This window comes from Sphaerothrix gracilis Ecp01, assembly GCF_030405905.1.
GTDB lineage: Bacteria > Cyanobacteriota > Cyanobacteriia > Phormidesmidales > Phormidesmidaceae > Sphaerothrix > Sphaerothrix gracilis.
The window spans coordinates 1-115343 of the sequence record NZ_JASATW010000013.1 but is presented as its reverse complement, the minus strand read 5'-3'; the positions used below and the strand labels follow the sequence as shown (position 1 = coordinate 115343).

General features: G+C 52.2%; 93 protein-coding genes, 1 tRNA gene and 5 pseudogenes (1 of these 99 running past the window's edge). 50 read left to right on the top strand and 49 right to left on the bottom strand.

Going from position 1 to position 115343, the window contains the following annotated elements:
• From bicA to QJQ48_RS16020, 3 genes are all read left to right on the top strand, one after another.
• Positions 1-471: the 3' end of a bicarbonate transporter BicA gene (bicA, locus tag QJQ48_RS16030; protein WP_346292247.1), read on the top strand. Its footprint begins 1212 nt before the window's first position; the window shows 471 of its 1683 coding nt (coding positions 1213-1683); its start codon lies off the left edge, out of view; it ends in the stop codon at positions 469-471.
• Between the two features lie 64 nt (positions 472-535).
• Positions 536-727, top strand: a complete 192-nt coding sequence (locus tag QJQ48_RS16025; RefSeq protein WP_346292246.1) for a DUF4089 domain-containing protein — start codon at positions 536-538, stop codon at positions 725-727.
• Positions 724-2115 carry an AtzE family amidohydrolase gene (locus tag QJQ48_RS16020; protein ID WP_428843056.1) on the top strand — a complete coding sequence of 464 codons (1392 nt, stop codon included), beginning with the start codon at positions 724-726 and terminating at the stop codon, positions 2113-2115. The genes QJQ48_RS16025 and QJQ48_RS16020 overlap by 4 nt, the downstream gene beginning before the upstream one ends.
• Before the next feature lie 33 nt (positions 2116-2148).
• Here the strand turns inward: QJQ48_RS16020 and QJQ48_RS16015 are convergent, their stop codons facing one another.
• A complete protein-coding gene (locus QJQ48_RS16015; protein ID WP_346292245.1) occupies positions 2149-2463 on the bottom strand; it encodes a ssl2009 family thylakoid membrane protein in 315 nt (104 codons plus the stop codon).
• 66 nt (positions 2464-2529) lie between these two features.
• Positions 2530-3180: a uracil phosphoribosyltransferase gene (upp, locus tag QJQ48_RS16010; protein ID WP_346292244.1), complete on the bottom strand. Its 651-nt coding sequence runs from the start codon at positions 3178-3180 to the stop codon at positions 2530-2532.
• Positions 3181-3270: 90 nt separating this feature from the next.
• Between upp and crtH the strand changes: the two genes are divergently transcribed.
• Entirely contained in the window at positions 3271-4773 is a 1503-nt protein-coding gene (gene crtH, locus QJQ48_RS16005) for a carotenoid isomerase (RefSeq protein ID WP_346292243.1), read from the top strand.
• Positions 4774-4807: 34 nt separating this feature from the next.
• Here the strand turns inward: crtH and QJQ48_RS16000 are convergent, their stop codons facing one another.
• From QJQ48_RS16000 to QJQ48_RS15975, 6 genes are all read right to left on the bottom strand, one after another.
• A complete protein-coding gene (locus QJQ48_RS16000; protein WP_346292242.1) occupies positions 4808-5152 on the bottom strand; it encodes a hypothetical protein in 345 nt (114 codons plus the stop codon).
• 256 nt (positions 5153-5408) lie between these two features.
• Entirely contained in the window at positions 5409-6200 is a 792-nt protein-coding gene (locus QJQ48_RS15995) for a prolipoprotein diacylglyceryl transferase (RefSeq protein WP_346292241.1), read from the bottom strand.
• A gap of 154 nt (positions 6201-6354) precedes the next feature.
• A complete protein-coding gene (locus QJQ48_RS15990; protein WP_346292240.1) occupies positions 6355-7560 on the bottom strand; it encodes a sensor histidine kinase in 1206 nt (401 codons plus the stop codon).
• Between the two features lie 306 nt (positions 7561-7866).
• Positions 7867-8751, bottom strand: a complete 885-nt coding sequence (locus tag QJQ48_RS15985; protein WP_346292239.1) for a 4-hydroxybenzoate solanesyltransferase — start codon at positions 8749-8751, stop codon at positions 7867-7869.
• Between the two features lie 89 nt (positions 8752-8840).
• Positions 8841-9803, bottom strand: a complete 963-nt coding sequence (locus tag QJQ48_RS15980) for a PrsW family intramembrane metalloprotease (RefSeq protein WP_346292238.1) — start codon at positions 9801-9803, stop codon at positions 8841-8843.
• 207 nt (positions 9804-10010) lie between these two features.
• Positions 10011-10448 (bottom strand): secondary thiamine-phosphate synthase enzyme YjbQ, encoded by a 438-nt coding sequence (locus QJQ48_RS15975; protein ID WP_346292237.1) that lies wholly within the window; start codon positions 10446-10448, stop codon positions 10011-10013.
• A gap of 110 nt (positions 10449-10558) precedes the next feature.
• On the opposite strand from QJQ48_RS15975, the gene QJQ48_RS15970 reads away from it, so the two are divergent.
• Both QJQ48_RS15970 and QJQ48_RS15965 read left to right on the top strand, forming a co-directional pair.
• Positions 10559-10999 (top strand): CoA-binding protein, encoded by a 441-nt coding sequence (locus QJQ48_RS15970; RefSeq protein ID WP_346292236.1) that lies wholly within the window; start codon positions 10559-10561, stop codon positions 10997-10999.
• A 27-nt stretch (positions 11000-11026) separates the two neighbouring features.
• Positions 11027-12292, top strand: coding sequence for a hypothetical protein (locus tag QJQ48_RS15965; protein WP_346292235.1), 1266 nt, complete (start codon positions 11027-11029; stop codon positions 12290-12292).
• Between the two features lie 66 nt (positions 12293-12358).
• Here the strand turns inward: QJQ48_RS15965 and QJQ48_RS15960 are convergent, their stop codons facing one another.
• A complete protein-coding gene (locus tag QJQ48_RS15960; RefSeq protein ID WP_346292234.1) occupies positions 12359-13837 on the bottom strand; it encodes a catalase in 1479 nt (492 codons plus the stop codon).
• Positions 13838-14127: 290 nt separating this feature from the next.
• On the opposite strand from QJQ48_RS15960, the gene QJQ48_RS15955 reads away from it, so the two are divergent.
• Both QJQ48_RS15955 and cobA read left to right on the top strand, forming a co-directional pair.
• Positions 14128-14259, top strand: coding sequence for a hypothetical protein (locus QJQ48_RS15955; protein ID WP_346292233.1), 132 nt, complete (start codon positions 14128-14130; stop codon positions 14257-14259).
• Positions 14260-14364: 105 nt separating this feature from the next.
• Entirely contained in the window at positions 14365-15888 is a 1524-nt protein-coding gene (gene cobA / locus QJQ48_RS15950) for a uroporphyrinogen-III C-methyltransferase (RefSeq protein ID WP_346292232.1), read from the top strand.
• 70 nt (positions 15889-15958) lie between these two features.
• On the opposite strand, the gene trxA is transcribed toward cobA, so the two are convergent.
• The 3 genes from trxA to QJQ48_RS15935 form a co-directional block, all read right to left on the bottom strand.
• Positions 15959-16306: a thioredoxin gene (trxA, locus tag QJQ48_RS15945; RefSeq protein ID WP_346292231.1), complete on the bottom strand. Its 348-nt coding sequence runs from the start codon at positions 16304-16306 to the stop codon at positions 15959-15961.
• Between the two features lie 68 nt (positions 16307-16374).
• On the bottom strand, positions 16375-17031 hold the full coding sequence (locus tag QJQ48_RS15940) for a peroxiredoxin-like family protein (protein ID WP_346292230.1): 657 nt from the start codon (positions 17029-17031) through the stop codon (positions 16375-16377).
• A gap of 178 nt (positions 17032-17209) precedes the next feature.
• Positions 17210-17815, bottom strand: coding sequence for a TetR/AcrR family transcriptional regulator (locus QJQ48_RS15935; RefSeq protein WP_346292229.1), 606 nt, complete (start codon positions 17813-17815; stop codon positions 17210-17212).
• A 298-nt stretch (positions 17816-18113) separates the two neighbouring features.
• Here QJQ48_RS15935 and QJQ48_RS15930 point away from each other — a divergent pair, with 298 nt between their 5' ends.
• Positions 18114-19226 (top strand): hypothetical protein, encoded by a 1113-nt coding sequence (locus tag QJQ48_RS15930; RefSeq protein ID WP_346292228.1) that lies wholly within the window; start codon positions 18114-18116, stop codon positions 19224-19226.
• 61 nt (positions 19227-19287) lie between these two features.
• Here the strand turns inward: QJQ48_RS15930 and QJQ48_RS15925 are convergent, their stop codons facing one another.
• Positions 19288-21960, bottom strand: a complete 2673-nt coding sequence (locus QJQ48_RS15925; protein WP_346292227.1) for a DUF3536 domain-containing protein — start codon at positions 21958-21960, stop codon at positions 19288-19290.
• 776 nt (positions 21961-22736) lie between these two features.
• Here QJQ48_RS15925 and QJQ48_RS15920 point away from each other — a divergent pair.
• Complete coding sequence (locus QJQ48_RS15920; RefSeq protein ID WP_346292226.1) at positions 22737-25889, top strand: endonuclease/exonuclease/phosphatase family protein; 3153 nt, start codon at positions 22737-22739, stop codon at positions 25887-25889.
• Positions 25890-25967: 78 nt separating this feature from the next.
• Here QJQ48_RS15920 and QJQ48_RS15915 read toward each other — a convergent pair whose 3' ends face one another.
• A complete protein-coding gene (locus QJQ48_RS15915) occupies positions 25968-26267 on the bottom strand; it encodes a hypothetical protein (protein WP_346292225.1) in 300 nt (99 codons plus the stop codon).
• Positions 26268-26387: 120 nt separating this feature from the next.
• On the opposite strand from QJQ48_RS15915, the gene QJQ48_RS15910 reads away from it, so the two are divergent.
• Positions 26388-26678 (top strand): hypothetical protein, encoded by a 291-nt coding sequence (locus QJQ48_RS15910; protein ID WP_346292224.1) that lies wholly within the window; start codon positions 26388-26390, stop codon positions 26676-26678.
• Positions 26679-26821: 143 nt separating this feature from the next.
• On the opposite strand, the gene QJQ48_RS15905 is transcribed toward QJQ48_RS15910, so the two are convergent.
• The 4 genes and pseudogenes from QJQ48_RS15905 to QJQ48_RS15890 all read right to left on the bottom strand — a co-directional run bounded on the left by QJQ48_RS15905 (position 26822) and on the right by QJQ48_RS15890 (position 28363).
• Positions 26822-27211: a type II toxin-antitoxin system VapC family toxin gene (locus tag QJQ48_RS15905; protein ID WP_346292223.1), complete on the bottom strand. Its 390-nt coding sequence runs from the start codon at positions 27209-27211 to the stop codon at positions 26822-26824.
• A 1-nt stretch (position 27212) separates the two neighbouring features.
• The gene (locus tag QJQ48_RS15900; RefSeq protein ID WP_346292222.1) at positions 27213-27542 is read right to left on the bottom strand and encodes a DUF2281 domain-containing protein; all 330 of its coding nucleotides are present in this window, start codon (positions 27540-27542) and stop codon (positions 27213-27215) included.
• A gap of 329 nt (positions 27543-27871) precedes the next feature.
• A pseudogene (locus QJQ48_RS15895) lies at positions 27872-28119 on the bottom strand (HNH endonuclease).
• Position 28120: 1 nt separating this feature from the next.
• On the bottom strand, positions 28121-28363 hold the full coding sequence (locus QJQ48_RS15890; RefSeq protein WP_346292221.1) for a hypothetical protein: 243 nt from the start codon (positions 28361-28363) through the stop codon (positions 28121-28123).
• Positions 28364-28681: 318 nt separating this feature from the next.
• Between QJQ48_RS15890 and QJQ48_RS15885 the strand changes: the two genes are divergently transcribed.
• Positions 28682-29863: a bifunctional sterol desaturase/short chain dehydrogenase gene (locus QJQ48_RS15885; RefSeq protein WP_346292220.1), complete on the top strand. Its 1182-nt coding sequence runs from the start codon at positions 28682-28684 to the stop codon at positions 29861-29863.
• A gap of 119 nt (positions 29864-29982) precedes the next feature.
• Here QJQ48_RS15885 and QJQ48_RS15880 read toward each other — a convergent pair whose 3' ends face one another.
• The 3 genes from QJQ48_RS15880 to QJQ48_RS15870 form a co-directional block, all read right to left on the bottom strand.
• Positions 29983-30660, bottom strand: a complete 678-nt coding sequence (locus tag QJQ48_RS15880) for a pentapeptide repeat-containing protein (protein ID WP_346292219.1) — start codon at positions 30658-30660, stop codon at positions 29983-29985.
• 26 nt (positions 30661-30686) lie between these two features.
• A complete protein-coding gene (locus QJQ48_RS15875; protein ID WP_346292218.1) occupies positions 30687-32078 on the bottom strand; it encodes a DICT sensory domain-containing protein in 1392 nt (463 codons plus the stop codon).
• A gap of 123 nt (positions 32079-32201) precedes the next feature.
• Positions 32202-33776: a photosystem II high light acclimation radical SAM protein gene (locus QJQ48_RS15870; protein WP_346292217.1), complete on the bottom strand. Its 1575-nt coding sequence runs from the start codon at positions 33774-33776 to the stop codon at positions 32202-32204.
• Positions 33777-34414: 638 nt separating this feature from the next.
• Between QJQ48_RS15870 and QJQ48_RS15865 the strand changes: the two genes are divergently transcribed.
• The 4 genes from QJQ48_RS15865 to QJQ48_RS15850 all read left to right on the top strand — a co-directional run bounded on the left by QJQ48_RS15865 (position 34415) and on the right by QJQ48_RS15850 (position 36647).
• On the top strand, positions 34415-34753 hold the full coding sequence (locus QJQ48_RS15865; protein WP_346292216.1) for a DUF1830 domain-containing protein: 339 nt from the start codon (positions 34415-34417) through the stop codon (positions 34751-34753).
• 77 nt (positions 34754-34830) lie between these two features.
• Positions 34831-35268: a DUF4079 domain-containing protein gene (locus QJQ48_RS15860; RefSeq protein ID WP_346292215.1), complete on the top strand. Its 438-nt coding sequence runs from the start codon at positions 34831-34833 to the stop codon at positions 35266-35268.
• A gap of 86 nt (positions 35269-35354) precedes the next feature.
• Entirely contained in the window at positions 35355-35897 is a 543-nt protein-coding gene (locus QJQ48_RS15855) for a hypothetical protein (protein ID WP_346292287.1), read from the top strand.
• Positions 35898-35909: 12 nt separating this feature from the next.
• Complete coding sequence (locus QJQ48_RS15850; RefSeq protein WP_346292214.1) at positions 35910-36647, top strand: cell division ATP-binding protein FtsE; 738 nt, start codon at positions 35910-35912, stop codon at positions 36645-36647.
• A 2-nt stretch (positions 36648-36649) separates the two neighbouring features.
• Here QJQ48_RS15850 and QJQ48_RS15845 read toward each other — a convergent pair whose 3' ends face one another.
• Positions 36650-37414, bottom strand: a complete 765-nt coding sequence (locus QJQ48_RS15845; RefSeq protein WP_346292286.1) for a response regulator transcription factor — start codon at positions 37412-37414, stop codon at positions 36650-36652.
• Between the two features lie 309 nt (positions 37415-37723).
• On the opposite strand from QJQ48_RS15845, the gene QJQ48_RS15840 reads away from it, so the two are divergent.
• Positions 37724-37969: a DUF6761 family protein gene (locus QJQ48_RS15840; protein ID WP_346292213.1), complete on the top strand. Its 246-nt coding sequence runs from the start codon at positions 37724-37726 to the stop codon at positions 37967-37969.
• Between the two features lie 137 nt (positions 37970-38106).
• Here QJQ48_RS15840 and grxD read toward each other — a convergent pair whose 3' ends face one another.
• From grxD to QJQ48_RS15825, 3 genes are all read right to left on the bottom strand, one after another.
• A complete protein-coding gene (gene grxD, locus QJQ48_RS15835) occupies positions 38107-38430 on the bottom strand; it encodes a Grx4 family monothiol glutaredoxin (RefSeq protein WP_346292212.1) in 324 nt (107 codons plus the stop codon).
• 37 nt (positions 38431-38467) lie between these two features.
• Positions 38468-38719, bottom strand: a complete 252-nt coding sequence (locus QJQ48_RS15830) for a BolA family protein (protein ID WP_346292211.1) — start codon at positions 38717-38719, stop codon at positions 38468-38470.
• A gap of 103 nt (positions 38720-38822) precedes the next feature.
• Positions 38823-39365 carry a hypothetical protein gene (locus QJQ48_RS15825; RefSeq protein WP_346292210.1) on the bottom strand — a complete coding sequence of 181 codons (543 nt, stop codon included), beginning with the start codon at positions 39363-39365 and terminating at the stop codon, positions 38823-38825.
• A gap of 300 nt (positions 39366-39665) precedes the next feature.
• Here QJQ48_RS15825 and QJQ48_RS15820 point away from each other — a divergent pair, with 300 nt between their 5' ends.
• Positions 39666-41735, top strand: a complete 2070-nt coding sequence (locus QJQ48_RS15820; RefSeq protein WP_346292209.1) for a S8 family serine peptidase — start codon at positions 39666-39668, stop codon at positions 41733-41735.
• Between the two features lie 63 nt (positions 41736-41798).
• Here the strand turns inward: QJQ48_RS15820 and QJQ48_RS15815 are convergent, their stop codons facing one another.
• On the bottom strand, positions 41799-43133 hold the full coding sequence (locus tag QJQ48_RS15815; protein WP_346292208.1) for a TrkH family potassium uptake protein: 1335 nt from the start codon (positions 43131-43133) through the stop codon (positions 41799-41801).
• A 132-nt stretch (positions 43134-43265) separates the two neighbouring features.
• On the opposite strand from QJQ48_RS15815, the gene QJQ48_RS15810 reads away from it, so the two are divergent.
• Complete coding sequence (locus QJQ48_RS15810) at positions 43266-44129, top strand: methyltransferase domain-containing protein (RefSeq protein ID WP_346292207.1); 864 nt, start codon at positions 43266-43268, stop codon at positions 44127-44129.
• A 150-nt stretch (positions 44130-44279) separates the two neighbouring features.
• Here QJQ48_RS15810 and ilvN read toward each other — a convergent pair whose 3' ends face one another.
• Positions 44280-44807 carry an acetolactate synthase small subunit gene (ilvN, locus tag QJQ48_RS15805; RefSeq protein WP_346292206.1) on the bottom strand — a complete coding sequence of 176 codons (528 nt, stop codon included), beginning with the start codon at positions 44805-44807 and terminating at the stop codon, positions 44280-44282.
• Positions 44808-45021: 214 nt separating this feature from the next.
• Between ilvN and QJQ48_RS15800 the strand changes: the two genes are divergently transcribed.
• Entirely contained in the window at positions 45022-48009 is a 2988-nt protein-coding gene (locus QJQ48_RS15800) for a HEAT repeat domain-containing protein (RefSeq protein ID WP_346292205.1), read from the top strand.
• 143 nt (positions 48010-48152) lie between these two features.
• Positions 48153-48749 carry a Crp/Fnr family transcriptional regulator gene (locus QJQ48_RS15795; protein WP_346292204.1) on the top strand — a complete coding sequence of 199 codons (597 nt, stop codon included), beginning with the start codon at positions 48153-48155 and terminating at the stop codon, positions 48747-48749.
• Between the two features lie 4 nt (positions 48750-48753).
• Here the strand turns inward: QJQ48_RS15795 and QJQ48_RS15790 are convergent, their stop codons facing one another.
• Together QJQ48_RS15790 and QJQ48_RS15785 are read right to left on the bottom strand one after the other, a co-directional pair.
• A complete protein-coding gene (locus QJQ48_RS15790; RefSeq protein ID WP_346292203.1) occupies positions 48754-50106 on the bottom strand; it encodes a cobyrinic acid a,c-diamide synthase CobB in 1353 nt (450 codons plus the stop codon).
• Positions 50107-50157: 51 nt separating this feature from the next.
• A complete protein-coding gene (locus QJQ48_RS15785; RefSeq protein ID WP_428843055.1) occupies positions 50158-51732 on the bottom strand; it encodes an NAD(P)H-quinone oxidoreductase subunit N in 1575 nt (524 codons plus the stop codon).
• Positions 51733-52366: 634 nt separating this feature from the next.
• Between QJQ48_RS15785 and topA the strand changes: the two genes are divergently transcribed.
• Together topA and QJQ48_RS15775 are read left to right on the top strand one after the other, a co-directional pair.
• Positions 52367-55105 (top strand): type I DNA topoisomerase, encoded by a 2739-nt coding sequence (topA, locus tag QJQ48_RS15780; protein ID WP_346292202.1) that lies wholly within the window; start codon positions 52367-52369, stop codon positions 55103-55105.
• Between the two features lie 11 nt (positions 55106-55116).
• Positions 55117-55782, top strand: a complete 666-nt coding sequence (locus tag QJQ48_RS15775; RefSeq protein WP_346292201.1) for a glutathione S-transferase family protein — start codon at positions 55117-55119, stop codon at positions 55780-55782.
• A gap of 43 nt (positions 55783-55825) precedes the next feature.
• Here the strand turns inward: QJQ48_RS15775 and sir are convergent, their stop codons facing one another.
• The gene (gene sir / locus QJQ48_RS15770) at positions 55826-57769 is read right to left on the bottom strand and encodes a sulfite reductase, ferredoxin dependent (RefSeq protein WP_346292200.1); all 1944 of its coding nucleotides are present in this window, start codon (positions 57767-57769) and stop codon (positions 55826-55828) included.
• Between the two features lie 311 nt (positions 57770-58080).
• Between sir and QJQ48_RS15765 the strand changes: the two genes are divergently transcribed.
• Positions 58081-58335, top strand: coding sequence for a CRR7 family NDH-1 assembly protein (locus QJQ48_RS15765; protein ID WP_346292199.1), 255 nt, complete (start codon positions 58081-58083; stop codon positions 58333-58335).
• A gap of 70 nt (positions 58336-58405) precedes the next feature.
• Here QJQ48_RS15765 and QJQ48_RS15760 read toward each other — a convergent pair whose 3' ends face one another.
• Positions 58406-59098, bottom strand: a complete 693-nt coding sequence (locus QJQ48_RS15760; RefSeq protein ID WP_346292198.1) for a helix-turn-helix transcriptional regulator — start codon at positions 59096-59098, stop codon at positions 58406-58408.
• 789 nt (positions 59099-59887) lie between these two features.
• Between QJQ48_RS15760 and QJQ48_RS15755 the strand changes: the two genes are divergently transcribed.
• The 4 genes and pseudogenes from QJQ48_RS15755 (at position 59888) to QJQ48_RS15740 (ending at position 63075) form a co-directional block, all read left to right on the top strand.
• Positions 59888-60397, top strand: a complete 510-nt coding sequence (locus QJQ48_RS15755; RefSeq protein WP_346292197.1) for a hypothetical protein — start codon at positions 59888-59890, stop codon at positions 60395-60397.
• A gap of 185 nt (positions 60398-60582) precedes the next feature.
• A pseudogene (locus QJQ48_RS15750) lies at positions 60583-61674 on the top strand (helix-hairpin-helix domain-containing protein); the annotation flags it as partial.
• A 101-nt stretch (positions 61675-61775) separates the two neighbouring features.
• Positions 61776-62411, top strand: a complete 636-nt coding sequence (locus QJQ48_RS15745) for an SMI1/KNR4 family protein (protein WP_346292196.1) — start codon at positions 61776-61778, stop codon at positions 62409-62411.
• Between the two features lie 40 nt (positions 62412-62451).
• Positions 62452-63075: a helix-turn-helix transcriptional regulator gene (locus QJQ48_RS15740; protein WP_346292195.1), complete on the top strand. Its 624-nt coding sequence runs from the start codon at positions 62452-62454 to the stop codon at positions 63073-63075.
• A 6-nt stretch (positions 63076-63081) separates the two neighbouring features.
• On the opposite strand, the gene QJQ48_RS15735 is transcribed toward QJQ48_RS15740, so the two are convergent.
• Together QJQ48_RS15735 and QJQ48_RS15730 are read right to left on the bottom strand one after the other, a co-directional pair.
• On the bottom strand, positions 63082-63639 hold the full coding sequence (locus QJQ48_RS15735) for a DUF2854 domain-containing protein (protein WP_346292194.1): 558 nt from the start codon (positions 63637-63639) through the stop codon (positions 63082-63084).
• A 157-nt stretch (positions 63640-63796) separates the two neighbouring features.
• Positions 63797-64258: an orange carotenoid protein N-terminal domain-containing protein gene (locus tag QJQ48_RS15730; RefSeq protein ID WP_346292193.1), complete on the bottom strand. Its 462-nt coding sequence runs from the start codon at positions 64256-64258 to the stop codon at positions 63797-63799.
• A 373-nt stretch (positions 64259-64631) separates the two neighbouring features.
• Here QJQ48_RS15730 and QJQ48_RS15725 point away from each other — a divergent pair, with 373 nt between their 5' ends.
• Both QJQ48_RS15725 and QJQ48_RS15720 read left to right on the top strand, forming a co-directional pair.
• On the top strand, positions 64632-65117 hold the full coding sequence (locus tag QJQ48_RS15725; RefSeq protein WP_346292192.1) for a molybdenum cofactor biosynthesis protein MoaE: 486 nt from the start codon (positions 64632-64634) through the stop codon (positions 65115-65117).
• Between the two features lie 141 nt (positions 65118-65258).
• Positions 65259-68513, top strand: a complete 3255-nt coding sequence (locus QJQ48_RS15720) for a leucine-rich repeat domain-containing protein (RefSeq protein WP_346292191.1) — start codon at positions 65259-65261, stop codon at positions 68511-68513.
• A 26-nt stretch (positions 68514-68539) separates the two neighbouring features.
• Here the strand turns inward: QJQ48_RS15720 and QJQ48_RS15715 are convergent, their stop codons facing one another.
• Positions 68540-68788 carry a hypothetical protein gene (locus tag QJQ48_RS15715; protein WP_346292190.1) on the bottom strand — a complete coding sequence of 83 codons (249 nt, stop codon included), beginning with the start codon at positions 68786-68788 and terminating at the stop codon, positions 68540-68542.
• Positions 68789-68904: 116 nt separating this feature from the next.
• On the opposite strand from QJQ48_RS15715, the gene QJQ48_RS15710 reads away from it, so the two are divergent.
• Positions 68905-69147: a helix-turn-helix domain-containing protein gene (locus QJQ48_RS15710; RefSeq protein ID WP_346292189.1), complete on the top strand. Its 243-nt coding sequence runs from the start codon at positions 68905-68907 to the stop codon at positions 69145-69147.
• A 208-nt stretch (positions 69148-69355) separates the two neighbouring features.
• Here QJQ48_RS15710 and QJQ48_RS15705 read toward each other — a convergent pair whose 3' ends face one another.
• Positions 69356-70225 (bottom strand): hypothetical protein, encoded by an 870-nt coding sequence (locus QJQ48_RS15705; RefSeq protein WP_346292188.1) that lies wholly within the window; start codon positions 70223-70225, stop codon positions 69356-69358.
• 183 nt (positions 70226-70408) lie between these two features.
• Here QJQ48_RS15705 and QJQ48_RS15700 point away from each other — a divergent pair, with 183 nt between their 5' ends.
• On the top strand, positions 70409-72658 hold the full coding sequence (locus QJQ48_RS15700; RefSeq protein ID WP_346292187.1) for a hypothetical protein: 2250 nt from the start codon (positions 70409-70411) through the stop codon (positions 72656-72658).
• Between the two features lie 142 nt (positions 72659-72800).
• On the opposite strand, the gene radC is transcribed toward QJQ48_RS15700, so the two are convergent.
• Positions 72801-73538, bottom strand: a complete 738-nt coding sequence (gene radC, locus QJQ48_RS15695) for a RadC family protein (RefSeq protein WP_346292186.1) — start codon at positions 73536-73538, stop codon at positions 72801-72803.
• 82 nt (positions 73539-73620) lie between these two features.
• Between radC and QJQ48_RS15690 the strand changes: the two genes are divergently transcribed.
• Complete coding sequence (locus QJQ48_RS15690; protein ID WP_346292185.1) at positions 73621-74043, top strand: DUF1824 family protein; 423 nt, start codon at positions 73621-73623, stop codon at positions 74041-74043.
• A 66-nt stretch (positions 74044-74109) separates the two neighbouring features.
• On the opposite strand, the gene QJQ48_RS15685 is transcribed toward QJQ48_RS15690, so the two are convergent.
• Entirely contained in the window at positions 74110-74547 is a 438-nt protein-coding gene (locus tag QJQ48_RS15685; RefSeq protein WP_346292184.1) for a peroxiredoxin, read from the bottom strand.
• A 653-nt stretch (positions 74548-75200) separates the two neighbouring features.
• Between QJQ48_RS15685 and QJQ48_RS15680 the strand changes: the two genes are divergently transcribed.
• Positions 75201-75458 (top strand): hypothetical protein, encoded by a 258-nt coding sequence (locus tag QJQ48_RS15680; protein WP_346292183.1) that lies wholly within the window; start codon positions 75201-75203, stop codon positions 75456-75458.
• A 10-nt stretch (positions 75459-75468) separates the two neighbouring features.
• On the opposite strand, the gene QJQ48_RS15675 is transcribed toward QJQ48_RS15680, so the two are convergent.
• Both QJQ48_RS15675 and QJQ48_RS15670 read right to left on the bottom strand, forming a co-directional pair.
• Complete coding sequence (locus QJQ48_RS15675; RefSeq protein WP_346292182.1) at positions 75469-76005, bottom strand: CBS domain-containing protein; 537 nt, start codon at positions 76003-76005, stop codon at positions 75469-75471.
• Between the two features lie 654 nt (positions 76006-76659).
• A complete protein-coding gene (locus QJQ48_RS15670) occupies positions 76660-77451 on the bottom strand; it encodes an IS5 family transposase (protein WP_346292181.1) in 792 nt (263 codons plus the stop codon).
• A 146-nt stretch (positions 77452-77597) separates the two neighbouring features.
• Between QJQ48_RS15670 and pglW the strand changes: the two genes are divergently transcribed.
• The 10 genes and pseudogenes from pglW to QJQ48_RS15620 form a co-directional block, all read left to right on the top strand.
• Positions 77598-81830 carry a BREX system serine/threonine kinase PglW gene (pglW, locus tag QJQ48_RS15665; protein WP_346292180.1) on the top strand — a complete coding sequence of 1411 codons (4233 nt, stop codon included), beginning with the start codon at positions 77598-77600 and terminating at the stop codon, positions 81828-81830.
• 77 nt (positions 81831-81907) lie between these two features.
• Positions 81908-85558 carry a BREX-2 system adenine-specific DNA-methyltransferase PglX gene (gene pglX, locus QJQ48_RS15660; protein WP_346292179.1) on the top strand — a complete coding sequence of 1217 codons (3651 nt, stop codon included), beginning with the start codon at positions 81908-81910 and terminating at the stop codon, positions 85556-85558.
• Between the two features lie 41 nt (positions 85559-85599).
• Positions 85600-85899, top strand: a complete 300-nt coding sequence (locus tag QJQ48_RS15655; protein WP_428843058.1) for a nucleotidyltransferase family protein — start codon at positions 85600-85602, stop codon at positions 85897-85899.
• The gene (locus QJQ48_RS15650; protein ID WP_346292177.1) at positions 85896-86258 is read left to right on the top strand and encodes a HepT-like ribonuclease domain-containing protein; all 363 of its coding nucleotides are present in this window, start codon (positions 85896-85898) and stop codon (positions 86256-86258) included. Before QJQ48_RS15655 ends, QJQ48_RS15650 begins: the two co-directional genes overlap by 4 nt.
• Complete coding sequence (locus QJQ48_RS15645; protein ID WP_346292176.1) at positions 86255-89983, top strand: DUF6079 family protein; 3729 nt, start codon at positions 86255-86257, stop codon at positions 89981-89983. Before QJQ48_RS15650 ends, QJQ48_RS15645 begins: the two co-directional genes overlap by 4 nt.
• A complete protein-coding gene (gene pglZ / locus QJQ48_RS15640; RefSeq protein ID WP_346292175.1) occupies positions 89980-92352 on the top strand; it encodes a BREX-2 system phosphatase PglZ in 2373 nt (790 codons plus the stop codon). The genes QJQ48_RS15645 and pglZ overlap by 4 nt, the downstream gene beginning before the upstream one ends.
• A gap of 418 nt (positions 92353-92770) precedes the next feature.
• The gene (locus QJQ48_RS15635; protein ID WP_346292174.1) at positions 92771-94240 is read left to right on the top strand and encodes a hypothetical protein; all 1470 of its coding nucleotides are present in this window, start codon (positions 92771-92773) and stop codon (positions 94238-94240) included.
• 126 nt (positions 94241-94366) lie between these two features.
• Positions 94367-96025, top strand: coding sequence for a caspase family protein (locus QJQ48_RS15630; protein ID WP_346292173.1), 1659 nt, complete (start codon positions 94367-94369; stop codon positions 96023-96025).
• Complete coding sequence (locus QJQ48_RS15625) at positions 96022-97050, top strand: AAA family ATPase (RefSeq protein ID WP_346292172.1); 1029 nt, start codon at positions 96022-96024, stop codon at positions 97048-97050. Before QJQ48_RS15630 ends, QJQ48_RS15625 begins: the two co-directional genes overlap by 4 nt.
• Positions 96983-97564: pseudogene (locus QJQ48_RS15620) on the top strand (IS5 family transposase); the annotation flags it as partial. The gene QJQ48_RS15625 and the pseudogene QJQ48_RS15620, both read left to right, overlap by 68 nt.
• A 108-nt stretch (positions 97565-97672) precedes the next feature.
• Here the strand turns inward: QJQ48_RS15620 and QJQ48_RS15615 are convergent.
• Positions 97673-97744 (bottom strand) — tRNA-Thr (locus tag QJQ48_RS15615).
• A 65-nt stretch (positions 97745-97809) separates the two neighbouring features.
• Complete coding sequence (locus tag QJQ48_RS15610; RefSeq protein WP_346292171.1) at positions 97810-98520, bottom strand: response regulator; 711 nt, start codon at positions 98518-98520, stop codon at positions 97810-97812.
• Positions 98521-98914: 394 nt separating this feature from the next.
• Between QJQ48_RS15610 and QJQ48_RS15605 the strand changes: the two genes are divergently transcribed.
• Complete coding sequence (locus QJQ48_RS15605; protein WP_346292170.1) at positions 98915-100042, top strand: hybrid sensor histidine kinase/response regulator; 1128 nt, start codon at positions 98915-98917, stop codon at positions 100040-100042.
• 1 nt (position 100043) lies between these two features.
• On the opposite strand, the gene ggt is transcribed toward QJQ48_RS15605, so the two are convergent.
• From ggt to leuS, 3 genes are all read right to left on the bottom strand, one after another.
• Positions 100044-101663, bottom strand: a complete 1620-nt coding sequence (gene ggt, locus QJQ48_RS15600) for a gamma-glutamyltransferase (protein ID WP_346292169.1) — start codon at positions 101661-101663, stop codon at positions 100044-100046.
• 2 nt (positions 101664-101665) lie between these two features.
• Positions 101666-102424 carry a response regulator transcription factor gene (locus QJQ48_RS15595; protein ID WP_346292168.1) on the bottom strand — a complete coding sequence of 253 codons (759 nt, stop codon included), beginning with the start codon at positions 102422-102424 and terminating at the stop codon, positions 101666-101668.
• Between the two features lie 137 nt (positions 102425-102561).
• The gene (leuS, locus tag QJQ48_RS15590) at positions 102562-105153 is read right to left on the bottom strand and encodes a leucine--tRNA ligase (RefSeq protein WP_346292167.1); all 2592 of its coding nucleotides are present in this window, start codon (positions 105151-105153) and stop codon (positions 102562-102564) included.
• A 78-nt stretch (positions 105154-105231) separates the two neighbouring features.
• Here leuS and QJQ48_RS15585 point away from each other — a divergent pair, with 78 nt between their 5' ends.
• Positions 105232-105648, top strand: a complete 417-nt coding sequence (locus QJQ48_RS15585; protein ID WP_346292166.1) for a gamma-glutamylcyclotransferase family protein — start codon at positions 105232-105234, stop codon at positions 105646-105648.
• A 112-nt stretch (positions 105649-105760) separates the two neighbouring features.
• On the opposite strand, the gene treS is transcribed toward QJQ48_RS15585, so the two are convergent.
• On the bottom strand, positions 105761-109168 hold the full coding sequence (gene treS, locus QJQ48_RS15580; protein WP_346292165.1) for a maltose alpha-D-glucosyltransferase: 3408 nt from the start codon (positions 109166-109168) through the stop codon (positions 105761-105763).
• Between the two features lie 275 nt (positions 109169-109443).
• Here treS and malQ point away from each other — a divergent pair, with 275 nt between their 5' ends.
• The gene (gene malQ / locus QJQ48_RS15575; protein ID WP_346292164.1) at positions 109444-110940 is read left to right on the top strand and encodes a 4-alpha-glucanotransferase; all 1497 of its coding nucleotides are present in this window, start codon (positions 109444-109446) and stop codon (positions 110938-110940) included.
• A gap of 339 nt (positions 110941-111279) precedes the next feature.
• Here the strand turns inward: malQ and QJQ48_RS15570 are convergent, their stop codons facing one another.
• Positions 111280-111525 carry a hypothetical protein gene (locus tag QJQ48_RS15570; RefSeq protein WP_346292163.1) on the bottom strand — a complete coding sequence of 82 codons (246 nt, stop codon included), beginning with the start codon at positions 111523-111525 and terminating at the stop codon, positions 111280-111282.
• 674 nt (positions 111526-112199) lie between these two features.
• On the opposite strand from QJQ48_RS15570, the gene ribA reads away from it, so the two are divergent.
• The 3 genes from ribA to QJQ48_RS15555 are packed head-to-tail and all read left to right on the top strand — an operon-like array spanning position 112200 to position 114244.
• A complete protein-coding gene (ribA, locus tag QJQ48_RS15565; RefSeq protein ID WP_346292162.1) occupies positions 112200-112784 on the top strand; it encodes a GTP cyclohydrolase II RibA in 585 nt (194 codons plus the stop codon).
• Positions 112785-112832: 48 nt separating this feature from the next.
• Entirely contained in the window at positions 112833-113384 is a 552-nt protein-coding gene (locus QJQ48_RS15560) for a hypothetical protein (protein WP_346292161.1), read from the top strand.
• Complete coding sequence (locus QJQ48_RS15555; protein ID WP_346292160.1) at positions 113381-114244, top strand: dCTP deaminase; 864 nt, start codon at positions 113381-113383, stop codon at positions 114242-114244. The genes QJQ48_RS15560 and QJQ48_RS15555 overlap by 4 nt, the downstream gene beginning before the upstream one ends.
• A gap of 487 nt (positions 114245-114731) precedes the next feature.
• Here the strand turns inward: QJQ48_RS15555 and QJQ48_RS15550 are convergent, their stop codons facing one another.
• From QJQ48_RS15550 to QJQ48_RS15540, 3 genes and pseudogenes are all read right to left on the bottom strand, one after another.
• Entirely contained in the window at positions 114732-115049 is a 318-nt protein-coding gene (locus QJQ48_RS15550; RefSeq protein WP_346292159.1) for a DUF5615 family PIN-like protein, read from the bottom strand.
• A pseudogene (locus QJQ48_RS15545) lies at positions 115046-115162 on the bottom strand (DUF433 domain-containing protein); the annotation flags it as partial. The pseudogene QJQ48_RS15545 and the gene QJQ48_RS15550, both read right to left, overlap by 4 nt.
• A gap of 9 nt (positions 115163-115171) precedes the next feature.
• Positions 115172-115343, bottom strand: a pseudogene (locus QJQ48_RS15540) (ISKra4 family transposase); the annotation flags it as partial.

Sequence of the window (115343 nt, the reverse complement as noted above, 5' to 3'; positions counted from 1 at the left end):
GATCGGCTCAGCAAGCTGCGAGCCGAAGAAGTGAAAGCTGTCACCGATGCTGACGACATGATTACGCTCAACGATGAGGAAAAAGCGCTGTTGGATCAGGCCGATGGTCGGGTTCTCCTCTTTCACCTCAGCGGCCCCATGATCTTTGGCGTAGCTAAGGCGATCGCTCGGGAACATAACGCGGTTAGCCACTGCGAGGCGCTCATCCTCGATCTCAGCGACGTGCCTCATGTGGGGGTCACTTCTTCCCTGGCGATTGAAAACGCTATTCAGGAAGCTTTGGATGAAAAGCGGCATGTTTTCATTGTGGGCGCAGCCGGACAAATCAAGCGGCGTTTAGAGAAGATGGGCGTATTTGATGATATTCCAGCTCAGCGACTGCTGATGGATCGCACTGAAGCGCTTAGACGAGCGGTTGCAGCTGTTCAGGAGTTGAGTCCGGCAGAAGTGGCTAAATCTGTGAGCCGGTAAACAGTAGCGCTGCCATGCCCTGAGGCTGTATACAAGTACCTACAGCTTCTAATTTTTATCTGCAATGTCCAACGATTCCAGTTTCGATGCGGCGGCCTATGTGACGCTGATGGCCCAGGTCTTGAACCTGCCGATTCCAGAGGATATCAAAGCCAGCGTCACTGAAAATTTTCAGCAAATTCAGGCGATCGCTCAGCCTGTGATTCAGTTTCCGCTGCCGGACGATCTCGAAGCCGCTCCCATTTTTAAACCATGATGTCTGCCGATGCGACCGCGATCGCCCAGGCCGTCCAAGCCCAGTCAACTACGGCTGAGACGCTGATTACCCGTGTTCTGACTCAAATTGAGCGTTATGACTCGCGGCTGAACTGCTTTACGGCTGTGCTGGCCGAAACGGCTTTGGCCGCTGCTCGGCAGGTCGATCAGGCGATCGCGATGGGGCAGTCGCCGGGGCCGCTGGCGGGGGTTCCTTTTGCGGTTAAGAATCTGTTTGATATCGAGGGCAAGGTGACGCTGGCCGGTTCCAAAATCAACCAAGTGAATCTGCCTGCGAGTCAGGATGCCACCGCGATCGCCCGGTTGAAGCAGGCCGGGGCGATCCTGGTAGGGGCGCTGAATATGGACGAGTACGCCTATGGCTTTGTCACCCTCAATAGCCACTACGGCGCTACGCCCAATCCCCACGACCTCAGCCGCATGTCGGGCGGATCTTCGGGCGGATCAGCCGCTGCTGTAGCTGCTGGCCTTGTGCCTTTGACCCTGGGTTCTGATACCAACGGCTCAATTCGGGTGCCAGCCTCTTTTTGTGGTATCTATGGCCTGAAGCCAACCTATGGTCGCCTGTCGCGGGCCGGAGCGTACTTGTTCTCGGCCAGCCTCGATCATATCGGGCCGTTTGGCCGCTCGGTGCGGGATGTCGCGACTGCCTACGACGTGCTGCAGGGGCCGGATGAGAGCGATCCGGTTTGCAGTGGGCGATCGCCTGAGCTGACAGTTCCCCAGCTCGATCGCGGTATAGGCTCACTCCGCATAGCCATTGCTGACGATCACTTTGCCCAGGGAATGCAGGCCGAAGCGGCAGCGGCTGTAGACCGAGTCGCGGCGGCGCTCAATGTGCGACAGCGGATTACCCTGCCAGAAGCAGCCAGGGCCAGGGCCGCTGCCTATCTAATCACCGCCAGCGAAGGCAGTAATTTGCACCTGCCGCGTTTACGCGATCGCCTGATGGACTTTGACCCTGCTACCCGCGATCGCTTCGTCGCTGGGGCGATGATTCCGGCTAGCTGGTATTTACAGGCCCAGCGGTTTCGGCGCTGGTACCGCGACCGGGTACAGGCGCTGTTTCAAACCGTAGACGTAATCTTAGCTCCCACTACGCCCTGCATCGCCCCGCCCTTAGAACAAAAAAAATTGATGATTGAGGGGCAGGAATTCCCCCTTAGACCCCATCTGGGACTGTACACTCAGCCCCTTTCCTTTATCGGCTTGCCCATCATCTCAGTGCCCGTAGCGCTGCCAAACTCGTTGCCCATTGGCGTGCAAATTATCGCTGCTCCCTACCAAGAGGCCGCAGTGCTCAGGGTTGCCGCCTACCTAGAGCAGCAGGGCATCACCGCAGCGCCAATCGCCAATCTAGCTGCCTAATTTTAGGAGCGAGCAGAGTGCGGCTGTCCCAATTTAATCAACCCTAGAGATATCTTCGGGCTGGGCATGACCGTTGACTTTACCCAACTGCTGGCGCACGTCGTCGATGGCCTCATTGAGCTGAGCAATTTTGTCTTCTAGACCCCGACGGGCCATTTCTATGCGAGCTTCGGTGAGCGGGGTAGCCTGATGCCCAGCCTTATCGCCACTGTTGGACAAAAGCAGTTCGTCCGTATCGGCCTGCTGTCTGCGGGAAGCGACCACCACCCCTAAAACGCCGCCCACAAGACTGCCCAAAAAGGCCCCTGTAATAAATCCGGCTGTAAAGTAGTTGTCCTGCTGGCTCATGACAGAGATACAAAAATCGAGTGTTTTCTAGACTAAAATCCCGGCGCTAAAAGCGGGACTAACAGGCTAAGTGCCAAAGGTGCGATCGCCTGCATCGCCTAAACCTGGCACAATAAATCCTTTTTCATTCAGTCCTTCATCTATAGTGGCAGTATAGAGGGTTAACGCCGGATAGGCTTCTGCTAATTTTTGCAAAGCCTGGGGTGCCGCCACCACAGAGATGATGCGTACCAGGGCTGGATCAACGCCGCGCTGAGTTAGCTCAGCCATCGCCGCTAACATAGTACCGCCGGTAGCAAGCATCGGTTCGCTAATCAAAATCCGGGCTTGGGGGTCAAACTGGGCAGGAAATTTGTTTAAGTAGCAGGATGGTTCTAGAGTTTCTTCATTGCGAACGAAACCAATATGATAAACCGAGGCTAATGGCAGTAAGGCTTGAGCGCCTTCCAGCAAAGCCAGCCCCGCCCTCAGAATTGGAACAATGGCAACGGGTACTTCCGGATTGATGAAAGTGGCTGGACTTGAACCCAACGGCGTTTCAACCGCGCTGTCTACCACGGGCAGCCATTCTCGAATAGCCTCGTAGGTGAGCCAGCGACCTAGCTCAGTCATGGCGCTGCGAAACAGCACTGAGGGCGTGGCGGCATCCCTAGAGACCCCCAGCCAATGCTTGATTAAAGGGTGCGGCGGCACATAAACCCGAAGTTGGAGAGCCATAAGTCAGATCGCGAAAATCTGAACCATCATACTGCGATCGCTGGTCTTATATCGTATTTTCGGGAGAGAAGTTTTTGCGAGCCATGTGTCTTGAGCGATGATTTTGATGTGATTGTGGTTGGGGCGGGCCTGGGTGGACTGGTTACGGCCACGCAGCTTGCGGCCAAGGGCGCCAAGGTGTTAGTGCTAGAGCGCTACCTGATTCCCGGCGGCAGTGCCGGATATTTTGAGCGGGAAGGCTATCGCTTTGATGTGGGCGCGTCGATGATTTTCGGCTTCGGGCAGCAGGGGACGACGAATCTGCTAACGCGGGCGCTCAAAACTGTCGGCATGAGCCTAGAAACTATCGCTGACCCGGTACAGATTCACTACCATTTGCCCCAGAACCTCAGTCTCAAAGTTCACCGCGACTACGAACAGTTTTTAGCCGAACTGGGCGATCGCTTTCCGGCTGAGCGTTCCGGTATTCGCCAGTTTTATGATGAGTGCTGGCGCGTATTCCACTGTCTCAACACCATTGAGCTGCTGTCTTTGGAAGAACCCCGCTATGTAGCCCGCGTGTTTCTGCAAAATCCGCTGGCCTGTCTAGGGTTGGCTAGGCGGCTGCCGGTCAATGTCGGCAGCGTGGCGCGGCGCTATCTACGAGATCCAGAATTGCTGAAATTTATTGATATGGAGTGCTACTGCTGGTCAGTGGTGCCTGCCGATCGCACGCCGTTGATTAATGCCGGTATGGTATTTAGCGATCGCCACTATGGCGGCGTCAACTATCCTAAAGGCGGCGTGGGACAGATTGCGCAAAAGCTAGCGCAAGGACTGCAAGCTGTTGGGGGCCAGATTCACTATCGCGCCAGAGTGACCCAAATCATCACTGAGCAAGGGCAGGCTGTGGGCGTCAAGCTAGCTTCTGGCAAAATTTACCGGGCGCAGCGGATTGTCTCCAACGCTACCCGCTGGGACACATTTGAAAAACTGCTGTCCGACTGGCCCCTCCCTGCGGCAGAGCAGACCTGGCAGCAGCGCTATCAGCAATCTCCTAGCTTCGTTAGCCTGCATCTGGGCGTCAAGGCTGAGATCCTGCCCGCCGATACCGAATGTCACCATATCCTGCTGGACGACTGGCAAAAGATGGAAGCGGCAGCGGGAACGGTGTTTGTCTCCATCCCGACGCTGCTAGATCCTGATCTAGCGCCTGCGGGGCGGCAGATTATCCATGTCTTTACGCCCAGCTGGATCAAGTCTTGGCAGGGCTTGGCTCCCCACCAGTACCAGGCTAAGAAGGCGGCGATCGCTGCCCGACTGATTCAGCGGCTAGAGCGCATTCTGCCGGGAGTGACGACGGCGATCGCCTACCAGGAAGTCGGGACTCCCCGCACCCACCGCCGCTTTTTGGGGCGCGCGAATGGTACCTATGGCCCCATCCCCGCCAAGCGATTGCCGGGACTCTTGGCTATGCCATTTAACCGCACGGCTGTTCCAGGACTCTACTGCGTAGGCGACAGTACCTTTCCCGGTCAGGGACTCAATGCGGTCGCGTTTTCAGGCTTTGCTTGCGCTCACCGGATTGCTGTCGATCTGGGCCTAAAAGCTTGAAACCCAGCTCAATCCAGCAACCCTCAAAACTCTATCAAAGCTCTGTGCCAAAACCGATGGAGGGCGTGCCCATTGAGTCGTAAACAGCTAGATCATCGGGGACGTTGGCATCTTCATCAACAATGCCGCCCAGGGCCGGAGAAGAAAGAATTTCTGAAACCGGAATAAAGTTTCTGCCTCGGCTTGGCTCCCCGGCGGCCTGATTAATCTGATCGGCTACTGCTTCTAAAGACTGCCCGCCCGAACCCAGTTCCCCGGTTCTGGACTCCAGAGGCCCTAGATCGGTGGCAGATCCCTGTAGTTCATCCGCCCCGGATGGAACCGCGATTAGGCCGATTAGGCCCAGTGTGAGCCAGGTAAAAGAGATAAACCGCATCATAGCTTTCTCCTATATAAAGTGCTGAACAAACAGGGATGGCTGAAGTGATGGCCGATAGCACTCTAAGTTCTTACTGTTAGTAAATTCTGAAAAAATGGCTGCTACGCTCTGTCAGATGCTGACAAAGCTAGGCTGATTAGCCAAGCTATTCGGCTTTACCGTAACAGGAAAATCACCAAAATCCTAACGTAGTTTTTCGGATTTTCCTGTTACAGGACTTACCTTTTATTAAAGCCGAAATAAAGGGCGATCGCCTCTATCGAAAGAAGTTTCTCAACTTTTGTAACCAACCTATTTCTGCTGTCGGCGCGGCAGGGGTAGCTGTTGACGGTGCGGGCGAAGTGGCAGGAGACACAGCGGTTTCGGACGGAGCCGCAACAGTTTCTAGCTGCTCAATGGCTTTGTCAGTGGCTGTTTGTACAGCTGTTTTAGTGGATTCAACTGTTTCTGTCACAGACTGGCTGGCCTCGGCGGAGGGGGTAGATAGCTGCTCAGCCGCCTGGTCGAGATCCGCTGAAACCTGACGAGTTGTGGTTTCTAAAGTTTGCTTAGCGGAGTCTACAGCTGTATCAATTGCGTCTGCGGCTAGCTTATCGGCAGAGGCGGCACTGGCTACGGGGGGCTGATTGTCGCGGGCGGCAGCTTTTTCTGCAGCGGTCTGACTGGCGGTTTCTAAGGTTTCAGTCACAGCTTTGGTGGCTGACTCGATAGTAGCTTCAATGTCGTCGGCTGCCGCTTCAATTTCCTGGGTGGTGAGAATCTCGGTTTCGCTTTCAGCCGTTTCGGTGACTTCCTCTAAATTGGCATTGATGGCCTGAACGGCAGACTCTAGCTTTTCTTTGATCGTTGCGTCGGCGTTCTGCAGGCTGTTTTTGAGATCAACGGCAGCAGGAGAGGCTTCGGCGGCAGAGTCAATGACGGGTTCAGCCGCTAGCGCAGCAGGGGTTCCCAGCGCTAAAAGCCACAGCCCAAGACTTAAAACTGCCGCTGTCAGAGCGCGCTGCCTGTTTGAGATTAAAGGTCTGAAGAAATGAGAGGGAAATTGCATAGGGAGAAAAAGTTATCGGCGTCTTTATTCAAGCGGAATTTGGCGATCGCTGCCGTCAGTCAGATCACGACTGGGTGCGATCGCTCTTAATTTTTATTTCAAAGTAGCAAAATCTCGCAAGTTCCCCCCTAGTTGCTTCGCCCTTGGCCTCAAACTAATCAGTCTGAGTCTCGTCTGGCTCAGCCGCAATCGCCGCTGGTAGCCAAACCACAAAGGTAGTGCCTACGCCAACTGCAGAGGTGAAGCTAACTTTGCCCTGCAGCAGCTCTACGATATTGGCCACAATTGTCAGCCCCAAGCCTGTACTGTCGGGCAGGCGGGCGCTGTAGCTAGACTGATAAAAAGGTTCAAAAATACGACTTTGATCTTCTGGGTGAATGCCAATTCCTGTATCGGCGATCGCAATTTCAAATCCGTCGGTCCGCGTGGAGCAAACAATCTCAACTTTACCGACCTCTGTATAGCGAATACCGTTGCTCAGCAAGTTGGTAACGACCTGCTGCAGTCTGAGTGAGTCTGTAACAATTTCTGTCTTGTCTAAGGCGTAGTTTTTGACTAAATCCAGGTTCTTATCATTAGCTAAAGGCTCTAATACATCAATAACGCCATTGATGAGCTGGGGAAGGTTGACAGGCAAAACTTTGAGCTTAATTTTGCCCGCCTTATAGCGAGAAATTTCTAAAGCATCGTTAATAATTCGCAGCAGGTTGCGCGCATTTCTCAAAACCCGCTCAATTTGCTTTAGATCTCGATTGTCATTATCGCTTTGGGGATCAATTTTATTGCGTTTAATAATTAAATCTGAATAGCCAATAATTGAATTTAGAGGATTTTTTAGCTCATGGGCTAGGCGAGAAATATTGTCCTGCTGCGCCGCGACTAGACGGCTTAATTCTTGATTGGTCAGCAGTAGCTGGCTTTTGACTTGTTCTAGATCGTCTAAAACTTCTGAGGTATATTTTTTGAAACAGCGACCTACGACCATATCAATCGCAAGATCAATTAGGCGAAAAATTCTAATAGCCTCAGTTGTGTCGAGCTGATTTAGCTCTGATGCTAAATTGGAAAAAATAATTTGTCGTAAAATGCCGTATTCTCGCATCAGCTCTTCGGCATCGAATCCTTGCTGTGCTCTGAGGATGCCATGCTCGATTGCCTGCTCAATCAGCAGCGAGATTTCGCTTTCTTCAGACTGGGATAGGATACTAGACAGTGCTTCAATCAGTAGAGGAACGCTATTACGGACTGATTGATAGGCTAAGTTTCTAGCGCTGGTGACAATTTTGTCTTTTTGAACATCCTCGACCCATTCTTGAACAATCAGCTCGGACTTATTGGCAAGTACTTTTCCAATGTCCATTCGATTTAAAGACAAACAACTTTCAGCGAAAACTAATTGTGTTTACGACAGAGAGATGAACTAAAAGCAACGAAGCGCGCAGTAGGCATAGCAGGCATCAATGGATTCCTATAGATTATCTCAGGCATTGACGGCGAAGGCCAGCTTAATGATTTTCGAGTTTTTTAAGAAAGTTTGCAATCTGTTTCTAAAAACTTTAGATTTGCGTTGGTAAATCTCAGCATCCTGTTGGATTGTGTCTATCGCTGGCTGAGGGAAATTTAGCTGTAGTTCCGCGAGTCCCGCTATCAAAAAGTGCTCTGCTGATCAGCGCAAACAGCCGATAATCATGCCTGCCAAAAGCACAAAGCCGATGCTGACGTTCTGACGAAAAAGACGGCCATAAAGCTGACCGGGCGGGTTATAGCGGTTGAGCTGAGCATACTGCCAGCCCCAAAGCCCTGCTGCGATCGCCAGCGTTAGCCAAAATGCCAGATTTAGTCCCAAATGCCAGCCCAAAAGCCCTAACATCAGCCCCGTTCCAGCAAAGCATAGACCTACAGCTAAGGGAGCCCGCTGCCCAAAAAACAGAGCGCTAGAACGAACGCCAAGCTGCTGATCGTAGGTGCGATCGGGAATGGCGTAGATGGTGTCAAAGCCCAGCGTCCACAGCACCGTTGCCCCCCACAGCAGCCAGGTTGCCAGCTCCAATCGTGCTGTCACCGCTGTCCAGCTAATCAGTACGGCAAAGCCCCAGGCAACGGATAGAACGAGCTGCGGTACCGGGAAAACTCGCTTAGCCAAGGGATACAGCACAATCACCGGAACGGCGATGACGCAGAGCCAGAAGCTGAGGGGATTCAGGTAGCGGGCTAGAAAAAAGGCGCAGATAAAGGCGACAACAGCAACGACCAGCCCGGTCTTAATGGACAAGGCCCGTGAAGCCAGGGGGCGATTGCGGGTGCGCTGCACCTTGGGGTCAATGTTACGATCCCACAGGTCGTTGATGACGCAGCCAGCGGCGCTAGTTGCCAACGTCCCCAGCACGATGACGCCGACCAGTAAGACCGGCGGTGTCCCAGCGGCGGCTAAAAAAACGGCCCACAGCGCCGGAATCATGAGAATTAGACGGCCTGCAGGTTTATCCCAACGCAGCAGACGCAAAACGGTAATCCAAGTGGCCTCTGTTTTCGGCGAGGGCTGACTAACCATGAGCAGTAGAATAACGGCGATATTTTAAGAATATCGGGTTACTATGCCAATCTGGGCAGCAGAATTCTCCAAGCCCCAGCGATCGCGCGCTAGCGCCAATAGCGCCGCAGCTCTTTTCTCAGCCGCTCAATTTCAGCCCGGTTGCCGTTTTCATCCCCCATTTTTTGATGCTGGAGCTTTTTATGAGCCAGTTCTGCTGCTAGCTGCATCAACTGCCGCTGTTGCTTAGTAGAAAAGCCCATCGCCGCCAGCAGTTTGTACGCCTTGGGGCTGGCGATCGCCCGGTAGCAACTCCGGGACAGTACCCAGGGGACTTCATCCACCAGATGTGTTCGCAGGCGAGCACGATCGCAGCGGGCCGCTAGCCACCACAGCAGCAGCATCGCCAAGCACAGCGCTCCGTAGTTAAATACAGCCACCAAAATGGCAATATCGGAACGCACCTCAATCAGAGCGATCGCGCCGTTATGCACCAGATGCAGCGCCATTGCCGTTAGCAGGCCGGTCGTGACCGTCACCACCCGGCCTAGGGGATTGTGCATATAGCGAGCTAGACCGAAGCCGATGCCAACAATGGCGGTCCAAAAGCCGTGCAGTCCGCCAAAAACAATGGTACGCAACACAAATAGGGAAAGCCACTCCTCCCAGCTACTTGTTCCTGCCAGGTACAAAATGTTCTCCACATAGGCAAAGCCGAAGCCTGCCATTGCCCCATAGACCATACCGTCTACCCAGCCGTCGAACTCATGCCGCCGGGTGTAGTAAAGCACGGCAACGGCGATCGCTTTGGCAAATTCTTCCGTTACAGGAGCGCCAATTGCTGACTGGATCAGCTCTGACTGCAGCGAGTCCTGTCCTAAAATTGTCTCAATCGGCAGAGCTAAGCTAATCTGCAGCCGCAGCGCCAGCACAATTGCCGGCACGGCCCCCCAGCAGAAAGCAGAAATCAGATAGCGGGCAGGCTCTTTCTCAAAGCGATCGATACTCCTGACTAGCCAAGTGTAAAAGTAGGCAGGGATAGCAAGGGCGAGAGCGGTGAGCGGCAGGGACATTGGGTGGGGGAAAGGTGGGGAAGGTAAGGGAGGTGGGGATAGTGGCTGATTGAAAGCGGCGCTAAATGAGCATGGGGAAATCGTGTTCTTTACGTGAACTCATAACGCTTTAGCGTTTCAGTTCGTGACAGCGGATATCTGTAGTGAGCCTGAGATTTTCAGCCTAGGCGAGATGGCGTGCTTTGCTATTTCTACAGGCGAAAAAGATTATTCTCCTGAAACTTGCACAAATACGGTGCGCTGGCGGGGGCCGTCGAGTTCACAGAGGAGGATGGACTGGTAGGTGCCCAGGGCGAGTTGACCGGCGACGATGGGGATAAGTTCGCTGTTGTGCAGGGTAATAGCCATCAGGTGAGAATGGGCATTGATGGGTTCGTCAGGGGGAACATCTCGCAGGTGCAGGTCGTTGTGCAAGTAGCGATCGCCTGGTGGGGCGAGCTTGCGCAGGTAGGTTTTGATGTCGGCCAGCAGCCGTTCTTCATATTCGTTGACGGCTAGAGCGGTGGTGGTGTGGCGTGAAAAGACTAAAACCTGGCCGTTTTGCACACCGCTTGCGGTGACGAAGGCTTGAACTTGGGGGGTGAGATTGTAGAGTCCGATGGCTTCATCCGTAGACAACTCTAGAACCTGGTGCTGAATTGACATGGGCGTTTTCAGTGGTAAGCCTTCCCAGTTTACGGAGGAATTGCTTCTAAAATAGTGAGTATGGCCGTAGATATCGCGGCGAGGTCTAGCTGTTTGAGGGGAGGCTAATGATGCCCCTGCTGCAACCCGCTGATGCCCAAATGCGATCGCTGTTAGAGAGCGTTCAGGCGATCGCAGTGGTGGGTCACTCTCATAAGCCTGAGCGCCCCAGCTATCAGATTGCGCAGTTTCTACGGCAGGTGGGCTACCAGATCTATCCGGTCAATCCAGGCAGGTCGGAAATTGACGGCCTGCCTTGCTATCGCTCTCTGGCCGAAGTACCCGCTGCGGTTGACTTGGTCAATGTTTTTCGTCGCTCAGAGCACCTGCCAGGGATCGTCGAGGATGCGATCGCTGTTGGGGCTAAGGCTCTCTGGGCGCAGCTTGGCATTCACCATGAAGGGGCGGCTCAGCGGGCGGCTGAGGCCGGACTGGTCGTGGTTACAGATGCCTGCATCAAAATTGAGTATTTACGTTTGGGTCTATCTGGGCGATCGCCTTCTACTCGTTAGCCTGTTTGTTTGCTGGCTGGTGTTCCTATGTTTCGTAACTTCTCGCTGCCGCGCTGGTTTTTGATCTTTTTCAGCAGTCTAGGACTGGTCGTAGGTGGCTGGCTGCTTCAGCTTTTGTTAGCTTCAGCCCCGGCGGCAACTTTTCCCAAACTAGAAACCGCGCCAATTCCTGCCGAAATCACGCCCTCAGACAGCGTGCTGCAAGCGGCTCTGAATATGGCAGAGCAGGCTAGCGCTACGACCCAAACGGCCCAGACGCCCCAAGACTGGAGCGTGGCCATGAGCCAGTGGGCTGAGGCGATGACATTAATGCAGTCGGTACCCCGCTCTGACCCACAGCGGCTATTCGCCCAGCGCAAAGCCGATGAATTTTTGCGCCACCTCCAAGCCGCTCAGGCAAAAGCAGCAGGGACAGTTCCCGCCGTTTTTCCTACCCTGGGCAGCGACATTTTAGATGAACAGCTAGCGGGCTATCTCTCCTACATTGCCGCCGTGGGGGTACCGGACGTGCTGATTGTGGGCAGTTCTCGCGCTCTGCAAGGCGTGGATCCGCAGGCGCTACAGCAGGCGCTTGCCCAACAAGGATTCTCGGATCCCAAAGTGTTTAATTTAGGCGTCAACGGGGCAACGGCTCAGGTCGTCAATTTCCTGGTGCAGCGGTTATTAACCCCTGAGCAACTGCCTGAACTCATTCTGTGGGCTGGTGGCTCGCGCTCTTTTAACAGCAGCCGGGTCGATCGCACTTTTGCCGGGGTCTTAGACTCACCGGGCTATCAGGCCTTTTTAGCCGGAGAAAAACCCAGCTTCAAGGACAGCGATCGCCTCCTGACGCCGACCCAGCCTCTTGATGCCTACGGCTTTTTTCCCGTAGAGCAGCGCTTCAATCCCAGCACCTACTATCAGCAGTTTCCCCGCATCGCCGGTCAGTACGATGCGGACTATACCCGCTTTAGCTTAGATGGTCTGCAAACGCGATCGCTGACCTCCTTTGCCAATTTTGCGCGATCGCAGGATATACCGCTGTTCTTCATCAACCTGCCGCTAACTCAGGACTATTTAGACTCGGCTCGCTTACGGCGAGAGCGCCAGTTTCAAACCTATTTGCAGCAGCAAAGCCAGGCCCTAGATTTCGGCCTCATCGACCTCGTACAGCAGTGGCCGACTCAGAATGGCTACTTTGCTGACCCCAGCCACCTCAATCGCTATGGCGCAGCGGCGATCGCCCAGCAGTTGGCCAACCGCCCAGATATTCCCTGGTCGGTGCTGCAAACATCGTCTGACGATAGCGATTGACGCCGCCGATACGTCCTTGTAGGGGTACGGCAGGCCACACCCCCTACACAATTAGGCCGCTTGAAATTAAACGGTGGCGGGTTTGGGTTCGGGCTTAGGCGGTTCGGTATTGGCGATCGCTTCAACCACGCGATCGGCAAAGGCGCCATCTACCTGGCGGAACAGGGCAATCTGTCGCTCCTGAATGGGCTGCATACAGCGACCTAAGCTGCCTGCAATGTTATGAACTAGGCGATCTTTTTCGCCCTGATCCAGCATGTTGTAGAACATTTTGCACTGATCGAAGTAGTCTTCTTCGTCTAGCTCAATGCGATCGGCCAGTCCTTCCACATGGTACGGCGGCGCTTTGGCCCGTTCGTCTGCTTTGGGATACTCGTGATGGGTGGGGTGGTAGTTAGCGCGCCCGCCGTTGTTGCCGTCTACCCGCATAAAGCCATCGCGGTAGGGGGTGTTAGCTTTGGTGGCGTGAGGCTGGTTTACCGGAATGGTGTCGTAGTTGACGCCGAGGCGGTAGCGGTGAGTGTCGGCGTAGGAGATGATCCGAGCCTGCAACATGCGATCGGGCGACCAAGACACACCGGGCACGACGTTACCGGGAGAGAAAGCTGCCTGCTCTACTTCGGCAAAGTAGTTCTCTGGGTTGCGGTTTAGCTCTAGCTTGCCGACCCGCTGGAGCGGAAAATCGTCGTGGGGCCAGATTTTGGTCAGGTCGAACGGATTCCAGGGGAAATTCGCGGCCTGTTCATCCGTCATAGTTTGGATGTGCATTGTCCAGGACGGGTAGTTGCCCTGATCGATGGCGTTGTAGAGATCTTTGGTGGCCCAGCGGGGTTCGATGCCCTGCATGTGCATCCACTCGGCCTCGGTAAAGTTTTTGATGCCCTGATTGGTTTTGAAGTGGAATTTCACCCAGATTCGCTCTTCATTAGCATTGATCAGGCTAAAGGTATGGCTGCCATAGCCGTTCATGTGTCGCCAGCCCATCGGTGCGCCGCGATCGCCCATGAGCCACATGACCTGGTGTAGACTTTCTGGCGAAAGCGACCAAAAATCCCACCACATTTCATGCTGCCGCCAGTGCTGCTGGGGATGTTCCTTCTGCGATCGGATAAAGTCCATAAACTTCATCGGATCGCGCACGAAGAAAATGGGCGTATTGTTACCCACTAGGTCCCAGTTGCCGTCTTCGGTGTACAGCTTGATGGAAAAGCCCCGCAGGTCGCGGTAGATATCCGAGCCGCCCTTAGACTTAGCTACCGTTGAGAAACGGACAAAAACTTCGGTTTCTTTGCCAACTTCTGAAAACAGCTTGGCCTTCGTCAGATGGGTGATGTCATCTGTGACGGTGAAGGTACCATAGGCCCCTGAACCAACGGCGTGAACTACCCGCTCTGGAATCCGCTCACGGTTGAAGTGAGCCATTTTTTCAATCAGCGTATAGTCTTCCAGCAGCAGCGGCCCCCGCCTACCCACTGATTTAGAAACTTCATTGCTGGGCACGGGAATGCCAGCAGCGTTAGTTAAGGTGTTATCTTTTTCGGCCAAAATTATGTCCTCGCTTTGATATATAAGCGCCTATAGAAAGCACTGTAGTGCGGCTATCAAAGTTCAACATCTAACCTTCGAGCAGAGAACAATAGCTCTTGAGATAGACGCGTTTCTGAGCCTTTCAACAAAACAACTTTGAGTAAAAACGAGATATCTCTTAAGGCAGACAAGCGACTTGCGGAAGTCACTCTGCTGAGAGATAAACTTGCCGCAGTAATTAACTACATTAAACAGACAGAAATAAAACGCTGAAAAAATTATTGGTTTCAGCGAGGAGAATAATTACTATGGCTAACGAACAGAAAAAAGAAAAGTCTTTTGCCGAAAAGAACGAAGAAAGAATTGAAAGAGCGGTCGATAAGATCGAAGAAACCGCTGGTAAGGAAGTAGAAAATCAGTCTTCTAAAAAAGAACAGTAGATCTAGCCTCGCTCAAAGATTGGGTTGAAGCGCTTTCTGTGGAAGGCGCTTTTTTCGACTGCTGATCGGCCTTATCATGAATTAAAATCTCGATTAGGCGTTGCAGTGAGCGGTAAAGTTTACCTAGTGGGGGCAGGCCCCGGTTTAGCGGCATATCTCACAGTGCGCGGTCAGCAGCTTTTGCAACAGGCTGAGGTACTGGTGCATGATGCTCTGGTAAGTGCAGAGCTGCGATCGCTAATTCCCTCCACCTGTCAGCAGTTTGATGTTGGCAAGCGCGGCGGTCGCCCCAGTACGCCCCAGGCAGAGATTAATCAGCTTTTAGTCCGGCAGTGCCAGCGGGGCAAGCAGGTTCTGCGGCTCAAAAGCGGCGATCCGTTCATTTTTGGTCGCACCCAGCAGGAAATTCAGGCGCTCCAGGAAGCTGGCTGCGCCTTCGAGTTAGTACCCGGCATTTCCTCGGCGCTAGCGGCTCCCCTGCTAGCCGGTATCCCCCTCACCGATCCGGTCTTAAGCCACAGCTTCGCGGTATTAACCGGGCACGATTTAGACTTGCACAACTGGGAGCTGCTGGCCGGGTTAGAAACCCTGGTGATTTTGATGGGAACGCGATCGCTCGGAGAAATTACCCATCAGCTCATAAGCCACGGCATGCGCCAGGAAACCCCCATTGCCCTAATCCGCTGGGCCAGTCAGCCGCAGCAGCAGATTTGGCAGGGAACGCTGCTCAATATTGCGCAGCTCACTAAGGGGGAAAAGCTGTCTCCCTGCGTTATGGTCATTGGAGAAGTGGTCAGGTTACGGGAGTTTTTGCAGATGAAGGTGTCCCCTGCAGCCGTCTCGCCGCGATCGCTAGCGGGCAAAACCGTGTTAGTCACCCGCTCATCCGGGCAGTCAAGCCAGTTCAGTGACCTGCTGACAGCCGCAGGCGCTAGGGTGCTAGAAATGCCTGCCCTAGAAATTCGGCCTCCCGCTAGCTGGGCTGATTTAGACCGGGCGATCGCCCATCTATCTAGTTTCGATTGGCTTATTCTCACCTCTGCTAATGCGGTCAGCTACTTTTGGCAGCGGCTAAATCACCACGGCAAAGATGCCCGCTCCCTGGCTCACCTCAAAATTGCCGTTGTGGGTAAAAAGACAGCCGCCGTCCTGAAACAGCATGGCCTCCAACCAGACTTCATCCCACCGGACTACGTAGCCGACTCGCTAGTCGCGGCTTTTCCAGAGCCTGTAGCCGGGCTGAAGCTGCTATTCCCCAGAGTGGAGAGCGGCGGGCGTGAGGTATTGGTTAAAGAGCTAACGTCTCAGGGGGCTGAGGTGGTAGAAGTTGCGGCCTACGAAACGGGCTGTCCGGCAGGCGTCGATCCCACCATCGCTGCGGCCCTACAGCAGCAGGAGATTGAGGTGGTTACGTTTGCCAGTTCTAAGACGGTGCGCCATGCCTGCCAGCTTTGGCAGCAGGCCCTGGGCGATCGCTGGCCAGCATTACTCAAAAACGTCTGCATCGCCTCCATTGGCCCCCAAACCTCTAGCGCCTGCCGCGATTTGCTAGGCCGGGTGGATGTGGAAGCTGAAGAATACACCCTGGAGGGCCTAACTCAGGCCATAGAGCGCTGGGCTCAGTCCTAAAAAAATCTAGAGATACGAACGGGCGCATCTCTAGAAAAGTTGAATAATTATCCCAAATTAGGGCAAAAATTTAGCGAATAGCCTGAGGTTGCTCAACCAGTTTATTCAGCTCTGCCGCAATGATTTCCTGGGTGACAACGCCCGCTTGCCGGCCCGCAAGCTGTCCCTGATTGAAAAACAGCAGCGTCGGGATTGCCTCAATCATATAGCGCTGCGCCAGTTCTGGCTGCTCGTCAATGTTGACCTTGCCCACCGTTGCTAGGCCATCAAACTCGGCGGCGATCGCCTCAATCACCGGATTCATAATCCGGCAGGGGCCGCACCAGGGAGCCCAAAAGTCTACAACCACCGGGCGATCGCTGTTAAGCACCGCTGTTTCAAAGTTGTCAGTGGTTAGAGTTAACACTTTGTCCGTCATCCTAATTTCCTCGTGTGGTTAAACGTCTAATTTAGGGAAAACACAATCAGCCAAATCTAAAATTTTCATCAAACTGCTACCGACAGGTCTTTCAGCCCGGCCACAATCTCCGCCGGATCTTGGCGCTGGGTGTAGTCCACGTTGATATAGGCCTGAACGATGGTGCCGTCAGTTCGAACCACATAGGTAGCCGGAACGGGCAGCTCAAAGGTTTCATCACCGTTATGGGCAGGCAGGTCAATGCCAAAGTTTTCGTAAATAGGCCGCAGATAAGCGGGCAGGGCAAAGACCAGGCCAAATTCTCTGGCGACTTGATTGCCCACATCGCTCAGCACCTCAAAGCTGAGGTCGTGCTTTTCGGCAGTAGGCAGGGAGCTGTCAGGGGTTTGAGGTGAAATAGCCACTAGGCTAGCGCCTTGCGCCTCAATTTCGGGGAGAGCCTGCTGCAGCGCCTTCAGCTCTAAATTGCAGTAGGGACACCAGCTACCTCGGTAAAAAGAAATGACTACCGGGCCGGTCTGCAGCAGGTCTTGGATGCTAACGGTCTGGCCGACTGCATTCGGCAGGCTGAAGTTGGGAACGCGATCGCCTGCTTTGAGGCTGTTGTCTGCAATATCGCTGGCTTGCAGCTCAGTCAGCGCCTGGGCCATTTTGCCTTTGACTTCATCGGGCATCTGCGCCTGTATCTGGGCAGCAAAGTTAGCTAAGTCCTGGGTCAAGCTCATATTGAATACCTCACTAGTGTGGAAAAATACTCATTTTAGAACGTTTGTTCCAAAATGGCGAAAAATAAAAGACAGGCTGTGGCTGTACTGATTCTATTTTGAAACGATCATTCCAAAATGAGATTAAAACAAGCTGAGAATTTGGCCAGATTCCGCTGGGTTTAAGCAGTTGGCCTAGCTATTTCTGGGCTGTTTCTGGCTGAGGCTGCAGAACGGCCAAAATCAGCTCGGCAGTCTGACGCAAATACTGGGGATCGGGGTTGATCTTGGCAACGACGCGCAGTCCTTGTAGGGCACAGGCAAAATACTGGGCGATCGCCCGCAGATCCTGATTGGCAGCAATCTCTTCCTTAGCCTTGGCCCGCTGCAGCGCCTGATAGAAAGCGGCCTCAATCTGCTGTAGGGTCGCTTTGGCCTGCTGAGTAACCGCGTCATCGTGGGCACCCCGTTCCACCATTGCGTTGGTCATCAGACAGCCCTGACGGTCTAAGTCAGCCGCCGATCGCTCTGCTAGGCCATAAAAATGATCCACGATCGCCTGCCGAGCGGCATCCGGCGCTAACAGCGGCGCTAGGATAGGCTTGACGACGGTGATCTGGTAGTGGGCGATCGCCGCCAGAAATAGGCTGTGTTTGTCCTGGAAGGTATCGTAGAGACTCCCGCGATTGATCCCCATTGCCTCAACTAAGTCCTGCACGGACGTGGCCTCATAACCCTGCCGCCAGAAAACGGTCATCGCTTTCTCTAGCACTTCATCGCGATCGAACTCCTTTTGGCGAGGCATGGTGTTTAGATTTCCTGTTCTTCCCTTATAGCAATTTTGGAACAGACGTTCAATTTCTTAAAACAGCCCAATACTGCTGAAACTTAAAGTTTTTGGGCGATGAGAGAGTTTTTTTCAGTAAAATTGCCGATATGACTTGAATAAAAAGCGTAATTACTCTTGAGATTTTTATAAATACGTCTTACTGCATTCCGACTGCCCCCTGAGATTTACTTGTTTTACAGCTTTGATATTGACTCTTAGCGGCTCAGTCCTCAGCTATTTGACTAGCGCTTGATCTACTTCTGGAGCGATACCCATGACTTCTGTTCAACTCAGTACGTTAACTCGCCATTCCAAAACAGCGACCCAGTTATGGGGCATCCTCCTAGCCCTAGCTTCCGTAAGCCTCACCCTCCCGGTTGAGGCCAGCAATGCTGACTCTTTCTCCAGCTTGAATCAGTCTGAGCTAGAAGAAGAGACGGCGATCGCGCCAGAAAGTGAGGTTATTCAGCTAGCCCAGCTTGAAGGCAGCACCCTAGTCTTTTTCCAAACGGATGACTATGCTGTGCGCGTTTTAGATCGCGGTGCCGCAGGACTGTTTATGAATGTCTTCAACCAGCGCACAGGCATTCAGGAACAAAACGGCGTCCCGGCAACCGCCCTACCTCGGCGGGAAGGAGAACCTGTTCGCTATCTCAGCAGCAGTTCCCGGGATGGAGGAATTGCTTATATTGCGTCGGTGCTAGGCAGAAATTTAGCAGAGCTGCAGATTATAGATGCCGACGGAGACGTGCGAGAGAGCGAGCGTACTAACCGCGTAACCGCCAATATTCCAGGCATTGATCGGGTAGCTCCCGATGAGCTAGAGACGCTGGCGCTGCATCGCGGCAGCCGTTACACGGCGCGGGTGTTGGAGCGCACAGATGGCGTTTTTATGAATGTCTATGACGGTAGATTTGAAAGACAGATTCTCAATGGTCGTCCTGCGCAGGCTATTCCCACAACGGGAGAATTTCAAGATTGGACAACTTATTTGAGCAACGGTACATTTAACGGCGTTCCAGCCGCTTACTATCTGCGTATTAGTCCGCGAGGGCAAACTCAGTTAGATGTTGTCCGTCAAAGTACAGGTGAACTTCTATCGACTGAAGCTACGGGGCGAACGGTAACTTCTCCGGGGGGATCCATCCCCGATCCGCGAACCACCAGCTTAGTGGATGCTTATGTAGTTGCTGTTCCCGGCAATCAAACAACGCTCAATCGCATCCTGCCAATCTATCCTCAGGCTTACCTCGATCGCTCTCGCCAAGGCAACTTTGTAAATGCGGGTTCTTTTACCAACCGCAACTCAGCCTTTGCCCAAATGTTTGACTTAAGAGGTCGAGGGTTTGATGCTCGGGTAGTTTATCGCAACGTCAGCTATCGATAGCAAAACAGTAGGGGCACAGCATACCGTGTCCCTACTGCTTCTGCCCCCCCTTTACTTAAACCTAGCTAACTTCTAACGGCTGGGTTTGTGATTGGGCAAGTAGCTGAGTCATCGATGTTTCAACATCAACCGCTAACTGTTGTCCCAGAATCAGCAGTTGAGCAACGGTCATTGGCTGTGCTGCCCCAGCATCGCTCTGGCGAGAGGATATCCCTGTTCCACTGGGAGATTCTGGCTGATTAGCCGCGAGCGTCTGCAGGAACTGATAGTACAGCTCTTGCGCCCGATCGAGCGATAGCCCCAGATTGAGCCGCTCACCCAGTTCAACCAGTCGCTTCAGCCAGAGAATATCGTCATCGACTGTATCGGGCTGGCCGTTTTGTAGGAGCTGCCATAGGCCGCTGAGCAGCAGGCGTTCTAGGGTTGCCTTTGCGCCCGACAGGTTGAGCTGACAGCTGAAGTGGCTGGCTTCTGTCGCGATCGCCTCCAATTCAGCTATATGACTCAGCCCCACTTGCAAAGGATGGAGATTGGGATCGCTTGCCTCCTGTTCTAGCCGTCTGAGAGATTTAAGCGCGCGATTGCTCAAGGCAATTTCCGCCGCTACCTGAAGCTCTTGAGGCACAGGCAGGCGATCGCGGTGGAACGCCATCAAAATGCCGTAGTTGTCGCGGTAAACCTGCGTATAAAGCTGGTCTAAGCGTTCTAGATTTTCCTGGCTAAGTAACTGCATGATGCGATGCCGTTCTTCCGCGAACAGATCCTGCAGACTATACGCCTGATCCCCAAACAGCCGATTTAGGGCCAACACGGTCTGGGCAGCGCTGGCCTGACTCAGCACTTCAAACAGCTTGGCTTTGGCATTGCTGTAGTCCAGCCGTCCTCGAAAGCGACGAATACAGCAGTGGAAATCCCATCCGCCAATGTGCAACACCGCGAAGGCGAGGCTAGCTTTTTCACGGGTAATTTCAGAGACAATTTCGAGCTGTCCAATGGCTAGGGTTAACGGCCCCATCCGCTGACGCTGATAGTCAGCTTGGTGAATGCTGTAGCAGTAGATCCGCTGTTCGCGGTGATAGGTGGTAAACAGAGAGCTGATGGCATAGTGAGCCGCTACCTGCTCCAGGGTGACGCGGGAGGGGATCGCCAAATGGCGATAGACGCCAGCACCGTCCTTAAAGTAGCTGACATTACTAGGCGCGTCCGCTAAGCGCTCCATGAACTCAGCTTCTAGCTGCAGGCCGGTGACTTCCCCAGCTAGCTCAATAGCCCTAGCTGCATAGCGTAAAAGCTGAGTGCCTTCAGGCCGGGATAGCTCTTCAAAAAACCAGCCGCAGCTCGTATACATCAGTAGCGCATGGCGCTGCATTTCCAGCAGTCGCAGGGCATCGCAAGCTTCAGTCGTCTTTAGCGATCGCTTTTGATAGGCGCTGATAAAGCGCTCAATATTTTCCGGACTGCGATCGCGAATCACCTGCACATAGGCATCACGAGCCTGCCAGGGATCTTGAAAAAACTTACTGCCCGCCGATTCAAACACCTCAGCTAGCTGATCCCGTAACCAGTTCAAAGCCTGTCTGAGAGGACGCCGCCACTGCTGATGCCATTCGCCGCCGCCGCCACAGCTGCAGTCATCTTGCCAGCGATCAACGCCGTGGGAGCAGCTCCAGGCCGTGACTGGCTTTAGCTCCACCTCCCAGGTGGGCGGATTCAGGGTGAGATAGTAGGCGTAGTTCGTCACCATCCAGCCGTGCTGGGGCAGTTCTGTCGTAACGGCATAGGCCAAGGTTTTCTCAGCGCCGCCGCGATGGTGGCCGAAGGTTTCTCCGTCAGTCGCCACTGAGATTAGCTGGGCCGGACGGTGATCCCCGCGCACCGCTTGTCCTAAACGCCCGACAAAGTGCTGGGCTGTATTGAGTACTTCATTGAAGCCCATATCCCTGGAAATTGGGCCGTCATAGAAAAAGATATCAACGTAATTCCGCTTGCCAGGCTTAGCCGGACGATTGAGGAAACAGCGATAGGGCCGAGTGGGATCAATCTGGCCGCCGCCGACCTCATGCCATTCTTCCGGTGGGCGATCGCCATAGCCCATCACCCGGCAGCGTTGGGCCTGGGAGGGAGCCAGAATGATGAAGCGAATATCCTCGTCCGCAAGGGCCTCTAGGGTTGGATAGTCTACTGCCGTTTCCGCCAGCCACATTCCTTCGGGATCGCGGCCAAAGCGAGAACGAAAGTCAGCCTTGCCCCAGCGAATCTGGGTGTACTTATCCGGTTCGTTGGCTAAGGGCAAAATGATGTGGTTGTAGACCTGGGCGATCGCGTTGCCGTGTCCGTTGAAGCGCAGACAGCTCTTGCGATCGGCTTCCAAGATGCGCTGATAGGTTTCTAGGTCATGGCGCTCCAGCCAGCTCATCAGGGTTGGGCCAATGTTGAAGCTGATGTACTCGTAGTTGTTGACGATGCAGGTGACTTCACCCTGAGCGTTAAGAATGCGGGCAAAAGCATTAGGCCGATAGCACTCATGCAGAATGCGCTCATTCCAGTCGTGAGCCGGAGCCGCGCTGGGCTGACGCTCGATCGCATCTAGATAGGGATTCTCTCGTGGCGGCTGATAGAAATGACCGTGAACACAGATATAAATGCCTGTAGGACTGGTCTGCCAGGTTTCCTCTGAAGGCGTTTGAGTCTGAACAGGAGGAGTGATCGCCGGAGAATTAGGTGTATGAGACATGCAGATTTAATTTTGAAAGAGCAGATTACTTGACGGTCATGACGCTGTGCAAAGAGCGGCTGTAGCGATCGCTCAAGCGTCAAAAATAGCTGTAAAAATTTAGAAAACTTGCTTCAGCAGTATAGCGAGGTTGCTGTTTCTAGAATATCGGGGGGATCAGAGGATATCAAGCAGCGAACGCTCAGTACACAAGACGTAAGCCGATGTCACGCTAATTAACAGTAGCTTTATTTTTATTTAATTTCTCTCTGTCAGTCGATAGAGCGATCGCTGTTTCTGTCAGGGCATGGGCGGATATTGCTCGCCCGCCTGAGACTGAGATCCTGGGCAGACTGGGCGGACGGGCTTAGGAAAGATGAGCATTACCAGCCGCTTCGTCACGCTGAATTTAGAAGATTCAATCAAGCCAATTTCTAAAGGTTAAAGCTGTTGTAAAGGGAAAGCAGTTCTTAAACACCTCTTTACGCCAGCTTTACCTGTGTCTGGGACGGTAATTCGGTGGAAGTACTGGAAATTAGCGTTTTACGAGCAGCGTAAGTCAATGCTTGGCTTATTTCTGTTCAGCTCAATACATCTGGCTGAGGGCAGTCCTTGATAACTGCGCTGGATGTTTAAGCGCGATCGCGGCTTTCAGTACTGGCTTTGTCGCTAACCGAACAACCTGTTTGGCCCCATATCCTTGGTTCTCGGCGGCTGAGCGTTCCCCACGACCTGGCCACTAATTTTGTCAGGGATGACATTCGAGTATTGCTTTCTCACCTATGTTCTGAGGCACAATGGCAACCGTATTTATCAACGAGATTCACTACGATAATTCAGGCACCGATGTCGGTGAATTTATTGAAATTGCTGGGCCTGCTGGCATTGACCTGACGGGCTGGAGCTTAGTCCTCTACAACGGCACCGCCAGCCAGCGCAGTCCCTATAATACCGAGACGCTAAGCGGCATCATTCCCGACCAGGGTGGCGGCTTTGGCACTGTCGTGATTAACTATCCTAGCAATGGCATTCAAAATGGCTCTCCTGACGGTATTGCCCTAATTGATGCTGGCGGCAGCGTCGTCCAGTTTCTCAGCTACGAAGGCAGCTTCACAGCCGCCAGCGGGCCAGCCGCCGGACTTACCAGCACTGACATTGGCGTAAGTGAAGGCTCCTCAACGCCTGTGGGCTTCTCCCTGCAGCTAGCGGGATCAGGGACTCAGGACAGCGACTTTACCTGGAGCGCTCCGGCGGCTGAGACGCCCGGTGCTTTTAACTCAGGCCAAACCTTTGGCGCTGCCAGCGGCCCCGCCGATCCCGTAATCAATGAATTTGTCTTCAATCACACAGGCAGCGACAACCGAGAGTTTGTTGAAGTTTTTGGCGATGCCAACACAGACTATTCCAGCTTTAGCGTTTTGCAGATTGAAGGGGATAGCACAGCGCCTGGCACCATCGACAGCGTGTTCTCAGTCGGCACTACCGACGGCAGCGGCTTCTCAACTACAGGCTTCCAAAGCAACACCTACGAAAACGGCACTGTGACCCTGCTGCTGGTTGAGAACTTTTCAGGCAGCGTGGGTGACGATTTGGATCTAGATGATGACGGTGTCGCCGACATGACGCCTTGGGATCGCGTTGTTGATTCAGTCGCAGTGAGTGACGGAGACGGTGGCGATCGCACTTACGCCGAAACCGTTTTGGCTCAGGGCTTCGACGGCTTGAATAACTTCACGGTCGGGGGCGCGTCTCGCATTCCCAATGGCGTAGACACTGATACGGCTGATGACTGGGTGCGCAACGACTTTGACCTAGCCGGGATCGATGGCAATGCAGGTACGCCAGAACTGGGTGAGGCATTCAACACGCCGGGGGCGGTGAATGCGCAGGTGACCGAGAGCGACCTACCACCTTTAGCGGCTGCTATCTATGAAATTCAGGGGGCTGGGCAGGTTTCTGAGCTGGTAGGGGAGCGGGTGCTGACCAGCGGCATCGTCACGGCGGTAGACTCTAACGGCTTCTACGTACAAGATCCCGCCGGGGACGGCAGCGAGGCCACCTCCGACGCGCTGTTTGTTTTCACGGGCGGACGACCCAGCGTCATGGCTGGTGACGAGGTGCAGATTGAAGGGGCCGTCAGCGAATTTATTCCGGGCGGCGCTGGCACAGGCAATCTGTCAATTACGCAAATTAGCGGCAGCCCAGAGATCACAATCCTCTCTAGCGGCAATGCCCTGCCGGATGCGGTGATTTTAGGTCGCAGCGGCCGGGTTCCTCCCAGTCAAATTATTGATGACGACGGCAGCTTTTATAACGTTTTAGCAGGCGCCGGCGTTTACGAACCGAATACCGACGGCATTGATTTTTACGAAAGCGTTGAAGGGATGCGGGTGACGGTAGAAGATGCCGTGGCCGTCAGCGGCACCAACCGCTTTGGCGAAATCTTCACCGTGGCGAATCAGGGGGCCGATGCCACCGGGATCAGCGATCGCGGCACGCTTAACATTGCGCCAGACGACTACAATCCAGAGCGAATTCAGATTCAGGAAGATTCTGGCATTTTAGATTTAGCCAGTGCTTATGAAACCGTGGATACGGGCGCGGCTTTAGGAGATATCACCGGCGTCGTCAGCTACAGCTTCGGTAATTTTGAAGTGCTGGTGACGGAGGACTTCACTCAAAATATTCAGCCTTCTGGTTTACAGCCTGAAGTCAGCTCGCTCACCCCGGTCGAAGACAGCCTCACAGTGGCTAGCTACAACGTCCTCAACCTAGATCCCAACGATCAAGATGGCGACACCGATGTCGCAGACGGGCGGTTTGAGGCGATCGCCCAGCAGATTGTCAATAATCTCAAGACTCCAGATATTGTTGCCCTGCAGGAAATTCAGGACAACGACGGTTCGGTCAATAGCGATATTGTCTCTGCCGACGAAACGCTGCAGCGCCTGGTAGACGCGATCGCTGCTGCTGGTGGCCCCACCTACGAGTTTGTGGATAATCCCTTCATTGGCGATGACACCAGTGGCGGCCAGCCTGGTGGCAATATTCGCACCGCTTTTCTCTATAATCCCGATCGGGTTGATCTAGCGGGCGATCCCCAGCTTACCGATCCCTTCGCTGGATCAATCCAAACGGTGGTTGATCCCCAAGATCAGCAGACCAATCCAGATAATCCCTTCTTTGATACGCGCCTGCCGCTGGTTGGCTTCTTTGAGTTTCAGGGCGAAACTGTCACAGTGGTAAACAATCACTTCTCCTCCAAGGGCGGCAGCGCTCCCCTATTTGGGCAAATTCAGCCTGCCGCAGACTTGCAGGAAGATCACACCGTCAACGGCAGCCTTGATGAGCGCCAAGCCCAAGCCCAGGCAGTAGTTGACTATCTCAGCCAAAACAACTTGATCAGCAATCCCGATGCTAAGACTATTGTGCTGGGAGATCTCAACGAGTTTGAGTTTATTTCTCCAGTGGAAGACATCTTAGGTGGGCCGCTGACCAACCTCACCGATACCCTACCAGCGGATGAGCGCTATAGCTTCATTTTCCAGGGCAATTCTCAGTCCCTAGATCATATTTTGGTCAGCGATACCCTACTGGGTGGCTCTCAGTTTGACATTGTTCACGTCAATGTCGAGTTTGCGGAAACCCCCGGTCGCGCTAGCGATCACGATCCGCTGTTGGCCCGATTTGATTTCGAGGCCATTACCGATGGACAGGGAGATGAAGATGACGACGCAGAGGATGAGTTACTGCATGGCGGTCGCTGGCAGCACTTAGCTGAGTCCTTTGAGGACAGTTTCCAAGCGTCATTTGCAGCTAAGCAAATGTTCTTAGGCGCGGCTTTTGCTTCAACGCCTATGCTGATGGGTGAAGATCTCCTGGCTGGCTTTAGGAATAATCTTTTTGCTCAGCTAGAAGACGTTTTTATGACTCACCGCTCGGTTGAATAGACGACCTGCAGCAACTTGAGCAATATAAAAATCCCTGATCTCGCTGAGATCAGGGATTTTTCCAAATGGGCGATCGCTCTATTCGTCCTCGCCTTCAACTCGCATCGGCGGCTCGACCGCGTAGTTGTCTAAACGACCAGACTCGTCAATTCTGTAGCCGCCAGTGGTAGACATGCCGGTGCCTTCTTCTTGCTTGTCAACGGCTTTTATATCCTGCACATTCTCAGCCGTGTCCGTATTGGCCGGAATTTCCATATCAGGAGGGTTTACGGCAGTGGTCTGAGCGGTTGAGGCAGCTTGCTGACTGCCAGGTGCGCCTTTACCAAAGCCAGCCGCTTCCGGATCGCCTGGGACGTTGCGATTTTGTTCTTCTGCCATAAAGAGTTCCTCTATTACTATTTATGACTTCAGCGTAACGATTAGGGCTAGCGGGCCGATTCCCTCTGTCGGGATAAAACAGGTATAAGTGTCTCTTGCTTTGGATGGGGATCGTAGCTCTTGGGCGGGTTAACTAGCGCCATCGGCATTACGCTGCCGTTTGCGATCTATATGGGCATGAGTCAGGCGATCGCGCTAGTTTTAGGCCCGGTGGGCTGGACAGTGCTAGCAGGCGGCATTCTCTACACGCTCAATCAGCCCAACTGGAATCGGCTAGCGCTGGCCGTTGTTTACATCTCCGTGATTCGGACCTCACTTGAGCAGAACGAAGCCATTAGACAAGCAGAAATCAAGAAAGCCCAGCAAGAACGGATTGAATTCTGGGCAGCCAGGGGTATTCAAGTCAAGTAGAGCGCACTGACAGTAAGCAGGGTCATTTTCTTCGCGAGCGATGCTCCTCTGGAGCCGTTTCATGAATGTCAAAGCAATCCACTCCAGTTCTTCTTCGTTGGTCTACTCATCTTGCTGCATAGAGTAGTAAATTTTTGTCTTGCTCATGTCCACACCCGCTGAATCGGATACAAATCAAATTTGTCATCACGGCTCACAATATCTAGCGAGTAATCCACTGCTTGGGCAACTAAAATGCGATCAAATGGATCCCGATGATTAGGGTAAAGCGGTAAATTTAGGTAGATTTCTAGACTCTCAATCTCGATGGGGATAATTTCAGCTCTGATAACCGAGATACGATCCAATAAACTCTTCAAAGAGCAATCAAGCTGAAGTCTGCCAATACTTATCTTGATGACTATTTCCCAAAGACTTGCCACGCTGAAAAATAAATCTGACTTGGCATCGACTATCTCTTTGGCTCTTTGACTTAAATTGGGATCCTTTGATGTGTGCCAGAGAACAACATGAGTGTCTAGGAGAAACGCCATGTTACATATAGTCCTTTAAGTCTTCTAAGGGATCATCAAAATCATCGGACATTGTAATTTTTCCAGCTAAGCTGCCGTAGCCATACTTCTTTTCGAGGGCAGCTTTCTGCTCAGCATCAAGTAGTTCCACGGACGTATCAAAGTCTTCCGGCAATGGTAGCCTAAAAGTTCCTTTTATCGAGCCTGCTAATCGTCGTTTCTTCGGCCTCTCTTCTGTCGTATAGGCTTGTAAGTATTTTTCGTTGAGATACCTGGCGTAATGTAGAACCTCTTGCTGAAGAGATTTCGGCATCTGAGTTAGGATTTCTAAAAGTTCTGCGTCAACAGCCATTGACTACGCCTCCTGTACTTTGACTAAAAACATGACAGCGATTCCGATTTGAATGAAGACGTTGTTTTTGTACCGGGAATTTGGGGATTACGGCTCACAGTTACATCATGCCTCGCCTTGAGGCTCTATGGTATTGGGCATTTGCTGGTTGAGCGTTTTCAGGAAAGGGGCGAGCGGTAAGCTTGCTTATGCTACTTGAGCTGATTCGGTGGACTGCTAGTAAGTTTGGCCCTTTTTGAGGCGGGTGATGCTCCTCTGGAACCGTTTCACGACCGCTAAACTAAACCACTTTAAGTGCTCTAGATTAACCGCGATCGCGCCTCTGAATATTACGAATCCACTGGATCTGCTGAAGGTGGATGCCAACCGCCTTGAATCCAAAAACGTCGTGCTCTGACAATAGCCCCGTCATTATGAGCTTGGTCGTTCAGGTCAAGGCGAAGCTACCCAGCGATCGCGGCTGGATATGATCAATCTCAAAGCGGGCCGCACTCGCTTCTTCAGAAGAATGACAGTATTCGCATAGAAACTTAGCTCGTTCCCGAACTTGCTGGCGTAGCTCTCTAGAAATCGCCATCCTAAACAGACTCAGCAATAATTTTTGCGTTTAGCAAGGTGAAAATTCGGTCGAGTTCGAGAATGCCAGTTAGTTCTACCGATTCCTCCGAGGTGAGATTAGCTGCTCTCTGCTTCTTGTTGAGGGTTTCTAACCGTTCTTGCAAGTCATCGCTGAACTTGAACAGATATGCGCCCCGAACCGACTTCACCTGAATGCCCGAATCAATAAAAGTAGAGGGCTGAATCATAAGCTGAGCGTTCATCGTTCACCTACGTAGTGGGCGGGAAGTTTTCTAATGACCTATCTCCATTATCTAGACTCCATAAGATGACTGGGTAGATACAGCTCGCTGCGTTTTTAGCAGCACAGCTAGAGCTAGGTCGCCTGAACTGATTGGGTGGATCGCCAGTTGGGTGAGTCTGTTTTCAGTGCAGACAATTGCTAGGCCAAACTACTCCAAGCGCTTTAGATTAACCGCAATCGCCTTTAAGCTCAGCAGCTTTTCCGCAATAATAATTAACGTCACTTCATAATAGCGATCGCAGTCTGCACACCGTTTTAGTCATAGAGGCCACGCTAGATGGATTTGAGTTCGCTGGTTTTTCAAGGGCTTTGGGGACTTGCCTCAATTGTCATTGCTGAAATGATTCGAGATGTCTATCATTTGGTCAGCCACTATTGGGCACCGCTGCAGCGGCTGCACAACTGGCACCATAAGGCTTACAAGCGCGACTTTACCCCCATCAGCCCGCAACTGTACGCCAAAGCCCAGCTCTACAACGATGTGCCCGAATCGCTGTTCATGATGGCAATGCTGGCAGGACTGGCGATCGCCAGCGGTCAGCCCGGTCTTTGGTTAGGGTTTCTCTATGGGGCTGGCTTCTTGGGCGCGGCGGTGGCGCGATCCCAGGGCTGGTTGCTGCTGAGCGACCTGACCCACGAACCTGGCCCGCTGACGGAAACGCCTAGCAATTGGATAGTGAATCGCACCTATCACTGGCGGCACCATTTTGATGACACTAATGCTTACTATGCGGGATACTTTACTTTGCTAGACAAGCTAGTAGGCTCAGCCGTGTCCCTGAAAGGAAAAGTAATTGCTATTACCGGTGCTTCTGGCACGTTGGGTCAGGCCCTGATTACCGAACTGGCGCGGCAGGGGGCCAAGCCCATTGCCATCACCACATCTCCCAAAGCAAATTGGGATCCAGAACTCAAGGTTTTGTACTGGCAGCCGGGGCAAGAAAGTCAGCTTCAGGCGGCTCTGAGCAAAGTCGATATTTTGGTAATCAATCATGGCTTGAACGTGCATGGCGATCGCTCGGCAGCCGCGATCGAAGCTTCATTACAGGTCAATGCCCTGTCGGCCTGGAAGCTTGCAGAAGTGTTTATGACAACGGTAGAAACCTCAGCTCAGCGGGCCAATAAGGAAATTTGGGTCAATACCTCAGAAGCTGAGGTTAACCCGGCTTTCAGCCCTCTCTACGAAGTTTCTAAGCGACTTTTGGGCGACTTGGTGACGATGCGTCGCCTTGATGCCCCCTGCGTCATTCGCAAAGTGATTTTAGGCCCGTTTAAGAGTAATCTCAATCCTATTGGCGTTATGTCGGCTGCCTGGGTTGCCAAAATGGTAGTGGCGCTGGCTAAGCGCAACGTCCGCAACATGATTGTGACGATTAATCCGCTGACCTATCTGCTTTTTCCGCTGAAGGAAACGAGTCAGTCGCTTTATTTCAGACTATTTTCTAAAAGTCAGCCGTAAAAACTGCATAGGTGCTGACGGTCAGAAATACTTTCTCTTGGCAATCAGCCGTTCAACACACTCCTTGGGGAGCATATACAGACCCTCGTTTTCTGACTGAAGACGAGGGCTTTTTTTGACTATGGGCGAGCAGCTTCATCGGTCTGAAAGGCAAAGTCGCCTCGATTCTGAGGCAGGTTAGCTCCCACCAGGCAGGCTCCGGTTAAGATCACACCTTCTAAAATTGCGCCGCCCAAGTCCGCACACAGCAGGTTAGCACCTGTAAGCGAAGCGCCAGACAGGGTTGCGCCGCGTAGATCAGCTTCTTCTAGGTTGGCATTATTAAACAGAGTCCCCTGCAGCTCGGCCCGACTCAAATCCGCGCCGTAGAGATTGGCGTCGCTCAGGTTGGCTCCCCGCAGGTCGGCTCCGCGCAGGTCAACCCGCTGCAAATCAACTCCCATTAGGTTGACGCCGCTGAGAAAAGCACCGGCCAAGCTAGCCCCGGATAGCCTTGCCCCCATAAGATTGACGCCGCGCAGGTTGGCCCCCCGCAAATCAGCGCCGCTTAAATCGCTCTGCATCAGGTTGGCCCCCCACAGGTTAGCCCGCAGGTCAGCACTCATGAGCTGTGCCCCCATCAGGTTAGCGCCCTCTAAATGAGCCTGGGCCAGAGTCGTGTGGCTAAAATCAACCCCTATCAAGCTCGCGCCCGCTAGGTGAATCCCAGCTAAGTCAAGTCCTGAAAGGTTTTCATCATCTAAGTTAGCGCCCGCCAGCTGAGTTAGTTGGCCGGAACGAATTGAATCGATATCCATAAACAAGGTCACGCGGGTTAAAAAATCTATGATGAGGTTGACTGAGCTAGATCAGAGACAGGATTGGTGTCGGGGTGCAGCAGCCCGGCTCCCATCGTGATTTTGGTAGGAATGCTGGGCAGGCTCAGTCCCTGCTGCAGCCCTCGTACGATTAGCCCCAATATTTCAGTTAGCTTGGGATCCCAGCGAACTCCCTGTTCGGCCTGACAGGTGCGCAGTGCTGCCGAAAATCTTTCGTTTACGTCGGCTTCAGTGTCCGCAGAATGGGTATCTGCCGGATTGGCTACTCGCTCTTGAAAAGCCGCTACCAGCCCCAAAATACGGGACTCTAACGGAATGCGATCGCCGCTGAGATGAGCCGGTGGCCCTGAGCCGTCCCACCACTCGGTCTGGTGAGTGATAATTTCGGCAACGGCTCGTAGACGCGGCATTTTGCGGAGCACCTGAGCGCCGGGTACCAGCGGGCAGCTAGGGGCTGCGGTGCTATCACTGGCTGTTGAGTCCATTGGCAAGGGGGCAATGCGGTGCAGCAGACTGGCCAGTCGTAGCCGCTGTAGCTGCCAAGCCGGTAGATCGATTAGCTGACCTACCATTTCAGCCAGAGAAGCCACCTCTGCTGCCGCATAGGGATTTTTGGGGTCGGCTAAATCCGCGAGCTGGGCCATGCGCAAGAAAGCCTGCACCTCGTTGGAGACGAGGTTAGAGCTGAGGGCTTCGGTAAAGTCAAAGGACTCGGTACCAAAGAGAGAAGCCTGGCTCGACTGTAAATATTCAACGACGCGAGACACGACGCTGCCTAGACCATCGGCGGTAGAAACTTCGCTGACCTGATGCGCTATTTGCTGGTAGTGCTGTTGTAGCTGCGACTGGAGTTCAGGCTGGTACTTGCCAATATGGGCGATCGCCAACTGTACGGTTTCTCGTACTAAATCCGGTTCAAATGTCCAAAAGCCGTAAAATTTGCGTTCTAGATCATGGTCGGGGCGTCCCTGCGGCCCGTAGTCCTCATCCGACAGCTCCTGACAAAGCACCATTGCCGTGTAGTCGGGCGCAAAGATGATCAGGTGCCACTCTTGGGAAACCGGATCGTCGGGATCAAGATCGACAAGAGCTACATTCTCTCGCTGGCTAGTAGGATGACTGTGAAACCCGGTATCGGTACCCGCCATAATCGCAATCTGACTGGCGCGATCGGCAATATCGCCATAGCGATCGGCTTCCTGCAAATACCATTTACCCTGCTGAAAAGCGGCAATTACTAAGGGCTGACTGCCCATTGCCAAAATACAGTCCTCCAGCGCATGACAAAGCGCTACCAGGGTGTTCTTGTAATACACGCCGAAGTTGAGCGGACTTTTCTCCGCCGCATCTGCCTGATGGCTCTGAAATAGCTGTCGTAATATTGATCCCTCTAACATAACCTTGCGCTCTACCTGCTGTGACCCACCGTGAAATCGCCCGTGAAATCGCTTATCCCCATCATCATAAATAGAACAAGTGTAATACCTTACCTCGCCTCCAAGTCTTAAAAATTGCTACAGCTATCTCGAAGCAGCAGTTAGCTGCCGCTGCTTTGCCTCTATTGGAGCCGACAGTGCCTCATCTAGAGACGATTTGCCTAAGCGCTCCTCCAAAATATCCATCACCTCGCGGCCAAAATCATGGGGATTCTGCCGCCAAGCCTGCAAGCACACTTCACCAAAGAAAGATCCCAGCGGCTGCGGATTCCACAGCAGCTTCCGAGCTGTCCAAGGCATGACGCTCATCGGGTTGTAGTCCGGCTGCAGCATATTTTGCTCGAAGGCGTAGTTTTCCAGGTGAGTATGGGGCTGGAGGCCAATGAAGAAAATAGCCGGTTCCACTTTGTCTCGCCCAAAAACGGCTTCTAAAGCGCGGTGATAGGCCACGGTTTGACGGATTGTTTCCGGTCGCTCATCAATGACGTTAAATGAATAGTTGACCGAAACCAGATCGTTAAAGCCAGCATTTTTGAGATCGCGGCAGTTTTCTAGCACCGTCCGCAGGTTGTAGCCCATACGCATTTTCCGCACCAGCTCTTGCGAGCCGCTAGTAATGCCAATCTCGAAATAGTTCATGCCGGTCTTGACCATCAGATCGCACAGCTCTGGCGTCAAGTTGTCAGCTCGAATATAGGCGGCCCAGTGAATGTCCGCCATGCCAGCCGCCAAAATTTTCTCTAATAGCTCAACTGCATCGGAAATAAACCGCCGCGCCGGAATAAACTGGGCGTCAGTAAACCAGAAATTACGAATGCCGCGCTGATAGAGCTGGCGCATTTCAGCTACCACCTCATCGGCTGGATTAATGCGCACCTGCTTGCCTTCAATCACCGTGTAAACGCAGTAGCAGCAGTTGTGAGGGCAGCCTCGCTTAGTCTGCACGCCGATATAAAAGTCTTGTTCCTGCAGGTAGTACTCAAACTCAGGCCAAATCTGCTCGATATATGAATAATTGCAGGCCGTTTTTTCAATCGGAGTCGGCCATTCATGAATTAGGCGATCGCGCGGAGTGGTTTCGCCGACGACATAGCAGCGCTCGTCTTGAAAATCTTGCTGCCGCAGCATTTTTTCCAGCAGCGCCTCTCCTTCTCCCACTGAAACGATGGTGCCTCGTGGCAGCATAGCGCCAAGCTGCTCATAGAAGACGCTGACGGCTCCGCCGCCCACCACGGCTTTGGCTTCAGGGCGATAGCGGCGTGCTCGCTTAGTGCCGCGCTTGATCAGTCCTAAATTTTGCCATAGCTCACTGTAGTAGGCCGTCGTCACCCGCAGCCCCCCTAAAGCGCCTCGCAGCTTCACAAAAGGGTTACGAGCATAAAACACTTCAAAAGCGTGCTGCAGCGGATTGCCGCCCCGACCGCCCACTGGAGCATAAATTTGAATGTCTCGCCAGGAAAAAACCAGTAGCGAAGGCTGAAATTGATCAATGCAGGCATCTAAAGCCCTGCTGTAGTCCAGCGGTGGAATCGTGCCTAAATCAAAGATACGCTGCTCAACGGCGGGAAATAGCTTATGAACATGATCGGCTAAATAGACAACACCAATCGGAAAGATGGGATTGCACGGTAGGCGAACATATAAGATGCGATCGTTCATAGGAAGTTCCTAAGTCCGTTGGAGGCAGCGTCAAATCGAGCACGATTGCTTGCCGACTTGTTCAAGCGCGTTATCAAAAAGCAAGTCAGCTAACATCGCTTAACTTCACCCTCAGGCCGCGATCGCTGCTAAACGCAGCATTTCGACCAAATCTCTCAGATAAAGTTATATATCTTTACGATAACACTCACATCTCAAGTGCAAACCCTACTTTTAGCGACTGACTCAAAAAAAGTTGGAATTAGGCTTTGAGATCGCAGGTGAGTTGCTCTCTTCAAGGTTTCTGAGCTAGCAAAGGCTAGCCAGCCGCCGTAATGGATAAGTTCAGCGGGCTTGAGGCCGATCAGAGCAGATTCAGCCGAAAACTTTTGAAAATGTGGTATAAAAAACTAATATTTAATCTTTTCTTCAACATAGGAGATTTTCGGTCTAGAGACTGAGGGATATTTCACTGCGTCGCGCTACTGCTTGCTGCCTCACTACTTACCTCGCCAAAAGAAATATTAAATAGAGTCAACTCTTTTCTCAAAAAATTAAGCAAAAGGCCGGGTTGGTAGTCGCCTTTACAACCCGCTGGGATCGCTGAGTGTTAACCTAATTGCAGTAGTGATGCGAGCAGCTAAGTCCCAGGTAACTCTATGGCACAAATTCTTGATCCCCTGCCACCCGAAAGCAACGATAAACTTCTGTGTTGTTATGTAAACGCAACGAGCAAGATCCAGATTGCTCGGATTACCAACGTCCCTAACTGGTATTTTGAGCGGGTGGTTTTTCCAGGACAGCGGCTCATTTTTGAAGCCTTTGCCACTGCCCAACTGGAAATTCATACGGGTATGATGGCAAGCGCTATTCTCTCAGATACGATCCCCTGCACCCGTCTGCTGGTTGATGATCCTCAACCTCCGTCGGAACCCGCGCCTCCTGCAGCCGATCGAGAAGCTGTGCCAGCAGGTCTAGCCGCTGTGTCTGCTGAATAGGCTAAATGGAAGCCACTGGGATTGGGTTCGTCGTGTACGCTAGGAAATAGTTTTCCGCACTTAATTCTGCATACACATTGGACTTACCCTCTTTTATCTGGCTTTGGCGTATTGCAGCCTGGTCGATGGGGTTTACTCTGTCGGCCTATTTTATTTTGGCTGTTAGTGGCGGCTGGATCTCGTTAGCGCGTCAGACGCGGCGATCGCGTCCCGGCTGGCTGCGCCCACTCCACTATATTGTCGGCGGCGTTATGGTGGCGCTGGTGCTGCTGCTGTTGGCCATTGGCATTGTAGGCACGCTGGGGGAATACGGCAGCTTAGGCCATTCGGTTCATCTCCCGGCAGGACTGGACGTGGTGGCGCTGGTGCTTATTTCTGCTGGCAGCGCTATTTTCATTAGCCCGCAGCGGCCCTGGGTGCGGTTCTTGCACGTGGGCACCAATATTATGCTGTTCGGAGCACTGGCGCTGGTGACCCTGAGCGGCTGGCAGGTAGTGCAAAAATATTTGCCGTAGAATAAAGGCAATGAGCTATTGATTTCAAAGTAAACGCCGTGCAGCCTTCCACAGAAGTTAATACCCCTACTCCCACCTCAACCGCGATACCGGCAGAGGGAGATATTTTTCATATTTCGCCATTAATTCGGATTACGCTGCTGGCCTTTTATCTGGCGCTAATGATGCCGCTGCCCTTTTTAGCTGAAGCCACAGCGGCTCCGGTGCCAGCCAGCGCTTTAGCCGCTGGTATTGTGCTGGGCGGTGTTGTGCTCTACGGCGTTCTGAGTGAACAGGTGATTACCAGTGAATCCGGGATTCAGGTAACCTATCCTGCCTGGGTAAGATTATTTTGGCGCAAAGGCTGGCAGCTCAACTGGGATCAAATCAGGGCGCTAAAGCCTCGCTCTACCGGGCAGGGGGGTATTGTTTACTACTTTGTCAGCCAGGCGGAAGAAGCTTATTTGTTGCCGATGCGCGTAGCTGGCTTTGGACGACTGGTACGGCAGGTAGCCGCCAAAACCGAGATTGATACCCGCGATGTGCGGCCTCTATCGCAGCCGTGGATGTATTTTATTCTGCTAAGTCTGACAGTTTTGCTGCTGCTGACGGATGCCTGGACCGTTTCAACGGCGATCGCCCTCAGTTAGAGCAACCCGTATATGGCTCAGCTTAGGTTTGAACAGGTTAGTCTGCAGGCCACCGTCGGTCAGGCTGAGATTTTGCAAGATCTCAGCTTCAGCGTCGAAGCGGGGGAGCTAGTGGGCTTAGTTGGGCCTTCTGGGGCAGGTAAAACCTCTCTGCTCCGTCTGATCAATCGCCTTAGCGATCCGAGCCAGGGGCGGATTTTTTGGGAGGGTCAAGACCTGCGACAGCTTCCCGTAATTGCGCTGCGACAGCAGATCATGCTGGTGGCGCAAGAGCCCAAGCTGCTGGATATGACCGTAGAAGAAACCCTGTGGTATCCGCTGCGGCTGCGCCATCTGGCGCGATCGCAGGCCGAAAGCCGTATCCAAACCTGGCTGGAGCGTCTGCAAATCCCGTCAGACTGGCTATCACGCAGCGAGCTAGAGCTATCGGTAGGGCAGCGGCAGCGAGTGGCGATCGCCCGTGCTTTAGTCACAGAGCCGAAAATACTGCTGCTCGATGAACCGACATCGGCCCTAGACGCTGGCAACGGTATGCGGCTGATGAACCTACTCCAGAGACTGGCCCAGCAGCAGACAACCATTTTGATCGCCAATCACCAGCTCGATTTGCTGCAGCCTGTCTGCAGCCGTATTCTGCATCTAGAACAGGGAAAAATTGTGCAAGACCTGCCCCATGCGGCCATAGACTGGCCCCAACTCCGCCAGGCTATTGTGCAGGCTCAGCAGCAGGAAGAAGATGAATGGCAGTGAGCCTAACGCTGATGCGCCACTGACATGACGGGTGGGGGCGAAGGGCTGACTGTTGAACTATTACGGCTAGGCTGCTCCTTGCTAATGCGCTCAACGTTAAAGCGATAGCCCACATTGCGAACGGTTTGAATGATATTGGGCTGACGCGGATCGGCCTCAATTTTTTTACGCAGCGATAGCACGTGGGTATCAACGGTGCGCGGATTATCAATCGCGTCCGGCCAGGCTCGCTTGAGCAAGTCTGAGCGGCTTAGAGGGGAGCCAGCGGCCTGGGTCAGCACGTAGAGCAGGCTAAACTCCTGCGGGGTTAAGTCAATGAACGCTTCCTTGTAGCGCACACGTCGCTGTACCAAGTCAATATGCAGTTCGCCATAGCTGAGAGAGGCCGGGGCGATCGCTTTTTGACTGCGCCGCGTCAGTGCTTCCACACGGGCTAGAAATTCTCGCATCCCAAAGGGCTTAGAGAGATAATCATCGGCTCCGGCTTTGAGTCCTGTAACAATATCGGCCTCTGTTGTTCGAGCCGATAGCATTAAGATTAGAACTTGTCCCTGCTGCTGCATCCAGCGACACAGCTCTATGCCATCGCCATCCGGGAGTTCTGAATCCAAAATCACCAAATCCGGACAGCGGTTCTGAAAAGCATCCCGTCCCCTAGCGATGTCTGCTGACTGCACTACCCAGTAGCCAGCCTGCTGGAGGTGCCAGCCTAGCAGCGATCGCAGATGAGGATTTCCTTCGACAACTTGAATACAAATTGAACCCACCAGTCCTAATTGGTTCCGTAAAACAGCTATCGTATCTGGCACCTAGCCTATCAAAGCGGTTGTCATGATTTTGTAACTGCCGTTACGCCGCACCCAGTCGTTCGGCTCAAGGGAATAAATCCGTCTAGATACGCAGACGGACTTTCTGGCCTAGCTGATAAAATGATAATAATTACACATACAAAGAAATACTCTTAAAGGATCGAACCGCCTTTATTAAGAGGTCTACTTACTTAGTAGCAATTCGTAATCTTTAAGATCCCGGTTTCAATTTTGACCTGCTCCGTTAGAGTCGCCCTCCCGCTCACCATGCTTCAAGACGCCCGCGCAATTCGCTACTATCAACGCATAACCGATGCCCTAGTCGAACAGTGGAATCGAGGCTATCGGAACCGAGACGAGCTGCGTCTGTTTGTGGATGGTTACCTAGCCGCCTTGCGCCACGCCGATGCCCTAGACCCCTACTTAGTGCATCGTTTGGAGGAAGATGTGATCCGCTTCATGAACGACACGTCCAACTTTGCGGTGCCTGAGTCTGAGCCGGACTATTACTAGCGGCGGCCATGAACTTGTAGGTATTTCTTGCTGAACGCGTGAATATAGACAATAGACAAAAACGGGTGGAAGCTATAATCGCGCTTCACCCGTTTTTAATTGGTGTATCTGGTTGCCGGTAGCCAGACAGACAGTGCTTAGGAAGCGATCGCCACTTCAACGACTTCCTGCAGCTTGCCGCTCTGATAAAGCTCAATCATGATGTCAGAGCCGCCTAAAAACTCACCATTGACATAAACCTGAGGAATAGTCGGCCAGTTAGAGTACTCTTTGATGCCCTGGCGAATCTCGTAGTCTTCTAAGACATCAACTGTTTCGTAGGGAGCGCCTAGCATATTGAGAATCTGCACGACGTTGTTAGAAAAACCGCACTGAGGCATCAGCTTGGAGCCTTTCATGAAGACAACGATGGGATGCTGCTGCACGATGTTGTCAATTTTAGTTTTGAGTTCTGGAGTCATGGTATCTATCGGGGTATATCAAAGGCGAAACGGGCTTTTAACTGGCCGCTGTCCAGGCTTCAGGCGTATAGGTTTTCAGGGAAAGAGCATGGATTGCTTCAGAAGACATCGCCTGCTGTAGGGCACCGTAGACTAGCTGATGCTGCTGAATTAGGCTGCGACCCTCAAATGCGGTAGAAACAACGGTGACCTGATAGTGGTCGCCGCCGCCTGTCAGGTCTTGCACCTGTACCTGAGCGTCAGGTAGTCCTGTTTGAATCATTGATTCAACCTGATCGGGGCTGATCATGACTGCTCCTTCTCAACTAAAAAATACGTAAAAGCAAATAGCGTCGGCCTTCACCCGACTAGTTTAGCGAACTTGCTACCCGAATAGAGCATCCCTGACCGGATTACTCGCTGGCCTGATTTCTGGGGTAGGGGGCGTCTACAAAGCCAAGCTCAAAAAGCTGCTGGTAGGCTCGCTGGCCCAAATTACGGGTCGGCTGCTGGCTGCGGACAATCTCAACTAGCAGCGGTACCGCTAGTTCCGGCTGGTTCTGAGCTCTATGAACGAGCGCAAGCTGAAAAGTCGCTTCATCCCGCATTTGAGCAGTGGCCAGCGCCTTTTCCCGGTGACTGTCGCTAATGCGATTGTCAATGCCGGTAAACAGCTCGGACAAATCGCGGTAGAAGCCGGAAAGCTGACCCAGAAGCTGCCGCACTTCCTGCAGCTTAGAAATAGCGGTGCCGTAGTCTTGGACAGCGATCGCCGCTTCTGCTTCCTGCATCAGCCGCTCGCTGGACTCAATGCTGAGCAAAATGCTGGACTGGGGCAGCACTTCAGTCACTTGGGGGTTGCCTTCGGCGGGGTTAGCGGCATTATTTTGGGCTTGGGCCGGTAGCGCGATCGCCAAGGTGAGAACAGCCCAGAAACTCAGTTTATTGATCAACATGCGGGGGTAAAGCCTAATGGGGTTCGTCATTACGTAACCTTATGTTTCAGTGCAGCAAGACAGGTCTGCTCTTTAGATAAGCTGATGGTCAATCATCAGAAAACAGAAAGAGATTCTTGTCAATACCTCGTTGATCCCGGTTTAGTCAGAGGACATTAGTTCATTCAAACATGTTTGCTGAACGAATTGAACTTTATCTCCAATCGGTCGAGTGTAGCAGACCTGATGCAACCGGAGTCCTGCAGATCTCTGTAGACTCACGGATAAACTACTGAGTTCCCTAGAATACTTTGAGCAGACATGTCTAGGCAGGTTGATTTAGTCCTGCAGCGCGGTGGCGAGGAGCTGCTGCTAGTCAAGCTGGAGGATCGCTTCACGACCTCACCCATAGAAGCGGTTGAGCTAACCAGCCTACAGACTCAGCTCCAGCCCCAGTCTCTCCGCCCGGTTGCCTCTGGTCGCCTGCTGGAATGGCAGGTGCCACCGCGCCAGCTAGAGTCAGCCATGACTGCGGTGCGGCGATCGCCTGCTGTTGGGTTTGCTAGCCACGTCTATCGGCTGCTGGCCAGTCCTCAAACCCTGGTTTATCTGGCTCAGGAAATCACCGTTCAGTTTACGCCTGAGGCCAGTGTTGCAGCGATCGCGGCTACGGCCACTGCTTTTGGTCTGCAACAGCGGCAGGTCGTAGACGGCATTGCCAACACCTTTGTATTTGTCGTCACCCAGGCCGCTAGCGAAAATCCAGTGAAGATCGCTAACCGACTGGCCGAACAGTCTCAGGTTTTATTGGCTGAGCCCAATATCATCATCCCCACTGAACTGCTCTATCGACCTCAAGATCCGCTGTACGAGCGTCAGTGGCATCTGTTTCACAGCGGCAGCGGTCAGAGCTTAGCGGCCAACTCTCATATTTCAGCAGAGCAGGCTTGGGAGATCAGTCGGGGCAGCCGCTCAGTGGTAGTAGCGGTTTCAGATGATGGCTTTGACGTCGATCATCCCGATTTTCAGGGACAGGGCAAGCTGGTCGCGCCCCAGGATCTCAAGCAGTGGGATACGCTGCCCACGCCGACGACCGATAACGAGAATCACGGTACGGCTGTGGCCGGACTGGCGATCGCAGAAGAAAATGGTGTCGGCGTGGTAGGAGTCGCGCCGGACTGCGCCTTCATGCCGATTCAAACCACGGGTTTTCTCGACGACGAGTCGATTGAGCAACTGTTTAACTGGGCCATTACCCAGGGAGCTGCCGTCATTTCCTCTAGCTGGTCGCCAGCGGCGGTTTACTTTCCCCTGTCACTGCGGCAGCGCAACGCTATTACCAAAGCGGCTACCCAGGGCCGCAACGGCAAGGGCTGCGTGGTGATTTTTTCGGCAGGTAATGCCAATCGACCTGTTAGCGGCAGTCTGAATGAAAAAGGCTGGCCTAAAAATGCGGTAAAAGGCATTACAACCTGGCTCAGCGGGTTTTCAGTACATCCAGACGTGATCTCAGTAGCCGCCTCTACTAGCCTCAACCGCAAAGCCGCCTACAGCAACTGGGGCCAGCACATTGCGATCGCCGCCCCCAGCAACAACGCACCGCCCAGCATGGCCCTGCCGCGCTTGGGCACCATTTCTACCGGGCCGGAAATTCAGATCTCTCTGCCAGGTCGCGGGATGGTCACGAGCGATCGCAGCGATGCGGCAGGCTATTCTACTGACGCCTACACCAATAACTTTGGCGGTACCTCCAGCGCTTGCCCAGTGGTAGCGGGCGTGGCGGCGCTGGTGCTGTCGGTCAATCCCTATCTGAGCGCCTACGAGGTGCGCCGTATTCTGCAGGAAACGGCGGACAAGATTGTTGATACCGCCACTGATCCACAGCTGGGCCTCAAGTACGGCACTTATGACGACAAAGGCCACTCCTTCTGGTTTGGCTACGGCAAGGTCAATGCGGCCAGAGCTGTTCAGGAAGCCAAGCGCCGCCTGCATCCGTCGCGCCGCCTGCAGCAAACCCTGCGGCAAAGCAATACGGTACCCCTGACTATTCCTGATGACCAGCCTCAGGGAGTGACCAGCCAAATTGATATCCGCGATCGCGGTCTTGTGCAAGATATTCAGGTGCGTCTCAGCCTTAACCATGAGTTTTTAGGCGATCTCAGCGTGACCCTGATTTCCCCAGCCAGGACAGCCGTTTTGCTCCAGGGGCGCACTTTAGGTCGCCGCCGTCAGCTCAGCCAAACCTATACCCTAGCCACCACGCCTAGCCTGTCTCATCTGCTCTATCAGGCGATCACCGGCCAGTGGCAGCTGCAAATTATCGATCACTCTCCCCTTAATACCGGCCAGCTCGATTTCTGGGAGCTAATTCTGGGCACAGCCCAGTCCTAAGCCAGCAAGAGATGAGTTTAAACAGTGGACACTAGCCGGGAAGCGGATCAACCCCGGTGGATACTAGCCTACGAGCAAATCCTCTTCCGGATAGTGAATGGAAGAAGGGCTGGGATCGCCCAGCAGCGCCGCCATCGCCAGCAAGACACCGACGCGTCCTACATACATCGTGACGATAATAACCAGCTTAGCGGCGGCGGACAGATCCGCTGTAATGCCGGTAGAAAGCCCCACTGTGGCAAAGGCGGAAACGGCTTCAAACAAAATATCAATGAAGGAAAAGCTGGGATCAGTGAGGGCAATGAGAGTCGTGACGGAAATAACGGTGAAGGCGGAGCCAACCACAACGCTGATCGCTTTTAATACCCGTGAAGGGGGAATTTCCCGCTGGTAGCAGGTGACTTCTTCTTTGCCCTGCAGCACAGTGCGGGTACAGACAAACAAAATTCGAGCCGTTGTCGTCTTAATGCCGCCGCCGGTGCTGCCAGGACTGGCACCGATAAACATCAGGGCGATGATAATGAACAGTGATACATTTTCCATGGCGCCAATATCGACGCTGTTGAAGCCAGCCGTGCGCGTTACCACTGACTGAAACCACGCCGCTGTCAGCTTTTCCCCAAGTCCTAAGGCCCTCAGAGTCTCTGGGTTATCAAACTCAGTGAAAAACAGGGCTACCGTTCCCACAATTAGCAGCGTTACGGTAGTGCTGGTGACAATTTTGAACTGTAGCGAAAAAACGCCCCGCTCCTGACAACCCTCACAGCGATCGCGCAGCCACATAAAGGCTTCCATAATCACCCGGTAGCCGATGCCGCCCAGAATGACCAACAGCGTCACGACGGTGTTGACCATGGGGGACTGAGCATAGCCGACGAGGCTGTCAGAAAACAGGCTAAATCCGGCATTGTTAAAAGCGCTGACGCTGTGAAAAACGGCTAGCCAAAGTCCAAAGCCCTGATCAAAGTCGTCTATAAACCGGGGCATGAGCAGCAAAGCCCCAGAAATTTCAAAGATCAGGGTCATCGAGATAATTGAGACAATCAGCGATTTGGCTCCAGAGAGCTCTGTTTTGTCCATAGACTGCTGAATCGCGAGGCGATCGCGCAGACCTAAACGCCGCCCCAACAGCAGCAGTAAGAAAGTTGTTGCTGTCATGTACCCCAAACCGCCCACCTGAATCAGCAGCAGCACAATTGCCTGGCCTATGGGGGAAAAGTAGCTACCTGTATCCACTACAATTAAACCCGTCACGCACACTGCCGACGTTGCGGTAAAAAAAGCGACTAGCGGACTGTTCCACTCGCCGCTGCTGGTTGAAAAAGGCAGCAGCAAGAGTAAAGTACCAACGACAATTAGAGCCAGAAAGCCTGAACAAATCGTTCTAGAGACGGTCATCTCGGTGAGCGTAAGAAAGGAAGATAAAAATTATAGTCGTTGCGTTTATACGACTAGACACCCATCTTTTCATGGATTTCGATATCACCGACTAGATTTGTGTCAATTTCGCCAACATCTCATCCCAACGCCATGACTTCTAGCCTTCACCAACAGATTCAGCAGTTTTATGACACCTCCTCTGCTCTCTGGGAGCAGGTTTGGGGAGAGCATATGCATCATGGCTACTATGGCACAACAGGCACCCACCGCAAGGAGCGGCGGCAGGCTCAAATTGAGCTGATTGAGCGACTTTTAGACTGGGGAGAAATCTCTCAGGCCAGCCATATTCTCGACGTGGGCTGCGGCATTGGTGGCAGCACCCTCTATCTGGCAGAAAAGTTTAATGCTAAGGCAATTGGCATCACCCTAAGTCCAATCCAGGCCGAGCGGGGGACTCAGCGAGCGATCGCGGCTGGCTTAGAGGCTGCCGGTTCAGCTCCTAGCGCCTCTTTTCAGGTGGCTGATGCCCTCAATACGCCTTTTGAGGATAATCAGTTTGACTTTATCTGGTCGATGGAAAGCGGCGAGCATATGCCCGATAAACGCCAGTTTTTGCAAGAATGCTTTCAGCTTTTGCAGCCGGGAGGCAAATTTTTGCTGGCAACCTGGTGCCACCGCCCTACAGACTCCCTGGCGGGCGCTCTGACCGCCGATGAGCAGAAGCATTTAGAAGATATTTACCAGGTCTATCATTTACCCTACGTGATCTCGCTGCCAGAATATGAGGCGATCGCCCAGGATATTGGCTTTCAGAATATTACTACTGCCGACTGGTCAACTGCGGTAGCTCCTTTCTGGGACGAAGTGATGTTTTCGGCTCTGAACCTAGAGGCGGTTAGCGGCCTAGTTCAGGCTGGCTGGCCTGCTATTCAAGGAGCCTTTGCGCTAAGACTCATGAGTCAGGGCTATAAAAAAGGGCTACTGCGCTACGGTCTGCTCTGCGCCACCAAGTAATTAAATTTGGCAAGAAGGCTTAGCTCCGTCCCACTACTAGAACCCTGGCCGCCGTTAGCTTCAAATCACCTAGTTGAGGGGAACAAATTGCCTGCTCACCCCGATAAATATGTTTCTTAAAGCTTCTTCATGCGTTGAGACAGCGCATTTTTAAGCGGTGCCCAGTTTGCTCTCCAGCGACTTGAGATACTCTGTATTGACGCCGGACTCGCGGGTGAGGGCAATTTTTCCAGTGCGGGCAATTTCTCGTATGCCGAAGCGGGTCAGCACCTGAACAATTGCCACCAGCTTCCCCGGATCACCCACCACCTCTAGGGTCAAAGAATCTTCAGAGACATCCACTACCCGCGCTCTAAAAATTTGGGCTAGACCTACCACTTCGGAGCGGGTAGTGCCCGTGGCGTTGACCTTCAGCAGCATGAGTTCTCGCTCCACGCAGGGTACCTCGGTAACGTCCTGCACTTTGAGGACGTTGATCAGCTTGTAGAGCTGCTTGGTAAGCTGCTCGATCGCCCGATCGTCTCCCGGCACCACCATCGTGATCCGCGAGATGCCCACCTGCTCAGCCGGGCCGACTGCAAGACTTTCAATATTAAAGCCGCGACGGGCGAACAGCCCGGCGATGCGGCTGAGAACACCCGCTTCATCTTCAACCAGAACGGAGAGAGTATGCTTCATGGCTAAGCAGTTGTGAGATGGGCAGTATGATAAAAACCTGATCTTTTTGGCTGCCCATAGCGGCAAGCCAAAAAATAGTTAGATTCTCGATTTTAGCTCGCTGAAGTCATCTTGTTAACTCTTAAGCGATTGTCTGACGCCCCATAGTTACAGCGGCGATCGCCTCAAATTTTTCCACGCTAGAGCCTACCCGCTAATCACAGCCCTCTGCCCCATGACTGCAACACGCTTTTCCACCCCGCAACTGATTTCCAAGCAAAAACTGCTGCAGGTTTTTAATCTGCGTTCCGGGGAGGGACGGCGCACCCTGCTAATGTTCGCCTTTTATACAGCGACCTCGATGGGTATTTTGTGGCTAGAAGTTAGCTCGGCGGCGCTGTTCCTGGGAGCATATGGGGCCCAGTCTCTGCCCTGGATCTATATTTTTAGCGCTGGTGTCGGTTTTGGTCTTAGTTTTGTTTACTCTTGGCTGCAGCGCCTCTTGCCGCTGCGCTGGGTGGTAGTCCTGATTGCTGTGCTGATGGCGCTGCCGCTGCCGCTGTTTTGGCTAGGAATGTCCCTACCCGCCCTAGCGGCCATTACCGTGTTTATGATGCGGCTCTGGGTAGAAGCTATTTATGGCCTCAACGATCTCAACGTGGCGGTGATAGCCAATCAGCTATTCAATATCCGCGAGATCAAGCGCTCCTATCCAATTATCAGCAGCGGCAATCTGGTGGCGGATGTGCTGAGCGGATTTTCTATCTATCTGCTGCTGCAGCTATTGGGACTGCAAAATGTCATTGTTTTAGCCTGTCTCACCATGCTAATCGGCGGTGGCATTTTGTTCTACATCAGCAATCGCTACGAACACGCCTTTCCCGATTCCCTCCGGCGCACCGAAGATAGCAGCTCTAACCATGCCGCCCGCCGCCTCAAAGGATCAACCCGCCAGTATGTCATTTTGCTGTTTAGCTTTTTTGCTCTGGCGCAGGGGGTGATGTATTTAGTTGAGTTTCAGTACTTACTGCAGCTAGATGCGGCTTTGGACGCCCAAGCGATCGCCACTTTCTTGGGCATCTTCAGCGGTGTGCTGGGCCTGATGGAACTGCTGACCCAGTGGTTTACCTCTAGCCGTTTAATAGAGCGAGTCGGGGTTTTCGCCGTTACGATGCTGCTGCCGCTGGTGATTTTAGCGCTGGGGAGCCTCTCGCTGATTTTGAGCTGGCCGACGCTGCTGGGAGCCTCTAGCTTGCTGGTGGGGCTGGTACTGCTCAAGTTCATGGATGAGTGGCTGCGCTATACCCTAGTCGCTAGCACCCGCCCCATCCTGTTTCAGCCAATTCCAGACAGCAGCCGGGGCCGACTGCAATCGTTCATTGGCGGCATTGCGGAACCCCTCTCTATGGGGGGGACAGGGCTGTGCATCTTGCTGACAATCGCGGTTTGCCGTGCCCTGGGCTACGAAAGCCTTGCATTTCAAAGCCGAGTCTTTTTGCTGGAGGTGCTGATTGCGGCAGGGGTCTGGCTAGGCGCTATTTTTCTGCTGCGATCGCGCTACTTAAACCTGCTAGTACTGAGCGCGGAGCGAGGGCTACTGAGCTTTTCAGATGCCAACCTGCGGGTGCTGAAACGCGCCTTTATTGATCAGCTAGAACAGCCTGGCCGCGAAGCCGACAAGCGCTCCTGCATTGAACTGCTGAGCTATATCGATCCCAGCGGCGTCAGTGAGGTGCTGGCCCCTCTGCTACCAGACCTTTCCGCCAGCCTGCAAAAGCAGAGCTTAGAGGCAATGCTAGAGTATCCCAGCCTCGACTGTTTGCCCCCCGTGCGCCTACTGACTGAGACGACCCAGCGACCGGAGATCTTAGCCTTAGCGCTGCGCTACATCTGGATTACGGAAGCCGATCCGGATATTAACGCCCTCAAACGCTACCTCAAGCCCGAAATTGATCCGGTCGTGCGCGGCACAGCGGCGTCCCTGATGCTACGCCGAGGCGATCCCCGCCAAAAGGCCGAAGCGACCAACGCCCTGCGGCAAATGCTCACTCATCCCCGCGAACGGGAGCGAGTTATGGGGTGCCGGGCCTTGGGAGAAGCAGACTATATGCAGGCGCTGCGGCTATACATTCCCAGCCTGCTCCAGGATGAGTCTCTGCGGGTGCGACGGGCTTTGCTGGAGGCGATCGCGGCCACGCGCCTAGAAGAATATTATCCGTCTTTGCTAAAGGGATTGACCTATAAATCTACGCGGGAGGCCGCAGTCAATGCTTTAGCGCGCCTGGGCAATGAGGCGCTGCCCCTGCTCAAGCACCTAGCAGAAGACTATCACCAGTCTGACACCCTCCGTCACCAAGCCTGGCAGGTCATCGGCAAGATTGGCACAGTGGAAGCCTTAGATATCCTGGTTTCTCGTTTGGAGACAACCTGGGGCAATGCTCGCCGTGCCCTGTTGCGGATTCTATTGAGGCTTTCGCAGGAAACTGGATTAAAGCGATCTAAGGGAATCGATGTTGTTTTAGATCGGCTAGGCCGACCTGGCATTGAGCGCTTGCTCAATCAGGAGCTGATTTTCATGGGACAAATCTATGCTGCACTGATTGATATTTCCTCAGCTAGGGTGCGGGGCCGCGAAGCTGAACTGTTTCGCAATGCCCTGCAGGACATGCTGGTGGATTCCAAAGAGCGCCTCTTTATGCTTATGCGCTTTCTCTATCCGTCAGGAACCATTCAGGCCGCTCAGGTCAGCCTGCAGGGTTCACCCGCCAGCCGGGCTAGAGGCTTAGAGATTTTAGACAACACCCTGGATATTCCCAGCAAGCGAGCGGTTCTGAGCGTGCTCGATCGCCGCTCGCATCAAGAGAAGCTGCTTAGCCTCTCCGGCCTAGTGTCATACCAGCCCCTGCTAGCCCGTCAGCGCCTGCGCTATCTTATGGATCTGCGACATTTCCTGTCTGACTGGGCCTTTGCCTGCTGTTTTCACCTAGCGCGGCAGCAGCAGTGGAGCTTTACCACGGCGCAAACGCTAGCTGGACTGCGACATCACACCGGATTCATCCGGGAAGCGGCTTTATCTTATTTGGCAATGGCATCACCTGCGGCCCTAGTGGACGTGTTGCCGCAAATGCAGAGCGATCGCAATCCCCTGGTAGCCGCTCAGGTGAAACAGCTCATGTCTCGGACTCAATCGCTTGACTTTAACAAGCGATCGGTTTATGAATGAGCCGAGACTGAGATCATCTTGGCTACGCCATTCGTTGACCGCCTAGCTGCAGGCGGGAAAGCTAAAGTTAACAGATGGCCCGCTTAGCGGTCTGCGTCAGTCAGTCCTGAAAATTGTCCGGGCCTTGCGTCCATTTTCTCTCCATGTTAACCAGCGTCGATCGTCTCCTATTCGTACGTGGCGTCCCCATCTTCAAAGAGCTGCGGGATGACTTTTTGGTTCGGCTAGCCTCCATCATGGATGAGCTGTCTTTTCCAACCAACTACACCATTTTTACGGAAGGCCAAGAGGGGCGATCGCTCTACATTGTGGTTTCCGGTCGCGTCAGCGTTCATCTCAAACAGCAGGAGCTGGCTCAGCTCGATCAAGGCACCTGTTTCGGCGAAATGTCTCTGTTTGATGCTGAACCGCGCTCAGCCTCAGTGACGACGCTAGAACCCTGTGAGTGCCTGATACTGACTCAGCAGCAGCTTTACGAAGCCGTTGACGAAACCCCTGGTATTGCTGTCAATATCATTCGGATGCTGTCCCGGCGCATCCGGGAACTTAACAAAGAACTTAACGATAAGAAACAAGATCTCAGCCGCTATCAAGCGGCCAGTGACTATACGCCGCCTTTGCTGGAGCAAACCGATCTGCAGCTCTCACATCCAGGCTCTAAAAACGGCCTTTCTGTAGCCACTGCAGAAGAGGTTTATCAGCCGGGTGTGAGCTACTTCAACGGCAACTTGCCCTATTAGCCCGCTAGCGGGTGAGAGCAACCTGCTGGCAGGTCTGTAAGAAACGGTAGGGAAGGTGGGAATTACTGCCCCAGTGCAGGTGCAGGTAAGAGGCGTGAATTTGCCGCTGCTGCCAGCCTTCAGTGATGGGAGCCGCTCGGCCATGCCCCTGCATTTGATAAATAGGCGATGGAGCCGCAGGCTCTATGACTGAGCGGTGAAACTCGTGGCCCCAAAGTTTCGTACCTGCCGCCACTAAGGGGGTATCTCGACAGACCGTAGCGCGACGATAGCCTAGGGTTAGTCGCGGCGACATCTTGGCGGTTATAGGTAAGCTGCCCACTAGCGGCCAGCATTGCTGCTCAAAGTCCTGTAGCTGCTGGGCCAAATACATCAGCCCGCCACATTCAGCGTAGGTAGGGAGACCTTGAGCTAAGGCGGCTTTGACGCTGGCTAAAGCTGAACGGTTTGCGGCCAGCTCAGCCGCAAACATTTCTGGAAAACCGCCGCCTAAGTACAGTCCTTGAATGTCTGGGGGTAGGGTGGCATCTGCCAGCGGACTCCAGACAGCTAGCTCAGCCCCCAGCGCCTCAAGTAGCTGCAAATTTTCGGCATAGTAAAAGCTGAAGGCGCGATCGCGGGCTACGGCAATTCGCACGGGAACAGGCTGAAATTCTTGTGAAAGTAGGGGCGCAACGGTCGAAGTCACGGGCGATCGCAGTAAGGGCCGTAGACGCGACCAGTCAAAGCAGGTTTTGCCCAGCATCGCTAGCTGCTCAAGGGTTTGGCGAAAACCCGGCAGCTCGGCTGTCGGCACTAAACCCAGGTGACGGCTAGGCAGCTCAATGCCCTGATGCCGTCGGAGTACGCCTAGAATAGGCAGATTCAAAGGGGCGATCGCGGCTTTGAGTAAATCTAGGTGGCGATCGCTGCCGACTCGGTTCAACACCACTCCGGCAAACTGCAGCAGTGAATCGAAGGTGCGATAGCCGTGAATGATTGCGGCGACGGAATGGGACAGACGACTGGCATCAATCACCAACAAGACAGGAAGCTGCAGCGTCCGGGCCACGTCAGCGGTACTGCCCCAGTCCTGATAGCCGCCCGCTCCATCAAATAGGCCCATGACGCCCTCAATCAGGGCGTAGGGAACCGATTGACTATAGCGCTGATAGCACTGCTGGATATAAGCTGCTGAGGTTAAAACCGGATCTAGGTTATAGCAGGGGCGTCCGGCAACCGCCTGATGAAACATGGGATCAATATAGTCTGGCCCCACCTTAAAAGGCTGCACCTCAGCCGCCAACGCCGCCAGCAGCGCCAGCGTTACCGTTGTCTTGCCGACACCACTACGCTCTCCAGCCACAATTAGCCCCATAGCTGGCCTAGGCGGCTGGATTTCATGGCTTTTCCAACCCTGCTACAGAGACTATAAGGCTGTCTTAGAGCCGCCGGAAATATCGACTGCGATAGGAGCTGTTTCTGTATGGGCAGCGGTGGTTGACTGCAAAATGGGTGTCCGGGCAATCGAGTTGTTAGCCAGGGTAAACAGCGGATTAGACAAAATACCGGCCAAGGAGGTGGCGACCACCGCCAGAATTAGGCTGATTTGCAGAGGCCGCATTCCCGGCAGCGTCCAGCGTACTTCCGGATAGTTCTTGACGGCATCGGACATCTCATGAGGCTCTTTGACCACCATCATTTTGATGACGCGGATGTAGTAGTAAATCGAAATAACGCTGGTAATCAGGCCAATGAGGACTAAACCGTAGGCTCCTGCCTGCCAGCCCGCCCAGAAAATATAGAGCTTGCCGAAGAAGCCCGCCATTGGCGGAATGCCGCCCAGAGAAAGTAAACAGACGCTCAGGCCAAAGGTCAGCAGCGGATCTTTCTGGTAGAGGCCGCTGTATTCGCTGATCTGGTCGGTACCAGTGCGCAGCGAGAAGAGAATCACGCAGGTGAAACCGCCCAGGTTCATGAACAGATAAATTAGCAGGTAGAACACCATGCTGGCATAGCCCGCCTGGGTGCCGATGATCAGGCCAATCATCACGAAGCCTGCTTGGGCAATGGACGAGTAGGCCAGCATTCGCTTCATGCTGGTTTGGGCCAAAGCCACGACATTGCCCAAAACCATGCTGAGGATAGCCAGGGCGGTAAAGACAAAATGCCACTGCTCAGAAACTAGCGGGAAGGCCGTCACCAGCAGTCTAATTGCCAAAGCAAAGCCAGCCGCCTTAGAGCCAACCGACAGAAAGGCCACTACCGGTGTGGGTGAACCTTCGTAAACGTCAGGTGTCCACTGGTGGAAAGGCACGGCTGCAATCTTGAAGGCAATACCGGCAATGACAAACACCAGGGCCACGACGAGGCCAATCGGAGCGTCAGATCCATCTGCCAGAATATTAGTGGCGATTGCCGTCAAGCGAGTTTGACCACCGGAAAGGCCAAACAGCAAGGAAACGCCGTAGAGGAAAATAGCCGAGCTGGCCGCGCCAATCAGCAAGTACTTGAGGGCGGCCTCATTTGAGCGCGGATCGCGCTTCATGTACCCCGTCAGCAGATAAGAAGAGATGCTCAGGGTTTCTAGAGAAACGAAAATCATTACCAGCTCGTCGGCCCCTGAAAGGAACATACCGCCTAGGGTAGCCGTGAGCAAAATAACCAAAAATTCTGCCAGAGAAGTGCCTGACTGCTCCACATACCGAATTGACATCGGTACGGTAATCATGGCCGATAGCACAATGATGCCGCGAAAAATAACGCTCAGGGCGTCGCCATTAAATCCGCCTAAAAATGCAATCGGATTGGCAACGTCCCACTGAAAGACCAGCGCTGCTACAGCCGCTACCAGTCCTGTGATCGCGATATACGGCGTCCATCGAGACGAGGAGCGTCCAACAATCAAGTCGCCCAATAAGACTACCAGCAGGGTGACGATGACGATCCCCTCCGGCAGAATCGTACCGGCATTGAGCTGCGCGGCAAGATTGGTCACATCCATTAGCCTAAATACCTCGAACAGTCAGCTTAGGGAGCTATTACAGGTAAAATTGCCTCGCCCTGGGTAAAGCCGCACAGCCATTTTCCAAACTGGAAACAAAGACGGCCCTATGGGCGATCGCTCAACTCCCTTAGCAATGTAACATCTCTACAACTAAGCAGCATAACTAAGCAGTGCAATATTTCTGTCCCTTTCATCGCCGGCCTCAGACCGGGAAGTTCGGCAACCCGCCTAGACGAACTCGTCACTTTCGATATAAGCCTATTAAATAGGAGGGGACGGCTAGCTCACGTTTGGACGCTAACTCATATAGACGAAGCCGTTTTTGCGGAATCATGGTTTTCGATCGTGAAGCCATAACCGATCTCAAAACTCACTGTCGTCTATGACCAGTCCGTAAACCCAACAGGCGATCGCTTACTTTACAGGGCTTAAAAAATGTTTAATTTGTTTTTAACCTGCAAGTTATCGCAGTATAGATTTGGGAATATTGCGGCAAAGGCGGTTTGGATGTGACCTGTCGTTAGCGTCTACAAAGTCAGCCTGGTTTCCTCAAACCCTCTATTCCGACAGCAGATAGATTTTTCTATCTATATTAAAAGAAGTTTTAACGGCCTGAGACGTTTACAGCCCTATGTCAACTCTCGTCATTGTTGAGTCGCCCACCAAGGCGAAGACCATCCGTAACTATTTGCCTTCTGGATACCGCGTCGAAGCGTCGATGGGGCACGTTCGCGATCTGCCGAAGTCAGCTAGCGAAATCCCCCCTGCCGTTAAAGGGGAGAAATGGGCCCAGCTGGGCGTTAATACGGAAGCTCAGTTTGAACCTCTCTACGTTGTTCCTAAAGACAAAAAGAAAGTTGTCAAGTCTCTCAAAGACGCCCTGAAGCAGGCTGATGAGCTGGTCTTGGCGACTGACGAAGATCGCGAGGGAGAGAGCATTAGCTGGCACTTACTGCAGCTTTTAAAGCCTAAAGTGCCTACCAAGCGTATGGTCTTTCACGAGATTACGGAAGAGGCCATCCAGGCAGCGTTAGAGAACTGCCGCGATATCAACGATCAGCTAGTGCGGGCACAGGAAACGCGGCGAATTCTAGACCGACTAGTAGGCTACACCCTGTCACCGCTGCTATGGGAAAAAATTGCCTGGGGTCTTTCAGCCGGACGGGTTCAATCGGTTGCCGTTAGGCTGCTGGTGACTCGCGAGCGGGAGCGACGGGCTTTCCGCAAAGGTTCCTACTGGGATCTCAAGGCCACGCTGCAGCACGACAAAAGTGATTTTGAGGCGAAGCTGTATTCTTTGGCAGGTACCCGCTTAGCCAATGGCAGCGACTTTGATGAGAATACGGGCCAAATTGCCGCAGGGCGCAATGTTGTTCTGCTAAACGAGGAACAGGCCAGAGCTTTACAGACGCGGCTAGAGGCCGGAGCCTGGACGGTTACCAATATTGACGAGCGGCCTTCTAACCGCAAGCCTTCGCCCCCTTTCACCACCTCAACGCTGCAGCAGGAATCTAACCGCAAGCTGCGCATGTCGGCTCGTGAAACTATGCGAGTGGCTCAAAGCCTTTACGAAAAGGGCTACATCACCTACATGCGGACGGACTCGGTGCATTTGTCGCAGCAGGCGATCGCGGCAGCGCGAAGCTGCGTGGAAACTCGCTACGGCCAGAACTACCTCAGCCCCAAACCCCGTCAGTATGCCAACAAGAGCAAAAATGCTCAGGAAGCTCACGAAGCGATTCGTCCGGCCGGCAGCACCTTCCGTACCCCCCAAGAAACGGGACTGCGCGATAAAGAGCGGGCCTTATACGACCTGATCTGGAAGCGGACAGTCGCCACTCAGATGGCGGAAGCCCGTCAGACTCATATCACGGTGCAGATTGAGGTTGAAGACGCCAATTTTAGAGCCAGCGGCAAGCGAATTGACTTTCCAGGATTTTTCCGCGCCTATGTAGAAGGTTCAGACGACCCCGACGCAGCGATCGAGGATCAGGAAGTGACCCTACCCAATCTAAAGGTAGGGGATGGGCCAGAATGCCACAGCCTCGAAGCCATCGGCCACGAAACCCAACCACCTGCCCGCTTCACTGAGGCATCCTTAGTGAAAACTTTGGAGAGCGAGGGCATCGGTCGGCCCAGCACTTACGCCAGCATCATTGGCACCATTGTCGATCGCGGCTATGCTCAGCTCACTAGCAACAGTCTGATTCCGACGTTCACGGCGTTTGCGGTGACAGATCTGCTGGAAAAGCATTTTCCCGACCTGGTAGACCTCAGCTTTACGGCGCGAATGGAGCGCACCCTAGACGAAATTTCCGTAGGGGATGCAGAGTGGCTGCCCTATCTCAACCAGTTTTATCTGGGAGATGAGGGCTTAGAGCAGCAGGTACAGCAGCGCCAAAGTCAAATTGATCCTGACACGGCTAGAACTATCGATTTAGAGAACCTAGCGGCAAAAGTGCGCATCGGTCGCTATGGCCCCTATTTGGAAGCGGAAAGCGATGACGGACAGGTAAAAGCGTCAATTCCACAGGATGTGACGCCGGCTGACTTGGATGCCGATCAGGTGGAAACCCTGCTGAAGCAGAAGACCGAAGGCCCTGACAAAATTGGACTGCACCCGGAGACAGGAGAGCCTATTTACATCCTGATTGGAACCTACGGCCCCTACGTGCAGATGGGGGAAAAGACAGAAGAAAATCCTAAACCCAAGCGGGCTTCTGTGCCGAAGGGAACGCCGATGGATGCCGTTACCCTGGAGATGGCGGTAGGACTGCTATCCCTACCTCGCCTACTGGGCACCCATCCTGAAACCGGCGCTAAGATCAAAGCCAGCATTGGTCCCTACGGCCCCTATATTGTTCACGATCAGGGGAAAGAGGGCAAAGACTATCGATCGCTCAAAAAAGACGATAGCGTGCTCGAAATCACCCTAGAGCGAGCCTTAGCAATTTTGGCCGAGCCGAAGAGTCGGCGCGGTCGGCGCAAGGCCGCCGAACCGCTAAAGCAGTTGGGCAATCATCCGGAGGACGAGCAGCCAGTCAATATTTATGACGGTCCCTATGGTTTTTACGTCAAGCATGGCAAAACCAATGCCTCCTTACCAGAGGGTAAAAAGCCAGACGATATCACCCTAGAGTTGGCCCTAGAGCTGCTAGAGGCGAAACAGGCCACCAAGAAAAAGTCGGGCCGCAAGTCCACGAAATCTACGGCTAAGTCTTCTACCAAGTCAGCGGCTAAAAAGTCCACGCGCAAAACCACGACCAAGAAATCTACCACCAAGAAAACAACGGGTACTACCGCTAAGAAACGAACCACCCGCAAGAAAGCGACCGACGATACTTCATCGGAAGAGAAAAAAGCTTCTTAGGGAGCAGATTTATGCTGACGCTTTACCACACGCCGCTCTCTATCAACTCCCGCCGGGTATGGGTGGCGCTGCTGGAGAAAGGACTGACGTTTGATCTCGTTGAAGTTGATTTAGGCGGTGAGCAGTTTCAGGCCGATTTTCTAGCGCTGAACCCGTTTCACCACATTCCGGTACTGGTGGACAATGACTTCACGGTGATTGAATCCTTTGCGATTCTAGACTACTTGGAAGCGATGTATTCATCGCCGCCGCTGATGCCCTGTGCTCCCCAAGCGATCGCCCGCGTGCGCATGGTGCAGATGGTGACGCTGAATGAGCTGCTGCCGGCGATGACGCCGCTCATTCGCAAGATGATGGGGTTTGGTGAGCCGGATGCTGAAGCGATCGCTCAGTCAATGCAGCAGGCTGAGGTGGTGCTGCAGTTCTGGGAACAAACCCTGGGAGAGGATGAATTTTTTGGCGCTGATCATCTCAGTTTGGCCGACATTGTAGCGGGCACAGTTGCTGCCTGGTTTCCGGACTTGGAGGTATCGCTGACAAACTACCCCAAGCTGGCGCGCTGGCGCGATCGCCTGATGCAGCGTCCGGCTTGGCAAAAAACGCAGCCTACCGCTGAAGCTTTAGCAGCCTTTCGCGATCGAATGCGGCAGCTAATGGATCAGCGGCAGAACTCGTAGGGCAGACAGGGCTACCCTACCTAACGCAGGCAAGTTTTTAAGTTTATCCCTGATTTTTGAGATAGGCCAAAACTGCCTCTGCCGTAATCTGCGACATGGGCCGACCCTGCTGCTCAGATGCTGCCTTCAGCTGCGCATAGACATCATGGGTAATGCCAATGCGGTGGCGGCTGCCACCCTGGGGCGGCGTTGCTGATTCTAGATGGCGGGCATCTGTAGACGTGTAGTTTTCGACGTACTGACGAATGGTCTCTAGCCCAACGCGATCGCAAAAATCACCGAAACTCTCTTGTCCCTGGCGTGACTCCCGGAAATAGACAAAGATAGGCTCTAGTCCCTTTTCTAGCTCGTCTATATGGAGGCGATCAACATAGGGCCGAGCCAGCCGGGTTTGGTTGGGGGATCCCCCTAGCCAAATCTGGTAGCTGTCGGGGGCACTGCCGACAAAGCCCAGCTCTGCCATGTAAGGACGGGCGCAGCCGTTGGGGCAGCCGGTCATGCGAATGACAAAGTGCTCACTGCTCAGGTCTAACTTGGTGAGTAAAGCTTTGAGACGGTCGATGATGCTGGGAATGATCCGCTCCGACTCGGTGATTGCCAGTCCGCAGGTGGGCAGGGCCGGGCAGGCCATTGAGTAGCGCACCAGCGGATCAACTTCGGCTTCGGCCTGAATCCCGCAGCGATCGAGAATTTCCTGAATCGCGGCCTGATCGGCCGGATCGATCTCATAGAGAACAATATTGTGGTTAGCGGTGAGGCGAATCGGCAGGTGGAAGCGCTCAGAAATTTCCCGCAGCGCTGTTTTGAGCTGCAGCTTGCCGTTGTCATGAACGCGGCCATTTTCTACTGAAATACCAACAAATAGCTTGCCGTCACCCTGTTCGTGCCAGCCCAGGTAGTCGTAGTATTTCCATTCCGGCAGCGGCTTGAAAGGTTCCAGCTTTTTGCCAAAGAAACCTTCAACCGTTTCCCGGAATTTTTCCACGCCCCAGTCATTGATCAGGTACTTCATGCGGGCATGACGGCGATTAAAGCGATCGCCATAGTCTCGCTGGGTAGCGACAATTGCCTTCAACAGGTCGTAGACATCTTCTTTGGCTACATAGCCAATCGGATCGGCCAGACGGGCAAAGGTTTCTTCTTTGTTGTGAGTGCGGCCCATGCCGCCTCCCGCCAGAACGTTGAAGCCCTGTAGCTCTCCGGCATCGTTTGTCATCACAACCAGGGTGACATCCTGGGTATAGATGTCAATGGAGTTGTCCCCCGGTACCGTCACCGCGCATTTGAATTTGCGCGGCATGTAGTAAGTGCCGTAAATCGGCTCTACGCTGTCGTGGACAATCGTGCCGTTGCCGTTGCGCTGCCGAGCGGCGACGACCTCCGGCGCTTCTTCTGCCGTAATTGCTTTTTCTCCGTCCAGCCAGATTTCGTAGTAGGCTCCGGTTTGCGGGGCTAGCAAATCAGCAATGTTGTCAGCATACTGACGGGCATAGACGTACTCCGTCCGATCTTGGTATGGGGCTGGCGGGGCCATGACGTTGCGGTTGATATCGCCGCAGGCACCTAGAGTAGACCCCATACTGCGGACAATAGCTGCTACCGTCTCTTTGAGATTCTTTTTAAGAATGCCGTGAATTTGAAAGCCCTGACGGGTAGTGACTCGCAGCGTATGATTACCGTATTCCTCGGAAAGGCGATCGAGGGTCAGCATCAGCTCCGGCGGAATAAAACCGCCTGGGTTGCGCGTCCGCAGCATGAACTGATAGTCCTTTTCCTGTCCTTTCACCCGGTTATCCCGGTTGTCTTGCTGATAGGAGCCGTGAAACTTCAAGATTTGGATAGCCGGATCGGAAAAGTGAGTTGTCTCTTCCCGCAGCTCACTCGCTAGCGGCTCGCGGAGAAAATCGCTGCGCTCTTTGATGCCCTCAAGCTTTGAAACTTTCTTTTGAGCAGATTGCGTCGAATTTTGAATCGGAGTCTGAACCATGTCCAAGCCAGATGGAGTAATTGCGATGTACCAAAACACGAAAACGCGAGCTACCCAGAATTCTTAAGATAATTCTTAAGATTGTCCGGTAACCCGGTCGGAATTGTGGTGAATCTTTTTTATCCTATCACTGGATCCACTGAAGCGAGTCACCTAGATGTTAGGAATCGTTAATTCTGCTGGTTTGCTGTGGGCTGACTACCCAAAAAGTGGCTGATGCTTCAGTTGAGAAAACGGCTAATCGGGGCATGGGTGCAGCAGACTGTTTTATCCTGAAGAGGAGGATATAGGGGCGATCGCCGGGAGTTTTGATGCCAGATCCAATTATGTTTCAAGAGGATATGTTTGTCTTGCTTGCACCGGGGAAGTCGGAAGTTTTTCTCACGCCTGAGGAGTTACAGACTCAGCTAGAAGCGATTCTAGCCGGACAAGAGGAACTACCTAGAGATTTAAAGAAATTCTCTAGCCGCGCCGAGCAGGCCAAACACCTGATCAACACGGCTTGCGAACTGGAGCTGAAACCAGGAGAAACCCTACAGTGGTATGCCGTACGTTTAGAAAAATGACGGCGATCGCCCTGCTGAGATGACGAAACAATAAAAAAGCAGCAAGTTTTAAAGAACTGTAAAGCTATCCTTACCCTGCAAGGGTACCTGTAGATTTTAGCGAACCGCCCAGAAGCTGACATGATTGCCGAAAAGCCGTCTTCTGCTTCTCTAGAATATGCTTCATGTGCTTTTTAACCGTATTGGGCGTAATTTTGAGCGTCTGTGCGATCGCCTTGTAGGTATAATTTTTACGCTGCAGCAGCCAAACTTCTTTTTCCCTCGCCGTCAAGCCATATTGCTGAGCCTCAGCCGCTGCAATCTCCTCCACTACCTGGGTTTGATCTTCCATCACCAGAAGTAAATAAAATTCATCGCTAGACTCAGTTTGAATCCAACGGGCTTTGATAAAGAAAACGTTAAGCTGATCAATTACGATCCTCGACTCAATCAGCCAGCTTTGTTGCGGAAATAGACAGCGGCTTTCTGACAAAACCTTGCAGATATGGCGAATTTCCAAAGGAATTGCTTCGTTGGAGCCGTTGCGTTTACGCAATTTTCTTAAAATAGCCTCTGCATTTCTATTTTTATAAATTGGCAATCCTTTCTCTGTCAAGATTAAGACGCCATTTATAAAATAATGAAAAACCTGATTGAGTAGATTGTCTTGATTGCTTTCAGCTTCAAAAAATGCGCTTTGATTGCAAAATTCGTTCTCTTTCTGAGCAGAATTGCTGTTGAATGAACAATCAAAATTGGTTGTAAGATTTTCTGAATAAATCATCGAAAAAAAGCATTCTAGTGTAAGGGTACGCGAATGTAACAGGCAAATATGTTTAACTCTCTAAATGTCTGCTAAACGAAGTTAGCTCGACTGTCTTTATTTCTATGTATACCTTTTTGAGGGCTAATATCATTTTTGTTTGTTAACAGCGATTTTTTCTAGAGTGGCTCGAATATTTCGGCTCATAGTCAAAAAAATACGAACAAATTGCTGAGAAGGCAGAAAGAGAAACTGGTAATAACAAGCACACTTCGGGTCTACGGCTTTCACCTATCTTTTCTACAGGCTCAAGAATAGAAATTCCTGGCTCAAAAAGATACGGCTAGGTCGGCTGGGTCAAGGTATTCATGCTCAGATGGCCTGAGAGGCAGACCAAAACTGGCGATGCAGTCAGCCTATTTTTAGAAGAGTCAAGCTAGTCAGTCTGTTGATGCTACTGATAGCGTTTTGAGCTAAGCAGGTAAGCGCAGTTAAACAGGGGTAAATGTAGGTTGGGGTTGAGGAACAAAACCCAGCATCTGCGCGGGTTACGCTGTCACTCATCCATCCTGAAAACGATTAGATCTGCCTGCTTAGCTGATTGCCTATAAGACTCTAGATATAGCGTTGAAATAAAAAGTGTAACGGCCTTTAAAGTGGTATCCCCTGAGGAGAATTTGCAGTCGGGGGGAGCTTTGCCATCATGCGGTTAACGAACAAGCACAGAGCCAGTTGTGGTGACTACCGCTAAGAATGACTGAGCTTGTTTGCATCATTCACCCAATTCAGTTCAAATAGGAGACTATTAAAATGCCTAATGGAGTACCTGCCGTAGCCCCCCAGCCTAGCCCGCAATATACGGCGACTGAAACCTACACTGATAATATTTTGGGACCCGTTCATTTTACTTTGAACGACCTGATGGTAGGCGGTCAAACGGCGCCTTCCCATCCCCCTCATCCGCAAAACTCGCCTCTTGTTATCTCCCGTAACGAGCAGTTCAAGATTTGCGTCACCATCACTTTTCATGACAGTCCTCTCACGCGGCTACTGCTGTGCCTAAAGATGAGGCTGACCGTAATCTTTGCGCTAGAGGGATTTGGCACGGCGACAGAGACCGAAGTGACGGTTGTTGAAAGCACCGAGAAAGACAAGCTGTCCTATGTTGTTTGCTACGAGGGCACGCCACAAGGAGCAGGGCTTACCCCCGGCTTCTATAAGATTGCCTCTGTCGTGCAAGTGGGTCCGGTGGACAATGAATGCAGCCACGAGATTCTAGGCTTCGGCTTTATCAGCGAAGTCCTGCTTCAGGTCTACTAGTGCAACTTTTCTCAGGAGGGAGTAGCCGTCACTCTTCTCCTGAGAAGACATGCCAAACAACTGTCTGCTTAGATGAAACACGCCCGGACTGGCAGGTGGTTTAAATCTGCCAGTCTTGGACTAAAAAGTATTAGCAAGGCGCTGCTTGACTCGCAACAGGTCTATAGCACCGCGATCGCAGTGGGAGAAAAAATATGACTCAGTCTTCATCAGGAGAAGAAACGCATCCAGAGAATTCTGTGGCTTCTCAAAGTTTGACTCAGATTCGCGGTATTGGAGAAGCCAAGCGGCAATGGTTCGAATCTGTTGGAATTAAAACGCTATCAGATCTAGCTGAGGCCGACGTTGATCAAATAACTGCTCAGCTCCAAGCGGCCGAACACGCTGTGACTGAGGAACAAGTTGAGGAGTGGGTAGAACAAGCCCGCAGTCGTATTGAGGCAACTTCAGCTACGGAGACTCAGGCTGCCGAAACGGCGGAGCGTGCGGAAACCGAGGCGCTATCAGAGGCAACCACTGACGCTGGCGCAGGTGAGGCGATAGAAACTGAGGTGGCGACAAGTGAAGTAACGACGGGCGAGGATGCAGAAACCGCCACCAGTGAGGCGTTAGACAGTGAGGTAGCCGCAGGCGAGGCTGAAGTATCACAGGCGATCGCATCCGATTGGCGATCGCTAGCGGCCTTTCGGATTTGGTTTGAAAGTCGTGAAGTATCGGGACAAATTCAGCAGCGCACCCGGATTGAGCAGGTTGATTCATCTGAACATGAAACCTGGTCTGGTCTTGAAAAATCTCAGCTCCAGCAGTGGATGCTGACGCGCCTACCCGAGACAGCGGCGGTGACTGAGACAGCGGCAGAACCAGCCGAGCGAGTAGCGATCGCCATTGAGAAAGTTTATCTCAAACAGGCCGCTCAGGTGATGGGAACGCAGATGATTGCTCAGTCTGGGCAGACCTTTACCGTACCGCTTGAGCAAAATACGCCGTTCGCCCTGGAGGTTGCCTTCAGCTTCCTCAATCTAGCTGAATCGGCTTCAGCGGTCACCGAGGTCAACTGCCAACTACAGGCACAGATGCAAAATCGTACCAGCGGCGAAAGTATTGCTTTTAGCCAGACCCAGACCGTTACTCTCGGTGCCAAGCAAGCACTATATAGCATCACTCTCTCTGACCTACAGCTTGCCAGCGGCATCTATCGCCTACGCCTGCTAATAACCTTGCCCAGCTTAGCGGCCATCCCAGGCTTTTTCGAGATTCCAGCCCTGCAGGTGATTTAAGCCCAATGCCTGCAAGCTGCGATCGCAATTGACAGACTAATTGACGGACTAGACAAAATTTTTGCTTCAAATCTCAGGTCTATAAAGGCGTGCTGGCGCTCATGAATACTTTTGACTGGAAAGCATTTTTAAAGCAGTGGAGTCAGGAAGTCATTGAGACAGTGCAGGAGAAAACGGCGCTACCTCAGCAAGTTTTAGAAGATGAATGGCTAGGGTACCCTGCTGCGAGTGAAAACCAGATTCTACAAGCTGAGGCTCAGTTACAGCGATCGCTCCCTCCTTCTTATCGAGAATTTTTGATGGTGACGAACGGCTGGCGCTGTCCAACTCCTTTCATCCATCGAATCCTGCCAATCGAATCAGTTACTTGGTTCCGCGTTAACCATTCACACTGGATTGAAGAATTTGTTTATCGACATTTATCTCGGCATCAGACTAATGCAGCTAAAAATGGCTCTAGCGCTAGCTTAGACGCTCTCTCCGATACCGCTTATTTCAGCTATGGCGATCATCAAGACTGCAGCAAACTGAGAATTCAAGACCTGTGGACTGCTTTGGAAATCAGTTCTAAAGGCGACGCCTCAATCTATCTGCTCAATCCCCAAGTAGTGACAAGCGGCGGAGAGTGGGAAGCCTGGTTTTTCAGTGACTTGCTGCCAGGAGCCGATCGATATCGTTCGTTTTTAGAAATGATGCAGGCCGAACATAAAAACTTTTTAGAGCTAAGAGAGCTGTGATTGCTGGCTTGGAAAAACTGCCCCATAAGCAACTAAAACCATGTCTAAGGCAAGCCTTAACTTAAATATTGAAAAAACATCGGTTCATCTATCAGACTCAGACACCTTCTGCAAATTTAATCAGTTTTTGAATTTAGAAAGTCTCTTGAGCGAGCTGATCGAGGGCATTTTAGTTTTAACAACTCAAAGAAAACTTATTTACGCCACTCCCAGCGCTCGGCGGGCCTTAAATTACTTTCGCTCAGAGGATATTGCCGCAGATATTGTTCCTCAAGAAATTTGGCATGTCTGCCAGTATCTAATCCAAAGCCGCTATCTATTTCCCAATCAGCATTGGCTGGTCCAGTCCGAAATTTTTGTCGAGAATGAGGTGACTTTGCAGGTGCGGGCAAGATGGCTGAGCGTGGACAGGCTACAAGAATCTTGCTTGCTTCTGTTCATTGAAGATAAGCAGCAGGCCATTCAGTCCATTGCTTATGAAGAAGCGGAGCAGTATGGATTGACGCCCCGCGAAAAAGAAGTTTGGCTACTGCACCGGCAAGGGCAAACCTATAAGCAGATTGCCGCAGAACTCGATATTACACCCAATACGGTGAAGAAGCATATGCGCAGCGTCCACGCTAAGCAGAAACAGATTCTAGCGCCTGACTGTATTAGTTCATAAACTCAGTTACTCAGCCGCTTGAGCAGCCGCAATCAAAGCCAGATCAATGCGATCGCCCTCAGGCTGAGCAATCTGCGCGGTGATGCCGGGGCCAAAAAAACGCTGAATCTTATCTTGCTTAGACTGCCAGGTTTCAAAGTCAACGTGGGGAGACTCAAATTCCAGCACTAAAGCGTAGGCATCGTCAATAGCCGTTTCTTGAATTGCAACCAGCACCGGACGCTGATCGTCGTTGGGGCTAAGACCTAGCCGCTCTAATGACTCATCTAAATGAGCTTCTTGCCCATAGCGATAGCGAGTGACATCATTGCGAATCTGGTTCTGCGTTGGCGTAGCCTGCTGCTGCCGCAGGGCTTCAACTTCAGGCGTTGTCGGCTGAGAGTAGGGAGTTGGTTTTAACTCAGCCGCTTTTAAGGCTAGACCTCCCAATAAAACGGGTACGCCATAGAAAAAACCCACTAGATTTAGAGTGGCTCGCTCCTGAAAGTAGGCAATAAAGCCAACTACAGTCAAGACTGAACCTACTGAGAGCAAGACAGCGCCGAGGGGAATTTTACGCAGCATAAGAATCTCTTTGCTTTACAAATTGCAATATATTGCTTCTATCATCCCATGAGCTAGCCCTGCATGGTCTATTTGACATCAATAAATCCGCACCTACCGAGAGTAGGCGCGGATTAGAAAACTATTCAAATGCTTGAAACTAGCTAGTTATTTGGTTTTACACTGAGGCAAAGCCCATTTTGTCTACTGCACTGCGGGTAAAGTTGACCCGTTGTTCAAAGTCGAGTGACTTGATGTGCTCTACAAACTCGTTAGTTTCAGAGGGGAGTTCGTAATCGTTGGGTACGGCGATGATTTCACCGGACTCGATTCCCTGTGCTAGCAATAGCCAGAGTTCAAGTTTACCGCTGCTGCTCAGAGCACCATACTCACGGCTGATGGGAGTATCAGCGTGATTGGCAATCTCGCGCTGGGCCTGAAGCTGATCGTCTTTGGACATCGTTTTGATGCGATTGTAAGCGACAGAACCCATGTCCTCGGCGCTGTGCGCTGGGGCTGGGCTGAGCTGCTCTTTAATATCTAAGTAGCCGTACCACAGCAGTGCAAGCTGAGTGTCTGTATCAAACTTTTGAAAAAGATCTAATGATTGCTTAACGGCATCAGTGGCTACGTATGCCATAGAAACCTCCTAAAAATTTACGTCAATGAGATATATTTCATGATTTATAGCTGCTGTTTTTTCAAGCTAGATAAATCATTAATCTTTAACTCTATTAACAGCTTTACAAAAATAAATACTAATGGGAACTTGCGAAAGGGGTAGATCTGAGAATATTCTTTTCCAGCTTTTTACTACTACGGAGAGATTATGGCTGAGCGGCTTTTCTGATAACTACAGCTAAATTGAGGCTTTTGGTTGAAACAAATTAGAGCTTGTCTAATCTCTCTTCAGGGTCGATTTACAATAATTTGCCTCTAGCTCAGCTCGGTTGGGTTTGGCAGGATAAGCTAAATGGATAGCCATATTAGAAACTGAAACGCTGTCCTGTTCCATGACTGTCAACCTATCGTCTAATGCCCTAAGACCTGCTGAGGCTCATCCGGGCGATCGCTTTGCCATTACCTTTGCACCGCTGTCATTAGAAGCGGTCTATCAGCAGGCGGATACTGCCGCCAATGGCGCGATCGTGGTGATGAGCGGCATGGTGCGAGACAACACTGAGGGGCGAGCCGTCGTGTCTTTGGAGTATCAGGCGTATGAGCCGATGGCGCTGGAGGTGTTTCGGCAAATTGCTCAAAGTATTCGCAAGCAGTGGTCGCAGGTGACGCGGGTGGTGATTCATCACCGCACTGGCAAGCTGAGCGTGGGGGAGATTAGCGTTTTGGTAGCGGTGGGCTGTCCGCACCGTTCGGAGGCGTTTGCGGCCTGTCAGTATGCGATCGATACGCTGAAGCACAATGCACCAATTTGGAAGAAGGAGCACTGGGCGGATGGTTCAACTAGCTGGGTGAGTATTGGGGCATGTGAAGCAGAGTAGTCGCGTCTTCGCTTGCAAGCGTGAGTTTGTAGGTCTGTTTTTAAATATCAAGCTCGCCAACTTTAGACTTGGCATATATCTTTCACTGATTTTGCTGAGACGAGGCTATAACGGAGTCAGCAAAATTGTGGATGAGAGACTATGGCGCGGGATGAAGCCTATCGGGAGGCAGAGAGACGGATTGAGGTGGCTCGTCGGGAGGGGGCGACGGAACTTGATCTGCGAAGCTTAAAGTTGACCGAGGGACCTGAATTGATTGGTCATCTGATGAATCTGCAAAAGCTCAATCTCGGCGGAGACTTTTGGAAAAGCTCTCGAAATCGATTAGCAGAACTGCCCGAGGCGATCGCGTCGCTGACTCAGTTGCAATCACTTGATCTATCTGGAAATCAACTGACAGAATTGCCCGAGGCGATCGCGTCGCTGACACAGTTGCAAACACTTGACCTATCTGCAAATCAACTGACAGAATTGCCCGAGACGATCGCGTCGCTGACACAGTTGCAAACCCTGAATCTGTCTAGAAACCAACTGACAGAATTGCCCGAGGCGATCGCGTCGCTGACACAGTTGCAAACACTTGACCTATCTGCAAATCAACTGACAGAATTGCCCGAGACGATCGCGTCGCTGACACAGTTGCAAACACTTGACCTATCTGAAAACCAACTGACAGAATTGCCCGAGGCAATCGCGTTGTTGACTCAGCTGCAAGAACTTTATCTATCTAAAACCCAACTAAGGGAATTGCCCGAGGCGATCGCGTCGCTGACACAGTTGCAGATACTTTTCCTATCTGGCAACCAACTAAGGGAATTGCCCGAGGCGATCGCGTCGCTGACACAGTTGCAGATACTTTTCCTATCTGGCAACCAACTAAGGGAATTGCCCGAGGCGATCGCGTCGCTGACACAGTTGCAAATACTTTTCCTAAATGAAAATCAGCTAAATGATTTACCAACTTCTCTAATCAAGATTCCTCAACTGGTAGATTTCAGTCTGGATCAAAATCCGCTTCATCCCGATCTCTCGATCGCTTATGAGCAAGGTACTGAATCTGTAATGCAATACCTGCGAGCTAGGGCAGAAGGAGAGGTGATACTAAATGAGGCTAAGTTGATCTTCGTTGGTGAGGGTGAGGTCGGTAAAAGTTGCTTGCTGGGAGCGTTACGAGGAGATCAGTGGATAGAAAATCGCCTCACGACACATGGTATTGAGATTAAGTCTGTAATTGTGAGTGCTCCTAATAACGGCATAGAAATCACACTGAACGGCTGGGATTTTGGCGGACAGCGAGTTTATCGTCCGACCCATCAGCTCTTTTTCAGTTCATCCGCGGTCTATTTAGTCGTTTGGAAGCCGCGCGAAGGGCCGCAGCAAGGATTTGTCAAAGAGTGGATTACGCTGATTAAGCATCGAGAACCGGATGCCAAAGTGCTGGTAGTCGCTACCCACGGCGGCCCCGGACAGCGCCAACCCGATATTGACCGTCAGGAACTCATCGATCTGTTTGGCAGCGAAACGGTCGTCGGCTTCTTCCATATTGATAGCAAACCCCACCCAGAAACCCAGGTCTGCAGCGGAATTGCCGAACTGCGAGCAGCCATTGCCAAAGCCGCCGCCACCGTAGATGGCATGGGCCGTAAGGTACCTACCAAATGGCAACACCTTCGAGAACTCCTAGCAGACTCCGGCAAGACCTATCTGCCCTACAAAGATGTCATCGCCCTTTGTAAAGAACACGGCCTAGAGGGCTTTGCCGCCGAGCTGTTTGTGCGCGTGTCTCACACCCTGGGACATCTGATCCACTATCATTACGACCCCATTCTGCAGGACATCGTCATTCTGCAGCCGGATTGGCTAGCCAAAGCCATTAGCTTTGTGCTGGATGACGAAACAACGCGCCAGCGCAGTGGACTGGTCGAATTTGAACACCTCAGCCAGATCTGGAGCCATCCGCCCTTTGCGGGTGAAACCGGCTACCCCAAAGAACTCCATCCCGTCTTTCTGCGACTGATGGAGCGCTTTGACCTCTCCTACAAAGTCGTCCTCAATCCAGCCTCTCCAGAAGACAGCACCACCAGCTTGATTGCCCAACTGGTTCCCGACCAGCGCCCAGACGCACTACCCAACTGGGGCGCACAGCCCCAAGCCGGAGACAGACAGCAGGTACAAATCTGCCGCATCGTAGACGATCGCGGCCAGAGTGCCAATGCCGAAGGACTGTTTTACCAGCTCATCGTCCGTCTACACAAATACTCCCTGGGCCGAGACGACTACGACAAAAGCGTCCACTGGCAGCGGGGCCTCATGCTCGACAACGACTACAACGGTCGCGCTCTGCTAGAGCATATCGGCAACGATGTCAAAATCACCGTTCGCGCCGCCTACCCCGAACGCTTCCTCTCTTACCTCACAGAAGAAGTGAAATGGCTGGTTAAGAGCTTTTGGGAAGGGCTAAACTGCAACATCATGGTGCCCTGCATTGCTCCCTGCGGCATGGAAAAGCCCGGACATGGCCTCTTTGAGGTTCAAAAGCTAGTTGAGAGCAAAAAGAAAAATCGGCCTGACTTTCCCTGTCCGGTTTCTGGCTGTGACGAATGGCAAAGCATTGACCAACTGCTGAACAATGCCCCCACAGCGTCCTCGCTCTCTCAAGGTGCTGGGCTTGAGCAGGTCCGAGATGTGGTCAAAGACGAGCTAGCTGTCATTCGCCGCGATCTCGTGACGCTCGATCGCCGCGATCAGCAACGCTACCAGGCGCTATCTCAAAAGCAACGGGCCTTGATGAGCCAAGTTGACCAGCGATTTGCTTCTCTAATGCAAATGCTGACCGACGAAGCCAAAGACGGCCCCCGGTTGTTTAGCTTCAAGCCCGTTGACCCCGGATTTTTCGATCGCCCCAAATGGATTAGCGCCAAGTTTCAGCTCACGCTCTGGTGCGAACATGCCCGTAAACCTCTTCCAGCGCTCAATCCGGCGGACAGCCAGCAAGGTGTCTACGAGCTGGAACTCAACCGCGAATGGTTTACCAAAGCCGTACCCTATTTCAAACTGCTCACAGGCACCCTGAGCCTGGTACTCCCCGTCGCTGCCTCAACCACTCAGTTCATGCTCGACGATGCCACTTACCAAGGCATTCAGGAAGAACTCGATCTCGGTCAGAAAAGCCTTGAGTTTGGCATCCAGGGAAGTGACCTCGCTGTAGACTGGCAGACTAAACGCAATTCACCTGACTTTGAACAGGGGGAAGCCGTTCGGGCGCAAGGTTCAATGCTGCGAGAGCTTCATGCCCTGCTGAAAGAAAAAGACCCCGGCTTCGGCGGTTTGGTGCGCGTCCAGAATAAACGCCGTGAGTTTCTATGGGTGCATCCTCAATTCGTAAGCGAATATTAAGTCTTGAAGCATAGTCTGAGATCTACCTAGCTTTCCGTAGGTCGGCGGCGCTGAAGTAGGCTGATTACTTCGTCAGGATTTTGGGTCGGCATCAGTCTTGTCCAAGCACTCATGTCGGCAATGTGGGCACGGTGTAGCTGGTAAATCACGCCTTTTACCCAGTCTGATGTGCCAATGAGGATCAGGCGATTGGCCTGAGTTTCAAAGTTAGCCAGCGCTTCCGCTAAAGCCTCGATAGAAGACTTAGAAAACTCTGAAGAAGATTGTTCCGACATTGCAAAAGACTCCATTCTCAAAGTCGTATGTTTTCAATTGAAAACATATTTAGTGTATCAAATTGTCCCCGATCGCAAACATTTACGAGGACATGCCTCTCTGACACGATTGGGGCATGGGAAAAGCAGGCAAAGCGCTGAGACAGGTTTTGAAAACCTACGGCATTACTCAGAATCGGTTAGCGGTGACGATGGGTACTAATCGCTCAACCGTGAATAACTGGTTCAACGAAACCAGAGATCCCTCTGCTGAAGCGCTGAGCGAGATTGTGGCTGCGCTAGAGAAACTCGATCAGGCAGCGGCTGACAATTTTTTGCAACTGTATCTGGGTCGAATGCCGTTTGAGGAGGAGTCGTAACTCAGCAAAGCGATCGCATTGAAAAATATCGACTGGCGATCGCCAGTCTCCTGTAGATACTGATGTTGGGTTTCGCTATGCTCAACGCCAACCTACAGAAGTTCCAATTTTGGCTATATCGCGCTACTACAGCATTAGGCACAGCAACGAGCAGAGAAGCTAGCCGAGCGGTTACGGGTATGGGGGTTGACCCGAAGGCGCTAGAGAGCTAGCGACCCTGGATATATCCTGTTTCCTGCAAAAACTGGCGCAGGTTGTTGAAAAACTCGTCGCGATCGCTTCTTTGATAAACCTGCCGCACCCGCTGCCAGCCGTCTTCAGCCTGATCAATCAGGTATTTATCAGCCAGGTAAGCCGCCAAGATTGCCCGTTCATAGGCCGCGTAGATATAATCGCTATCCTGACTATAAGGCTGCTCAAAGACCTCACCCCGCCGCAGGCGCTGAAGTTCTAACCAGTGGGTATAGGCGTCGTCATAGACCCGCTGAGGAAACTGGCGCGTAACGTTAATCATCTCGCCGTCGCGGTAGTGCCAAATCTGCACCGGATAGCGGGAGGCGGCATAGGAGGCAAACGCATAGGCAAAGCTATCATCACGGCTGAGAAATTCGGGCTTGCCATCACCATCAAGATCTTGCAGCTGATAGCCGCCATTGCCCCAAAAGTGATCGGTGAGGCGGTAGCGATCGCCTGTTGCCTCGTAATCATAGATCAGCGAAGAAAAACAGCAGTGAGCACCGCCAGAATAGATATCCAGGCGGACTTCAAGATCGGCATCGCGGTCTAAGTTGCTCACTTCTAAAGCAGCAGCCCGGCAAAACCAACCATCTTCTAAAATGCTGGCGGAGAAAAACCCTTCATCATAAGTTTTGTCGTCACGAGTAATCGCAAGCTGAGGATTTTCCAAGCAGAACTCAGCGCTTTCACCCATAAACTCAGCGCTAACGTTGCCTAATCTAGCTGATAGCTGCTCGGTTGTAGATTCACTTTCAGACTGGGCTTTAGCCTGACTTAACAGGCCGCCAGCAAAGCTCAGCAGCAGACAGAAAAGAGCGAATTTAATCCGGGATATTGGCATTTCAAGTACAGCCTAACGCTGATATCTTTTTCAATTCTAAACGGCTATTTCCCGGTATTTTGCGGAAAAAACTCTCTATAGCTCGGCTACCTCAGTCCGCCAAAGTACCCTCAAGGGTGCTGTCCCTGACGGATTAAACTGCCAACTTTAAAGACAAGAGTTTTGTCTTTTATATCAAAAGCCATGAGTACACAGACAGTTTTGAATCTTCGGGTGGGTGCCAAGCTCCTGGGTGCAGATGCCGATCAGGCCATGCCGCAGCCAGCCGTTTATATTTACTCAGCTAGCGATCGCCTCATTGCCCGTGATGTCCTGGGAGACAACTTGACAACGAGTCTCTCCCTGCCCGCCCCGTCCGAAGCCTCATTTCTGCGAGTCCTAGTTGGCCCCGATCTAAATCAGAAGCAAGTCGCTATTGCTGAACTGAAGCGGCGGGGGGCCGAGGAAAAGCTGCTGCGATACGATCCGCGCAGCCCTCGCCTATCAGCAGAATTTATTATTCCTGCTACCTACTGGCAGTGCTGGCTCAAGGGTCTATGCTTTGTCCGGGGCAAGCTGTTGCAGAAAACTCAGGTGGGTGACAGCAGCGTTGATCGCCCCGTTTGCAATGCGACGGTCGAGGTTTACGAAGTCGATCCTATCTATCGGGTGATTCCCCGACTGCCCGATGTCATCATTGAGCGGCTGAGAGACATCATCCTCGACCCGCCCATACCGCCCATTGATCCGATTCCTGATCCGCCAATTGGCCCTGAACCGCTGCCTTTTGACCCAGCCCTAGCGGCGGCTGAAAGTCCGGTCTTGCAGCTAGAGCGATCGCTCTCCGCGACCAGCGCCCGCCGCCCGGTAGAAAGGGCTCAGCTCAGCTCAATCACCAGCAACCTCTCCCTATTAGCAAAGACCACCAACACTTTGCAGTTCCGTCAGGTGCTCATAGACAATTTGCAGCTAGTGCGGCCTATTCTCTGTCGCTACTTCCCGCGCTACTTCAGCCTGAAGCTGGTGGCAACGGCCAAGACCGATGACTGTGGTGCCTTCCGCACTCTGTTCTCTCGCGGCTGCAAAAATACCGATCAGCCCGATCTCTATTTCAAAGCCAAGCAGAGACGCTTTCCCTTCCTCAACCCCATTACAATTTACGCGCCCACGCCAGTTCCCTGCCATACCTACTGGAACTACGCCTGCGGCACAGAGGTAACGCTTTACACCCAGCATCCTTTTGCCATTACCTGCGATCCCTGCCCGCCTGTCATCGCCCCCAACAACTGGGTCTTAATTGACAAAATTGGCCGCAAATCCCTCAGCGAAATTTATGGCGCTAGCCAAACGCTGCAGGCCACTACCACAGCTCAAAACAAGGGACTTACCCAGGAGGGGGCTCCCTGGGGCGGCACGCTGCAGCCGATCATTCTATTTGACCCCGATTTGCGTCAGACTCATGACGTTAAATATTACCGAGTTTCCTGGCGACGGCTGACCAATGCCAATCTAGTCCCCATCGTGCCAGCCAATGAATTTCAGCCGCTCAATGAAGCGATCGCCTATCGCTTTTTCTATGAGCGCCCGGTTGATGACAAGCTCATAGAAGCTAAGTTCGTGCTGGGGCCGCAAGACATTGGTGGCACCGACAATCTGTATGAGATTCCACCCGCCCTGCCCCGTAAAGACGGACAGATCGGCACTTGGAGCCAAGATTTGCGCGTCAATGCTAAATTCCCCACTAGCGCTGATACCTATGCCCCTGGCATGAGCCGTAAGCAGCGGGGAACTCCTGGACCGTTCTACAGCGGCGAAGATTTTTCTGGCAAATATCAGCTCAAAGTTGAGCTATTTAAGTCAGATGGCAGTCGGGTAGACGGTGCTGAATTTGAGGAGTTGGGCATCAACTACCGGGTACCTCAGCCTCAAAATCCGCTGGTAGAGGAAATTGAAACGGATGCGGCGGCAGACTTGGGCTTAGTCAACGGGGCTGACGGTAGCTTTACGCTAACGCTGCACGTGGATAACAATCCCTGCTACGCCGACCTGCTTCCGCCCACTATTAACCAGGAAGGTAGCGATGTAGGCGCCGATGACTGCGGCGTGCTGCCCTATGCGTCTAACAGTCAGGCTGTAAAAATGACTTACAACGCCCTGCATCCTCACGGATTTGCCACCTATAATTACAACCTCTTCCAAGGCGCGCAGCGCAGCGATCGCCGCCTAACGCCCCCCAGCTCCAGCGGCGATGTTAGCCCAACAACGCTGATGCAGACTTCCACAGTGGGAGAGTTGCGGACGCTGATTAGTAACCCTAGCCGCCAATGTCCCACTGTGGGACTGGCCCAAACGCTAGGCGTGATTGCTCAAGCAACAGACGGCCTTAGCCGCCTGAGCAGCTACGACCACTATGACGTGCAGGCATTTGTCCTATCGCCTGAAGAAGCAGACTAATCAGCTTGAACAGTCGCCGTTCTAAAAGGTGTAGCTGCTATCTAGCCCCTCTGCGGAGGGGTTTTCTGCTACGCGGCGGCTAGGCTGCCTGAAGCGTAGAAAGGCAAAACGGCCCTATGGGTGTTTCCCTGCTCAAACCTTGTCATTCCGCATTCTGAGGATTTGTCTCTTGCCAGAGGTTAGTTGTTTGGCGCAGACTGCGGTAGTCACCATTGCCTAAAATGAGGTGATCCAGCAGCGGCACGTCCAAAACCGATGCGGCTGCTAACAGTTGCCGGGTCAGGTGAATATCTTCAGGGCTTGGCTGTAAATTGCCAGAAGGATGATTATGAGCCACAATTGCCCGCGTTGCTCCCTGGCGAATAATCTCTCGGAAAATCTCACGGGGCGGCGCCAGGGTTTCGGTGGCCGTGCCGACCGTAATGACCTGAGTACCTAGCAGTCGATGCTTAATATCTAGAAAAACGACAGCAAAGCGCTCTTGAGCCTGCCACATCAGTTCGTGGCTGAGAGCTGCTGCCGCGATCGCCGGATCGTCTATAATCGTTTTCTCCGGCGGCTTTGAAGCCAGGACTCGACGGCCTAGCTCCAGTGCGGCCAAAATAGAAGCTGCCTTTGCCTCTCCAATCCCTGAAATCTGCATCAGGTCATGGGCTGATACTTCCCGTAGCGCGGTTAGTGGATCGGCGTGATCGCGGCCCAGTGATTGGAGAATATACTGCCCCAGGCCCACTGCCGATAGCTTGCCGGCCCCCTGTCCGGTTCCCAGTAATATAGCAATCAGCTCAGCCGTGGCTAGATTTTTAGCGCCATAGGCAAACAGCCGCTCTCGCGGTCGCTCGCTGGAGTGCATATCAGCCACTCGCACACAGTAGGTCATGATGCCCGCAGACGGTAGGGTAAAAGATAAGACAAATACTTGTTTAGTAAGCCCAAAAGCCTTATCTTCCCCACTATCTCCTATGACCTCTGCTGACCCTAGCCCCCAAGCAATTCAAGCTATCCGAAAAAAGCTCATTCAATTTAGCCGTTTAGAAGTTCCTGCTGAGCTATCAGCCGCTACGGCTGAAGATATTCGTCAAGCCTTGTTCCAGCTCAATCAGGCGTCTGACTATCAGACACTCGGCATCTGCGCTGACAGCTTAGCCACAGCTAAAGCGTCTATGGAAGACTATCTCAGCGCCTTGGGTATAGACATCACGCTGGATTTGCCTGAGCGAACCGGGGCAGTTTATCTCAAATTCAATACCCTCAAAGGGGCTTGGTATTTAGATGACTATAGCGGACCTTCTAGAGGTGTTTTAGTGACCTACCATGCCTCTGATGTGCCTGAGGCCAATGGGACTTACGGCCCGTTGCCGCTAGATTTGTTTGCCAACAACTAAGCGGGTGTTGATCCATTACGGCTGCCTGCCAAAGGCGCTGCCAAACTCAGCTTGGAAGCGAAAAGTCTAGGCGCTCATGCCAGCTAGAATGTCTTGAGCGTGGCTATCGGTCTTTACAGTACTGAAGACCTGATCAATGATGCCTTCGCCATTAATGATGTAAGTTACTCGTTTGGCATAGCCACCGCCATCAACATCGTAAGCTTGAGTAATCTCTCCGTCTGGATCAGCCACCAAAGTGAAGGGCAAACCATACTTCTCTTTGAACATTTTATGGGAAGCTTCGTCGTCCATGCTGACGCCTAAGACCGTGATGTCTTGACCTTGATAGTCCTCAAAAGCATCCCGAAACCCCTGGGCTTCTTTGGTACAGCCTGGCGTATCGTCCTTGGGGTAAAAGTAAAGTACGACCGTTTTACCTGTGAAGTCAGACAGGGATACCGGATTACCTGCCTCATTTTTGGCAGTAAAGTCAGGTGCCTTTGTGCCAACTGCTAGCGTCATAAGTCAAGTCTCCTTAGTTGTGTAGCTTTCAGGCTGCAATGCGAAGTCTAATATCAATGGTAAGAGAATCTACTGAAGCTTGTCAGGGGCAGATGAAACCTTTCTGCCCGGCTGAAAGTAGAAAGATTACGGTAGCTTGATCTAGCTATCAACTTCTATAAAGTAGGGGGCTACTGACCAACTTTTTGGCCCTAGCCGCATCAATAGATTTAGACAAGGGATATGACTCGTCACTATGAAACCGCTCAAGCAAAGAAAATCTCCTTTCAGAGACAGGAATCGCTGGCTAGAATATCCAGCCTTCTTAGGGTTGATCGGAATTTGGGTCTTATTAGTCTTTTCAACCGTCAATGACAATCCAATTCAAGCCCTAAAACAGCTACTTTCAGAGCCAACTGCAGAACTACTCTCCAAATTGAAGTGAACTGTAGCCAAGCGCTGTCCCCAGCTTGACTGCAGCCGCGAAAACTAACAATAGCAGACAGGTCAACCGGGATTATGGCAGTGATTGCGACGGTTACCAATGAGCTGGCTGCAAAATTATGTTGTGAAACATTAAAGAATAATAAGTAATTGAAGATGCTGGATCTGACTCAGTAAATGGGTAATATAAGCCTTTAAGGGTGCACTTATCACGGATCCGATAGCTGCTCATGCTTTGGAAGCTCTACCTAACGCTGGCGATCGCGACTTTTTTGGTTACGCTACAGGCATTTTTTAGGGATAAGTCAGTCTCTAAATCTGATTGGCACTATTGGATATTCTTGCTGCTGGTAGCTCTCTGTGCTCCTATTACGCTGCCAGCGATTGTCGGTCACAAAATTAAGCGCAGTTGGCAGCGCTCATCACGCCAGCAAATCTCAGAAAAGTCAACGTCTTTAGATATTAAAAGCTTGGTTTCCCTGCGCTGAAAGGCTAGATTTAGGGCACTTCTGTACTAAGCTGCTCTACAACATCCCAAGCGATGGCACATTCCTGGGTGATTTGATCCGCAGGTGTGCAGACAATGCGAGCCTGCTGCAGCGCCGAGCGCAGCCGCTGAGATAGGGGATCTTGCCAGCCTTCGCCTAAATTGAGCTTCATCACAATGTCGGTTACAGAAACCACGCCCACTAAGCGCTGATTTCCTTGAACGTCAAACTGCACTACAGGTGCCCGCTGCAGTCCCGTTTCTGCAAATCGCTGGGCGACTTCTGCAACCGTTAGATCAGCCGCCACAGTGATACAGGGCTGACGCATAATCTCGCTGACCTTGACCTGTCCGGGCCGCCGATTTGTGGCAATGACGTGATAGGCAATATCCCGCTCAGTCACAATACCGTAGCTCCCCTGCAGTGTTTCAGGCTCTATGATCAAAGATCTAACCTTCTGGTACTGCATTAAGGCGATCGCCTGCGCTACAGTCGCTCCTGGACTGACCGTTAGAACCCGGGTCGTCATGATGTCAGAGACTTGCATAACCTGCTTCCTATCTAAACCTAAGCCGCTGTAGCTTGTCCGCTGAGGCTGAAGTGGGCTGTAGCGGCGTGATTTTCTAGACGCTGAGCCGATGTGTTGATCGTAGCTTAGAAAAGCAGGCCGCCGATCGCTCTATTCATCACACTTTAGATTGCAAAGCTCTGCAGGTAGGAACTGAGCAGGGTATAGGCAAAGCTCTGCTGCGGGGAGAACGTCACTTGGTTAGTTTGACGAGGGCGGTCGCCTCCTAAAAGGCAACGGAGGCGCGCAAAGGTTCCCTATACCAGAATTGGTCTGGGCAGCGCGATCGCTGTCATTTCTAGCCCAACCTGATGCTGACTAAATACTTTTGTACGTTCGCACATTAAATGTCGCGATCAGCAGATTGAAGTCGCTCCAGACAAAGGTCCTGAATGTCTTTTCTGACAAGTCTGACAAGGATCTTAGAGATTTTTTCCAGGGAAACTTGGGGGAATTCAGTTTCGCACATTAAATGTCGCAAAAGCGCTTTTCGCAAATTACGTGCCGAAAGTTCAAATGGGCGTTTTTCGCAAATTATGAATCGTTTTTTTGCAGTCGTAGGATTGAAATTCCGACTTGGCTTTGTATTTTCTGCTAAGAGGCTGTATGAGAAGTGCTAGTAGGTAGCTAACGCTACGCCAACCGCCTGACCATCAGGCGGATCATCGAGATGTATATCATCGCTTCAGAAGAGGCCGGTAAGCGTTCATAGTCTTTGCTCAAGCGCCTCGACCAGCTGAGCCAGCCAAAAGTGCGCTCCACCACCCACCGCTTTTTGAGCAGCACAAGACCCTTGTCTGCTTCAGGCCGCAAGACCACTTGCAAAATCCATCCCAGCATGTCCATCACCCAGCGTAGAAAGGGCTCGCCGCCATAGCCGCCATCGGCCCAGACTAGGTAGAGCCGCTTGCCCTGCTCTCCCATTTGCTTGACCCGCTTGAGCATTGCTTTGGCTTGGCTCTTCTCCGAGGCATTGGCAGCAGTGACCAGTACCCGCAGCACTAAGCCCAGTGTATCGACTGTCAGATGACGCTTGCGCCCCTTGACCTGCTTACCACCGTCATAGCCGACCGCTTCACTGACCATCGTGGCACTCTGGACGCTTTGGCTGTCGATAACGGCTTGAGTAGGACTTTCTGGTCTGCCGCTATCGGCTCTGAGCCAGCCGCGCACGCGGTCGTGAATCGCTATCCAGGTGCCGTCGTTTCGCCAGTTGCGGAAGTAGGTGTAAGCTGTTGACCATGGCGGCAGGTCGCCTGGAATATCGCGCCACTTACAGCCCTGAACCACCACGTACAAGATGGCGTTGACGATGGCCCACATCTCTACTGAGCGCGGCCGACCACCGGGCTTGGCTGGCGGAATTAGGGGTTCTATCAGCTCAAACTGTTCACGCGTCAGATTGCTTGTGTATGCTTTACTCATGGCTCTCACGGTGCTGTAGCTCTTCAACTTCAGCTTATCCGTGTGAGCTTTCCTACGTCAGTTCTGGCTTTTCACACAGCCTCTTAGCTCTGCAACTACAGCATGGCTAAAATGGATTAGCCAATTGATAAGGATAGATTGAGCGCATGAGTGCTTCATCGAACTGGATTACTGTTGCCGAATCCAATTTTGACCATGAGCGGGAAGCGCTTGAGTTTATCCGTAGCCAATTTCCGAGCCATGAGCCTTATCGGGCCTGGTCAAACTTTGAATTCATTGCATCGGACGGCAGCATCAACGAAGTGGACCTGATGGTCTTCACGCCTCAGGGGTTTTTCCTAATTGAAATCAAGAGCTGGCCAGGGCGAGTCACCGGGGATGCTGGAACTTGGATCTTGGAGCGACCCGATGGTAAGCGCCGCACGTATGACAATCCAATCCGCTTAACAAATCTCAAAGCCAAAAAACTGAAGTCGCTATTGGAGCGCCAACGAGCGTTTACGGGCAAGAATGGCTTGCCTTTTTTAGAACCTTTAGTTTTTCTGTCTTCTGAAAATCTTACGCTTAGCCTACCGTTTGATGCTCGGCATGGCGTTTGTCTGAGAGATCGTCCCAGCACAAGCGATAAACCGGCACGGCCAGGCATTATAGCTGCGATTACTCGCCGAGACTGTCAGGGGTTGCGACCCATCCAAGACATATCGCGAAATCGCCATAACCGAAACATTGCCAAGCTGGTCGAGAAGGCAGTAAGAGAGGCGGGCATCAAACCGTCTAATAAATCCCGTAAAGTCAGCGACTATGTGCTCGACAAAGTCATTGATAGTGGGCCTGGCTATCAAGACTGGTCGGCTACTCACGCTCGGCTAGACAAGATGAAGCGGCGAATTCGGTTTTATCTGGTGCGACGAGAAGCCTCTGCAGATGACAAGGCAATGATTGAACGGGCTGCATTGCGAGAGGTTCAACTGCTGGAGTCGTTGCAGCATCCGGGGATTATTCGGGCTTTTACGCTGAGTGAGCATGAGTTGGGCCCTGCTCTTGTGTTGGAGCATGATCCACAGGCAGTGCGGTTGGATCATTATTTGGCACAAAGGCAGGAACCGCTGAGCATTGATACTCAGCTTGACTTAATGCGTCAGATTGCTGAGGCGATTCGATTTGCCCATGAACAACGGGTCATCCATAGAGGTTTGAACCCTAGAAGCATTTTGGTGTCAGAGGATCGCTCTGGTCATCCCAAAATCAAAATTACCAATTGGCAGCTAGGCTACCGGGCAGGCTCTTCCTCTAAGGGGGCTAGCCATGAGGTCACCGCAACCGCTCACGTCGATCGATTGGTCGAGGATGCTAATACGGCCTACCTTGCTCCAGAGTCGCTGAATGACACTGAATTTATTGGTGAGCATTTAGATATTTTTTCATTGGGCGCGATCGCGTTCTATCTATTCTCAGGTCAGCCTCCCGCAGCCAATGGATTAGAGCTGACCCAAAAGCTTCGTGAAACGAACGGGTTACAAATTAGTTCGGTACTCAATGGTGCGCCAGAAAGCCTGCAGGATCTGATCTTGGATAGCACCCACCCCAACGTGGACTATCGTACCGAAACGGTCGCAGACTTCCTACTCCTGCTGGATGAAGTTGAGGACGCCCTCACCCAGCCTGAGAACGAACTCGTTGAAAACCCCAATGATGCCCAACAAGGGGACCTTCTGGCTGGCAATCTACAAGTGATTAAACGACTGGGACAAGGAGCTTCCTCTGTTGGCTTCTTGGTCAAGATGGATGGCAAGGAATATATCCTGAAAGTAGCCAATGATCCGGAGCATAATGAGCGGATTCGAGACGAAGCCGAGGTTTTGGTGCAGCTGCGGCATTCCCACATCGTGGACTTGAAGGAAACCGTTAATGTGGGCAACCGGCTAGGCATCCTGATGCAGCCGGTGCTGGTAGATCGAGAGAAGTATCGCGTTGAAACCCTGGGACAGCGGATCCGTAAAGAAGGACCGCTTAAAATAGACCTGCTTCAAAGGTTCGGCGAGGATCTTTTGGATGTCGTGAAATTTTTGGACGAGCAAGGCTTTGATCATCGAGACATCAAACCAGACAACATTGCGATCGGTCAGGTAGGCCGAGGCGATAAATTGCACCTGGTGCTGTTCGATTTTTCATTGTCGCGCGCTCCCAGGGACAACATCAAAGCAGGCACGACGGGATATTTAGAACCGCTTTTAGTCACCCGGCAGCCGCCCCAATGGGACTCCTACGCCGAACGATACGCCGCCGCCGCCACTCTGTACGAGATGGCGACAGGGACATTACCAGTCTGGGGGGATGGGGTCAGCGATCCCTCCTTCCTTGACTGTGAAATTACCCTTGAACCTGAAAGATTTCCCGTTGCTCTCCGAGAGCGGTTGACATCGTTTTTTGAAAAGGCCTTCAAACGAAACATTGAAGCTCGGTTTGACAATGCAGAAGAAATACTGCGGGCCTGGCGATATTGTTTTGAGGGGATTGAAGAACCTGGCGCGCTCCTCGAAACTGAAGACGAATCGGCTCTGAAAGAACTACTGGCTGATGCCACCTTTGAGACGCCCATTTTAGAGCTGGGCTTAGGAACTCGCTCAAACAATGCTTTGGATATCGCCAATATTTTGACGATCAGAGATTTGCTAAAAACCCCACCCATTAAGCTCCAGCGACTCCGGGGAGTCGGACACAAAACCCGACGGGAAATTTTGGCGGTCGCCAGGGTACTTCGGGAGCAGTTGGGTACCCCGACTTCGAGTGATGAGGGGAGCGATTCTGGGGAGTCGGATTTAGCCGCACAGGAGGCTTCGAGCAGCCTAAGCGTGGATCGGCTGGTGCAGCAAATCGCCAAACCTAGCAGCAAAGATGGCAAGTCTGCCCAGCAGACTGTTAATGCGCTTTTAGGTCTAGATGGTGAATTAGACAATCTTTGGCCGAGTCAAACTGACCTCGCAAATTATATAAACCTGTCGCGGGGGCGTATTGGTCAACTGGTCAGTAAGTTTCAAAAGCGTTGGGCAAAAATGCCAGCGGTCACCCGATTGCGGAACGAAATCCTCGAAATTCTGCAGCAACCGGGTGGCGTTATGACAGCAGAGGAAATCGCGATCGCCCTTCTCATTGCCCGTGGATCGCTCACAGAAACCCCGCAACTCCGAACCCAGCAAGCGATGGCATTGGTACGCACCGCCCTAGAAGTTGAACGCACCATGGTAAGCCCCCGCTTCATGGTGAACCGGACAGGTATCTCCGTACTGGTGGCTGTAGATGGAGGCCGGGCAGCCTATGCCCGTAAGCTAGGCGAGAAGGCCGACCGATTGGCCCAGGAAGATCCGCTAGTGTCGCCAGAAAGAGCGATTCAGGATTTGCAAGAGATCCCCCCCCCTGAAGGCGTATTCCCCCTACCTGAACGACGATTACTCCAACTAGCGGCAGCCGCTTCCCAAGGGGCGGCACTCTCCAGTCGGCAAGAAATTTATCCTGTGGGAATGGATGCGGAGCGGGCTTTGCGGCTATCTCAAGGAGCTCTCTATGGAGTGCAATCGTTGACCGTGCAGCAGGTCAAAGATCGGGTGAGCGGTCGCTATCCTGAAGCGGTGAAGCTGCCTGAAAGACCGGAGTTGGATGGACTAATCCAGCAGTTTATTCCCAACCTGGGATGGGACGTTCAGCAGGGATGCTATGTCAATCAACTCAAAGAGGCTCCCTCGCTGAGCAGCAGTACCAGCTTCGCGCGGACTCCTACCGGTGCTTTTTATTCCAATGAGCGAGAGATGACCTCAGAAGAGGCGGATGCTCGGCTTTTGGAGGAGAAACTCAAACGAGGAATTCAAGATGGGTCATTTTTCGCGTTACTAGCCAATCCTAGGCGCTATCAACAGGCCAAACATGAGTTGTGCAGCCGCTTTCCCGTGCAGCTAGTGGACTACGAAGCCCTGTTCCTCGACACCTTGAGGCAAGTTGCTGAGAAAGCCAAAGTGAAATGGGATCTGGTGTTACAAACTGATGCGACCCCTCATCAGGGTGATTGGAACAAGTTGATGTTGCTAGTAGGCCGAGCGATGCCGTTAGTGGAGACCGAGTTGCTCAAGGCTAACCAAACCATTTTGATAATCTATCCAGGCTTGCTGGCACGCTATGACCAGATGACGCTGTTGGAGCGACTACGCGAAAAGGTTGGCCGAGAGGACGGCATACCCGGACTTTGGTTACTTTTACCCAATGAGCAGCAAGCCATGATCGATGGCAAGGCAGTACCGCTATTAAGTCCCGGACAGCGCGTCAGAATTACCGATGAATGGCTAGAGAATCGTCATCGGGCCACCCTCTCTCCCCTCTCATCTACTTAATGCTTTCTACCTGCCTTCCTGGGAAAAAGGTTCTAAGAAAGCACCGCAGTTGATTATTGACTTCTTGTAAGCTCTCTATGCTTGACCGTAACCAGCTTCTAACCGATTTACAGACTTTGCTCCGGCAATTAGAAACGGACTTGCAGGAGCGGGTCAAGGCTCCGGAAGTGCCGGAGTTGGGGGAAAGGCTGAGGGCTGAGTACGACGAGGCGAAGGCAGCCGATCGCATGGCACAAACCTTCAATCAGTGGGTCACTGATCAGCAAACGCAAGTGGCAGTAGCCTGGGTGCTGAGTGCCACGTTTGCGCGCTTTTTAGAGGATAACGGACTGGTGAGCCCACCTCGGCTGGCGGGACCGGGGGAAGCGCTCTTGAGAGCGCGGGATGAGCATGAGGCGTATTTTCGGGAGCACCCGACCCAGACCGATCGCGAATATCTGCTCTGGGTATTTGGCGAACTGGCGAAGCTGCCGGGGGCGAAGGAGATTTTTGGCAAGGGCAATCTGATTTGGGATATCCCGAACTGGCTGAGCGGCGATGCGGCGAGAGCAATCCTGGCGTTTTTCCAGACCATTGATCCCGGTACGGGGGAGCTGGTGCATGACTTTACAGACGATACCTGGGACACACGCTTTTTGGGCGATCTCTATCAGGATTTATCGGCGACTGCCCGTAAAAAGTACGCCCTGCTGCAAACCCCAAATTTTGTCGAAGCGTTCATCTTGGATCGGACGCTGGAGCCTGCGGTGGAGGAGTTTGGCCTGGCAGAAGTTCGAATGATTGATCCGGCCTGCGGTAGCGGACACTTTTTGTTGGGGGCGTTTCAGCGGTTATTGACGCGGTGGCAAAAGCAGGAACCGGGGACCTACGTGGAGGAGCTGGCGCGAAGGGCGCTGAATGCGGTGCATGGGGCGGATGTGAACCCGTTTGCTGTAGCTATTGCCCGATTTCGGTTGCTGTTGGCGGCGATGCGGGCGACGGGGCAGCGGCGATTGCAGGAGGCGCGGGCGTTTCCGCTGAATTTGGCCTGTGGAGATTCGTTGCTGCATGGGGAGGGGAGCCAGTTGGTGCTGGGGGATTGGGCACCGATGGCGCACCATTTTGTGAGTGAGGATATTGCCGCGCTGAATCGGATTTTGCGGGCGGGGCATTATCATGCGGTAGTGGCAAACCCGCCGTATATTGTGCCGAGAGATAAGGCGCTGAATGGGGAATATCGCAAGCGGTATGAGGCATGCTATCGCCAATATTCGCTGGCGGTGCCGTTTATGGAACGGATTTTTCAGCTAGCGGTGCCGGGGGGCTTTACGGGGCAGATTACGGCCAACAGCTTTATGAAGCGGGAGTTTGGCAAAAGGCTGATTGAGGAATTTTTCCCCAAGGTGGATCTGACCCATGTGATTGACACCAGCGGCGCGTACATGCCGGGACATGGCACGCCGACGGTGATTTTGTTTGGGCGCAAGCGGACACCCATTGCCAGCACGATTCGTACCGTGATGGGCATTCGGGGGGAACCGAGTACGCCGGAAGATCCGACTCAGGGATTGGTATGGTCAGCGATTTTGGATCAGGTGGATGTGGAGGGATCAGAGAGTGAATTTGTTAGTGTGGCGGATTCACAGCGGGATTTGTTTCATAAGCATCCGTGGTCGATTGGTGGGGGTGGGGCGAGTGAATTAAAAGAGCAGCTAGATCAAATTGTCAGATCGAAGCTAGAAGACATCTGCACAGAAATTGGATTTATTTGCATCACAAAGTCTGACGACACCTTTCCTCAGTCTCTAGACTTGTTTCTTAGAAATAGGCTAGAAAAAAACTATCTTCGTCCTTTCTGCATTGGTGAAGAAGTTAGAGATTGGATGATTCAATCCGAAGGTTGGGTGATTTTTCCATATGAGCCAAACATACAAACTGTAGAGTTGTCAAAAATCCCTCAAATTTATCGCTTTCTTTGGAGATTCAAAACGGAGCTTGAGAATCGAAAAGTTTTTGGAGGAAAATCCTATCGAGAAGCAGGCAAGCCTTGGTATGAATACGGACAAATTCCTGTAGGTAGAATTCAAATTCCAAATTCGATCGCCTTCGCATTTGTCGCCACCCACAACCACTTTGTCTTAGATCGCGGCGGCAAAGTCTTCAAACAATCTGCCCCGGTGATCAAGCTGCCTGCGGGTGTTACCGAAGACGACCACCTCGCCATGCTGGGGTTGCTCAACAGCTCCACTGCCTGCTTCTGGATGCAGCAGGTTTTTCACAACAAAGGGCGTCCGGGGGCTGATGCTGCTGCCGCCGATGAACCCTGGGAATTTCGCTTTGAGCATGATGGCACTAAGCTACAACACTTTCCCCTGCCTGCGGATCGGCCTACTAAACGAGTCAAACAACTTGACGAGCTAGCCCAGCAATCTATTCAACTCTTACCTGAAGCAGTGCTTTCGTCCTGGTCAAACTCGGATACTAAGCCGTTACAAATGATTGTTGAAGATGCTTTTTCAAAATGGCGAAAGGTACGCTCCCAAATGATCGCTCTCCAAGAAGAACTGGATTGGGAATGCTACCACCTCTACAAAGTTGTGAATCAAGACCTAACCTACGAGGGTGAATTACCAGAATTAAAAATTGGGCAACGGGCGTTTGAAATTATTCTGGCTCGACAAATTGAGGCAGGTGAAATCAAAACAGTCTGGTTTGCGCGATTAAGCGGCACCCCTATCACCGAAATCCCTTCAGAATGGCCGCAAGCCTATCGAGACTTGGTGCAGAAACGCATCGATCTGATCGAAAGCGACAAGAGCATTGGCCTGCTGGAACAGTTTCAACATAAACGCCGCTGGCAGACTGAATCTTGGGAATTGCAGTTGGAGCGGGCTTTGCGAACCTGGCTACTGAATCGCTTAGAAAGCTACTTTGACTTTGATGGCCGCATGAACGACGCCGGGGAAGTCAACGCCCAAATCACCACCCCCGCCCTCACTTCCACCGCCAAACTCGCCGACATCGCCCGCCAAGATCCCGACTTCATGCAAGTCGGCGAACTCTACACCCACAACCCCGCCTTCGACGTGCTCAAACTCGTCAACGCCCTCGTCGAAGCCGAATCCGTCCCCCTCCTCCCCGTCCTGCGCTACAAACCCTCCGGCCTCCGCAAACGCCAAGACTGGGAGCACACCTGGGCACTCCAGCGCCAAGAAGATGCCATCGACGCCCGCACCCAACTGCCCAAAGACCACCCTGACCACCTCGACAGCACCACCGCCGCCCGCCTCAAAACCGAGCAGGTCGGCGACATCCCCGTGCCCCCCAAATACAAAACCAGTGACTTCCTCAAAACCCACTACTGGAAACTGCGCGGTAAACTCGACGTCCCCAAAGAGCGCTGGGTCAGCTTCCCCCACTGCGAAGGCCCCGACGGGCAACCCGTCATCGCCTGGGCCGGCTACGACCACCTGCAACTCGCCCAAGCCATCAGCGCCTATTACATTGATGTGCAAGAACGCTTCGGAGGCCGCGATGACCCGCGTCTAGTGCCCCTGCTCGGTGGATTGCTAGAGCTGCTGCCCTGGCTCAAGCAATGGCATAACGACCTCGACCCCGACTACGGTCTCAAAATGGGCGACTACTACGCTGGCTTCATCGACGACGAAGCCCGTCAGATGGGGCTCACCCTTGAAGCGGTTCAAATCTGGGATCCTCCTAAGAAGAAAGGTAAACGTCGCAAGTCATAATTTCACTGTCTATGCCGCCCAGCCCACCTGTTCTCAACATCATGGAATCTCTGGATATTATCAAATCGAAACTTCATGACATTAAGCCGGATCTCCATCAGCGCTACCGTGTGATTCGCCTGGGGATTTTTGGTTCCTACGTGCGCGGCGAACAAACCCCGGAGAGTGATGTGGATGTATTAGTCGAATTTGATCCCAACTTTCGCTTTGGTCTATTTACCTTCTGCGAACTCGAAAATCAAATTAGCGAGGCGCTGGGCAAAAAAGTGGATTTGGTCATGAAAGATGCCCTCAAACCCCACCTTGGCGATCGCATTCTGCAAGAGGTCATCTATCTATGACAGAGCGGGACATTCGCGATTACTTGCAAGATATCCTCAACCACATCAATCTGGCGGAGCAGTTCATCACCGGTATGACCTTCGAGCAGTTTCAAACCGATGACAAAACCATCTTTGCGGTAACCCGAGCATTAGAGGTCATTGGCGAAGCCAGTAAGCAAATTCCCCTGTCTCTACGGGAAAACTATGCCCAAATCCCGTGGAAAGGCGTAACCGGAATGCGCGATAAGCTGATTCACGCTTATTTCGGCGTAAAAGTAGATGTCCTGTGGGATACCACTCAGCAAGATTTGCCCAGACTGAAGCCCGTTATCCAAGCAATGCTTCGTGACTTGTCGTCTACTCCCGATCCACAATGACCCTCATTAAAGATCTGATCGATATCCCTGAGCGTCTCCAGAAAGGCGACTTTGTCCTCAAGCTCACTGAAGGGGTAACTCGTCCCGAAGCGACTCTCAAGGACTATGTGGTCACCCCAGAACTCAAAGACCGCTTTGATAACGCGCTGACCTTCATTCAAAGTGCTATTCAAACCAACAGCAGCAAAGCCAGCTACTTACACGGCAGCTTTGGTAGCGGTAAAAGCCACTTCATGGCGGTGTTGAATCTTATTTTGGAAGATATTGCTGAAGCAAAAGGCATTAAAGAACTCGCTCCGGTCATTACCAAACACAACGAGTGGATGACGGGCAAACAATTCTTACTGGTGCCTTACCACATGCTCGGTGCCCACGATATGGAATCCGGCATCCTAGGGGGATATGTTGAGTTCATTCGTCGTGAGCACCCAGAAGCCTCCATTCCCGGCGTCTACCTAGCAGAAGGTCTGTTTAAGGATGCTCAGACCCTGCGAGAAACCATGGGCGATGATAAGTTCTTCAGTGCCCTGAGCGAAACGGCCAGCAGCGATAGCGGCTGGGGCGAACTCGCCGCCGGGTGGGATCGCGATCGCTTTGAAGCGGCCATCGCCGCTGGTCCCGGCGATGACGAACGCGCTCAGCTCATTAGCGCTCTGATCAAACAGTTTTTCGGCTCCTACAATGTCCAGGCGGCGGCTCAGGGGGAGGCATTTGTCTCCCTGGATCAGGGATTATCAATCATCAGCAAACACGCCAGAGACTTAGGCTACGATGCCCTTATCCTGTTCTTAGATGAGCTCATCCTCTGGCTAGCCAGCCGCGCCACTGACCTCAAGTTTATTCACCAGGAAGGCCAAAAACTCTCAAAACTGGTAGAAGCTCAGCTTGCCGATCGCCCCATTCCCATCGTTAGCTTTGTGGCCCGGCAGCGAGATCTGAGCGAACTGATTGGCGATTCCATTCCTGGGGCAGAACGGCTCAACTTTAGCGATGCTCTCCAACATTGGGAGGGGCGTTTTCACCACATCACCCTGGAAGATCGCAACCTACCCGCGATCGCCGAAAAACGAGTGTTGAAGTGTAAAAGCAAAGCCACTCGGGAAGAGCTGGATGCCGCCTTTGAGCAAACCGCGAAGGTGCGGGAGTCGGTCATGAACGTCCTGCTCACTAGCGAGGGCGATCGGGAAATGTTCCGCCAGGTCTACCCTTTTAGCCCCGCGTTGGTACAGACCCTAATCGCCGTCTCTAGCGTGCTACAGCGAGAGCGGACGGCCCTCAAGGTGATGATGCAGCTTCTGGTCGATCATCGTGAAACGCTGACGGTCGGCGACATCATCCCAGTCGGCGACTTGTTTGATGTCGTGGCTCACGGCGATGAGGCCTTCAGCCCTGAGATAGCGATCCACTTTAATAACGCCAAGCGTCTTTATCAACAAAAGCTGCTGCCCGAACTGGAGAAAAGCCACGGTCGCCTGGAAGAGCTGGAAAAACTTCCCTTGGATGATCCCAGCCGCGTCACCTTCCGTAATGATGATCGCCTAGTCAAAACCTTACTACTGTCGGCTCTGGTGCCTGAAGTAGAGTCGCTGCGGGGACTCAATGCTGAACGACTCACCAGCCTGAACCATGGCACGATCAAATCGCCGATTCCCGGACGGGAAAGCCAGCTTGTCCTTCAGCGATGTCGAAACTGGGCAGCCAGCGTGGGGGAAATTCGCATTGGCGATGAGATGCGGAACCCCAGCATTTCTGTGCAGCTCTCCGGGGTCGATACCGACACTATCCTCAAGCAGGCCGAACGGGAAGACAATCGAGGCAATCGCTTGCGCCTAATTCGTGACATGGTCTATTCCCAGCTTGAAATTCAGGGAGAAGACCAGTTTGAGCAGTACCACGATTTCACCTGGAAGAATACCAAACGCGCCTGCGTGGTGATCTTTGGCAATATCCGAGAGCTGCCTGAGGGCTCGATGGAGAATCTGGATGATCGCTGGAAAGTGATCATCGATTATCCCTTTGATGAGGCCACGTTCTCCCCCAAAGATGATCGGCAAAAATGTGAAGCATTCAAGCAAAGCCATCCCGAAGGGGCCAAAACCCTGGTTTGGATTCCCTCTTTCTTCAGCGAAGATGCCAAGAAAGAGCTGGGCACATTACTCATCCTGGAACATGTCTTAACGGGAGAACGATTCTCTGGCTACGCTAACCATCTCTCGCCTCAGGAGCGTCAAACTGCGAAGTCTCTCCTCGAAAACCAGCGGAGTGTTTTGCGGCAACGAGTGCTCAATCACCTCGATGCCGCCTATGGCATTAGCAATGCTCGAGAATCTTTAGATGCGGCTACCAGCCTGGAACTGAATGAACAGTTCGTGTCATTGCAGGTTGGCTTTGAACTACAGCCCCCAACCGCTGCTAGCCTGGCAGACGGTCTGCAAAATCTTCTGGAACAAGCATTAACCCACGAATTTCCGGCTGCTCCTGACTTCGAGACGGATGTCAGCAAGTCCAGCCACCTGCAAAAGGTTTACCAATATACCAGTCAGGCCGCCCAAAACCTCCAGGGCCGAGTCGAGGTCGACTATCCTACGCGCAGAATCCTGCGGCAAATCGCGAACCCCCTCAAGCTCGGGGAAATGGGAGCCGATGCGACCCATTTTGTGGTGGGGCAGCACTGGAGACAACACTTCACCCGGAAGATTGCAGAATTGGGCAGTACGCCCCAAGTCCGGCAACTTCGAGAGTGGATTGATCAACCCAAACCCATGGGCCTTTCCAAAGAGCTGCAAAACCTGATTATCCTCACCTTTGCCGATCAAACAGGGCGGAGCTTTTTCCTTCATACTAATCCGAGAGATGTCACCCTCAAGGACATTCCTAACGAGTGCGAGCTGCGGGAGCAAAAACTTCCAGACGAAGCCGTTTGGAAAACCGCTCGGCAGCGAGCTGATGAGATTTTCGGCATATCGGTTGCGGACCTGCGTAAGGCCAGTACGGTGGCTGATTTAGCCGCCAAAGTTCAAGCCAAAGCCAAAGCCGCTGTTGAGAACTGTCAGGGTTACGTGCAGTCTTTGCAAGATAGTTTAGAGACCTTAAATCTCTCTCAAGAGTGCGATCGCATGATGACAGCATCCACGACTCTGGCAATGGTTGAACAACTGAGTGCCGCTAAGGAAGATGACGTGGTGGAATTACTGGGAGAATGTGCGATCGCCACTTCAGCAGCCGCCATGGCGGAATGTATGAAAAAAGCTGACAACCTTACAAGAAGTCTAAATAGTGACAGTTGGGCAATATTCCAAATTGTGGCTGAGCTTTCTGGTGACCTAGAAAGTGAGGCTAAACGTGTTTTACAGACTCTGAGTGAGGCTCTTAGGAGCGATGAGCATGTTATTTCTCTGGATTTACAACTCAAGCAGTCGCTAAATCAAGCTCTAAGACTGTTAAGAGAGCAATCTAAATCGGAAACACCTAGACCGGAACCACCAGATAAACAGCCTCATATTTCACCAGTTGTACCTGATCCAACCGAAACCAAAGTCATAGAGACCAGTGATACTGGTACTGCAACAACCACAGTCCGAACAGTCAGCGAAGGGCGTGAAAATAATTTGAGTCTCACGGCAGCTAAAGAACTTTTAGACAAACTAGGCAAAGGGCTCAAAGCAAGCGAAAATGTGCGTCTAAGCATCAGTTGGATTATCGAGGAGACTCATCACAGCGAGTGATAGCCGCGCCCACGTTCAGCCAGATTAAAGCTCAGGTTTCCGCCATCCTACAGCGATCAAACGGCAGCCAGGTCATCGGGATTTATGCCCAAGGCCGCTGGACAGGCGATCGCCAGCAGTTTGACGGCGAACAGTGCTACCTGATTGATCAGTGCGACTCTCCTCTAGCACTCCGCATTGCCCTTCAAAAAGGGCAACAAGAACGAGCTACAGAGGACAAGTTAAAGTACGCTATCCAGGTTATCGTGACTCCGATTTCTGAAAGCGAGTTATCGGAAGATATCCTGATTCGCTTCGTTAAGCAGCGCTTATTTACCATTGACTCCTGGCAAATCGTCAAATCTCTGTTCCGAGCTACCAATATTGATCCTCGGCTCGCTCAGTATCAGTGGCTGCCTGAAATCTTGATGGACTGGATTCCTCCTGACCAATATTCGCCGGTCATGGGGGGATTTTTAGATGCTGAAGTGGTGTGGCCCCTGTTACTCAACCATGGCCTCGGTTTTGAAGTAGAGAAACCTGATTTACCCACAATTTTGCAGTGGTCTACCACATCGGATCATGTCAAACGTTATCAAAAAGCGCCGCGAGAATTTAAGGCCGCTGCTTGTGAGTGGCTGATTAGCCAAGCAGGACCTATGGTTGCAACAATCTTGCACTGCATAGAGTACAATCAACAGCCTGATACCCTGGCGCTTGGACTCGCCGCAGCCGTGGTTTACCATCCTGAAGCCCAGCTTGATCGAGCTATCGGCAAATTTGAAGAGCGATTTCTATCAGGCCTAACTCCCGATCCCAATGAGATCGCCGTTTGGAGCAATGCTTCCCAGCAGGCTTTGAAAGCATTACCCGATCAACAGCAACTCCTCATTCAGCGGAGCGACCAAATCCTTTCAGAAATTGGAGCCGCAGATTTTGCTTATCTCAGTTCCCTCTCGGAACTAGGGTTTAATCAGCACCTCACGACTTTAAGCGAATATCTCATCGAACTGATTAAGAAGCCGACTCAAGCTGCTTTGGACACTTCACGTAAGGTCTACCAATCAATACAGACTCATCAGCAGGCGACTTTATATACCCCAAAACGCCGTCTGCAACGCCTAGACATGGCGATGCGACTCGCTCAATGGCTTGTTGCTGATGCAAAAAATGCTTCTCAAGCGCCCGAATCTCTAGAAGATGCGATCACCCACCATACAAAAACAGGCGGCTTTCTTGATTGGGCCAGACTCATGTTGCCAGTCGCTGAGCCTCATAGAGAACTTTCGATCGCTTACGGAAAGCTATTTGATGTCGTCACCGCAATGCGTGAAAAACAGTCCCAGCAATTTGCTCAACTTTTAAAAGATTGGACGGCAGTTGGATCAACCCGAAAGTCTGTGTTAGCCATTGAGCAAATTCTAGAAACGGTCGTTGCTCCTTTGGCCGAGTCTAATCCGGTTCTATTAGTGGTCATGGACGGCATGAGCTTGGCCGTTGCCTATGAACTGTTGGCCGATCTCACTCAAAATAATTGGCGACTCGTTGCGCCAGAGTCTCAGAATTTGCCTATCCAGGCTGGGCTGGCAGCTATCCCCTCTGACACGAGTGTGTCTCGTGTCAGCTTGCTCTGTGGTCAGCTCACTCAGGGGCAGCAAAATCACGAGAAGAAGGGATTTGCCCAACACCCATCCTTGCTGCGGCACTGTAAGCGCAGTGCCCCTCCTCTGCTGTTCCACAAAGACGCTCTGCAGTCAATCAATCCGCCGATCCTTTCAGGGGAGCTATACGATGCCCTCGACTCGGAGAAACATCAGGTTGTTGGTCTGGTTCTTAATGCTGTAGATGACTTACTGGGCAAGGGGGATCAGGTTGATATCGCCTGGACGTGCGATCGTATCAAGGTCCTGGAACCGATTTTGCAAGCCGCCAATAACGCCGGACGATTAGTCATCCTAACCAGTGACCATGGGCATATTCTCCACCACGGTACTCAGTATCAATCAGCTAAAGGGGGAGAACGCTGGCGTATTGATGACAGCAGCCCCAAAAAGGGGGAACTTCAAATTGCGGGCGATCGCGTAATCTCAGCCAATGGTAAGTCAGTCATTGTCCCCTGGACTGAGAAACTTCGTTACAGTAGCAATAAGAAAAATGGGTATCACGGAGGCATCACTCCTCAGGAGATGCTCGTTCCTATTGCTGTACTGACCCCATCTGATAAGTGCCTGCAAGACTGGCAAACAAAAAGGATCCAATTTCCTGAATGGTGGCAGTTAGAGCAATTTGATACATCTGAATCAGATATGCCTTCTTCTAAATCCGTAGCCTCTGATAACGAGCCCTTAAGTTCTCTTCCCCTGTTTAGCTATGCAGCCTCAAGTGAATGATTTTGCAGGGAAATCTTTGCCGCACTGAGGCTTGGTATTAGTCAAAACTTAAGCTGTTCGCATGAAGCGAAGCCTTTAGTAAACAAACTTGTCTACGTTTATCATTCGCAAATAAAAGTCGCTAAAACGAAGGTTTATGGTACATTTTTACCAGTTATTTTTGCCTGGCATACCATGGCACAAGATTTTGATTATCCAGATATCCGGCGGCTTGAGTTGGACGATACTGAGATTGTGGAGTTAAGCGATCGCGCTCTCGACACGGAGCCCTTTCAAGTCCTGCTTGAATGCAAGACGGCATTTCGGGTACCTGCTAAATGGCAAGAAGGCAGATGCCATTATTGCGGGATGCGGTTCAAATCTATGGTGAAATATCAGGCGAGAATAAAAAGCGTCAGCTAGTCGTGCAAGTGGTGATATGTCAAAGCGTACTAGGCGGTTGTTTCGGTGGGCGATTTTGATGGCGATCGCAACCACCACCATCATCCTTCCTGCCCAGGCGCAACTCAACGTCTCCCCCGAAGCGATCGCCATCGCCGGAACCCGTGCTGACCGAGTTTCTACAACCCTGACCTTCAGCGATATTGATGGTATTCACGTTTTGCAGGCCGCTGTTTCAGACCTACGCCGAGCTGATGGTGGGGCGATTCTTCCTGCCAGCAGTATTCGCATCGATCCCCCCAAACTTGAGGTGCTAGCAGATACCCCAGCCCAGACAACCATTGCTATAGATTTAGCCGATGCCTCAGCCAGTGGAGAATTTGCTGGTTCTTTGTATCTCTATCGCCCTGAGGGACGGCAGATTGTGCCCCTCATTGTTCGGATTAAAGCAGCTCCGTGGTGGCCCTGGCTGGTAATGCTATTGGGTGTGGGCTTGGGCACCTGGCTCTCGTTTTATAGAGCGGAAGGGCAAGCGCGCGATCAGGTAGTTGTTCAAGTTGGACGTCTCCGTAATCAGATGCGAAGTGATGCAGAACTTGACCCAGACTTCCGAGCCAGTATTGAGTCTGAACTGGTGGACGTGGAATCGGAGATAGAAGATAAAAATTGGGAAGCTGCAAAAGCTGAGGCACTTGAGGCTAGGGCTTTATGGAATCGCTGGCGCAAAGGCCGAGAAGACTGGCTAGCTCAACTCAAAGATGGTAAGGCTCTAGTCACAGAAAATTTTGATCAGTTACCTAATCCAGTAAAATCTACACCTTATATGCAGGGTGTCAAAGACCAGGTTGATGCCGTCTTCCGCAAGTTGAGAACAGGGCAGTACGAGACTCCGCAATCCTTAAAAGACGATTTCTCAGCAATTCGCCAAAGTCTTTCTCAATATAGAGAGGGAGAGGCAATGGTGGGTTATCTCAAGGAGATGCGAGCAGACTCTGGGCTTTCTGGAGCAAAAGAGCAGTATTGGATAAACGAGCTAGGCTTGCTAGAACAACAGCTTGGCAATACGTCTCCCGATGCCGAAAGCTTCCAAAAGTGGAAAGAGGGCTTGACTGCGGCTAAGACAAAGATGCAGGAGGATATTGCCGAAGCGGCATCAGCCAAGTCTGTTGACACTGGCGTAAGAGCATTGGCTAGTCGTTCGGCAGATGAACAATTGATTCTTAGTCAGAAGTTGCCTCCTGGGCCATCGATCAGCTCTGTATTCCAGCCTGATAGGGTTTCTCAGGCAAGGCGCAATCTCAAGATATTTAATTGGATCAGCCGCGTTGTCGCGATCGCACTCCTGGCCTGGTTAGGCATGACCGAACTCTACGGCAGCAATCCGACCTTTGGAGCCGAACCCCTGAGGGACTACTTGGCTCTGCTAGCCTGGGGATTTGGCGCTGAGCTGACCCGTGAATCGGTCGTGAGTGCAACCCAGAATTTAGGTTTGCCGTTGACCAAGTAAAATTATGGAGAACTTCCTGGTTCAAAGCTCGTAAGGTGTGAAATCCTTCTCGTAGAGGGCGTATCTATGGGTATTCCCGTTCCCTGGGAGTGAAAGGCTATATCGTCAGGTCATCGTCATAGGCTCATGCCAATTCGTAAGCGTTGGGCGTTTCTTGTTGGAATCAACCGTTACACAGATTACGGTACCCTCAGCTATTGCGTGGATGACGTTCTAACCCTGGAGAAGCTTCTTAAGGCTTTAGATTACACGGTGGTTTCGCTACATGACCGCCTGGACCAGGAAGATCGAGATGGCAATCCTAACCCTCGTTATCCCACCGAGAACAATATCCGTGCCGAGCTGAAGAACCTTTGTGCAGCTATCAAGGACGGCGAAAACCAGGGCCAGGATGATTTACTGCTGACTTATTTTGCCTGCCACGGCACTCGCCAACCTGATGACCAGCCGCGACTCGTTGCCAGAGATACTCGTAAATCTCTTGTGCAAACTGGAGCAATATCCATTGAGGAAATCGAGCAGGCGATGAATGCCAGTGGGGCAGGCTGCAAGATTCTCATGCTTGATGCCTGTCATATCGGATTAGGCAAGACTGGCACCCGTGCCCCAGAAGATCCTGAACTGCTGAGAAAGATTCATGACTTGGCTAAAGGCTACGCGCTGATTACCGCCAGCACCGACCAGCAGGACGCCCATGAGTGGGATGGCGCGTGTCACGGGGTTTTTAGTTTTTATGTGCTTTCCGGATTGAGTGGCAAAGCCGACCTTCACGATAAAGATTACGTTACTGTGGGCGACCTCTCAGGATATGTCCTAAGTAAGCTGCAAGACTGGCGCGTAGAGCAAGGCATTGACCAGGTGCCCCAAGGAAGAGTAGAAGGCAACCTTGGTGACTTTATTTTGATCGACCAATATCGCCGACTGCAGCAATCCTTCTTACCAGAAGCATCCCTCAATGAAGCACTGTCCCCTGGTCAGGGTCTGCAAAGCCGTGGTCGATCGCCAAATCAGGTGATTGAATGCCTCTGGTCATTGAATTGTGAGCCTCAGTGCCAAACGTTTAAGACCAACACGTCGAGGACGAGACGGGCTGCTGCTTTTGTCGTTCAGGCCAAGGACTCCCGTATTCAGCACTGGCTGGTCAAACGTCTGGTGAACCAAATCCCTAATGTTGCTAATGCCAGGGTATTTCCCATTACTGTGCCTACTCATCCCATGTGGAAAAATCGGGATTTTGAGGAGTTGTGGCAAGACCTGGCTCGTAAGCTGCATTGTGCTGGTGAAAAAGCCGCCGTTATTGCAGCGCTGGTTGAGGTGTACCGCACCCAGCCTATTATTATGGCCATGTATGGTTGGTCAGCCATGTCGAGGTCTCAAGCTTTACAAAAACAAGTGTTAGACGAACTCTGGCAGCCCCTGGTCAAGGCCATTGGGGCGTTGAATGAACAGCCGCTGCGATCGCGCGTCATTCTGTTTTTGGCAGAAGGGCGAGATTTAGCTGCTGAAGCCCCTGCACCTGATAATTCAGCCAATCCCGTAGTCCCGATTCGCCTTGAGCCGCTGACCCAGATCAGTCGCGAACACGTAGCCGACTGGTTAGAGAGTGACGTTGTGTTTTCGGTGCTGAGTCAGTACCTGGCTGAAGATCAGATTGGGGCCTTAATTGACGAAGAAATTTTGGAATGGAGTTCTGACCCAGTTCAAGCCATTGAAGAGATTTGCTACATCTTTGAACTCGAAAACGGCATTGCAGACATTGAGGCCGATTGGAGGCTGGCAGGATGACGAAACCGCCCAAGATTGATTACACCTACACCGGAGCCGACCCCTATCAGCCCTCCGCTGATGGTTTGCGCGATCCCCAGGGCCGTGAGTATTTCCCTTACCTGCCTGAACCCGGATTGCGAAAAGCCCTTAACCTCGCGATCGCTCTACAGAGACCTCTGCTGCTGGAGGGTGAACCCGGCTGCGGTAAAACCCGTGTGGCCTCAGCTCTGGCGTTTGAATTGTCTTGTAAGCAGTTAAACGACAAACACCCCCAACCCGATAACAAAGAAGGTTGGTGGAACTTCTACATTTGGAACATTACCTCCACCAGCCGGGCGCAAGATGGACTGTACACCTTTGATGCCGTTGGTCGCCTGCGGGATGCCCAGCTCATTGGTTCTGACCCTGCACGATTGAAGAAATATCTGGGAGAGAAGGAAACTTCAGCCCTGGAAAATCGCTTATCGAACAAAGAACAATATCGAGAATTTGGAGCGCTAGGGCAAGCTCTGCGGGAGCAAACCACTCGCCCAGTGCTGCTCATTGATGAAATCGACAAAGCTGATAGCGATTTTCCTAACGATCTACTTCTGGAACTGGATGAATTGCGCCTCGAGATTCCTGAAACGGGGGAAAAAATTAAGCCTCCAGAGGCCCATAATAAACCCATCATCCTTATCACTAGCAATCGCGAAAAGCCTCTACCAGAGCCCTTTTTACGGCGCTGTTTATATTACTACGTGCCTTTCCCGGACGAAGAAACCCTAAAGCGCATCATTGCAGCCCGATTCGGTGAACGGATTAAGGCTAAGCAGGACTTAGTGAGTAAAGCCGTAGAAAAATTTACCGCCATCTACGACCTGCTGAAAGGTCAACCGGGCAGCCGCCCTCCCGGCACCAGCGAATTGATCGAGTTTCTGACGGCATTGATTCAGGAGGGTAAAACCGTGGAAGAAGCGATCGCCGAACTCGACAAACTGGCGAAACGACGGCACCTGGATAGCGATTCACGACCGCGTGCGCGGCTGGCTCAGAGCCGATAGCGGCAGACCAGAAAGTCCTACTCAAGCCGTTATCGACAGCCAAAGCGTCCAGAGTGCCACGATGGTCAGTGAAGCGGTCGGCTATGACGGTGGCAAACAGGTCAAGGGACGCAAGCGTCATCTGACAGTCGATACACTGGGCTTAGTGCTGCGGGTCCTGGTCACTGCTGCCAATGCCTCAGAAAAGAGCCAGGCCAAAGCAATGCTCAAGCGGGTCAAGCAAATGGGAGAGCAGGTCAAGCGGCTTTACCTAGTCTGGGCTGATGGAGGCTACGGCGGCGAGCCCTTTCTACGCTGGGTGATGGACACGCTGGGATGGATTTTGCAAGTGGTCCTGCGGCCAGAAGCAGCCAAGGGTTTTGTGCTGCTCAAGAAGCGATGGGTGGTGGAGCGCACTTTTGGCTGGCTCAACTGGTCGAGGCGCTTGAGCAAAGACTATGAGCGACTGCCGGCTTCTTCTGAAGCGATGGTCTACATCTCGATGATTCGCCTGATGGTCAGGCGGTTGGCGTAGCATTAGCTACCCGTTAGCACTTCTCATACAGCCTCTGATTGCCAGGTTTAAACGACCTCAATCTGCTAATCGCGACATTTAATGTGCGAATGTACATCTCTAATTAAAAGCCGATGGCGGGATTTGAACCCGCGACCGCTCGATTACGAATCGAGTGCTCTACCACTGAGCCACATCGGCAGCTAACGGCTTACTAGTATAGCAGCCCAATTACGCAGAGTTACAGTCAAAATCCGCTAGCTTGACTAACTGACTAAACCCGATCGCAGCGCCCGCACAGCCGCCTGGGTGCGATCGCTCACGCACAGCTTATTCAGAATGTTCCGCACATGGGTTTTAACGGTTCCCACCGTAACGTAGAGCTTTTCCGCAATCTCGGCATTGCTGTTGCCGGCCACAATCAGATCTAGGATTTCGAGTTCTCGCTCCGTTAGCGGACAGGTATCTAAAATTTGGCGATATTCCGGCTCAATTGCGGCAATTTGCACCATAGCTTCCTCTTCACTCTCGGCAGGCTGCTGGCGAAACTTACGTAGCACAATGCTGGCGATCGCCGGATCAATCCAGCAGTTGCCGCTGGCCGTTTCCTCAACGGCAACAATTAAATCAGCCGTATTGACTTCTTTGGTGCAGTAAGAATCAGCTCCTGCGGCAAAGGCAGCTAGCACGACTTCTTCACTGTCATGCATAGTGAGAATTAAAATCTTAGTCCTCGTTTCAGGAGACTCAGCACTTATATGCTGCCGAAACTTGCGAGTCAGCTCAATGCCATCAATATCAGGCAAGCCGATGTCGACAATTGCCACATGAGGATGGGATCTTTCGAGCAGTTGCAGGCCCTGCAGGCCATTAGCAGCTTCCCCAATAAACTTCATGCCGTGCTGCTGTAGAGCGGTCCGTAATCCAACACGTGTTAGATCATGATCCTCAATGAGAGCAACTTGAATCTCATCCATAACCAGCGAATCTCCGAAACTTTAGATAAAGAGTGTATAAGAATGAGGAGAGAGTGACTTAGCCTGAGTAAAAAAGATGAATTTGAGTTTCAGTCTTTTAGCTTCTCAATAGAAACGTCGTTAGTCATCTATCAACAGGCGTAGACAGCTAAAGTAAAGATCTTGATCAGCCTAACTAGTTTTTGCAATTTTTAGTGCTAGCTTAAAAAAGTTGATTTGCCATCCCCTATTGGGTGCTTGAAAATCAGAATCTTTTAGTTGAAAGATAATCCCCTTTGAAGACTTTTCTATAGGCTACCTAAACTTACAATAGATGTTTGTTTAACATCAGGGTAATGTTCTAGCAGTTGGTAAGAATTCTGCCCCGGGTAGCCAATATATCTATGTCGATAATATGACCAATCTAGAAACTGAGAATAAAACCGACAAGATTTTAGTTGTTGACGATTTGCCAGACAACCTAGAGTTGGTTGAAGCCATTTTGGAGGGGTCAGGGTATGAAATCACCTGCGTTCAAAGTGGTGAGGCCGCTTTAGATGCTGTTTATAGAACGCTGCCAGATTTGGTGTTGCTAGACGTGATGATGCCAAAGATGGATGGCTATGAGGTGACTCGTCGCCTCAGAGAAGATAAGAGCCTACCTTATATTCCGATTCTATTAACAACGGCTCACAATCAGCCTAGCGTGGTTAAAGGGCTGGATGCAGGAGCAGATGATTTTATTCGCAAACCGGTTGAAATTGACGAGCTGATGGCACGAGTACGATCGCTCCTGCGGCTCAAAAACAGCATTGACGAGCAGGTGGAAATCCTACGGCAGCGGGATGATTTTGTGGCTCGTTTGACTCACGATTTGCGGACGCCTTTGGTCGCCGCTAATCGAGTTCTGCAATTCTGTTTAGAGGGGGCTTTTGGTCAGGCCCCGGATGATATGCAAATCGCGATCGCCAATATCCTCGATAACAACAAAAACCTGCTGCAGATGACCAATACGCTGCTAGAAGTTTATCGGCATGAAGCAGGTCATAAAAGTTTGACGCCGGCTACCATAGATCTGCGAGAACTGGTAGAAAACGTAGCCAGTGAGCTAAAACCGCTCTCTAGTGAGAAGGGCTTAGAGCTGAAGCTGAGCTCCAGTGCTGACCGTTCTTACAGGGTGATTGGCGATCGCCTAGAGCTACGGCGCATCATCACCAACATCCTCAGCAACGCGATTAAATTTACCGATCAGGGATTTATTGAGGTGCGGCTAGAGACTTCTAGCCAGGAGCTAGCGGGCAGTTCACAGTCCTCCTGGGTACAGGTTGCCATACAGGATACCGGCCCCGGCATTCCCCCGGAAGAACAGGTGCAGATTTTTGAGTGGTTTCGACCGGGCAAGCATCGGCGCTCTGGCAGTGGCTTAGGGCTGCACCTATCCCGCCGCATTGCCGAAATGCATAGTGGTTCGCTGACGGTGAAGTCTCAGCTAGGTGAGGGAAGCTGCTTTATCTTAGCTTTGCCGATGGCAGAAGCCAGCTAGCCTAATACCCCAGCGCTTTGCCATCGCTGCGGGGATCGCAGCCAGCCCTGAGCTGCCCGGTTTGCGGGTCAATCACGATGGCATGAGCATGGCCCATCTGCTCAGACCAGTCAGCAACAAGGCTAAGCCGATGCTGACGCTGCTGCAGTTGTGCTTGGATGTCAGAGCCAATCCTTTTTTCTAGCCGTAGCTGACTGCTCGACTCGCCCCAGGTACGACCCCACAGCCAGCGGGGTAAGTCGATTGCGGTTTGGGGATCTAGGCCAAAATCTAGCATTCGGGTCAGCAGGGCGGCTTGAGTTTGCGGCTGTCCTTCGCCGCCCATCGTGCCAAAGACAATGGCGAGGCGGCCATCAGGCTGTGTCACCATTGCCGGAATCAGGGTGTGAAAGGTGCGCTTGCCCGGTTCTAGGCAGTTGACGTGATTGGGATCTAGGGAAAAGAAGCAGCCGCGATTTTGTAGAATCACGCCGGTGCCTGCCGGAACAACGCCGGAACCAAAGTCAAAGTAGAGGCTCTGAATTAAAGAAACCCCGTTGCCTTCTGAATCAACTACAGCGGAATAGGTGGTATCGCCGCCCAGGCTTCCCGGCAGATAGGAGCTGGCCTGAGTCAAACTGATCTGAGGGCGGCGGCGATCGCTATAAGCCTTAGAAATCAGCGTTTCAACTGGAATATCAACAAAATCGGGGTCGCTAAGCCACCGATCGCGATCGGCAAAGGCCAGCTTCGTTGCCTCTACCAGCAGGTGGTAATAGTCCGCGCTGTTAAGCCCGATTTCAGCTAGATCGAACGGCTCAATCAGATTGAGTATTTGCAGTACCGCTAAGCCCTGGGTGTTGGGCGGCATTTCGTAAACCTGGTAGCCTCGGTAAGCGGTACTGATGGGGCTGACCCAGGTAGAGCAATGCTGGGCAAAATCGTCTAGCTGTAAAAGACCGCCCAGGGATTGCAAGCCTGATACCAGCGCTTGGGCAATTCGGCCTTGATAAAAGGCATCACGCCCTTCGGCGGCTAAAGTCTTCAAGGTCTGAGCCAGTGCCGGATTACTTAAATGGGTTCCGGCTGCCGGCGGCTGTCCCTCTGGCAGAAAGGCGGTTTGGCTGCCGGGATAGGCTGCCAGCGTTTCCTGATTGCGCCGCGTCCAGCGGGCCTGAGAGGCTGTAACCAGATAACCCTGCTCAGCCAGCGCGATCGCCGGTTGCAAAACCTGCTGCCAATCCAGTTTGCCAAAGCGCTGGTGGGCCTGATGCCAAGCATCTACCGTTCCGGGGACGGTAATGGCGGCTAAAGGCCCCCGCTGGGGAATAGACTCTAGCTTTTGCTGGGCGTAGAACTCACGGGTGACGGCCTGACCCGCCCGCCCGGAGCCATTGAGGCCGTGAATTTGAGAGTCAGCGGCGCTATAAATCAGCCAAAAGGAATCGCCGCCGAGGCCAGTCATGTGGGGATAGACTACGGAGAGAGCGGCATTGACGGCGATCGCTGCATCTACAGCGCTGCCCCCCTGCTGCAAGATAGTCAATCCGGCTGCCGAGGCGAGGTGATGAGGGCACACCACCATGCCGCGATCGCCCGTAGCCACCGGGCGCGTAGGATATCCGGTTAAGTCGAAAGTCACAGCTAGCCTAAGCGATAGCCAAAGCCGCGCACCGTCTTGAGATATTGCGGATTGCTGGGATCAACCTCCAGCTTTTCGCGAATCCAGCGGATGTGAACGTCTACCGTCTTGTTGTCACCCATGAAGTCATGGCCCCAAACCTGATCAATAATTTGATCGCGTGACCAAACCCGCCGGGGCTGACTCATAAACAGCTCTAGGATGCGAAATTCCTTGGGGGAAAGGCTCAGCTCCTCACTTTTGAGAAAGACCCGGCATTCTCTAGGGTGCAGGGTAATGTCTTGGAACCGCAGCACTGGCTCGTCGTTTTGCTTGGCCACTAAGCGCGATCGCCGCAGCAGCGCCCGGCAGCGGGCAATCAGCTCTCTCATGCCAAAGGGCTTGGCCAGATAGTCGTCAGCTCCGACCTCTAAACCCACTACCCGATCGGTTTCAGTACCCTTGGCGCTGAGGATCAAAATTGGCATGTCTATGCCCTGATGCCGCAGCAGCCGACACAGATCTAACCCATTCATACCGGGCAGCATTAAATCTAAAATGACTAGGCTGATGTCGGGAGCCGGATTGTTGAGGCTATTGACGGTGCCGCCCAGCATATCCAAAGCGCTAAGGCCATCTTCGGCCACCGAAACATCAAATCCTTCTTCAGCTAAAGCCAGCGCGATCGTTTCTCGAATCAGTTCTTCATCTTCAACGACCAAAACGCGGCCCAATCCCACACGGATGTTTGACTGAACTTGAGCAAGCTCCAGAGATGACATAGGAATTTGTTAGAGCTGTTACAGACTGATTTTACCAGTCACCTGTCTTAACTTAGCCAGCAAAAATTGGACATTGATCTGTCGCAAGACAGATCCCAATCAGCTATTCCTGACACGCATAGCCTTTCAGCCAAAGCTTAAACAACCACAAAGTTCACCAGCTTACCCGGCACTACAATGACCTTCTTAATTGTCTGACCATCGATATAGCGCTGGGCTATCTCTGACTCGCGCGCATAGCGCTCTAAATCGGCTTTGCTGGCCATCGCCGGAACCTGAATGGTGCCGCGCGTCTTACCTTTAATCTGAATTACCAGCGTAATCTCATCGGCTACGAGCGCTTCGGGTTCATACACCGGCCAGGATTGCAGATGCACCGAGCCAGGTTGGCCCATCTGCTGCCAGAGTTCCGCCGCCATGTGAGGGGCGAAGGGCGCTAGCAGCAAAACCAGTGTCCGAACTCCTTCCTGATAAACGGGAGAGTCGTCGCAGGTAGCCTCTGTGATGGCGTTGCTCAGCTTCATCAGTTCTGAGACGGCAGTGTTGAACTGATAGTCGTCCGTCACGTCTTCAGAAACTTCTTTGATCGCCGTATGGGTGGCGCGGCGCAGCTCTTTTTCTGCCTTGCTCAAAGCAGTCTGATCGATTTTGGCAAGTTCAGCACCGCTGTGGGTTTCAACATAGCTATTCACCAAGCGCCAGACCCGATTTAAAAAGCGGAACTGCCCTTCAACATCAGCATCGTCCCATTCCAAGTCCTTCTCAGGCGGTGCTTTAAATAAGATGAACATGCGGGCGGTATCAGCTCCGTATTTCTGAATGACTTCTACCGGAGCCACGCCGTTACCTTTGGACTTGGACATAGTGGCGTAGAGTCGCTCTAGGGGTTCTCCAGTTGCTGGGTCGACCGGATTGTCGGGGTCGGCCACGAGATCAGCCGGTACCCACTTGTCTTTGCCCCCTTTATTGGGGTTGAGATACGTGAGTCCCTGCACCATGCCCTGGGTGAGGAGACGCTGAAATGGCTCATCAAAATTGAGCAAGCCGCGATCGCGCAAGACCTTAGTAAAGAAACGAGAATAGAGCAGATGTAAGATGGCGTGCTCAATGCCGCCGACATACTGATTCACTGGCAGCCAGTCATTGACCTTTTGGCTGTCAAATACCTGCTGCTCGTTAACCGCATCGGCGTAGCGTAAGAAATACCAGGAAGAATCGATGAAGGTGTCCATTGTGTCGGTTTCTCGCCGTGCCGCAGTGCCGCAGGTAGGGCAGGGTACCTGCGTCCAGCGATCGAGCTTGGCTAAGGGCGACGCCCCTCGCCCGGAGAACTCCACGTCTTCCGGTAGCTTGACGGGTAGCTGCTCACTAGGAACGGGCACCGTACCGCACTGCGGGCAGTAAATGACCGGAATCGGCACACCCCAGTAGCGCTGCCGGGAAATCAGCCAGTCCCGCAGGCGATAGTTCACCTGACGCTGACCTTTACCGTTTGCTTCTAGCCAGGCGATCGCGGCCTCGACGCTTTCTCCTTTGCCTTTTCCGGCTGGTGTCCCATTCAGCGGCCCAGAGTTGACCATAACGCCATCGCCACTCCAGGCTTGGGTCAGCTGGTCGGCGTCGATGTTGGGGGCAGCGGGCTGAACGACACCGCGAATCGGCAAGTCAAACCGTTGGGCAAACTCAAAGTCGCGCTGGTCATGAGCTGGCACCGCCATGATCGCGCCAGTGCCATACCCCATGAGGACGTAGTCAGCAATCCAGATGGGGATTTTCTCACCGTTGACCGGATTGGTGGCATAGCTGCCTGTCCAGACGCCGCTTTTTTCCCGGCTGTCGTCGGTGCGATCGATATCGCTCTTTTTGGCGGCTTCTTTCTGATAGTCTTCTACCGCTGCCACGCGATCGGGGGCAGTGAGCTTTTCGACTAGGGGATGCTCCGGTGAGAGCACCATGAAAGTCGCCCCCCAAAGCGTATCCGGGCGGGTCGTAAAGACAGTGAGATCCTGACCGACTGCGGTAGCAAAGCTGACCTGCGCCCCGGTGGACTTGCCAATCCAGTTCTCCTGCATCAGCTTCACTCGCTCCGGCCAGCCGGAGAGCTGATTTAAATCCTGTAAAAGCTGCTCGGCGTAGTCGGTGATTTTGAAGAACCACTGCTTCAGCAGCTTGCGCTCTACTAGCGCGCCCGATCGCCAAGAGCGGCCTTCACTATCTACCTGCTCGTTTGCCAAGACGGTTTGATCCACCGGGTCCCAGTTAACGGCGGCTTCTTTCTGATAGGCTAGCCCCGCCTCTAAAAACTGGAGAAAAATCCACTGCGTCCAGCGGTAGTAGTCAGGGGCGCAGGTGGCGACTTCTCGGTTCCAGTCATAGGAAAGGCCGAGGCGCTGGAGCTGCGATCGCATTTGCTCAATATTTTGATGCGTCCATTTAGCCGGATGGACACCGCGATCGATCGCCGCATTTTCCGCCGGTAGACCAAAGGCATCCCAGCCCATTGGGTGTAGAACCCGGTGCCCCTGCATTCGCTTCACCCGTGCAATGACGTCGGTGATGGTGTAGTTGCGCACATGGCCCATATGCAGGTTGCCGGAGGGGTAGGGGAACATGGACAGCGCATAGAATTTAGGCTGCTCCGTTGTTTCAGGAGTTTGATCCAGTCCTTCTGAGGCCCAGGTCTGCTGCCATTTTTCTTCAATTGCTGCTGGATCGTACTTGGCCTCCACGTCCGCCTCTCCTCTACTTGCTACGCTAAAACTTGTTTACATAATTCTAGAGGCTGTTCTAGAGATTATGCAGGGAATATGCTGAGAGTGTTTGTCTACGGTACCTTAAAGCCAGGTGAGCCTTACCATCAGAGCTACTGCGGCGGGGAGGTGGTAGAGGCGATTGCGGCGATGACGCCGGGACAGCTTTATCACTTGCCAATGGGCTATCCAGCGGTGACAACCGGGACGGGCTGGGTCACAGGGGTTTTACTCAGCTTTGCGCAGCCTCAAGTGCTGCAGCGGCTTGATCAGTTAGAGGGTTTTGCTAGCGATCGCCCGTCAGAAGCTAACGAGTATCAGCGAGTGTGGCGTCCGGTGTTTACGCTGGAGCAAGTGCCGCTGGGAGAAGCTTGGATGTATGTAATGGCGGCGGAAAAGGCCCGCGCTGTGGGCGGGCAGCATTTACCGGATGGGGTCTGGAGTGCGGCAGATCATACTGATGTGTTGATGTGAAATGCGTGGAGTCAGAGCTGTTATCCCAGCAGCCGTTTTAGCGCCCAGTGCTGATGCAGCTTAGACGCATTGACGGTGCCGGGGCAGGTCAACCAGCTTCAGACCGACCACTTCAGTCATGACTCGCAAACTCCGGTAGCTGCAGCGTTTGCAAGACTTCGTTTAGGGCAACGGTGACGCCAAAGTCATAATCTGGCTTATCGAGTTGACGAGATAGGCTATAGATGATGCGCTCTAGCAAATAGATTTTTAGCAGAACGTGCAGTTCCTCCTCGGTTTCGGGTAAAAACGAAGCGCTGCTCGCCTTGTTAAGATAGCCTTTCAAGAAGGAAGCACTGACCCAGCGGAGCCAAAAATGCTGCCACTGCTGAATGTAGCCTAGCTGATCTGGATTGAGCATACCGCTCTCTACCTGATGCTGGAAGGCTGATTCGGCAGCATAGCCGAGGGACTGCAGCATCTCAGCCACATCCCGCAGGGGCGATCGCTTGATGCGCCGCTCGTTCAAAGGCAGGGTAGAATCTCCTTCAAAATCAATGATGATGAAGTCAAGCCCCGTGTGCAAAATTTGTCCTAGATGGTAGTCACCGTGGCAGCGGATCCGTTTAGCAGTGACCTTGGTGTCTAAAATGGCGCGGAACAGGTCGATGACGGTGTCTTGCTGCGCGGCAATAGCACGGGCGACAGGCTGGAGTGTTTCTGGCAGCGTGTCTGCTTTCTGGCTGAGCGCCCGGAAGGTTTGCCCGGTCAGGTTGCGCGCCGACTGGTAAACAGATCGCTGATACAGGGTGGTGAAGGGTTCCGGTGCGAAGTGGGGATTGTCTGCGTCGGAGGCTAGCACCAGATGCAGATCAGCCGTGCTTTCACCCAGCGCATAGATGTTCGACAAATAAGGCCCAAAATTTTCGTTGGCAAGCGTAGGAAATTCTTGGTTTTGCAACTCTAAAAGCGTCCCTTCTGGCACCGGCACCGCAGGGTTGGTTTCGCGCTGGGACAACACCTGTTCAAAAAAGTCTCGCAGCACGTCTAAGGTGTAGCTCCAAAAGTTGCGTACATCTGGGGCATAGGTCTGGAGCAGCCCGACGGCAATGGTACCCCGGTTGGGGCGATGATATTCTAAGGCTCCGGCTAGCAAGTCAACGTGTTGAGCATAGTGCTTTTCAGCCAGGAAACGGCGAATTTCCAGATCGGGATTAGTGCCTTCTTCCTGGCGGCGGAACAGCTTGAGCAGCAATAGCTCGTTGTAGACAATACAGGTGTTGCGCTGGGTTTCACTCAGAGGTACGCAATGGAGCTTAGCAAGCTGCTCGGCAGAGAGGTTTGGGAACTGGTCGGTGGTGGTAGTGATTAAGTTGCCAGCGCGGCCTTGGGAAGTCCGCTTTTGGGCGATCGCCTGTAAGAGTGACGTATAGATCGCCTGCATCACGGGTTCGCTGCGACCGCTATCGGGAGCCATCGCATCAAAGATGATGCTCACCTCGTCGGTGTCCCCCCGATCGGCTGCTGCAGGTGACTGTAAGCGGGCAATCACCATTTGAGGATCTGCCGCCAGCATTTGCATCGCTTCGTCCCCACTTTCCTGGCTCATCAGCACTAGATAAGTGCGCTGCTCGCCTTCAATGGGTTCCACATGTAGCCACACCATCAGCGCCTCGCGGCTGGCGTCGGGAATGGGCAGCACTTCGGCAATATGGAGGGTTTGAATTCGGGCCGTAAAGCCGCGATAGGTATGCAGATATTCCGTGAGGGCAGCTTCGAGTGGGGCTTCCAGTTCTCGCTGCTGCAGAGCTTGCTGCCAGGGAAGTGACAGCGCGATCGTTGGCGTTTCCTGTCGCCGCAGGGTTTGCAGCCGATCGGCGGGGAATTTGAGCGTAAACCAATAGCAGGCATAAGGCCCGACGCTGAGAAAGTAGAGATTCTTGTCGATGGAGGGAAATTCCGTGGTGCCGTGAATTTCCGTGGGGACTTGCCCTTCAAACTCGGACAGATCCAGTCTGACGGTTTGCAAAAAGCGGGAAAGGTTGGCAACCACCAGAATACACTCGTCTTTATAACGGCGAATGAAGGCGAGCACCTTACGATTATCGGGATGGAGCAGCTCAAAAGTGCCGAGGCCAAAAGCGCCGAACCGCTTGCGGGTAGCCAGCAACCGCTTGATGGTATACCAGAGCGAATGGGTATTCGATCGCTGCGCTTCGACATTGACTGCCTCATAGTGATACTCGGAATCAATCACCAAGGGCAGATAGAGTTTCTGTGGTGGACACTTGCTGAAGCCCGCGTTGCGATCCGGACTCCACTGCATCGGCGTCCGCACCCCATTGCGATCGCCCAGATAGATATTTTCGCCCATGCCAATCTCGTCGCCGTAATACAGCACGGGAGTCCCCGGCAGTGACAATAGCAGGCTATTGAGCAGTTCGATTTGGCGACGATCGTTCCCCAGCAGCGGCGACAGGCGACGGCGAATCCCCAGGTTAATCCGCATGTCGGGATCTTGAGCATAGACGCGGTACATGTAGTCCCGGTCTTCATCAGTGACCATTTCCAGGGTCAGCTCGTCGTGGTTGCGTAGAAAGATACCCCACTGACAGTTGTCGGGAATTTCGGGGGTCTGCTGCAGGATGTCAATAATGGGGAAGTTATCTTCCATCCGCAGCGCCATAAACAGGCGCGGCATCAGGGGAAAGTGGAAGTTCATGTGGCATTCGTCGCCCTCGCCATAATAGGCAGCGGCATCTTCCGGCCACTGATTGGCTTCCGCCAGCAGCATCCGATTGGGATAGCGCTCATCCACCCGTTTGCGCAACGCCTTGAGGAATTCGTGGGTTTCTGGCAGGTTTTCGCAGTTGGTGCCTTCCCGCTCATACAGGTAGGGCACCGCGTCCATCCGCAGCCCATCGACCCCCATCTCCAGCCAAAAGTCGAGCACTTCAAACACCGCCTGCCGCACAGCCGGATTGTCGTAGTTCAAATCGGGCTGGTGGGAATAAAACCGATGCCAGTAATAAGCCTGGGCGATCGGATCCCATGACCAGTTAGAAGTTTCAAAGTCCTGAAAAATGATGCGGGCTTCTTCGTACTTTTGGGGGGTATCGCTCCAGACGTAGAAATCGCGCTCGACGCTACCTTTGGGCGATCGCCGCGCCCGCTGAAACCAGGCGTGCTGATCAGAGGTGTGATTGACAATTAGCTCGACAATGATGCGAATACCCCGCTGATGCGCCTCTTCTAGCAGAGTTTTGAAATCTGCAAGGGTGCCGTAGTCAGGATTGACGCTCTTATAGTCAGAAATGTCGTAGCCGTCGTCCTTCAGCGGTGAGGGAAAAAAGGGCAGCAGCCACAGCGCCGTCACTCCTAAATCTTGCAAATATTCCAGCTTGCTCGTCAGTCCTGCCAGATCGCCAATGCCGTCGGCATTACTATCTGCAAAGGCCCGCACGGGCACCTCATAAATGACGGCCTGCTTAAACCAGAGGGGATCGTTGTCGAGCAGTTGAATCGGCTGGGCGTAGGTCACTATGGGATCTCCTGGCAGTTTCAGTGACGGGCTAGGCGCGATCGCATCATACCGTCAGAACATTGATTTTCAGAATAGCGAGAACGCTTCCCGCTAAGCTTTAATCTTCCGAAAGTAAATTTTGGCTGGCGGGTTGCACTTCCTGCTATCGACGTAAATTTGGCGCAGGCGACTGAGAAATTAGCCAGAGCGATCGCGATTAAATCTATCTTTCTTGTCAGGTGACAATCTGACTTTGCAGCCTATAGTGATTTTGTCTCTTAGCGGTTTGAGTTATGCCTTTTGAGCGTTGTAGCGGCGTCCTGCTGCACCCCACTAGCTTACCGAGTCAGTTTGGCATTGGCGATTTGGGCCAGTCGGCCTACGAGTTTATCGATTTTTTAGAGCGTAGCGGTCAGAAAATTTGGCAGATATTACCGCTGGGGCCGACGGGCTACGAACATTCTCCCTACACCATGAATTTCAGCGCCTTTGCCGGAAATCCGCTCTTGGTCAGCCTAGAGCAACTGGCTGCAGAGGGACTGCTAGAGGCCGATCAGCTAGAGGCGATCGCGGCTGACAGCGATCCGACTCAGGTTGACTTTGACCGGGTGATTCCCCACAAAACCCGCTATCTGCGGCAGGCTTTTACCAAATTTCGCCCAGACGCCGACTTTCAGCAGTTTTGTCAGGAACAAGCCTACTGGTTAGAAGACTACGTCCTGTTTATGGCGCTGCTGGAAGCTAATGACGGCAAGGAGTGGAGTGAGTGGGAGCGGGCGATCGCCCATCGCCAGCCAGAAGCGCTGAAAGCCCAAGCGGAGCAGCTCAAAGACGAGATTCAGTATCACCGCTTCGTCCAGTTCAAGTTTTTTGAGCAGTGGAAACGGCTGCGGGCCTATGCCAATGAGCGCGGCATTCAAATTGTGGGGGATGTCTCAATCTACGTCTGCTACAACAGCGCCGATGTCTGGGCTGACCCCAAATGCTTTAAGCTCGACCCCGACAGCCTGCGGCCCCTCTACATTGCCGGAGTGCCACCCGACTATTTCAGCGCCACCGGCCAGCTCTGGGGCAACCCCATTTATGACTGGGATTATCTGCAAAGCACCGAGTTTGACTGGTGGGTCAAGCGCTTCAAGGCCACGCTGGAATACGTTGATATTGTCCGCATTGACCACTTCCGCGCCTTTGAAGCCTACTGGCAGGTGCCTGCGGGTGAAGAAACGGCGATGAACGGCGAATGGATTGCCGCACCGGGATACGCCTTCTTTGAAACCCTGGGCGATCGCCTCGGCAGCCTGCCAGTGCTGGCCGAAGACTTGGGCATCATCACCCCGGAAGTGGAAGCCCTGCGGGATCACTTTGAGTTTCCCGGCATGAAAATTCTGCTGTTTGCCTTTGGTGACGATGCCAAAAATCCCTATCTACCCCACAACTTTGTCCGCAACTGCGCCGTCTATGTCGGTACCCATGACAACGATACGGCGATCGGCTGGTGGGAACATGACGCCACTGACGACGTTAAGCAAGCCGTTGCCCGCTACCTCGGCGTGGATTCCCCTGTCCAAATTGCTGAGATTAACTGGGCCTTGCTGAGATTGGCTTATGGCTCGGTGGCAGATCTAGCGATCGTGCAGCTCCAGGATGTGATGGGGCTGGGTCACGAGGGTCGCATGAATGACCCCAGCACCCCCTACGGCAACTGGCGCTGGCGCTATACCCGTTCAGACGAGCTGAGCGAATCCCTGGTAAAACGCCTGCTAGAGGTGACCCAAACCTACAGCCGGTAGCGTGGGCACTGCCCACGGACCCACGCCACCCGTGTTTTTCCTGGGCCTAGTCCAATCGGCAGCAAGGTGGGCAATGCCCCACCCTACCAATGTTTTTTGTAGTGTGGGCATTGTTTACAGAGGTGACCCAAACCTACAGCCGGTAGCGTGGGCACTGCCCACGGACCCACGCCACCCGTGTTTTTCCTGGGCCTAGTCCAATCGGCAGCAAGGTGGGCAATGCCCCACCCTACCGATGCTTCTTTGCAGCGCAGGCACTGCCCACTACAGTTGACCCAAACCTACAGCCGGTAGCGTGGGCACTGCCCACGGACCCACGCCGCCGTATTTTTCCTGGGCCTAATCCAATCGGCAGCGCTTGGTGAGGATGACTTTCACTTCACCGGGCCTGTCCGTCGGCATCGGCTTGCTCCAGGCGATCGCTTCGGCATAGCCCAGCACGTGCAATCGGTGAATCTCTAGCCGCACGCAGGGCCAGGGGCCGTACATGAGGATGCGCACCTGATCGTCCGAATCAGATGATTCATGAGCAGGCGGGGCGATCGCGCAGGACGGGCGATCGCTGACGTGGCCTTCTTGAAACATGGAATTTACTCCTTGAATGAATTTGAGTCTGGGGCGGGAAGCCAGAAACCGAACAGCGAGTAGGTGAAAGCGTCTAAGCACTTTCTATTACTGGCGCTGTGAATCTCTGGGCTTCCCATCACCCAGCACGCAAAAACATAGCCACCCCGCAACTTTGAAGCGCAAAGCGAGGTGGCTAAGGGTAAAATCACCCCTAGACCATCCCGAACTGCTACTGAGTTTGGGGGGTTTAGGCTCCTGTTGGTGTTGGTAGCACCTTCAGGGGCCGCTAGGTTTTTGAGTCTGTGTGAACGGCTGTAACGTTTGGACTGCCACAGCTTAATGAGTGAGTGTAGGCGATTGGGCGATCGGCGTCAATAGTGATGTGAAGCTGTGCGTTTGGAAGGCTTCTTACGCCATGCCCACTTCAATCGAAGCATGAATATAAAGCATTGATGAACAAATTCCAAACAGGCCCAAGACTAAAGTTTGGAGGAATGATTACACTGAGTCATTCTACTTATTCGCCCTTGTAGGCTCCTAAATGAGTGAGCTGGATCAAACTATAATAGGATATCGCGGTGCAAACCTTGCACAGAGAAGGTTTGACGCTTTGTGAAGAAATTGCTGTGTTTTATAAATGATTGCGTTCTCCTTAGATGGCTGCAATTCCACTTTAAGTAGGGACAAAAATAATGATAGTGCGTCTGCAAGAGGGTTATCTTAAAACCAAGTTTGGTACTTTTTTAGAAGTTCTCTACTACGATGGACAAAAGGAATCAGCTGCTTTAATAATGGGCGATATAAGCAATTCAGAAAATGTTTTATGCCGTATCCATTCGTCGTGTTTATCTGCTCATGTCTTTAATAGTATAGAGTGTGATTGCAGAGAGCAAATGGAAAGGGCTCAATTTCTCATTCAGCAAGAAGGTAGAGGTATTGTCATTTGGCTAGACCAGGAGGGAAGAAACAATGGTCATTTAGCGCTTCTTAGTACTTCGAAATTACGTGCGAATGGAATGACATCTACTGAAGCATATCTCAGTCTTGGATTTAAAGAAGATGCAAGAGACTATAGATGTGCAATAGAAATATTGCAAGACTTGAACGTTTCTTCAGTCACTCTACTTACTAATAGCCCTCACAAAATTGACAGTCTAAGGAATAGTGGTATTAATGTTGCTGACAGTAAGCGTATATCAATTGATGTAAGCAATAATGAAGAATTGGAAAAAACTTACAGAGATAAGGTTATGAGAGGTCACTTTATAGATTTATAAGTTCATAAGTAAGCTAATTAAGATAATCAGATGTTGCCTTAGAGATTTATGCTTGCAATTTTTTTTGGAGTTTCGTGTGTTGGCAAATCATCACTAATACGGGAGTTGAGAAATAAGTTTGGATGGTTATCTATACCTACATATATGACACGCTCATTAAGAGCTGAAGAAACTGAAAAGATCTCAGTTAGCAAAAAAGAATTTGTCAGAATGGAAAACGAAAATCTTTTCGTTTGTGTAAATCAAATTTTTGGCAATAAATACGGCACTCCGCGTAAGGAAATCGAAACATCAATACGTGATCAAGAATCGTACTGGATGCTAGATTTTCCTATTTCAAAAATTAATTTACTGAGTGACTATAAGTATTTGGGTTTCGTAATCTTACCTCAAAATGAAGATCAGTTAGTCAATCAAGTGAAGAACTCTAATCGGACTGAGAGACTATTATCCATTTTGAAAGATTATAGAGACTATTATGCTAAATACCACAATCAAAGGCAAGAAGATGATTCGCTAATTGCAGTTGTGAATACAACTAACAAGTTGCATGAAACATCTCAGTTGATTTATTCCCTAGCAAACAAATTAAGTCTATGAGTGTTCTCAGTGATCAGGACATAAAGTATCTTCTAAACAAAGAAATTGTTATACATCCGTATGGAGAAGATTGTATTTCTCCTCTGGGTTATGACTTAAGAATTGGTTATGCAATAAGCCTTACCGCTGAGCATAAAAATACTGTAGATCCTGATAATAATAAAATTTTAATTTCCGCAAAAACATCGGTTTTTATCATTACAAAAGAACATGTTTACTTGTCTAAAAGAATTGCTGGGACATTACATGCAAGGGGTTCACTTGCCGCTAGAGGTCTTTATATCAATTCCACAACTGTTGATCCAAACTGGGGTGGGCAAATGACTTTCTTGATCCATAATATTAGTGAAAAGTCGGTAGAGTTGGATGTGGAGTCTAGATTCATTACCTTGATATTTCATCGAGTAAATACTCCAACATTCAATTCTCCCTCCGGTAATCCCATATCTGTTGCAAGACAATATGGTGAAATTTATGGAGATTATTTTGCTAATAGTTTGCTATCGTATTTATCTGACAATAGTAATCTTTCACTAAAAAAAGTTTTTGAAGATTCAGTTCAAGAAGTAAGGAAACCGACTTTATCTGATCTTTTGACAGGAAGAGTTATATTTTTGATTACCTCGTTCCAAGAATTCGCGCGAAACAGGCTCTCTAGTCTTGTTACTAGAGTACTTATAGTTATCCCAATTTGGCTAATCGTGATGGGTTTGACAGCCCAATGGTATTGGAATTGGTTGCAAGTACAACTAAACTTAAATGCTCCCTATGGATTAAATATTTTTATGTGGCAGGTTACTACTGTTGGAGTTGGAGTTTCCTTACTTGTATCTCTACTTAATTCGATGAAACCTAAGTGATGAAAATTTTGTGACAGTACGATCTCATATTGCCATATGCTGAATTGGCGCTAAGGAAAACTGGCATTTCTTTCTATTTAGAACTGTGAATATTGAATATTTCTCTAGAGCGGCGATTGCCGATTTTAATAAAGTATTTCTTCCGTAAACCTGATTGCCTCATCAGATAGCTTTTTGGAAACATACACTGCCTGTAGATTCTTTAAAACAAGCGATCGCTGCTTAATTATCTAATGCGATCGCAAATCTTATAGCCGGTAGGGAATGAAAAGTCGTCGTACAATAATTCAAATACAGCAAATTGACTAAAGCCGCTTAAGGCAAAAGTGCAATTGCTAATCTTACAAAGTGCGTTTTTTATTAGAAAATCCACGGCTCCGTTACTAAATTTTTGGGGACGTACCACGCTTATGAGTTTCTTGAGGCGCGCGATCGCTTTCCGATAGCGCCTACGCGCACCAATCATCGAGAGGTTATCGGTAGAAAGTCAAAATTTTCTACGCCGTAACTGTTCTAATGCATCAGGCAACGTAGCGGTTAACAATCGGCGTAGATTACGGTTTGTGACATTGCCGCAGGTTAGCCACAAAATTTGAGGAGGTGTTCCTAAACGGCAGACCAAGTCAATGAAGTCGCTGTCTTTCGTCATAATCACAGCATTTTCAGCTCGTGCCGCTTCAAAAATTTCTACATCTTGAGCATCTCGAAGAGACAAATCTCGTAGAGCAAAACTTTCCAGACTAAAGGTAGCTGATAGCCAACTTGCCAAAGTTGGAGGCAGTTGAGCATCAATCCAGATCTTCATGCCGTCAGTCTAGGAAAATCAGTACGTCGGGCTGCGAAGAGCAGGCAAGCTTGAATATCTGCTGCTTCCAAATCAGGAAAATCTTCTAAAATTTCAGCAACGCTGACGTTTTCGGGAGCATGTCACCTTTGCGCCCCAATCATGCCGTTAAGGTAGGCGCAGCGATGAGCCAAAACTTGTGGAACGTTATCTTCTTGCCACTGAGCACCCGAGATTTTGATCCGGCGACCAATCTGCTTGATGCCCGACTCGACTGCGCCTGAGCCAATCGAGCAAATCTGCTCCTGCTGATAG

Coding starts and splice junctions, on each gene's coding strand:
- ribA (WP_346292162.1), top strand. CDS start 112,200: ATGATAGTGCGTCTGCAAGAGGGTTATCTTAAAACCAAGTTTGGTACT.
- QJQ48_RS15645 (WP_346292176.1), top strand. CDS start 86,255: ATGACCCTCATTAAAGATCTGATCGATATCCCTGAGCGTCTCCAGAAA.
- QJQ48_RS15940 (WP_346292230.1), bottom strand. CDS start 17,031: ATGAGCTTGACCCAGGACTTAGCTAACTTTGCTGCCCAGATACAGGCG.
- QJQ48_RS15935 (WP_346292229.1), bottom strand. CDS start 17,815: ATGCCTCGCCAAAAGGAGTTCGATCGCGATGAAGTGCTAGAGAAAGCG.
- QJQ48_RS15670 (WP_346292181.1), bottom strand. CDS start 77,451: ATGAGTAAAGCATACACAAGCAATCTGACGCGTGAACAGTTTGAGCTG.
- QJQ48_RS15730 (WP_346292193.1), bottom strand. CDS start 64,258: ATGGCATACGTAGCCACTGATGCCGTTAAGCAATCATTAGATCTTTTT.
- QJQ48_RS15720 (WP_346292191.1), top strand. CDS start 65,259: ATGGCGCGGGATGAAGCCTATCGGGAGGCAGAGAGACGGATTGAGGTG.
- QJQ48_RS15825 (WP_346292210.1), bottom strand. CDS start 39,365: ATGTTGATCAATAAACTGAGTTTCTGGGCTGTTCTCACCTTGGCGATC.
- QJQ48_RS15890 (WP_346292221.1), bottom strand. CDS start 28,363: ATGAACGCTCAGCTTATGATTCAGCCCTCTACTTTTATTGATTCGGGC.
- QJQ48_RS15900 (WP_346292222.1), bottom strand. CDS start 27,542: ATGGCTGTTGACGCAGAACTTTTAGAAATCCTAACTCAGATGCCGAAA.
- QJQ48_RS15915 (WP_346292225.1), bottom strand. CDS start 26,267: ATGGCAGAAGAACAAAATCGCAACGTCCCAGGCGATCCGGAAGCGGCT.
- QJQ48_RS15930 (WP_346292228.1), top strand. CDS start 18,114: ATGACTTCTGTTCAACTCAGTACGTTAACTCGCCATTCCAAAACAGCG.
- QJQ48_RS15650 (WP_346292177.1), top strand. CDS start 85,896: ATGACAGAGCGGGACATTCGCGATTACTTGCAAGATATCCTCAACCAC.
- QJQ48_RS15785 (WP_428843055.1), bottom strand. CDS start 51,732: ATGGATGTGACCAATCTTGCCGCGCAGCTCAATGCCGGTACGATTCTG.
- QJQ48_RS15880 (WP_346292219.1), bottom strand. CDS start 30,660: ATGGATATCGATTCAATTCGTTCCGGCCAACTAACTCAGCTGGCGGGC.
- QJQ48_RS15675 (WP_346292182.1), bottom strand. CDS start 76,005: ATGCAAGTCTCTGACATCATGACGACCCGGGTTCTAACGGTCAGTCCA.
- grxD (WP_346292212.1), bottom strand. CDS start 38,430: ATGACTCCAGAACTCAAAACTAAAATTGACAACATCGTGCAGCAGCAT.
- QJQ48_RS15765 (WP_346292199.1), top strand. CDS start 58,081: ATGCCAGATCCAATTATGTTTCAAGAGGATATGTTTGTCTTGCTTGCA.
- QJQ48_RS15965 (WP_346292235.1), top strand. CDS start 11,027: ATGTTTCGTAACTTCTCGCTGCCGCGCTGGTTTTTGATCTTTTTCAGC.
- QJQ48_RS15875 (WP_346292218.1), bottom strand. CDS start 32,078: ATGTTAGAGGGATCAATATTACGACAGCTATTTCAGAGCCATCAGGCA.
- QJQ48_RS15560 (WP_346292161.1), top strand. CDS start 112,833: ATGCTTGCAATTTTTTTTGGAGTTTCGTGTGTTGGCAAATCATCACTA.
- QJQ48_RS15870 (WP_346292217.1), bottom strand. CDS start 33,776: ATGAACGATCGCATCTTATATGTTCGCCTACCGTGCAATCCCATCTTT.
- QJQ48_RS15605 (WP_346292170.1), top strand. CDS start 98,915: ATGACCAATCTAGAAACTGAGAATAAAACCGACAAGATTTTAGTTGTT.
- upp (WP_346292244.1), bottom strand. CDS start 3,180: ATGGCTCTCCAACTTCGGGTTTATGTGCCGCCGCACCCTTTAATCAAG.
- QJQ48_RS15865 (WP_346292216.1), top strand. CDS start 34,415: ATGGCACAAATTCTTGATCCCCTGCCACCCGAAAGCAACGATAAACTT.
- QJQ48_RS16000 (WP_346292242.1), bottom strand. CDS start 5,152: ATGATGCGGTTTATCTCTTTTACCTGGCTCACACTGGGCCTAATCGGC.
- QJQ48_RS15760 (WP_346292198.1), bottom strand. CDS start 59,098: ATGATTTATTCAGAAAATCTTACAACCAATTTTGATTGTTCATTCAAC.
- pglW (WP_346292180.1), top strand. CDS start 77,598: ATGAGTGCTTCATCGAACTGGATTACTGTTGCCGAATCCAATTTTGAC.
- QJQ48_RS15830 (WP_346292211.1), bottom strand. CDS start 38,719: ATGATCAGCCCCGATCAGGTTGAATCAATGATTCAAACAGGACTACCT.
- QJQ48_RS15680 (WP_346292183.1), top strand. CDS start 75,201: ATGCTTTGGAAGCTCTACCTAACGCTGGCGATCGCGACTTTTTTGGTT.
- QJQ48_RS15815 (WP_346292208.1), bottom strand. CDS start 43,133: ATGACCGTCTCTAGAACGATTTGTTCAGGCTTTCTGGCTCTAATTGTC.
- sir (WP_346292200.1), bottom strand. CDS start 57,769: ATGGTTCAGACTCCGATTCAAAATTCGACGCAATCTGCTCAAAAGAAA.
- QJQ48_RS15920 (WP_346292226.1), top strand. CDS start 22,737: ATGGCAACCGTATTTATCAACGAGATTCACTACGATAATTCAGGCACC.
- QJQ48_RS15715 (WP_346292190.1), bottom strand. CDS start 68,788: ATGTCGGAACAATCTTCTTCAGAGTTTTCTAAGTCTTCTATCGAGGCT.
- QJQ48_RS15975 (WP_346292237.1), bottom strand. CDS start 10,448: ATGTCAATTCAGCACCAGGTTCTAGAGTTGTCTACGGATGAAGCCATC.
- QJQ48_RS15585 (WP_346292166.1), top strand. CDS start 105,232: ATGCTGAGAGTGTTTGTCTACGGTACCTTAAAGCCAGGTGAGCCTTAC.
- QJQ48_RS15985 (WP_346292239.1), bottom strand. CDS start 8,751: ATGGTTAGTCAGCCCTCGCCGAAAACAGAGGCCACTTGGATTACCGTT.
- QJQ48_RS15745 (WP_346292196.1), top strand. CDS start 61,776: ATGAATACTTTTGACTGGAAAGCATTTTTAAAGCAGTGGAGTCAGGAA.
- topA (WP_346292202.1), top strand. CDS start 52,367: ATGTCAACTCTCGTCATTGTTGAGTCGCCCACCAAGGCGAAGACCATC.
- QJQ48_RS15655 (WP_428843058.1), top strand. CDS start 85,600: ATGGAATCTCTGGATATTATCAAATCGAAACTTCATGACATTAAGCCG.
- QJQ48_RS15980 (WP_346292238.1), bottom strand. CDS start 9,803: ATGTCCCTGCCGCTCACCGCTCTCGCCCTTGCTATCCCTGCCTACTTT.
- QJQ48_RS16025 (WP_346292246.1), top strand. CDS start 536: ATGTCCAACGATTCCAGTTTCGATGCGGCGGCCTATGTGACGCTGATG.
- QJQ48_RS15955 (WP_346292233.1), top strand. CDS start 14,128: ATGGCTAACGAACAGAAAAAAGAAAAGTCTTTTGCCGAAAAGAACGAA.
- QJQ48_RS16020 (WP_428843056.1), top strand. CDS start 724: ATGATGTCTGCCGATGCGACCGCGATCGCCCAGGCCGTCCAAGCCCAG.
- QJQ48_RS15820 (WP_346292209.1), top strand. CDS start 39,666: ATGTCTAGGCAGGTTGATTTAGTCCTGCAGCGCGGTGGCGAGGAGCTG.
- malQ (WP_346292164.1), top strand. CDS start 109,444: ATGCCTTTTGAGCGTTGTAGCGGCGTCCTGCTGCACCCCACTAGCTTA.
- QJQ48_RS15970 (WP_346292236.1), top strand. CDS start 10,559: ATGCCCCTGCTGCAACCCGCTGATGCCCAAATGCGATCGCTGTTAGAG.
- QJQ48_RS15905 (WP_346292223.1), bottom strand. CDS start 27,211: ATGGCGTTTCTCCTAGACACTCATGTTGTTCTCTGGCACACATCAAAG.
- QJQ48_RS15850 (WP_346292214.1), top strand. CDS start 35,910: ATGGCTCAGCTTAGGTTTGAACAGGTTAGTCTGCAGGCCACCGTCGGT.
- QJQ48_RS15690 (WP_346292185.1), top strand. CDS start 73,621: ATGACCTCTGCTGACCCTAGCCCCCAAGCAATTCAAGCTATCCGAAAA.
- trxA (WP_346292231.1), bottom strand. CDS start 16,306: ATGACGGACAAAGTGTTAACTCTAACCACTGACAACTTTGAAACAGCG.
- QJQ48_RS15925 (WP_346292227.1), bottom strand. CDS start 21,960: ATGTCTCATACACCTAATTCTCCGGCGATCACTCCTCCTGTTCAGACT.
- QJQ48_RS15555 (WP_346292160.1), top strand. CDS start 113,381: ATGAGTGTTCTCAGTGATCAGGACATAAAGTATCTTCTAAACAAAGAA.
- QJQ48_RS15755 (WP_346292197.1), top strand. CDS start 59,888: ATGCCTAATGGAGTACCTGCCGTAGCCCCCCAGCCTAGCCCGCAATAT.
- QJQ48_RS15800 (WP_346292205.1), top strand. CDS start 45,022: ATGACTGCAACACGCTTTTCCACCCCGCAACTGATTTCCAAGCAAAAA.
- QJQ48_RS15990 (WP_346292240.1), bottom strand. CDS start 7,560: ATGGACATTGGAAAAGTACTTGCCAATAAGTCCGAGCTGATTGTTCAA.
- QJQ48_RS15705 (WP_346292188.1), bottom strand. CDS start 70,225: ATGCCAATATCCCGGATTAAATTCGCTCTTTTCTGTCTGCTGCTGAGC.
- QJQ48_RS15810 (WP_346292207.1), top strand. CDS start 43,266: ATGACTTCTAGCCTTCACCAACAGATTCAGCAGTTTTATGACACCTCC.
- QJQ48_RS15740 (WP_346292195.1), top strand. CDS start 62,452: ATGTCTAAGGCAAGCCTTAACTTAAATATTGAAAAAACATCGGTTCAT.
- QJQ48_RS15840 (WP_346292213.1), top strand. CDS start 37,724: ATGCTTCAAGACGCCCGCGCAATTCGCTACTATCAACGCATAACCGAT.
- QJQ48_RS15995 (WP_346292241.1), bottom strand. CDS start 6,200: ATGCAATTTCCCTCTCATTTCTTCAGACCTTTAATCTCAAACAGGCAG.
- pglX (WP_346292179.1), top strand. CDS start 81,908: ATGCTTGACCGTAACCAGCTTCTAACCGATTTACAGACTTTGCTCCGG.
- QJQ48_RS15570 (WP_346292163.1), bottom strand. CDS start 111,525: ATGTTTCAAGAAGGCCACGTCAGCGATCGCCCGTCCTGCGCGATCGCC.
- QJQ48_RS16015 (WP_346292245.1), bottom strand. CDS start 2,463: ATGAGCCAGCAGGACAACTACTTTACAGCCGGATTTATTACAGGGGCC.
- QJQ48_RS15790 (WP_346292203.1), bottom strand. CDS start 50,106: ATGGGGCTAATTGTGGCTGGAGAGCGTAGTGGTGTCGGCAAGACAACG.
- QJQ48_RS15885 (WP_346292220.1), top strand. CDS start 28,682: ATGGATTTGAGTTCGCTGGTTTTTCAAGGGCTTTGGGGACTTGCCTCA.
- QJQ48_RS15735 (WP_346292194.1), bottom strand. CDS start 63,639: ATGCTGCGTAAAATTCCCCTCGGCGCTGTCTTGCTCTCAGTAGGTTCA.
- QJQ48_RS15550 (WP_346292159.1), bottom strand. CDS start 115,049: ATGAAGATCTGGATTGATGCTCAACTGCCTCCAACTTTGGCAAGTTGG.
- QJQ48_RS15625 (WP_346292172.1), top strand. CDS start 96,022: ATGACGAAACCGCCCAAGATTGATTACACCTACACCGGAGCCGACCCC.
- QJQ48_RS15610 (WP_346292171.1), bottom strand. CDS start 98,520: ATGGATGAGATTCAAGTTGCTCTCATTGAGGATCATGATCTAACACGT.
- QJQ48_RS15635 (WP_346292174.1), top strand. CDS start 92,771: ATGTCAAAGCGTACTAGGCGGTTGTTTCGGTGGGCGATTTTGATGGCG.
- radC (WP_346292186.1), bottom strand. CDS start 73,538: ATGACCTACTGTGTGCGAGTGGCTGATATGCACTCCAGCGAGCGACCG.
- QJQ48_RS15685 (WP_346292184.1), bottom strand. CDS start 74,547: ATGACGCTAGCAGTTGGCACAAAGGCACCTGACTTTACTGCCAAAAAT.
- QJQ48_RS15795 (WP_346292204.1), top strand. CDS start 48,153: ATGTTAACCAGCGTCGATCGTCTCCTATTCGTACGTGGCGTCCCCATC.
- ilvN (WP_346292206.1), bottom strand. CDS start 44,807: ATGAAGCATACTCTCTCCGTTCTGGTTGAAGATGAAGCGGGTGTTCTC.
- QJQ48_RS15710 (WP_346292189.1), top strand. CDS start 68,905: ATGGGAAAAGCAGGCAAAGCGCTGAGACAGGTTTTGAAAACCTACGGC.
- QJQ48_RS15630 (WP_346292173.1), top strand. CDS start 94,367: ATGCCAATTCGTAAGCGTTGGGCGTTTCTTGTTGGAATCAACCGTTAC.
- QJQ48_RS15775 (WP_346292201.1), top strand. CDS start 55,117: ATGCTGACGCTTTACCACACGCCGCTCTCTATCAACTCCCGCCGGGTA.
- QJQ48_RS15725 (WP_346292192.1), top strand. CDS start 64,632: ATGACTGTCAACCTATCGTCTAATGCCCTAAGACCTGCTGAGGCTCAT.
- QJQ48_RS15595 (WP_346292168.1), bottom strand. CDS start 102,424: ATGTCATCTCTGGAGCTTGCTCAAGTTCAGTCAAACATCCGTGTGGGA.
- QJQ48_RS15700 (WP_346292187.1), top strand. CDS start 70,409: ATGAGTACACAGACAGTTTTGAATCTTCGGGTGGGTGCCAAGCTCCTG.